Genomic DNA, 86263 nt, shown 5'->3' with positions numbered 1-86263 from the left:
CGCTACTCAAGCACCTGTAGAACCTGTTCAAGAAACAGCGCCAGTTGTGGAAACACCTGTAGTAGAACAAGCACCAGTTGTAGAACAAGCACCAGCTACTGAAGTCGCTGTTTCAACTGGTACGAACGATGCCAAAGAATGGATCGCACAAAAAGAATCTAGCGGTTCTTATACAGCAACAAACGGACGTTATATCGGCCGTTACCAATTAGACTCTTCTTACTTGAACGGTGACTATTCTGCTGCCAATCAAGAAAGAGTGGCAGAACAATATGTTGCTTCTCGTTATGGCTCTTGGGATGCAGCCAAAGCTTTCTGGTTAGCTAACGGTTGGTACTAAGAACAATTTATCATTGAGTTAAAAGCTAAATAAAAAATTGGAAGGCTCGAAAATAGATAATCTATTTTCAGAGCCTTCCATTTTTTATTTATGTTACCTTCAATCAGCGATCAACTAATGTTGATTTTACCATCGATCGTTGTTGTATTGACCAATTTTTCTTCGTTATAAATATTGTATAAAATTCTAACATCATGACTGCCAGCATCAGGTAGATTCTCAAAAGGGATAGAGTCTATTCGGTTGTTTGGAGGAATCAATCCTGATTTATACAATTGTTTATTATTTGATGCTAGATAGTATTCTACTTGGATATTGAATGCATTCTGACCATTATTACGTACATCGACACTCGCTTTTCCTTCTTTATCAACTTCTATATCATGTTTCAAAAGAATACGCATTTTGTCTTTATCTACTTGATCTTGCATTGCTTTTAAAATCTCTTCATTACTCAATCTTGACAGATGATCATCTAAATCAGGCAATCCTGCCACTACTTGAGGAGGAGATTGATTAAAATAAAAGTATCCGCCGATCCCTGCTACAAGACATACAAGTAGCAAAGAAAACAAGATATAAGTTCTCTTCTTTTTACTATGATTCTTTTTTTCAATATTATTACTATGTGCCATTTTTCTCAACCTCCTTTCTCAAAATTATAACTGAAAAGTCTTTCATTCAGGCTCTTTCTACTAAACTGAGTAATGGAATACTTATCAACTTTGCTAAGATTAGTTAGCTAATGCAGAAAAATGGAATGACATCGTGTATGCAGGTGTCACAATAACATCCTGTTGGAAAGGACTAGTGATTGCTCCTTCAAATTTCAAGGATTTTGTTTGTCCTGTTCCAATAGTTGTCAAATAAGTACGAGTATTCAAGAACTGTCCAGAAGCACTTTGCAAACGAACCGCTGCTTCATTTAATGGTGTAAAGAACAAATCTTGAGTGATCCCAGTTGAGCTTGTCTCCGCAAAACTATCTACTTCGATCATCACTCTATGTGAAGTTGAATTATTTGTCATTGCATATAATGGGGAAACGATCTCTGGTTGAGGCGTTCCGTCTTCTGCCATCGCATTTGCATATCTTACAGTCGTTGGGATCGTGATATCGATATAGCGTTTATCTTCTGGATCAACTGGATCCCATTCTCCGATCCATCCTGAAACTTGAACATCTGCTTTGTCATCACCTTTGATCGTTTGTCCCGGTGTATTGTCTGGTTGTCCAGGAATCCATCCCAAGTCATTGGCAGCAACGTTTATTGAACCAAGTCCTAAACCACTTAATAAAATTGTAGATACAATCGCTAAATTACTTAGCTTCTTCATATTGAATTTCTCTCCTTGCTGAAATAATCTATATTATTTCACTAAATTTTTTGTAGTCGTTCTTCTTTTTGATTGAATGTATAAAACGATCCTATCGAAAAAAGAGTAAGCAATAAACCGATCAAAGCAATTCCATTGGTCAAACGTTCCCCAGTTTGTGGGAATTTAGAGGAAGAACCTTCACTTTTGTTTGATGTTGGACCTGTAGCTTGCTGTTCTTCATTTTGGGTACTCTGCCCTGTGTCGTCTTGATTTTCGGAACTATTACCTAAATCACCGATCGTTGCTTCGACATGAACTGTTTGTATTTCTGATTGTTGAGCATGATAGACAGTTGGACTCATAAAGCATAACAACAACACACCTATCATGTAATACATCGTCTTTTTTATCTCACCCTTCACCTCCTAATATAAACGACACAATTCCCACAAAACAATTATCCTTAAAAAACCAGCACTTTTAAAACCAAGTTTTACCGCCAGTTTGGTAAACAAAATAAGAATATATAGTTATTTATTTTAGTAACAAATACAAACCAGACTTACAATAATTGACCAATCACCCATATATAACAGTGATAAAATAGCATTATAGAGTCCATATGAAATCAAGAAAAAATAAATAACATATTATTTTAACTAATCAGTTTGAACTTTTCTTAATAATTCCCACCAACAGAAATAATTGCCAACTGATTTTTGTATAGTAGATCAAATCTCAGCAAGTTCATCCACTTTGATGTGATAGTACTCGACCAATTTATCAATGATGACTTCATCTAAATAGTTAGAAATTCCAAGAGTAGGCACTTCAAAATAGTCATTGAAATATATATCTGTCAGAAGACAATCAAACTTTTTTAAATAATCATTTTGTATTTTTGTCGCAGGGTGAAGAATCTCTATATTGATATTATGTCGAAAATAAAATTTGATTTCCTCTTTGAGCATACACATATGATCATAAGAACTATCTAATAATAGGGCGACATTGAGTTTTATCTTTTGCTTCCGTACTTGTACCCATAGATCTGACCAGGAAGTCAACAACTTGAAGACAGATTGATGGATCATTTCATCTAAATAACTATGAAATGCAGATCCTAATGTCTGATAAATCTCAAAAAATCGGTCTTCTAAATCTTTCACTAGTGTGGGACTGTCTCTTTTTACGTTTTGAAAAAATTCTCGTTTCTTATTATGTAAAATATAGGTGGGTCTTACCATATTCATGGTTGTCCAATAAATATCATGAATCAATTGATCACGATTTTCACAAATTATACCGAACTTATTTTCTAAGTATTCAATTACTTGATTTAGTTTATTTTTTTGATTTACTGCATCAACTTGGACATTTAAATATTGTAATCGTAAAGTCGGATGAATCGGTTGATAAAACTCATAGAAAAGTTGTTGGAGGTTTTCTTCTCTTAAATTGACGACAAACTTTTCATTGATACGTCCTAAAAGTTCTGTTTCATTTGCGAAATGTTGGAAAATAAACGGTATATTCCTCGATATCAACTGATAATCTTGCTTCAAACGAACAAAACAAATAAATAAATGAAATTTCATATTTCCTAAAAACAAATGATTGTCATTATTGACTAATGCCCAGATCGTATTCTCTTTTACAAATACTTCGATGATATCCGTGATCAGAGAGAGATCATCGCCTTTCATTAAATTCTCAGGTAAATTATATTTTTCTGCAAAGAAAGCAGAAAAAAAATCTCTAATATTCCCTTCATTACCTACAATATCGAGATGATTATTGATTTGAAATTCATATTTACTGATGACTTGATTGATTCGATTAATAACACGTGATACTTGTGTTTCAGATATGTATAAACTATCACTTAGATCGTCTTTTGAACTTACTCTTCTAAAAAATAGTGTCTCAAGTAAGGTATATTCCAAACTTTTACTCAAAATTTTTGAATAGATGAATGCTTTTGGTGTTTTCATATTTTTCTTTAGCAATACTCCTGATCTAAAGGAGGTTTCAATTGTCAGCGGTGCAATCATCTCATTGATTTGTGAAAGATCATTTCGAGTTGTTTTTTCTGAGCTTTCGATCATTTCGGCTAATTCAGCTGTCGTCATCCACTGAGTATCCCATAATATTTCCAAAATCTTCAACTGACGTTTCAAACGTCCATCTAAGATTTCTCTCATTTCGGTTCCACCTCTCCAAACAAAAAATATTGAACGTCTACATTATTTTTAACATAATGATTTATCTAAAAATAATCTCAATCTACCGACCGCTTGGTAAAATAACGTTAGAACTTATAGGTGAATGTATTGAAAATGTCAATAATTCTATCATTAAAAAAATTGGTATAGATTAAAAAGTTAATGTATTCTCATTTATTCAGTGATCATTCTATTTATAACCATTTTCAAAACAGATGTTTAGCAATGATTTTTTGCGTTTTTATTAATTAAAAATAAGAAAAGATATACCAGTATAGGCATATCTAATAAATTGGATTATTAAACAGATTACATCACAAGTTCTTTTCTAAATAACTTGACACTTTCTTTTCTGTTTATAATAAAAGTATGTAATTTGTGAATGAACTCATTATCGAAATAATGTGGGATGCCAATCACCCTCGGTTGTTCGATAGACCCTCGGATTGTACAAACATCTGTCAACACACAGTCATATTTTTCTAATTTTACTTGGCTGAACAGATCAAATGGTGACAAGATATCAACGGAGTACGTACTTCTGAAATGCATTTCGATTTCTTCCTTCAACATACGCAAATGACCAATGGGAACATCCAAGATCAATGCAGCCTTGATCTGATGGGTCTTTTTCATCTCGATCCTAAAATCAGACCACTGTGTAACCAAACTATAGATCGATTGATACACCATATTTTTCTTATCAAACGGTTTAAGTTCAAGTTCTTCATATATTTCTGCAAAACACTCTCTTAATTCAAACATGATTGTTTGATTTTCACCCATTAATTCTAAAACAAATTCTTCAATCACATTGTTCAATATGAAAGTCGGGCCAGTGATTCGAAAACTACTCCATAAAATGTCAGCAATCAATGTATCACTATGGGAACACTCGATATTAAATCGTTGAGATAAATCTTTGATCAGTCGTTCAATTTTACTATGTAAGGATGATTGAAACATACCAAACTGTTGGCAAGCTCCGGTCACTTTAAAAGGTTCGCAATAGTTGGCAAATAAATTGTATAATATGTCTTCATTCAGTTCAATTTCAAAAGATTCTTTACATCTACGTTTTAATTCTTCGTCATTCAAAATGGTTTTGTAGTTAAAAACAGTTGCTTTTTTTTCTATAAAAGCGCCTTGCTTGCATCGATATAGCGCAGCTAGTACTTTTAAATGTATTTTATTTAATAAAAAATGATGTTGGTCATTCGCTTCAATGATCGTTATGTTTTCCTCATAAAAACATTGGATCAATCGATCGATCAGGTCAAACTCTTCTTTTAAAAGAAGCGGTTCCGCAGAAAGATATTTTTCATACATCAAACTAGCAAATAATTTACGAATATTTATCTCTGAACCTTCAATCGTCAATTCATGACTGATTTGTATTGAAAATTTTTCTAAAACTGAATTTAGCTTGGCCAACAAGCGGTTCAACTGTGTCTCTGAGATAAACAAGCAATCACATAACTCTCCTTTAGAAAGCTTCGGATTGATAAAAATTTCTTCGATGATCTGACATTCGATGCAGTTTTGCAAAAACAAAGAATAAAGATGTGTTTTTGAGACCCCAAGTGTTTTATCCAAGAAAACCCCGTGTTTAAAAGATGTTTCAATTTTAAGCGGTTTGATTATTTCATTTAAATGTTTGATATCCGTTCGTATCGTCTTTTCGACTCCCCCGATGACTTGGACAATTTTCGATACGGTCAACCATTCATTTTCCCACAGTAATTCTAATAATGCTAATTGCCTTGTACTTTGTTTATTTAATATTCCTTTCATTTTACTCCCCCAAATCTAATAAAAAAGCACAGTAATAAACAAAAAAAATAACACCCCGTCTGTGATTTTTTCATTTTTTTCTTATATGTACTATTACTTAATCATAATTTTAAAATATAAATCGTCTTATGTCTACAAGAAAAATGAAGATAACATGAGATATTTTTAATTTACCGTTAAATAATATTCGTAATAATAAATGATCGAATAAAAGCATCCGAAAATCAACGCCTTTATTCAATCATTTCTTTATTTGTTATTCTAATATTTTTTTAAATAACTTTTATTGAACCACTACTTCTTTGTGTCTAGTTATCTAAACAAGTCATTGTTCACCTGTCTAAAACATCCAAATCAACTCTGTTTCCCACTTAGAAATGCAAAGACATTTTCTCTGGAGATCGATCCAATCGGAATTTCTTGTTTATAGATGTTGACTGTTTCGACTGCTTCTAGTTGAGCAAATAATTGTTTTAGTGGTGTATCAAGCTGAACCACTCTTCGTTGTTCAGTGATCTCTTTCTCAAAAAAGCCAGCAAGTACAAGTTGTTCAACTGTCTGATCTTTTTCTTGGATCGATTCCTCGAAGAAACTACGTACAAAGTCATTCTTAGGATGCATCAATAATTGTTCTGGTGTATCACATTGGATCAATGCCCCTTCTTTCATCACAGCGATGCGATCCCCTAGTTTAATTGCTTCTTCCATATTATGGGTAACAAAAACAATCGTCGTACCTAATTCTTTATGAAGTGATAAAACAAGCTCCTGCAAGGAAGTTCTTGATAGAGGGTCCAACGCACTGAAAGGCTCATCCATCAAGATCACTTCAGGATTGGCTGCTAACGCCCGAATGATCCCTACACGCTGTTGTTCTCCTCCAGACAATTCTTGTGGCATTCGATCACGATAGACATCAGGATCTAAACCAACTTTTGTCAGTAACTGATCCGAAGTCTCGGATCGTTTCTGTTTTTCCCAGCCTAACATTTCAGGGATCACTTCGATATTCTGTTTGACAGTCATCGTTGGAAATAATGCAATCTGTTGCAAGACATATCCCATTTGCCAACGCATTTTTTGCAAGTTATAGTCCTTTAATGATTTACCTTTGAAATATACCTCACCGACACTTGGTAATGAGAGTCCATTGATCATTTTTAGTGAAGTTGTCTTTCCACTTCCCGAAGGACCTACCAATACAAAGATCTCTCCCTCATTGATTGAAAGGTCTAATTGTCTAATTGCATACTTGTCATTAAAGGTTTTTTGGACGTTTTTAAATTCAATCAGTTCGGTCAATTGTTATCCTCCTTCACTAAACCTTGGTCAACCAAAAATTGTCGTGCCACTTCAGCTGGTTGTTTTTTCTCGACATTTACTTGATAATTCATCGTTTGCATCTGTTCTTCCGTTATTTTGCCGCTAAGTTTCTCTAAAGCTGCCACGACTTCTGGATGATCATTGGCAAAATCTTCATTCATCAATGGTGCGCCTTGGTAGGTAGGGAACAAGCCTCGGTCATCTTCTAGGACGACTAAATCGTATTGTTTCAGTTCACTGTCGGTAGAATAGGCATCAACTACATTGACATCACCATTATTTATTGCTTGGTAACGCAAACTAGGTTCCATGCTTTGGACACTCGGAAAATCTAACTGATAAAGTTCCTGTATCCCCTTGTACCCATCTGCACGATCGATAAATTCTAACGTGAACCCTGCCTTGATTTGATTTTCGATTTTAGCTAAATCAGAAATTGATTTTACTTGGTGCTCATCCGCAAAGTCACGTTTAACAGCAAGAGCATATGTGTTTTGATAAGCCATCGGACTTAAAAGTGTCATTGAGAACTGTTCATTTAACAGTCTATTGGCCTCGTGATACGTTTCTTCTTTTGTTAATTTTTGGTCCTTGATTGATTCTGGAACTGTAACCAGACTCTCTAATACTGTTCCAGTAAACTCAGGATAAATATCAATTTGTTTGTTTTCTAAAGCGCTGAATAGAAAACTGGTTTTACCGAAATTCGGTTTTAATTCGACTTCCGCTTCGGTTTCTTCTTCAATCAATCCTTTGTACATCTGGATCAATATATCTGGTTCTGCACCAAGCTTACCGGCAATCGTGATTTTCTCTTGTTTTAAGAAACCAGTTTGATAAATGGAAGCACCTGCGACTAAAGTCAAAATCAAGCCTAAAGTGATCATCGTATAACGAGGTTTCAAGTGTTGTAATAGACGGATCAAGCTACTGAAAACAATAGCTAACAAGGCGGAGCTGATTGCGCCGATCAAAGTTAAAACAGGTGTATTCCGATCGATTCCTAGTAAGATAAATGTTCCTAGCCCGCCAGCACCGATCAAGGCTGCTAATGTTGCTGTACCAATGATCAATACTAACGCAGTGCGGATACCTGAGATAATGACAGGCAGCGCGATGGGTAACTCTACTTTGATCAATCTTCGAAAACGAGACATCCCAAAAGCAACTGCTGCTTCTTCAATTGATGGATCGATTTCTGCTAATCCTATATAAGTGCTTTGAAATATCGGTAATAAGGCGTATAAGATCAAGGCAATCAATGCCGGTAAAGTGCCAATCCCTACAAATGGAATCAATAATCCTAAAAGTGCAAGTGAGGGAATGGTTTGCAGCACACTCGTTACTTGTAACAAAAATTCTGCCATTCTTTTGTGGTTGACTGCCCAAATAGCAAGCGGGATCGCAATCACTGCGGCAATCAATAATGCAATCAATGAAATAGATAAGTGCTGAAATGTTGCTGCGAATAACTCTTCTTTTCTCTCACTGAGCGTTTCGATAAACGTATTCATATGACCTTCCTTTCTGTTCTCCTTTAAGTATAAACATAGCGAAGTAAATCCCCAACTAAGTTGTTTTAAAAAAAACTTGCAATCGACTAGATGGTGAGAAGTGATTGCAAGTTTTGTTTTTGTATTTAGTTATTTTGAATCGTACGTAGCTCTATGTTGATAGAAGGTTTCTTCATACCTGCGTTTTCGTTCATTTTGTCGATATTTTTTTTCATCCCACATCACAAACCATAATACAAACGAAGGTAAAAAAATCAATAATGCTGTTTGTAACCCATAATTACCTATAATAATTCCAAAAAATAAAATCAACAACATCGCACCAAAACGTCTCATTGATTGCATCTCTGATCACCTCTATTATTTTATACCGAACGATTGTTCGCTCTTTCATTATACGAACAATTGTTCCCGTTGTAAAGTAGAAGTTGGAATTTTGAACAAAAAAAACAGCCAGTAACTTTTAAAATCTCGTGGGGGAGATACTTGTTTACTGGCTTGTTCAATAATTATTATACTTTAAGTTGTGTGTCAGTGACCAAAAAAGTAAAAATCGGTTGTTTTAACATCATAATCGTTAAATTTAATAAAATAATTTATGTTTTTTTATATTTAAATACATTTTTTTATTTATCACACTATTTTATTCACTATTTTTTTATCCCTAAATTATGCAATACATATTTTTACATAGAATCATTTTTGATTTAAAAGATTGTTTTACAAGGAATGATTGACCGAAATTAAATACACTTCATTATGTATATTTTTTTCTATTTACCTATTGAATTTATAGAGCCGTTCAGTGTAATATAAAGATTGCTGAAAATTTTCAAAAAGAAAAGAGGTTAGAGATGAAACAAGTAAAATTTTTATTAGACTTATGTGGAATTATTTTTGGGGCTGCTCTTTATGGATTAGCGGTAACCGGAATCAATCTCCCTTCAAAATTAGCTGACGGTGGTGTCACAGGAATTGCTCTTTTACTTAATCATTTATTTGGCTTTGCGCCTTCCATCACCTCACTGATCATAAATTTACCTTTATTGCTGATTTCCTTGTTTATTTTTGGAAAACATGCATTTATTCGAACGATCGTCGGAACATTTTCTCTGGTCTTCTTCTTGCATGTATGGGAAAATTTAAATGTCCACTTTGCTGTTGGAAATCTTTTAGTGAATAGTCTAATGACTGGCATTCTTTCGGGAATCGGTTGTGGCTTAGTTTTTCGTTTTGGGGGCAGCACTGGCGGAACCGATATCGTTTATCAAGCAATTGAAAAATATTATCATGTGAATATCGGGAAAAGTCTATTTGTTATCACGTTTGGGATTTTAGTTGTGTCTTTGTTGTATTTGGATTTTACGCATTTTGCCTATACTCTTTTGAGTTGCTCAATTTTATCTTATACATTGAATAAAGTGAAGTACTTCCGCTTCGCTAATCCTTTCAAAAAAATCACAGCTCCATCCCCAACAGTCAATCAATTAGAACCTGTGGAAGATTCATATATAGATTGAACTCTTACCATAAAAAGCAACTGAGGTCGGAACAGAAGTGTTTATTTCTCGCCGTTTATCTGGTTTTAGATAGTGCGAGAGAAACCATGTTCCAGCCACAGTTGCTTTTTTATAGTCATTCTTACTACTTGTCTTATCGAGCCATTTTTCCACCGGTGGATTTGAACCCACCTGACAAAACGACTTTGCCTTGCTGGCTACCTTCCTTCACCAACTTCATCGCTTGTTCAAGTGAAGCTCGGCTGATACCATCTGAGTAAACAGTGGTTACGTGGCTATGAAGTTTATTTTCTTCAAATAACTTTGTCAATGTCTCTAGGATTGCGCCTTGTGTTGCGATTTCTTTATTATGATCTGTTTTCGTGAAAACATACTCCCAATGGAAGCTGATTGAATCATTTTTATATTCATTCCAATCGATTTTCGCTTTTGTATTGACGATCATTCCGATATGCCCTAAAGGTTGAATGATTTTTTTTATTTCTGGTAGATAGGATTCAATATCATACAACACTGCGATATAGTCAACACCATCGCTCCCAGCTTGTTTTAATTGGTCATAAAGAGAATGATGGTAATCTATCGGAACATCTACGCCATTTTTTTCAAGCCATCCAAAATTGTGCGGACTAGCAGTTGCATAAACTTTCATACCCGTCCACTTCGCTAGTTGCGTCATGATCGAACCAACGCCACCTCCTCCATTGATCACCAAAAGCTCTTTCCCTTCATTTGCTTTTTCTTGAGGAACTAACTGAAAATTTTCAAATAGCAATTCATAGGCAGTGAGTGCAGTCAATGGAATCCCTGCAGCAGCTTCGTCGCTAAGATTCTTAGGAGCCTTTGCAGCGATCCGTGCATCAACGATTTGATACTCTTGTTGACTCCCTTCACGTTGAGTCGTTCCTGCATAATAGACACGGTCATTCAGCTCGAACCCCTTTACAGCCGCGCCCATTTCCCGTACATAACCCACACTATCATAGCCGAGCACAGTGAATGTTTCTTCTTTGACGATTTCTCTTCGCTTCGTATCTATAGGATTGATCGAAAGTGCTACAACTTCGATCAATAAGTCGTGTTCGCCAGGTTTTGGTACCATAGTATCTTCTTCAATCAATTGTGGATAAGGGGTCTCATAAGTAAAACCAAACCTTTTCATTGATGAGGGTCTATTTATCATTTTCCTGTTCCTTTCTACTGCAATAATATAGTCGGTCAAAAAAAAGCTGTTCCGCTCCAACATCCAGACATTTTTTCACAAGTCCTGCTTGTTTCTTATGTGTCTGAATGTTTGAAGGAACAACTTTTTCTCATACTTGAGCAGTCACTACTTATTGGAAATAACCATTGCCTTTCAAGGAATTACCTTGGTCATTGATCAGGCCTTCCAACGAACGATCTAATACTCCATGAGTTTTCTTACTTGAACTTTTCTCTTGGTTCATTGTTACACCTTGTTTTCCATCATAGGGTGTATTTTCTGTTTCAAATAAAAGATACGCATTCTTTTCTTTTTTGATCGAAGCGAGCAATTCTTCTTCAGAGATTTTATTTTTCTTCGGATCAGGAATGATCGAAGCTGGTACGTACTTAGGTACAAAATAAGAACGTTCTCTTCCCGAACTATTGAATACACTTCGTGATTGGCTTGTTTTTTCTTGTGTTGGTCTTTGCTCTGAAGGGCTGGCATGACGATTATAGCCAAAATTCGTCTGACTGTTTCGTTTGGTTTGTGTTTTTTTACTCTGCCTATAGTCTGGCAAATTTTGTTTATGTTTTGCTAGATTTGCTTTTTGTGTTGAAGCATGCCGAACATTGACTGTCGAATGAGGATTTTTTTCATTTTTTGAATAATCCTCAAAATGAAATTCATTGATTTGCTCGAACAATGGTTTGTCGCTTGTATCGGTCATCAGATCATCTTGTCCGTCAAACAGCACACGCCTATTTTCATTTTTTAACTTTACACCTATGTGATCATCGTATGCAGGAAAGCGAAAATGTTTTCGTTTGATTTCTGTCATGTAAACCATCCTTTTTAAGTGGACTTTCTCTTATAATAGCACAAATCGTCTATTTTCTATAGCTAAGCGTTAGTCTTATTTAACTTTCTTGTCGTTTCACGAATGATCAATTCTGGGAAAAAGTTACGGTATCCTTGGCTTGCTCCTTTTTCAGTAATTTTCTTTAATAGCATTTCGCCGCACACTTCCCCCATACGAATGATGTCTTGTTTAACGGTAGTCAGTTTTGGGGAACTGATTTGATCAAGAAATACGCCATCGAAACCAATAACGCCAAATTGATCGGGTAACTGTCCGCCAACTTGTGTGATGCCACGAACGATACCAAGCGCTAAACGATCAGAACTGCAAACAAAACACGTTTTATCTGAAAATTCGTCCCAATGTTCCGTGATATATTTTTCTGGTGTGGTGGAATGATTATCAAAACGCAGCATTTTCGGAGTTAGCCCAGCCTCTTCCATCACTTTTAGATAGCCCGCTTCTCTAGATAGTTCAAAAGGTTCTGCTTCATCAATGCCGATATAAACAACCGTTTGATAACCAACTTCTAAGGCATATTGTGTCGCTTTGGCGGTCCCATATTGATTATCGCTATCAACATAATCATAGCCCATACGATTTTCACCAAATAACACGACTGGCTTTTCTAGACGATTGATCCAATCAAAATCTCTTTGACGCACGCCAGTGATGATATAACCATCGCAGGAGCCGACGTCAAAAGCATCGTTGGTCACTAATTGCAAGGAATAGTGCTCTTTACCAATCCTTTTAGCAATTCCCATGAGTAGATTCATATAATAGGGTTCCGTGGTATCGATTTCCTCAAGAATAAACAACTTGATGATCTGTGAACGGTTCGAAACTAACGCTTTTGCTGCAATATTTGGACGATAATCCAATTCAGCCATGGCTGTAAAAACTAGTTCCTTTAGCTCATCAGTGACTTGTTCTGGATGATTGATCACCCGAGAAACCGTCATTTTCGAGACATTTGCTCGTTTAGCTACATCTGCCAATGTTGGCATAAAATCTCCCCTTCCATGCCTAATTCCATAACTATAGTCATTATAGCAAAGATTTGTGCTAAAAAAGAGCAACTCTGAAGTAGTTCTGAAAAAAAAATCTATCAAAGAAAAAAATTTCTCTTTGATAGACGTTTTATCTATTTAGTCCTCTTACTTACTATATAGACACAGCCATCATTTGGCTCAAAAAATCCGCTGCTTCATCCATCAATGGGACTTCAACCATATGACGTTTTTCCGAAGAAGCACGAAAGACGATTCCCTTACCATAAGACTTATCTTGGTTTTTTTTGACAAATTTAGACACTTGTCGAAAAGGAATCTTTTCATCTTTTTCACCATGCCAGAAAAATAAAGGACGACCTGCTAATTTTTCTGGTTGTAAAGATAGATCATATTGGTTAACCCAAGAAATCAAATCAAAGTAGTCAACGGGCAACTTGTACTGGAATTCTTGTGCTCTACGTGAGATTTCTTCACCATATTCAAGTGGTGATGGTGATCCCATCAAACAAATTCCGCCAGTGATTTCTGGGTGTTTGGCTAGCAATGCACAAGTGGTCATTCCACCCATTGACACACCACCCACAGCTAATTTATCTGAAAGAAGTTCACGTTTTTTTAGATGTTCGATCAATGTATCAAACTCGAATAGATTCCCGTAGATACTACTCCAAAAAGTAAAGGAAGGAATTTTTGAAACGGGTTGTTTACGCTCGCCATGGTTCATCGCATCTGGAAGCAAAACTCGCATCCCTTTTTTAGCCATTTTTCTACCTTGAGTCAATACAAGCTCCTTGCTTGTCTGCCAACCATGATAGTAGATCACTACTGGGATTTTCTCTGTCTTCAACTCTTTTTGGACAACTTCTAATACGGGTATGTTTTTGATGGTTCGTTTCAAAATAATTGGATTCACTGATTGATTCACCTGATTTTCATTAGATTGGTTGACCGTAAAGACAACCATAAACTTAGCATGACTTGTACAAGGCATAGTAGCCCAAATGTAATAGTATAAAAATCCATTCTTTTAACAAAGAATAACATGGCGAATATTCCTATGGTTCCTAATCCTATGGATAAGGCTGGGGAAATCGACATTTTAAAGAAGCTAGCCACACTACCAAAAATATTACCAATAAACACCATTAGAAAAAGAAAAATACTTAATATTACCCCATCAGTTAGTGAGATTGGGAATAACAAGGAATTCGCTTCAATGGGTTGTTGGATCGCATGGGTCCCTAAATACATACTAAGAAAAATACTACATATATGACTGACTCCAATGACCCTGTTCATTCGCTTCATCGCGCTCACCTGACTCTCTTTATAATTCTATTATAATCATTTTATCATTTTTTTAAAGTAATAAACGTTTATTCTTTTCTTCAATCGCATTATTTCTGATATGATGAACATAGACGCTACTGAAAGGAGTTCTTATTATGTTCGATCCAAAAATGTTAGCGATGATCTTTTTCATCAATTTCGCTTACATCACATTAAATACCCTACGCTTTATGTTGACCATGAAAGGCTATCGCTACATCGCTCCATTAGTTAGTATGGTTGAGATCACTATTTATATCGTTGGTTTATCGCTGGTTTTAGACCGCTTAGATAATCCATTGAATTTGTTCGTTTATGCGTTAGGCTATGCTGTTGGTATCAGTGTTGGGATTGCCATTGAGGATAAATTAGCACTAGGATATATCATGGTAACGACGATCCTACCAGCAAATACTTCAGAGGATAAAAATTTACCGATCATTCTTCGACAAAATGGGTTTGGAGTGACTCAAACGTCAGCAACTGGTTTAGAAGGTGAACGGTTAGTTCTAGAGATTTTATCTCCACGCAAAAGTGAACGTGAGCTTTATCGCTTGATCAAAGAAGTTGAAGAACGCGCTTTTATTATCTCCTACGAACCAAAATATATTTCTGGCGGATTCTGGACAAAGAAAGTGCGCAAACGTCGAAGTAATGTGAAATGAATATTCACAAAATAGACGATGATCCGATGAAATTTTTTCATCCGACCATCGTCTATTTATTTGTTTTATTAAAAACCATCGACAATTCCTCATCATTTTGTTATTATATTGTATATCATTAAATTTATGGGAGTACTTATGGAAATACAACAAAAAACAACGACCTATCTACATTGGGGATCTGTTTTTGCCGTTTTGAATGCTTTACTTTTTTTCTTTTATGCTTATTTTAAGACTTCAAGCATCCCATGCAATTCATTTGGCTGGTTATTGCTTGACCATTCCGAGCTGAACCAATCGACTGACAACCCAACATTCTTGATTCTTTCTACTTTCTGCGGCCTTATCTTCTCGTTATGTTTCGCCGCCTATTTTGCTAAAAAAAAGATGAATACATTTAATGAAGTAAATGTTATTTTCGTGATACTGAAATCACTGAACCTTTTAACAGCTATGCTCTATACGGTTAATCAAGATTCACTTTTTTTCTTCATTATTAACGGTTTAGTTGTGATTTTAACGATATTTACTTTCTTTATTTTTTCATTGATCACCAAGCAATTAAGAATGCCAATGGTCATACAAACCAGCACCTTTTTCTGTTTTTGCTATAGTCTCGTAGCACTATTCATCCTAGCCTTTGCGCCATCGATTAATTCTGCCAATATCCAAATCACTAGTAATATTCTAGATATCTTGTTTATTGGGAATTTGGCTTATATGATGCGGCATTTTCGTAAAGCAGCATGATCCCAATGAGATCTGGACAGGAGTGTTAAGTCTCGTGAAATCAGGCAGCATCCACAAAAATTATTTTCTAATTTTTGTGGATGCTGCCTGATTTTTCGAAGTAGTTCCTTCTGTTCTCACTTTTTTCGGTTTTAGTCGGCGGGATCCCCGACAATTGTTGAGGTCATATTTTCTTGATATAAGAATAAGATTTTAAATCCAATTGCCGCATGACTTCGACCAACGCTTGTTCTTTAATAAAGGCGGCTTGCATCGGTGTTTCCGTTGAAGGTTTATATTTTTGTAGCAATGCGTCATTCCTATCCTCTGTTACAGGCAAGAGCAATTGATATTGCTCCTGTTGGACAACAACCCCCGCTAATAATAAGGCATCTAAAAAAATCGACTCACGGCGTTTTTTGTATTTGTTTTCACAAATTCGTTCGATAATCACTTCTATTTGGTCAAAAAAATAGGTTTCATTCACATCGCCAATCAACTGACCTAGAGCCTGAAATTCCTCAGATAGTGGGGTTTGCTGTTTTTGGAGATGGAAATACGTTGGTAAAGAAACCACGTTCTCTCCTTGGTTGAGCGTTACAAAGCGATAGTTCTCATTTCCTGCTTCCAACCGCACAATCGTAGGAACTGAAAAAGTAGTGGCATAAAAATAAGGAGACGTTGTTTCATGGCAGAAATCCCAAATTTCTTCTGATAAGAAGAGATTTCTGAGGTGTTCCGGTTGTTTCATTAATTCATTGATCAATTCTTTAGTCAGTTGATTGATCTCTGTTTGGAAATCTCCTTGGTCATAGACCGGAAAAGCACAGCGGTAACGGCGATTTTCTCGGATGATCAAGCCACTATCGATCATTTGATCAAGAAAGTGTTCCATTTTCTTTTGGGGAAATGCTTTCTTTAGTTGGCGTAAAATGACCTCTTGTGAGCCTTGTTCGATCAAATAGTCGATCATTGGTTGGAAGAGCGGATGCTCAATTAGTTTTCGTTCGTTCTCTAAAGAATAAAAATATTGCATATCTGTTTACCTGCTTTCTATGTGACACCTTGAATGAAAAAAGCGGGAGGTCCCAGCCAACTGGTTACACTCCCACTCCCTTCTTCCAATCTCATTGCCTAATTGAAAACTTCTGTTAATTGAGGTACCACTTGTTTTTTACGTGAAACGACCCCTTGTAAAAATGCGCGATTATTTTCTAACTTCACGCCAAAAGCTTGTTCAACTTGTTCTTTTCTTTCACCAGCAATCAATAATTCTGAGTTGCTGTTCAAGATGTCTGTTACAACAAGAACAAAAAGATCATACCCATTTGTCGCGATCTCTGTTTGCATAGCAGTTTCAAGTTCAGCTTGACGATCCATTACTTCATTTAGATCAACTGTATTGACTTGAGCGATACGAACACTTGCTTCACCCATAGGGAAACTTTTCGCATCTAGATCAAGTAATACTTCTGCTGGTTTATCACTTAGATTTGTACCTGCTTTCAACATGTCTAAACCATACGCTTCTAAGTCTACACCAGAGATTTCAACTAGCTCTTTTGCAGCCAATTGATCTGCTTCTGTTGAAGTTGGTGATTTGAACAACAATGTATCTGAAATGATTGCTGATAACATGATTCCAGCGATTTCTTTCGGAATCTCAATTTGATTTTCTTTAAATAATTTTAGAATGATCGTACTTGTACAACCCACTGGTTCAGCACGATAATACAATGGATTCGCTGTTTCAAAGTTGGCGATACGATGATGGTCAACTACTGCTAGAATCGTAGCTTCCGCAATATCTACCACACTTTGTTGGAATTCATTATGATCGACAAGCATGACATCTGCTTGTTCCTCTTTGATCGATGTGATCACTCGAGGCGCCTCTAATTTGAAGTAATCTAGTGCAAATTGTGTTTCTTCACTTGGCGTGCCTAAAGCGACAGGCTCAGCGTTTACTCCTAATTGATTTTGCAAATATGAAAATGCAATCGCTGCTCCAATTGCATCTGTATCAGGATTTTGATGACCAAAAACTAAAACTTTTGACATTTGACTCGCTCCTTTTTGTTTTCTCCTATTCAATAATAGCAAAAAAACGGAAAGAAGCAATACTTATCTTCCTTCCGTTCGCGTCTATCTAGTTAAATACTTTGTATAATCTTCGATATGAAGAAGACGTTTTGCATTTTCTACTCGTTCTTTTGTCGGTGGTTCGATTCCTTCTAATGGATACGTCAAACCAAGCGTTTCCCATTTGTATTTACCCATTGTATGATAAGGAAGGATTTCCACACGATCGACATTTTCAAGTGTTTTGATGAATGCATCAAGGCGGATCAAATACTCATCATAGTCACTACGTTCTGGGACTAACACATGACGAATCCAGACAGGTTTCTTGATATCTGAAAGATACTGAGCCATTTCTAAGATATTTTCATTGCCCCAATGAGTTAATTTTTTATGTGCTTCGTTATCGATGTGTTTGATATCGAATAACAGTAAGTCCGTATAGTTCATCAACTCTTCAAAACGAGAAAAGAAAGGCTCATCATGGCTAAATGGTTTTCCACATGTGTCGATTGTTGTATGAATGCCACGTTCTTTCGCCTTTTGGAATAATTCGATCAGGAAATCGATCTGCAATAAAGGTTCACCACCACTGATCGTGATCCCTCCTTGTTTCCCCCAATAAGAACGGTAACGTTCTGCTTGGTCTAAAATTGCATCTGTGGTATATTCTTTTCCTCCACCAATATTCCAGGTGTCTGGGTTATGGCAAAATTCACAACGCATGCGACAACCTTGCATGAAGACGACAAAGCGAACGCCTGGTCCATCTACAGACCCAAATGTTTCAATCGAATGGACATAGCCTTTTGTTTGTTCTTCCATTTTAATCACTTCTTTTCTTTAGTTTCTTTCGTTATGAGCCACGGACAATGTTGCGACTTCTCAACATGCTGTGAAGAGGAGATCTATCTGTTTGCCTCTAACACTCTATATATCCTTTTTTTACATATAGTTGTAAAAAAGGAAGACAAAAGCTCATGCGGAACTTTTGCCTTTCCTTTTTACACTGCATTAATTGTCTTACATTCTGTCGTGTGACGTTCTCATTAATACGTCTAATTGTTGTTCTCTTGTCAAGTCACGGAATTTAACCGCATATCCAGAAACACGGATCGTTAAGTTTGGATATTTCATTGGGTTTTCCATGGCATCACGCAATAAGTCATTACTGAATACGTTCACGTTCAAGTGGTATGCTCCTCTTGAGAAGTAACCATCTAAGACGTTACGTAAGTTGTCGATTCTTGTTTCTTCATCTTTCCCTAAACCAGAAGGGTTGATTGTTTGTGTATTAGAGATACCATCACGTGCGTGTGCATAGTTGAATTTCGCAGTTGAGTTCAAGCTTGCAAGCAACCCATTTTGTTCTGCTTGATAACTTGGGTTTGCACCAGGTGCTAAAGGTTTACCAGCTTCACGTCCGTCAGGTGTATTCCCAGTATTTTTCCCGTAAACGACATTTGATGTGATCGTTAATAATGAAGTTGTCGGAGTTGAATTACGGTAAGTTTTATGACGTTTGATTTGACCCATGAAGTATTCTAAGATCCATTCAGCGATCTCATCGGCACGGTCATCGTCATTACCATATTTAGGGAAGTCACCAGTTACTTCAAAGTCAACTGTGATCCCTTTGTCATTACGGATTGGTTTAACTTGTGCATATTTGATTGCAGATAAGCTATCTGCTGCGTGAGAGATACCTGCGATACCTGTCGCAAATGTACGTTTCAAGTCTGTATCCATGACAGCTAATTGTGCTGCTTCATAAGAATATTTGTCGTGCATATAGTGGATGATGTTTAGCGTATTGACATAAAGCTCAGCTAACCAGTCCATGATGTTCATGAAGTTGTGTTTTACTTCTTCAAAGTCTAATGTGTCGCTTGTGATCGGACGATACTCAGGACCTACTTGTGCGCCTGTCATTTCATCCACGCCACCGTTGATCGCGTATAACAAAGCCTTAGCTAAGTTTGCGCGAGCACCGAAGAATTGCATATCTTTACCAACAACCGTTCCAGATACACAACATGCAATCGCACAGTCATCTGAACCCCATTGTTCACGAAGCAAGTTATCATTTTCAAATTGGATCGAAGAACTTTCGATCGCAATTTTACTTGCATACGTTCTGAAGCCTTCTGGTAAGTTTTCTGAGTATAAAACAGTCAAGTTTGGTTCTGGTGAAGGTCCCATATTTGTCAATGTGTGCAACATACGGAAATCATTTTTTGTGACTAATGAACGTCCGTCTAAGCCCATACCAGCGATTGATAAGGTTGCCCAGATCGGGAAGCCAGAGAACAATTGGTTGTATTCAGGCGTACGTGCAAATTTCACCATACGTAATTTCATTACTAAATGGTCGATTAATTCTTGTGCTTCTTTTTCAGTGATCACACCGTTGTCTAAATCACGTTGGATATAAATGTCTAAGAATGCAGAGATACGTCCGATCGACATAGCTGCACCATTTTGAGATTTGATTGCAGCTAGATAACCAAAGTATAACCATTGAACGGCTTCTTTTGCGTTTGCAGCTGGTTTTGAAATGTCATACCCATATTTTGCAGCCATTTCTTTCATTTGAGCTAATGCACGATATTGTTCTGAGATTTCTTCACGAAGACGGATAACCTCTTCACTCATCGTATGGTAGCCTGTATTGTCATGGTCTTTTTTCTTTTGAGCCATCAAATAGTCGATTCCGTATAATGCGATACGACGGTAGTCACCGATGATGCGGCCACGTCCGTAAGCGTCAGGAAGTCCAGTGATGATCTTGTTTTTACGTGCAGCACGCATTTCTGCAGTATAAGCATCGAATACACCTTGGTTATGTGTTTTTCTCCAGTCTGTGAAAATATGTGTTAACTCTTCTTTTGGCTCATAGCCGTTACTTGTTAACGCATGATTCGCCATGTTGATGCCACCAAATGGCATGAATGCTTGTTTCAAAGGAGTTTCAGTTTGCAGACCGACGATTTTTTCTAAATCTTTGTCTAGGTATCCTGCTTCGTGAGAAGTGATTGTTGATACGACATCTGTATCCATGTCATATACACCATTACGTTCAAATTGGATATCATTCAATTTTTGTAATTTTTCCCACAAATTTTCTGTTGCTTCAGTGGGTTTTTCTAAAAAGCTGTCATCACCGCGGTATTCTGTATAGTTGTTTTGGATAAAGTCACGTGTATCCACGCCTTCTTTCCACTTAGTTCCTTTAAATCCATTCCATTGTTCCATCGTATGGACCTCCCGTTTCTGTTTTATGTAACAGTTTTTACGTGATAAGTATAACACATGTCACCTCCAATGCAAGGGTTTTCTTGTTTTTTTATTAACAAATAAAGCAAATATAAAATAATAGTAGTTATTAAAGCTGATACATAGGCATTTATCTATTGTGAATCTATTCATATTTTATTTGTGCAAGTCTTAATTTTATGTTAATAAATAAAAAATAGCTGGCAACTGTAATAATACAGTTGCCAGCTATCCCATAAAAAACTATAACAGTTATTCCTTGATATCCATCGTTGGAGAATCAATCACCATTTGTACTTCTCCGCCTTTTTTCTCATCTAAAACAAATGAACCGTTGGACGTACGATCACCAATTGGATAATCCGTCGGATCGATTGGTAATTCTTGTCCTTTTTGATTGATCAACGTCATCGTTTTGGCATGCCCCTCTGACATATAGATCACTCGATGTGGTTGTTTCTTCAATTCTCGCAATACAGTCACACCTCGTTTGGCACGAGAAGTCTGACTGATTTCTTGTGCAAGCATTCGTTTTACTGCCCCACGCTGGCTGACGATAACGATAGGCGTATCTCCTTCTGCTAAGACAAGTAAACCATTAACGACATAATCTTCTTCTTTCAAATTGATCGATTTGACACCTGCAGCCTTCGTTCCAACAACTGGCACTTCAGTCAACGGATAGCGTAGGCCCATTCCTTGATGCGTAACAAGGAAAATATCACGATCTGTTTGTTCTTTTTCAAGATAGACAGCCACTAATTCATCTTCACTGGCTTTTAGCTTCATGCCACTCAATGGACGACTCTTATACGTACGCCATGGTTCAAAATCTGTCATCCGCGTCTGTTTGATCAAGCCGTTTTTACTGATAAATACAAATGTTTTTTCGGAATCGATTTTCTGATAGGGGAATACCGCTAAAATGGATTCATCAACAGCTAGATTCACTATCGTTTGTGAGATATGCTCACCGGCATCTTTCCATTTCAAATCTGGTAGTTCGTGAACTGGTCGATAGATCACATTGGCTTTATTGGTGACCAGTAACAAATGCTCTAACGTATTCAGTTCCCCAGCATATAGAAGATAATCTCCTTCACGCATACCGATTTCTTCTGGTTTTGATGCACTATAGGAACGAAGGCTTGTTCGTTTCACATAGCCTTCACGTGTGACACTAACAATGACATCCTCTTGCGCAACTAATACTTGTGTATCGATTTTGATTTCTTCGATTTCATCTTCGATCATCGTCAAGCGAGAAGAAGCATATTTCTTCTTGACTTCACGTAGTTCTTTTTTCATGACAGAAAATAATTCTTTATCGTTTGAAAGGATTTTATTTAATTCAGTGATCAGAGCAATCAATTCTTGCGATTCACGGCGTAGTTCGGTAATGTCTGTATTCGTCAAACGATAAAGCTGTAACGTAACGATTGCTTCAGCTTGTTCTTCTGTAAATTGGAACATTTGGACTAAATTGTGCTTCGCATCTTTTTTATCTTTACTCTCACGGATCGTTGCAATGACTTCATCTAAAATCGATAGAGCTTTCATCAGCCCTTCAACGATATGTTGTCTTCTTTGCGCTTTCTCCAAGTCAAACTGACTACGTTTGGTGATCACTTGTTTGCGGTGCTCGATGTAACTACTTAAAATATCCTTCAACCCTACTTGATGAGGGGTCATATGATCGATTGCCACCATATTGAAGTTGTAGTTGATCTGTAATTCGGTATTCTTGAATAAATAATTCAAGATTCCTTGAGCGTTAGCGTCTTTTTTCAATTCCACAACGATCTGTAGACCCGTACGATCACTTTCGTCACGAACTTCTGCGATCCCATCGATTTTCTTGTTCAAGCGTATCTCATCCATTTTTTTGACAAGAGTCGCTTTGTTCACTTCGTAAGGAATCTCAGTGATCACGATTTGTTGCTTGTTTCCTTTGATAGATTCGATCGCCGTTTTTGAGCGTAGGATCACTTTCCCACGACCAGTTTCATAAGCTTTCTTGATTTCATCTTTTCCTTGTAAAATGCCCCCAGTTGGAAAATCAGGACCTGGAATGAATTCCATCAATTTGTCTAAGCTGGCTTGTGGATGGTCGATCATATAGACCGTTCCATCAATGACTTCCGCGAGATTGTGCGTTGGTATCTCAGTAGCATAGCCCGCAGAGATACCGGTTGATCCATTGACTAATAGATTGGGGTATCTCGCTGGTAATACAGTCGGCTCTTTTTCAGTGTCATCAAAGTTCCACACAAGGTCGACCGTATTTTTTTCGATATCAGCAAGCATCTCACCACTCAATTTCGATAAGCGCGCTTCTGTATAACGCATCGCCGCTGGTGGGTCTCCGTCCATACTTCCGTTGTTTCCGTGCATTTCTACGAGTACTTCTCGTAGTTTCCAATCTTGGCTCATACGAACCATTGCATCATAGATACTGCTGTCACCATGAGGATGATAATTACCCATGATATTCCCGACAGATTTTGCTGATTTACGGAATCCTTTATCAAACGTATTGCCGTCTTTGTTCATCGCAAATAAAATACGACGTTGAACGGGTTTCAGACCATCACGGATATCCGGCAAAGCACGTTCTTGAATAATATATTTCGAGTAACGTCCGAAGCGGTCACCCATCACTTCTTCTAACGTTAATTCTTGGATTTCTTGACGTTCTTCCATTAGGTGACCTCCTATTCTACCTCTACTGATTGTTCATTTTTGTTTTCTTCTGCGCGTTCTTCTTCTAATAGGTCATTAGAAACAGACGCGGAAGTCTCAGTTTCTTCTTTTTTGTCTAGAATACTACGTTCTTCTTCTAAGCTGAATTGGACATGGTTTTCGATCCATTTACGACGTGGTTCGACTTTATCCCCCATCAAGGTGGTTACGCGTCGCTCTGCTTGCGCAGCATCATCGATCCTCACCCGGATCAAGGTCCGAGAGGTTGGGTCCATCGTCGTTTCCCATAACTGCTCCGCATTCATCTCCCCAAGACCTTTGTACCGTTGCAACATATAGCCTTTACCGACAGTCTTAATGACTGCAGCTAATTCGTCATCGGTCCATGCATACTCGACTACTTGTTTTTTCCCTTGGCCTTTAGATACTTTATATAGCGGCGGTAAAGCAATGTAAACTTTCCCTGCTTCGATCAATGGTTTCATATAGCGATAGAAAAATGTCAACAACAAGACTTGGATATGGGCACCATCGGTATCCGCATCGGTCATGATGATGATCTTGTCATAGTTGCAATCTTCAAGTGAAAATTCAGGCCCGACGCCGGCACCGATCGTATAGATCATCGTATTGATTTCTTCATTTTTTAAGATATCTTGCATTTTTGCTTTTTCGGTATTGATGACTTTTCCTCGAAGTGGCAATATCGCTTGAAATTTCCGATCTCTCCCTTGTTTGGCTGATCCACCGGCTGAATCTCCTTCGACAAGATACAATTCATTTTTCTTAGGGTTTCTCGATTGTGCAGGTGTTAATTTTCCAGAAAGTAATGATTCGCCCTTTTTACGTTTTTTTCCATTACGGCTTTCTTCTCTGGCTTTACGAGCGGCTTCCCTTGCTTCTCTCGCTTTGATTGCTTTACGGATCAGCATTTGGCTCATTTCGCTATTTTCTTGCAAGTAGAAGCCCATTTGTTCGCTCATGACATTATCAACGACGGAGCGAGCAATCGGTGTACCTAGTTTTTCTTTCGTTTGTCCTTCAAATTGTAGCAAATGTTCAGGTACCCGGATCGACAAGACTGTCGCAAGTCCTTCACGGAAGTCACTACCTTCTAGGTTCTTATCTCGTTCTTTCAACAAGCCTACTTTACGGGCATATTCATTGTAGGCTTTGGTCATTGCTGTTTTCATGCCGACTTCATGTGTCCCACCATCTTTTGTTCGCACGTTGTTAACAAACGACAGGACATTTTCAGAATAGCCATCATTATACTGATAGGCCACTTCTACTTCGATTCCTTCTTTTTCACCAGAGAAATAGACTACTGGCGTCAACGTATCTTTTTCTTCATTTAAATACGCAACGAATTCTTTGATTCCTTCTTCGTAATGAAAGACTTCTTGAACTGTTTCGTCACCTCTTAGATCTGTCAAAGTGATTTTTACACCTTTTAACAGAAATGCAGACTCTCTTAAACGTTCAGATAACGTATCATAGGAAAATTTAGTGGTTGAGAAAATACTATCATCTGGTAAGAAATGAACAGACGTCCCATTGGCTTTCTTCGTTTTGCCAATTTTTTTCAACGTTCCGTCTGGTTTTCCACCTTGTTTGAATGTTTGTTGGTATTCGATACCATCTCGGACGATCGTCACTGTTAGCCATTTAGATAAAGCATTGACGACACTGGCACCTACACCATGAAGTCCACCAGAAGTTTTATATCCTCCTTGGCCAAATTTACCGCCGGCATGTAGCACAGTGAAAATAACTTCGACCGTTGGGATACCTGAAGCATGCATGCCAACAGGCATACCACGTCCACTATCCGTAACAGTCACACTGTTATCCTCGTGGATCGTCACAGCGATTTCATTTCCGTAGCCTGATAAAGCTTCATCTACGGCATTATCAACGATTTCATAGACTAAATGATGCAAGCCTCGGCTATCAGTCGACCCGATATACATCCCTGGTCGTTTTCTTACTGCTTCTAATCCTTCAAGAACTTGGATCGAGGCATCATTGTATTCATTTTTAATTTTTTTTGCCAAGGCAAACGCTCCTTCAATAATACTTGCGATATAACCGCACCACGCTTATCATACTAGAAAAGTCCTCAAAAAAAAAGAGGGAAGGTCAGAATTACAAGAAACAACCAACCCTCCCGCTTTTTTCTTTCTTTTCTCTCAGCTTGTCAGTGGTAACGATCACTTACTCTTTTTTGATAACAGGTCAAAACATTTTTCATCACTTAGCTAAACCGTTTGCCAGTAAAAGTGTCACTGACTATCAGGATATGTGCTTCTGTTATTCCTGTTTTTTATTGTTCCATTTTTGCTAATTCGATCTTGATACAGCGATCCATGACGATATCATTTCTTTCAGCTGCTTGGAGCATTTCAGCAGCTTCTTCATTCTCAATGCCTAACTGTGCCCAGAAGACTTTCGCATCTGTTTTCAGAAAATCTACCGCTACTTCTGGTAAAAACTCACTACGGCGGAAAATATCCACGATATCAATAGGTTCATTGATATCTGTCAGCTGTGCGACAACGGTTTCGCCTAACACTTCCTCCCCTGCCAATACTGGATTGACTGGAATGATACGATAGCCGTGTTCTTGTAGTAATTGTGCGATCTGATAACTTGTCCGTTCAGGCTTATTACTTAAACCAACGACCGCGATCGTTTTTGCTTCTTGAAGATAGCGAAAGATATTCGCTTGTTCTGGATTTTTAAATGACATGTGGATGACTCCTTTCGATCGTTCGATTTTTTCGATTGTTTGAAGCATTCTTTCATGCTAAAATATACATTAGCTTCAACTTGAAAGAGGTTAAAAAATGAAAATAATCTTATTGTTTATTGTAGCATATCTTTTGGGTTCCATTCCATCTGGAGTATGGGTTGGTAAAATCTTTTTTAAAAAAGACATCCGTGAACACGGTAGTGGAAATATGGGAACGACCAATACATTTCGTGTTTTAGGTAAAACCGCTGGAATAGTGGTATTATTCATGGACATCTTAAAGGGAACATTAGCTACTGCCTTACCCGTCATCTTCCATGTCACTTCTGTCAACCCGCTATGGTTTGGTGTCTGTGCGATCTTAGGACATACATTTCCAATCTTTGCTAAGTTCAAAGGTGGCAAAGCAGTGGCGACAAGTGCCGGTATGTTATTAGGCTTCAATCCACTGTTCTTTCTTTATTCATCAGCAATTTTCGTGATCAGTTTATACTGCACGAGCATGGTAAGCTTAACGAGCATGATCAGTGCGGTCTTGATCACTTTATCCACCATCTTCTTACCATACATTGCACCAGCAATCTTACCAGAACCAAATTTACTTTTGACGTTGATTGCTTGTGGTGTCTCCGCTTTTATTTTTTACCGTCATAAAGACAATATCAAGCGTATCAAAAATAAAACAGAAAGCCGAATCCCATTCGGTTTGAATAGTAGCAAAAAGAAATAATCTTTTTGATGAATGATAAAAAACAATGCCTTCTAAACAAATGACTGATCGATTGCTCAACAATTCGTTCATTTGTTCAGAAGGCATGTTTTGTTTCATCGAACTAGATCAAGAGAACACATGTAATCGACTTGTATTTACTTGACAGTGATCGAATATTTCGTCTTGAATAATTCGTGAGCGCCTAATTGATTGATTCCTGCTTTTTCGTTCAACTGCCCATTACTATCAACAGTGTCTGCGATTCCAAACCACGGCTCGATACAAACAAATGGTGCTTCTTTAGGATAGGGCGACCATATCCCAACGTAAGGCATATCTTTGTAACTGAGGGTGACACTGTGACTAGACTTTTCACTACGGATACTGTAAGCATTCAAACCCCTTGTTTCAAATACTAACGCATCCTGGTCAAACAGCTCCCGAAATAACGCAAGGTTGGTGTTCGTTTGTCCAATCGTTTTTTGTTCCATGTCGATGAATGGTCCAGCTAATGGTAAACGCAAACGTGATTTTCTAGGAGAGAAAGCCAAATAAAAGTCTTCAAAAGTCAAACCTTCTTCTAATGGCACATTGAATGCTGGATGACCGCCAATCGAGAAATACATCTCTTCTTCCCCAATATTTTCAACTTGATAATGAACAGTGATCCCGTCTCCCCCTAATTCATAAACAAGTACCAATTCAAAATCAAACGGATAATTCTCTTTTGTTTCAGGGGTACTTTTCAGGACAAACTTCGCACGTTCTTGTTCGTGCTCCACCATCTCAAAATCCATATCACGAGCAAAACCATGTTGACCCATTGAATACGTTTTTCCTTGGTACACATATTGATCGTTTTTCAAACGTCCAACAATAGGGAAAAGAACGGGGGCATGTCTTCCCCAATACTTAGGATCGCCTTGCCAAATATATTCTAGATCATGTTCTTTTGATTTCAAACTGATCAATTCTGCTCCATGTTCGGAAATTTCAGCAATCAGCTGATCATTTTGAATAATAACAGTCATCGTCATCCTCCATCTTTTCTCAGACACTCACTTCTTCGAGTAGCAAGCCTCTGAAAAATCTTCCTTTTAATAACTATGCTTCGTCAGCTCATCTTTAAAACGAGCATTCAATACTTTTAAATACGTGCCTTTCATTCCCAAAGAGCGGGATTCAATGATTCCAGCTGATTCTAATTTACGTAAGGCATTTACGATGACCGAACGAGTAATACCGATCTTGTCCGCAATATTTGAGGCAGTCAATCGGCCTTCATTACCTTCTAAAGCATCAAAAATGGCTTGAACTGCTTTTAATTCACTGTATGACAACGTATTGATCGCCATTTGGACAGCGGTCGTACTGCGAACATCCGCTTCGATATCTCGTGATTTTTGATAAAGGATCTGCATCCCTACTACTGTCGCGCCGTATTCTGCTAAAACAAGGTCTTCATCGTTAAAGGCTTGTTCCATTCTTGCTAAAATGATCGTTCCTAAGCGTTCACCAGCGCCAAAGATCGGCACTACTGTCGTCAATCCAAAAGGATATTTTTCGCGACTTTCAAATGGAAATGCCGTCATATCGCTTGTGATCGGGATATTGGACTCTGTTTTCGTGATCATATCGACTGTTTCTGTGTAGGCATCAGGAAATTGTTTTTGCACAAACATTGTTTTCACACGATCATTGTTCACATCGTGCCGTTCATTATAACCAAGTAAAACCCCTTCACTGCCAATGATATACGTATTGCTGTCTAAAACAGCACCTAAAGTGACCGCCATTTTATCGTAAGGTAAATCCGCCTGCATATCAAACGTATTTTTTTGTTGCAATAATTTGTTTATCTTTCGAGTGTTCGTCAACAAATCCGTCATTTTTTTCCTCCGATTTTATAATATATAGCGACTTAGATCTTCATTTGCCGCAATTGATCCTAATTTATCATTGACATAGGCTTCTGTAATGGTAATTTCTCCCATTTGCATTTCTGGCGCTTCGAATAACAAGTCTTCCAACAATTTCTCTAATATCGTGTGTAAACGTCGTGCACCGATATTATCGGTATCACGATTCACATCATAAGCGATTTGGGCAATCCGTTCGATTGCTTCTTTAGTAAATGTGACAGTCACATTTTCAGTACCAATCAAGGCAATATATTGTTTGACTAACGCATTGTTTGGTTCAGTCAAGATCTTGACAAAGTCCTCAGCAGTTAAGTCATCTAACTCAACACGGATTGGGAAACGACCTTGTAATTCAGGAATCAAATCGCTTGGTTTTGATAAGTGGAACGCTCCTGAAGCGATAAATAAAATGTGGTCTGTTTGTAAGGTACCGTATTTCGTATTGACTTGTGAACCTTCAACGATCGGCAAGATATCTCTTTGGACACCTTCTCTTGATACTTCCCCAGATTGTTGCGATTTAGAAGTGATTTTATCGATTTCATCAATAAAAATGATGCCGCTTGATTCAGCTAATTTGATTGCCTCACTATGGATATCCGCATCATTGACTAATTTTGCTGATTCTTCTTTGATCAATAATTCTAAGGCTTCTTTGACGGTCACTGTTCGTTCGATTTTTTTCTTCGGCGTCAACGCACCAAGTGTTTCATTCAAATCGATTCCCATTTGTTCCAGTCCATTGTTCATCATCGGTGCTGGTTTTTTTTGATCTTGGACTTCGATCGTCACTTCTCGGTTGTCAAGCAAGCCTTTTTGCAATTGTTCTAACACCGTGCGACGATTCACTCGAATCTCTTCTGTGACTTCTTCTTGTGTTTCTGCCGGTTGTTGCGAAGCATTGAACATATTCATCATTTGCTCAAACTGGTTGTTTGATTGTTTTTGTTCTTTTTTGATACCTGGTACAAGGATCTTCACTAATTGTTTTTCCGCATTTTTCTTGGCTTGTGGACGAACACGAAGATACTGATCTTTTTCAACGATCTGGATTGCATTTTCGACAAGATCACGAACCATCGATTCCACGTCACGTCCTACGTAACCAACTTCAGTAAACTTCGTTGCTTCAACCTTAACAAAAGGTGCGTTGACGATTTTTGCCAGACGACGAGCGATCTCTGTTTTACCGACCCCAGTTGGCCCGATCATCAACATATTTTTAGGTGTGATATCTTGTTGCATCTTTTCATCTAATTGAAGACGTCGATAACGATTTCTAAGGGCAACTGCCACTGATTTTTTTGCTGCTTGTTGGCCAATGATATATTGATCTAATTCACTGACGATTTGTTTTGGTGTTTGTTTTAATTCATACATGTCATTCACCTCTATAATTCTTCTACAATAATGTTGTGATTTGTAAAGACGCAGATGTCTGCTGCAATATTCAACGCATTTTCAGCAATCTCTTTTGCACTCATCTCATTTTGTGCATAGTTTTTCATTGCTCGTGCGGCAGCTAACGCAAAGTTTCCACCAGAACCAATGGCTAAGATCCCATCATCCGGTGTAATCACTTCACCTGTACCAGAAACTAGTAACATTTCTTTGTCATTCATCACGATCAACATCGCTTCTAGCTTTTGCATCGACTGTTGTGTACGCCATTCTTGGGCTAATTCAACGGCTGCTCGTTGGAGATTTCCGTTGTATTCATTTAGTTTACCTTCAAATTTTTCTTCTAAAGTAAACGCGTCAGCAACGCTTCCTGCAAAGCCAACGACTACTTCATCGTTGTAAATGCGACGTACTTTTCTCGCACTGCCCTTCATCACGACAGATTCGCCCATCGTTACTTGGCCATCACCTGCCATCGCGAATTTCCCGTTTTTTTCAACTGCACAAATGGTTGTTGAATGAAACTGTGATTCTACCATAGATATTTCCTCCTAATAATGTGATCACGCTCGTGGATGGAAAGAGCGATAATTTTTTTGTAAGCTTTCTTTTGTGACATGCGCATAGATTTGAGTCGTTGATAAATTTGCATGACCTAAAAGTTCTTGCACTGTACGCATATCGGCACCATTATTCAATAAGTGCGTCGCAAAAGTATGACGTAACATGTGAGGATGGATATCACTATCCAAACTACTCTTTTTAATGATTTGATTTAATACATACTCGATCCCAGTAGGTGTGATTGGTTCTCCATGATGATTCACGAAGACATAGTCATGTGACTTATGGTATTTCGTCATTAAAACGCTGCGCCCTTTGGCAAAATACTCTTGCAAAGCATCTTGCGCAAATGAACCCAACGGCGCATAGCGTTCTTTATTTCCTTTTCCATGGATCAACATCACCTCTGAGCCAAAATCGATGGCAGACATCGTCAATTGGCTACATTCACTCAAACGGATACCTGATCCATATAGTACTTCTAATAATGCTCGATCTCTTAATGCTAAAGGACTATCCCCTGTCACACTTTCAAATAAGCTTTGCATCTCATTCTCATAAAAAAAACGAGGAAGTTTAACATTTTTTTTCTTCAAATGAACATACGAAAATGGATTTTCAGCGATTTTTTCTTCACGAAGAAGGTATTGATAAAATGAGCGTAAACTCGCAATTTTCCGACTCACCGAATTTCGACTGTACGACTTATCAGATAGATAACTTAGATAAACTCGTACATCCAAATAGCTGACTTTCAGTAGATCCGATTCCCCCGATTCCGCCAAGAATCGTTGAAAATCATTGATATCTTCTTCATAGGCAGATTTGGTTTTTTCTGAATACCCGCGCTCTATGATTAAATAACGCAAAAAATCTTCTTGTAAAGTTGGCTTCATTCTTTTTACACCTACCTTTAGATCCCAAAATAAATTTAGCATAGCCCCAGAGAAAAAACAAACAAATTGTCAGAATTTAACTAATATTTCTAAGTTTGTTCACAATTCAATTCGTTTGCTTGACAATTAAGGGATGAGCTGTCCAGAACCAACATAAAAAAACCATAGTTATTATATAAATTGGCATGAGTTCAGTCAATAACCGAGAAATAAGCCGAAGTACTCAAAAATGGCAAACACCATCCTGAGACACTTCGACTTATTACATAACATCCATTTAACGAGAAGCAAATTCTTTATTCAAGACTTCTTGCTTCACTTTTTCATTGGCTGCTAAGGCACGTTGTGCAATTGCTTCATACCGAGATTTTTTATCACGGATTCGTTCAGGTAATTCTGGGAATAATCCGTAGTTTGCATTCATTGGTTGGAAATGTTTGCCTTCCGCATGTGTGATGTAGTAGGCCATACTTCCCATGGCTGTTTCTTGTGGCAACGTCACAGGTTCCAATTCTTTCGCTAAGCGAGCAGCGTTGATCCCTGCAAGCAAGCCACTTGCCGCACTTTCAACATAACCCTCTACACCCGTCATTTGTCCTGCAAAAAATAGATCTTCGCGTTTAGTCGATTGATAAGTCGGCTTCAAGAGTTCTGGTGAATTCATGAAACTGTTGCGATGCATTACACCATAACGGACAAATTCTGCATTTTCTAATCCTGGGATCATGCGGAACACGCGCTTTTGTTCGCCCCATTTTAAATGCGTCTGGAACCCAACGATATTATAAAGAGAAGCGGCTGCATTATCTTGTCTTAACTGGATGACTGCATATGGTCTTTTTCCTGTTTTAGGATCTTCTAGGCCGACTGGTTTCATTGGTCCGAATAGCATTGTCTTAAAGCCACGTTGCGCCATTACTTCGATTGGCATACAACCTTCAAAATATTTTTCTTTTTCAAAAGATTTCAATTCAGCAACTTCCGCATTGACCAAGGCTTCATGGAAAGCTTTAAATTCTTCTTCGGCCATCGGACAGTTTAAGTAAGCCGCCTCGCCTTTGTCATAACGTGATTTTAAATACACCTTGTCCATATCGATCGTTGATTTGTCGACGATCGGTGCCGCAGCATCGTAGAAATAGAAACCGTCTGAGCCATTGAATGCTTTGATGCTTTCTGCTAAAGGATGAGAAGTCAGAGGTCCTGTCGCTATCACCGTGATTCCTTCTGGTATCTCAGTGATTTCTTCATTCACCACTGTGACTAAAGGATGCTCTTTGACCTTACGAGTGATAGTTTCAGAAAATGAATCGCGGTCCACTGCTAAGGCACCGCCTGCAGGTACAGCTGTTTCATCTGCTGAATGGATGATCACTGAATCTAAGCGACGCATTTCTTCTTTCAATAAACCAACTGCGTTCGCAAGACTATTCCCTCTTAGAGAATTGGAACAGACTAATTCAGCAAAATTATCTGTATGATGCGCTTCTGTCTTCTTAACTGGTCTCATTTCATATAACTTTACAGGTACACCCGCTTGAGCGATTTGCCATGCTGCTTCGCTTCCAGCTAGACCTGCACCTACTACATTGACGATTTTCAACTAAAAACCTCTTCTCATTTCTTTATTTTTGAACATCTTCTTCGTAATCGCCATTCGTACAAACCACTTGTTTGCCGCCTTTGACTTTTTTCTCGACCAAATAATGGTCACATTTCGGACAATTTCTGCCGATTGGTTTTTCCCAAGAGGTGAATTCACATTCTGGGAAACGAGAGCAGCCATAGAATAGACGATTTTTCTTAGATTTACGTTCGATGACTTGTCCTTCATGACACACAGGACAAGTGACGCCGATTTCCTTGACGATTGGTTTGGTGTTTCGGCAATCTGGAAAATTACTACATGCATAGAATTTACCATACTTCCCTAATTTTATCACCATCGGATGCCCACACAAATCACAATCAAAACCAGCTGGTTCATCTTTGATCTGGATTTTCTCGATTTTTTCTTCGGCATTCGATAATTCTTTTTCAAATGGTTTATAAAAACGATCGACGACTTCGATCCATTCTTCTTTTCCTTCTTCGACTTTATCCAAGTCATCTTCCATTTCAGCTGTAAAATGGATATCTACGATTTGTGGGAAGAACTCACAGATCAACGAATTGACGATCTCACCTAATTCGGTTGGTTCAAAACGTTTTTGTGTCAACTTCACATAATATCGTCGTTGGATCGTATCTAACGTTGGCGCATAAGTCGAGGGACGACCTACCCCGTTTTCTTCCAATGCACGGATCAATGTCGCTTCACTATAACGTGCAGGCGGTTGTGTGAAATGTTGTTTCGGTTCGATATCGACAGATTGCACCGTATCGCCTTCTGCTAACTCTGGCAAAATGTTTTCTTTTTCTTCTTTCCCATCATCGCGGCCTTCAACATACACTTGCATGAACCCTTTGAATTTGATTTTTGAGCCATTCGCAATGAATCTTACATCATTTTGTTCCAACGTGACTTTCATCGTATCCAATACAGCTGGCGTCATTTGACTTGCAACAAATCGTGACCAAATCAATGTATATAATTTCAATTGGTCTTTATCCAAGTATTGTTTCAACTCATCTGGTGTACGTAATGCACTGGTTGGACGCACTGCTTCATGGGCATCTTGTGCCCCTTTAGAGTTCGTTGCTTTACGTTCCGAATGACTGGAGAATTCTTTTCCGTATGTTTCTTCGATGAACGTTGCGACTTCGGCTTTAGCAGTATCGGCGATCCGTGTAGAATCGGTACGCATATACGTGATCAACCCGATCGTACCTTGTTTTCCAAGTGAGATTCCTTCATACAACTGTTGCGCCACCATCATGGTTTTACGTGTTCTGAAATTCAATTTACGAGCGGCTTCTTGTTGCAAACTACTTGTCGTGAATGGGTTCGCAGGATTTCGCTTGCGTTCCTTCTTTTCGACTTTTGTTACTGCAAACTCTTTACCAGTGATCCGGTCAGTCACTTCTTTGACAGTTTCGGCATCGGACAATTTTTTCTTTTTGCCATCGACTCCCCAAAAGTTTGCTTTGAACTTCTTACGTTCTTTCTTAAAGTTTCCGTCAATACTCCAATACTCTTCCGGCGTAAAATCACGGATCTCTCTTTCGCGTTCAATGATGATCTTCAATGCGATCGACTGGACTCGACCAGCACTCAAGCCTTTTTTTACTTTACGCCATAAGATAGGACTAATCGAATAACCAACGATACGGTCAAGCGTTCGACGTGCTTGTTGCGCATCGACAAGATCCACATCGATCGTACGTGGTTCTTTAAATGCCGCTTTGACTGCATCCTTGGTGATTTCATTGAAGACAACACGATTTTTATCGTTGAGATCCAAGCCTAACAAGTAAGCCAAATGCCAAGCAATTGCTTCCCCTTCTCTATCCGGGTCACTTGCGAGGTAAACTTTTTGCGCTTTTTTTGCTGCTGCTTTTAGACTTTTGATGACATCGCCTTTTCCTCGAATCGAGATATAATGCGGTTCATAATTATTTTCAAAATCGATCCCCATCTTACTTTTAGGTAAGTCACGAATATGTCCTACACTAGCCATTACTTTATAATTACGGCCAAGATATTTTTCAATCGTCTTGGCTTTTGCAGGTGATTCTACGATCACTAAATATTTATATGCCATTCCTGAATGGACTCCTTTCCATTTTCGGGTTCCTACTATATATATGTTACAAGGACTTTTACAAATCGTAGCTTATCATATCCATTCAGAAATCGTTTGTCAAGGAAAGCAATAATAAATCAATCGTTATGATTCCAATTCATTAAGGATATCTTGTCCTGAAAAGGTACATATCGCTCCATCTTGGATCAATTGGTGACAACCAGTGGATTGACCTGTCAAAATATTCCCAGGGACAGAAAAAATCGGACGTCCAATCTCTAAGCCTTGCTCTGCTGTGATCAATGATCCGCTTTTTGCTTTTGCTTCAATCACACAGATTCCACTTGATAAAGCGGCAATCAGACGATTTCTCATAGGAAAATGAAATTTTTGTGGACCAACATCTGGTAAAAACTCACTTAATACAAGATGATCTCTAGCAATCCCTCGTTGCAACTGCTGATTTTCTTTCGGATAACTATGATTGATCCCCGTACCGATCACTGCAATCGTTCTGCCTGAACAGCGGATCGCTACTTGATGCGCATAAGTGTCTACGCCTTTCGCACAGCCACTAACAACTAGATAGTCTTGGTCAATCACAGGAGTGATCACTCGCTCTACGATTTTTCGCGCATAACCAGATGTTTGTCTACCACCAACGACAGCGATCATTTTTCGTTTCATCAGCGAAAGATCCCCTTGATAAAATAATAAGATCGGGGGATTTGCCAAATGAAGCAATTGTGAAGGGTAGATCGGATCAAGAAAAGTTATGTATGGATTCTCTCCTATTCTATTCCGCCAAGTATAGTTGATCTGGCTCCAATAGTCATAAAAAATTGCTCTAGAGCGATTGAAGTGCGAAACTGTCAACATATCATCAACCGACAACCATTCTTTCTTTTCACTTAATAGATGACGGATCACACGCCATTTTTGCTCTCCGCTCAGTCCTTTGACTAATGCCAACTTTGTAATAAATTCATTGTATATAAGCATAAAGCGCCACCTTTTCTAATCTTTTTTATAAGATACGTAAAAAGTGGCGCATCGCTTATGATAAATATTGTTTGACTGGTGCAAAACTTTTACGATGGATTGGCGTGATGCCATGTTGTGCTAATCCTAACAGATGTTCTTTTGTTCCATAACCTGCATTCTTGGCAAAACCATAGCCAGGATATTGTAACTCGTATTCTTTCATCAAACGGTCGCGATAGACTTTTGCAATGATACTTGCAGCAGCAATCGAAATTGAACGGGCATCTCCTTTGATCAATTTATTTTGTGCAATCGGCAGATCTAAAGTCATCGCATCGATCAATAAATACGTAGGTTCTGGTGTCAATTCTTTAAGAGCTTCACACATCGCTAATTTACTTGCTTCGTAGATATTGACACGATCGATCGTCTGCTCATCGATCACACCAATCCCGACGGAGAGGGCTTTTTCTTGAATCTGTTCATACAGTTCTTCACGTTTTTTTTCAGATAATTGCTTGGAATCGTTCAATCCGTAAATCTCTACACCTTTAGGTAAAATAACAGCTGCGGCTACAACAGGGCCAGCCAAGGGGCCTCTTCCTACCTCGTCGATCCCTGCAATCAGGTCATACCCTTGAGCATATCCTTCATTTTCGTAGAAGGACATCGTCTCATATTTCTCACGAAGCAAAGCTTCCTTTGCTAAGCGTTTTTCAAAAGAGCTTAACGCTTGTTGGACACCTTTTCTTGTGTCTAATCTTAGTTGTGTGACTATCGGATCATCAAGCGTTGTGAGTTGTTTCAGTTTTTCTTTGATACTCTGGATCGATTCACTCATGAGTAGTCTCTTCCATTTCTTCACAACGATCTAAAGTATAGCGACCAAGTTTCCCTTGGCGGATATCAAAAACGACTAGCTCGCTCCCACGGTCATAATCTTGGCGATACCCTCTACGTTCCGTGATCGTCATCAATAACTCAGGTGCAACTTGTTGCTCTTCTTCTATTGATAGTCCATAACGTTCGCTGATTTTATTAGGGTAGTAACGGGCAAAGAAATCTAAGCCGTAAATTGCTAGATCATCAAGGTGTACCAATTGGTCTTTGATTGCACCAGTCAAGGCTAGTTTTTTACCGATTTCTTCATCTTCAAACTTAGGCCATAAAATACCAGGTGTATCTAATAGTTCTAATTCACTTCCTAAACGAAGCCATTGTTGCCCTTTCGTTACCCCAGGCTTATTCCCTGTTTGTGCAATCTTTTTGCCCACTAAACGATTCATCAATGTCGATTTTCCTACATTAGGAATTCCTAGGACCATCGCGCGGATTGCTCGAGGTTTGATGCCACGAGCTGCGTCTCTTTCGCGTTTTTCTTTCAATGCTTCTTTTGCCGCAGGGATCAACGCTTTGATTCCTTTACTTTCTTGAGCGGTGATTGCTAAGGCTTGATGTCCTTGCTTTCTAAAGTATTGTTGCCATAATTTTGTTTGTTGCGGATCCGCTAGATCAGCTTTATTCAATAAAACAAGTCTTGGTTTTTGTTGGATGATTTGATCTAACATTGGATTACGTGAAGACAAAGGTAGTCGTGCATCAACTAACTCAAAGACGATATCAACATATTTCATCTTTTCTGAAACTTCACGTCTAGCTTTCGCCATATGTCCTGGGAACCATTGAATAGTCATTGGTGTTTCCTCCTCTAAAACTTAAAATCTAAAAAAGTTGCTCTTTACTTATACAGTACTTGAATGAACTACACTTCTAGGAGTATACAAGAAAAAAACTAAAAATCAAACGGCTTATTCTCAAGTTTCTTCATTTTGCAACTTTCTAAGAATTTTTTTCTCATTATCGAGCAACCATTGAATATCTTGCTCATATTTTTTTAGATGGCCTTCTTGTATATTTTTTTGAAAATTTGCTTCCCCGCGACTCGCTGCTTTAGTGATGAAGTCCATCATATAAGAAAGTCGCTCGATCATCGTAGGAATCAAATTTGGATACTCGGACTCATCTAGTCTGTATGCTTCAATAAATTTTTTTAAACGATGACACGTTTCATCCGTGATTGGATCTCCTTGATTCATCTCTAAAGGTACCCAGCGATAGGCGGCATAGCTTACATCCCAGGTTCTTGATCCTGGTGTGATCGTGTCAAAATCAATGATACCAATGGCTATACCATTTTTCGTTGTCACATTGTATGGCGCAAAATCATTGTGACACATTACCTCACGCTCTCCGAACGAATGTAGCATCCACGGTTCTGTGCCACTTAAGCAAGTAAGGTATCCTTGATTTTGGTCGTGGAAATCTCTTAACAACCGACCTGCTGAACAAATGGCACTGTCCGTCAACAATTGAGGGGGCAAAGGATAATCATAGACCTCACCTGCGAGATAAGATACCACTTCATTTCCTTGCTCATCATAGCCTAGTGGTTCTGGCACATAAGTTACACCTTGGTTCCTTAGGTAACTTAAAAATTTTTGGACCTCCTCCGACCAGACTTTCTTAGGACGAATCACTTGCTCTTCTTGGATCACTACACCGTCTCTTCCTTTTGGTTTCTTTTCGATCATCTGGCTCCTCGCTTTCGACTCTTTTCTTCAGTTTACCATATCGATTCCACCTCATGTTCTAAAAATGGAAAGAGAGACGTCCTTTCAACAAGCAAGTTTCCATTTGTTAAAGTCATTCAAGGAGAATGTTGGCTATCCTAGAAATATTTACCATTGAAACAAGTCTTCTATTTCATAGTTATCTCAGAACGTGTACCGACATATGATGCGAAACTCTGGAGAAGTGAATCCATGCTTATTCAGATCGTAAACTGGACAAAAATATTTGATGAGGAGGGAATACCTTAACAGGATAAAATCCTTTGTCCGATCTACTCACAAGAGGAATACTTTATATTTCTGATTCCTAGCCGATCTTTTGGCGTACGCCATGAGTCAGTTTTAAGAAATGTCAAACGGTCATTCAGCCAACGTTAGAAAGCAATCAATGTAAAAAAGAATTTGCATAGTAATGAAAAAAGTAAGCTCCGTAAAACAATCGACTGAACGATTCGTTTCATGAAGCTTACTTTTTAACCTGATCCGACTCGAAGTATACAGCTCGTTGACAAGAAGATTCACCTGATTTCTAAAAGTTTTTTAGAAGATTTTTATTTTGCCATACTTACCTTCACTAACCATAGAACTCCTTCATTTGTCCTCATACAGCTATTTTTGAATACTTCTTTCTATACGCTTTATTTTTTATAATTCACACTAATTTTATTCACTTTTGTAAACATATCTAAATCTACTTCAATCAGTCCATCATGTACTAATTTCCGCTGATTGACATCAGAATCAGCAGTCTTATATAAATCAAGGTTTACAAATCCTTTTTGATTACTTCCGTCAACATAGTAGCCAACATATTCACTGTCTTTAGGTATAGTAAAAAGAACAGTCATTTTCTTGTCTTTGAGGGTAATATCTTTGATGTCTTCTTTGTTAAAGAGCGCTACCTCTTCTGAATCGGCGTTTTCAACTGCATTCAAGACAATCGTCGGTTGCTTAGAAAATGAAAAAAATAAAAGCGACATGACTGAAACAATCGAACAAAGTGCTACTACAAAAAACAATTTTCCTCGCTTTTTTTTCTGATTCACCGCCATTTCTTTAGTAGTATCAATCATCGTCTCAGTCATAGTAGAATTTTCCAATAGTTCGTCTAAAGACACACCTAAGCTGGTCGATATTTCCACTAGTGTATGTATGTCTGGGTAATTTCTGCCGATTTCCCAATTAGAAATAGCTGAACGACTAACATTTAATCTCTTTGCCAATTCTTCCTGTGTAATTCCTGCTTGATGCCTTTTTTCTTTTAATATTTTACCAAAATCCACAACATCGCCTCCTTATTCTATCTCTCATTATAACCATTTCATAAAAGAACTTAAAAGCGAATTATTGAAACGAATTGATATATTTCCGATTATTCGATGTCACAATCTGTGACACCTTGTAAAACAAGGATTCTTGCTATTGAAAATGTGAAACAAAACACTTATTATCAAGAGGTGAACGTTCACTAAAAAATAACAAAAAAGGAGTACTTATGAAAAAATTATTTTTATAGTACTGTTGATTATACATTTAGCGGATACGTCCAATAAAATAAAAAATTCTTTCCCAAGTTAAATACTTTGACAACGCTTACCGACGAGCGCATGATAGAGGAAAATTGAAAGGAGCTGTAGCAAGATGAACACAATGGTTTTTGTCAATTTCCCTGTGCAAGATGTTGGTCGCTCGGTCGAATTCTATACAAAATTAGGATTCAAACAAAATAAAGAATTTTCAACTGAGGAAGCAAGCGCAATGGTTTGGGATGACACATTTTGGGTGATGCTCTTGACACATGACTTTTACAAAAAATTCTTGAAAAACAAAGAAATCGCAGACACAAAAAAAATGAGCGGTGCACTGATTGCTTTTAGTTTAGCAAATGCTGCAGAAGTCAAACGTTTTGGTGAAATTGCAAAAGAAAATGGTGGTAGCTACCATACAGTCGAGATGGGAATACCGGAAGAAGAAATGTATTCTCTTGAAGTACAAGATCCTGATGGAAACACATTGGAACCAATGTGGATGAAAATATAATCAAAAAAAGAAGACTTTCCAACATATTGCTATTGGGAAGTCTTCTTTTATTTTACCTGATCCATTTGATTTCATTTAATGGGTAATACACAAATCTCGCTTTTCCTAAAATTTCATCTCTAGATATTGTTCCAAATGAACGACTATCTTTTGATACACGACGATTATCCCCCAAAACAAAATAGCTATCTTCAGGTAATTCTGTATATCCTGTCAACTCTTCCAAGGTAAAATCGGTAGTATAAGGTGCATTTTCATGGTCCGAACGGATATTTTTACTTAAATAAGGTTCTTCGATTGGCTGGCCGTTGATTTTTAGTTGGTCCTTTTCATAACTAATAGTTTCTCCCGGTAGACCAATGACTCTCTTGATATAGATCGTGCCATCTGAAATTTGGAAAACGACTACATCAAATCTTCTGATTTCAGAGAATTTTTCCATAACGACCATATCACCTTGCTTAAGGACATTCTCCATCGAGTTTCCTTCCACTGGTACTGGGATCAATATAAATCCCCGTAAAATAAATGCAATCACTATGGAACAAAGTAAAAATTTAATAAATAACCAAAAACGGTCAATATAACGCTGCTTTTTTGTCAAAGCCCATCAATCCATCCCTCGTAAAATCTTAACCTATTATCCTCATTATATAGAATAACTACAGAAAAAGCGAATGGTTCAATAATCATTTACAGATAGACGCGAAAAAAGACGGACATACGTACGATGCTTTAGAAATAATTGAATAGACCAAAATCACTGTATCAAATAGGACTATTCAAAAATATTGTCTAAGCAGTACTTGTCTCGTCTTTTTTAAGTCATACCCTTCATACCAGATCCATTGTTCAGGCGAGATGATTATTCTCTAGATAATGATCCCAAGCTTTATCAAAGATATCCATAGAGGGCAAATAATCAACATTCATTTCTAAATAATCAGAGATTTCTTCATAACTCGTACTATGTTTTGGAAACTGGATATCTTTTCCAGCTTCGGTTGCAAACGTTGATAACGCATCGGAAGATTTCCCTCCACGAAGAGTCATCAGATAGTGATAGAAGCTGCGATTCATTGCTTTCCCTCCCAATTGTCAGCAATAAATGCCGCACGACGCGCATGATTACGCTCAAAGTTCTCAGGATTTTTTTTGTAGTAATCTTGATGTTCATCTTCTGCTAAATAGAAGGTCTCCGCTGGCTCAATCGTCGTAACGATGGGATCACTAAAGCGACCACTTGCTGCAAGTTGTTGTTTGCTTTCTTCAGCTTTTTGACGTTGTTCTTCTGTAGTATAAAAAATCACAGGTCGGTAATTGTCGCCTCGGTCTTCAAATTGACCAAAAGCGTCTGTAGGATCTGTTTGTTGCCAATAAAGCTCAAGTAATGCCTCGTATGAGATCAATTCAGGATCATACAAGATTTCTACTGCTTCAGTATGTCCTGTTGTTTTGGCTTTCACTTGTTCATACGTTGGATTTGGCACATGACCTCCAGTATAACCGGACATGATCGTGTGGATGCCAGGTAATGTGTCAAAAGGCTGGATCATGCACCAAAAACAACCTCCTGCAAATATTGCTCGTTCCATTGTTGATTCCTCCCTTACTCTCGAGATATCACTTAATTAGTACTAGATTCGGTCGTTTCTTCCGTCGTTGAGGAATCTTTTGGTAAATACAAACTAAAGCGAATATCATCGTTGACTAAATCAATTTTGTCCGCTTTGATGTACATTCCATTTTGCATACGGAATTGGTCTAATCGTAACATGATCGTTAAATCGTCTGTATTGATCTCGATCCATTCAGGTAGTTTGTAATTTCGCTTGATCATATTCATCACATCTTTGATCGGCAGATTCAATGTACCGATCGATAGACTTTTTGCTTTTAACTGAACATTACCATTTTCCATTACATACGGATCAAAATACAAGTAAAAGTCGATAGGGAATCCTAACACTTCAAACGTCCCATTAAGCAATGCTTCATTTTCTAAATAAAATTTGTACTTGATATCTTGTCCTTCTTGGAAATCTGTCAAGAAAAAGCTGATCAGTTGGTTGACTTTTTCTTTTTGAGTATTGATCGTCAATACTGGATCGCCTTGTCTTTCTGTAATCGCTGGTACTTCTGGCAAATCAGGTTCACGATTGGCGAATATCCGCGTACCCAAGAAAATCGTCGAACCAATGATCAGGCCTAATAAAATCAGAAATGCGTATTTCCAGTAGTTATGCCTTTTGTTTTTTACAACTGTTGAACTACGTTTATCCATCCTTGTTTCCCTCCTTGACCAGCCATTTTTCATGCGTTTCGATTAATTGATCTCTCACAGCATTAGCCATCAATTGATAGCCTAAGTTATTAGGATGAAAATGATCTTCTTCATATAACACATTATTTTTCGTCCCGTTCGAACTATCGCTAGAAGCTGACTGATCAGAAGCTTCAGTAATTCCGACCTCTTGATTTAATCCTTGATACAATAGATCATTGATCGGGATAAAATAGCTATTTTCTGCTTCATTTACTACTTGCTGTGTTCCTTCATTCCAGTTATCCACAATCGTTTGCATATCTGTAATCTCAGGGAAGTTCAAATAAAATGGATTGTAGATCCCTAAAATATAGATAGGTACCTCTTTATTTAACCCTCGTATCTCTTCGATGATGGCTTGGACGTTTTCTTGATACTTCTTGATTGGTTTATTGAATGAACGGATACTGATACCAAAAAGGTTATTTTGGATCACTTTCATTAAATCATTCCCACCAACAGTCAAGGTAATAATGTCTGCGGTTTCGATATTCTTTTGGATTTCTTCATTGCTTTTCAATCTTTTTAATATTTGATCACTTCGTTCGCCATTTACACCATAGTTTTCAATTTCAATGGCTGTCAAACCGTATCTTTCTTTTATGTCATTTGCGACTAACGGAACAAAACCACCTTGTTTCGTCTGGTCGCCTACTCCTTCAGTCAATGAATCGCCAATTGCTACATAGTGTAACTTTTCCTTTTGATTGCTTTCAGAAGTAACCGATGCTGCCGGTTTTAACAAAGGCTGTGCTTTCGGCACGCTCAAAGAGAGTCCGACAAAGAGAAGAACTGCAGTGAACAAAGGGATCAAAACAAGCAACCACTGTTGTTTCATTCGTTTCATTGTTTCACCTCTAGACCATGATTGTTTCTTATATTACCAAAATTCCAATTAAAAAAATAGCCCTTTTCTGAAAAAAAGAAAGAGGCTGTTTCTCATCTGCTAAAGGAAGTGGAGCATCTCAAAATGTCTTTTCCTCCTCACTTCCTTATGCTAGTAGCACTTGAACGAAAAAAGACAGATCACAAAGAACACGTTTATTTGTCTTCACATGATCTGTCCTTCTATTCCTTATTTTACATTCATCAATCGGTATAATACATGATTGCAAAAGCATTTTCCCCTGTATGGGTAGCAATCACTGGATTTGTATGCAATACTGGGATGTCCATATCGGGAAACAATTGTTTCAAGCCTTCTTCAAACTCTCGAGCAAGCTCTGTGGCACCTGCATGTGAGATACCGATCTGGCGAACGTTCGGTAGAGCCTTCAGTTCTTTCTTCAAGCCATCAAACCACTTGTCGAAAGTCTTTTTCCCACGACCTTTTGTCACAGGAATCAGCTCTGAATGAGCAAAGTTCATCACCACACGAATGTTTAACATACTTGATAGTAAACCAGTTGCACGACTGATTCTTCCACCTTTTACTAAGTTATCCAATGTGGAGATACCGATATAAAGTTTGGTATTATTTTTGATCTTCTCGATTTCAGCAAGGATCTCTTCTGCTGATTTACCTTCTTTGGCCATTTCAGCCGCACGAATCACTTGGAAAGATAAACCTTGGTCAGTCGTATCACTATCAATGACTGTGACGTTTGTTTTCGTTAAGTTGCTTGCTTGTCTTGCAGCTTCAACCGTTCCACTTAACCCTTTCGTCATATGGATGGAAATCACTTCACTACCATCTTGTCCTAATTCATCATACGTTGAAATGAATTCGCCGATCGGCGGTTGACTTGTTTTAGGTAATGATTTTGATTTAGCCATCATTTCCATGAATTTCTCTCCGCCTAGTTGATCGTCATCAGGATATACAACGCCATCGATCATAATTGATAATGGCATAACATGAATATTCAAATGATCTCGTACTACTTTTTCCATTGTACAAGAAGAATCTGTTACTATTTTTACGTTTGTCATTATTTCACACTCTTTCTTTCACAAAGTGCCTAGCATTTTTCAGGCAGGTCCACTTTCAGTATACCAAAGAACTTCTGTTTTTTCATCAAATTCAGTTATAAACAAATTTAAAATAAATTGTTTGTTATGATAACATGGTTCTACTCAGTTTTCTTTATCTGTTCTACTTTTTTTGATGGAACGACAAAATAAGCAGAAGAAACCTGAATGATAAAAAATCCATTTTGGTTTCTTCCGCTTTGAATCTATAGGTTCAACGAAACATTATATCTCTTCTGTTGTGTGTTCTTCTTTACGTTTATACGTCTCAAACTGATGTGCATAACTATTTTTTTCATCTATTTCTCCCGGACTGATATTGATCAATGACCATGCTTGCCAGTCTACAGCAGGAAAATACGTATCTCCTTCGAAAGAGTGATGGATCACCGTACGATACAAAATTGTGCAGTAAGGTAAAAATTCTTCATAGATTGCTGACCCTCCAGCAACAAATAAAATTTCATCTACTTCTTTTTCATAAGCTAATACTTCATTGACATCATGCATCACTAGTACGCCCTCGGCTGTAAACTCACGGTCTCTTGTCAAAACAATCGTTTTACGATTAGGTAGTGGCTTACCGCCCATCCCCATAAATGTTTTTCGTCCCATGATCAATACATTCGCTTCAGTCATTTGCTTAAAAAATTTCAAATCATTCGGCAAATGCCAAGGAAGTCTATCTTCTTTTCCGATCAGGCCATTTTCATCTTGTGCCCAGATTGCAGCGAACATTTTCTCATCCTTTCTTAGACCGCGATAGGTGCCTTTATTGAAGGATGCGGCTCATATCCTTCAACTTTGATATCATCCATTTCAAAATCAAACACAGAGTTTTTTTCTGTATTCAATACTAGCTTCGGAAATGGACGAACTTCACGAGACAATTGTTCTTTCATTTGTTCTACGTGATTTGAGTAAAGATGCGCATCGCCTAAAGTATGGATAAATTCACCAACTTCTAATCCCGTTTCATGCGCAATCAGATGTGTCAATAAAGCATAGCTAGCAATATTGAACGGGACACCTAAAAACACGTCAGCACTTCTTTGATACAGCTGGCAACTTAGTTTATTGTCATTTACATAGAATTGAAACATCGTGTGGCAAGGAGGTAAAGCCATACTTGGCACATCTTCTGGATTCCATGCTGAGACGATCAGTCGTCTTGAATCAGGTGTCTGCTTGATAGCTTCGATCACTTCTTTGATTTGATCGATGAAACTACCTTCTTTGGTTTCCCAATGACGCCATTGATAGCCATAAATATGACCAAGATCTCCATGTTTTTCTGCAAATTCTTCATCTGCCACTATCTTTTCACAGAATTTCTTGCTTTCTTCTTGATAGACTTTATTGAATTCTGGATCAGTCAAACTACGATGTCCAAAATCTGTCATATCCGGCCCTTGGTAATCCTCACTTTTGATATACCGTTCAAATGCCCATTCATCCCAAATATGGTTATTATTTTGTAAAAGATAACGGATATTCGTGTCTCCTTTTAAAAACCATAATAATTCGCTTTTGATCAAACCAAAAGGTACACGTTTTGTCGTCAATAACGGAAAGCCTTTTTGCAGGTCAAATCGCATTTGATAACCGAATAAACTAAATGTTCCTGTTCCCGTACGATCACCTTTTACATGTCCATCAGATAACAACTTTTTCCCTAGATCAAGATATGCTTGCTCCATCTTTTCCCTCCTAATTATCTGCCCATTCACTTAAATATTCCCAACGTGACATTTTTTCTTCCAGCAGTTCTTCAGTTGTGGTTACTTCTTTTTGTAATTCTTGCAATCGTGTGAAATCATCCCCTTGATGGTTCATCTCCTCTTGCAATTCATCCAAACGATTCTCTAGTTCCGCAATCTCATCTTCGATTGTTGCCCATTCTTTCTGTTCCATATAAGAAAGCTTTTTCTTTGGCTCAGATTTTTTTTCTTCTATCTTAGCTTTGACTTTTTCTGGTTGAATCTGTTGATCTTCTTTGCGTTTGGCTAAATAGCTAGACATATCGCCATAATAAAGCTCTTGTTTGCCATCTCCTAGAAAAACTAACAGTTTATCAACTACCTTATCTAAGAAATAACGGTCATGAGAAACGGTGATCACCGCTCCAGGGAATGTCCGGAAATAATCTTCCAAAATCGTTAAAGTAGCGATATCTAAGTCATTGGTTGGCTCATCCAGCAATAGAACATTTGGTTGCTGGATCAATAATTTGAGTAAATATAAACGACGCTTTTCCCCACCAGACAGTTTACGGATCAGTGTTCCGTGCATGAATCTTGGAAACAAGAACCGCTCCAAAAGTTCGGCGACACCGATTTGCGTTCCATCCGCAGTTTGGACTTCTTCTGCCGCTTCTTGCAGATAAGCAATCATTCGTTTGTCCGGAGACATTTTTTCATTTTCCTGTGTATAGTAAGCTAATCGAACAGTTTCGCCAATCGTATAGATGCCACTATCTAAGGATAATTTCCCTGCTAAGATATTTAACAACGTTGACTTTCCAGCACCGTTCTCTCCAGTGATTCCTAGACGCTCTCTTGATTGGATCAATAGATCCAAGTGTTGGAGCAAAGGTTTTCCTTCAATCGAATACGAACCATCCTTGATCTCGATCACTTTTTTACCTAAACGTTGTGTCGCGATATTTAGTTCGATATCCGTATCATGATTGACTTGATATAAGTTTTCTTTTAAATCTTCAAAGCGATTGATACGTGCTTGCTGTTTCGTCCCACGAGCTTGTACTCCCGCTCGCATCCAAGAAAGCTCCTGCTTATACAGGCGTTTACGCTTTTCTTCTTGTTCGACTTCGACACGATCTCGCTCGGCTTTTTCAATAAGATAAGCTTCATAATTGCCTTTATATTCATAAAGATTCCCAAAGGCAAGTTCAAAGATCCGATTCGTGACACGATCTAAGAAATAACGATCATGGGTAACCATCAATAAGGCACCACGATATTGTTTCAAGTAAGATTCCAACCATTCGATCGCTGCATAATCTAAGTGGTTTGTCGGCTCGTCAAGTAATAAAAGATCAGGTTCATCGATCAAAACCTGTGCTAAGCTGACACGTTTTTTTTGTCCACCCGAAAGCTCACCGATTTTCTTTTCTAATTGACTGATCCCTAGTTTTTGCAAAATGATCTTGGCATTTGTATCCGTCGTCCAAGCGTCCTCTTTATTCATTCGCTCTTCTGCCAATGCGTAGCGTTTTTGGACTGCTTCATCATCGCCATTTTCAGCTAATGCAATCAAGGCTTCCTCATAGAGTCGTACAGTCTGGATCAATGGACTATTCCCTTGAAAAACAGCTTGTAAGACCGTATCATTTTCTGCAAATGAATCGGTTTGTGATAAATAACCGATACGGTAATCATTCGGATAAAAAACTGTCTGCTGATCACCATCTCCACTGTCAAGTCCAGCGATGATATTCAAAAGACTTGTTTTACCAGTTCCATTGGTACCAATCAAACCGATGCGATCATGTTCATGGATCAAAAAGGAGATCTGATTAAATAATTCTTTTTCTCCATATGTTTTTTTGAGGTCAGTTATTTTTAGCTCTTTCACCAGTACTCCCCCCTTATCTTGGATATTGTAACATAAAACAATTGTTTAAAAGATAGTTTTTTTCGAATATTCTTTTTTTTAGGTAGCATTGAAGATACGTGTTCTCTCACTTCATATAACCAAATACACAGGATTCAAAAACCTGACTTCCTGGATGAACTTAATTATTAAGGTTAAACGACTTCTGTCACAACCTCAAAAAAAAGAGGAGCTGTGCTTTGTCACAACTTCCTCTTTTGGTCTTGTTTCAATTGAAATTTCTTTGCTTTCGCTTGGAACGCAAAGCGAAATGAAAAACGATCTGTCGGTTGATTCATTGTATAGGACTCCAACAGATTGATATTTCGTCTATATTGATTCGCAGAAAAAGTCGTGATCGTTTCTGCGACTTCATATTCATCAATGACTTTTCTTTCTAAATAGTAACCTCTTAGCATCTTCTTCGTAAACAAACGATCTTGTTGGATCATCCAAGTGGAAATCAGATTACCACTCATCATCCGAATCCCCTGAGCTTTTCGTTGTTCGATAAAGAATCCGATCATCGTATCATCATAAACGTCCGTTAGATTCTCCAAACTTTCGATGATCAATTGCGTATTCTTTTGATACGTCTCTCGAATTTCCTGAATGTCTTTATCAGAGATCATAGTTTGGCGATCACTTTGCCGTCTTTGCCAAAACATTTTGGGGTGGAGAACGATCCGCATCAATCGGCGTACCACAATAAACCAAAATCCAATGAATGACAAAATTTGACTTGTGATCGACTGTTCAAAGTTAGCTAGGAATCTTGAATAAAAGCGATAGCCATTTGAAGACAACTTCCCAGAACGATATCTTTCATCCAAGCCATCTCGCTCAATCGATAAAATCAACGCTTGGATTTCTTGGACTTCTTGCTTTTCATCTCCACTCAAATCAGATAAATAAAGCTCACTGATTCTTTCTTGATAAGTCTCAATCACTGCTTCTATCGCTAAATAAGCTTTTGATCCTGGTTCTTCCGCTTCTTTTTCTAAGCGTAGTGTTTCAATCACTTCTTCCAAGATCATCAAAGCTTTTAAATCAGTTGTCGCTGCTTCTTCTGTTTCAGTCAACATTGGCAATACAATGATCCCGATAATCAACGTGACCAAAATAACCCCTGCCGTTAAAAATAAGAGCAATGATCGTTGATTGAATGCCATTTGATTGATCGTGAATGGTAAAATAAAAATAGTCGCTAAACTGACTGTTCCTTTTACACCCCCAAAAGTTAAGATCAAGACTTCATTCAGTTGTTTTTTGAAACTTTGAAAACCGCCCTTAAACATATAAAATAAGCTGATTGAAACGAAGCGTATGACGAACAGCATGATTGAAACCAATAAAATGATCATTAGCAACAAACTATTCGAATACAGTCCATCTCCCCAAACTGGTGTAAAGACTTGTGTCAGTTCAATTCCTAAAAATATAAATACCAGCGCATTCAATGTGAAGGCAATCGTTGTCCATGTACTATTCGATAAAGTTGACAACTCCGCATCAAAGACTGAGATTTTTTTAAATCCTGAGGCTTGTAATACCCCTGCAACCACTGCTGCAATAATTCCTGAAACATGAAAGACTTCGGCTAAAACATACGCTAAGAAAGGCAACAACAATTCAATCAATAAGTAGCCTGTTACGTCACGTGCCGATGCTTTCTCGATCAAACCAATGATTTTTCTTTTTACCCAGACAAGCAAAAAGCCGACTACTGCCCCGCCAATACTTGATAAAATCAGTGTAACGCCTGCGTTTACCGCAGAGAACGTCCCAGTGATCAAAGCAGCTAAGGCAAATTGGAAGGCTGTTACGCCAGAAGCATCATTCAGTAACCCTTCACCTTCTAAAATATGCATGGCTTTTTTCGGAATGTTCACACGATTGGAAAGCGAACTGACTGCCACCGCATCTGTCGGACCTAGTGCTGCACCAAAAGCGAAACACGCGGCTAAAGGGACACTGGGCAACAGAAATGATAACGTTGCTCCAACGCCAATCAAAGTCAAGATCACCCCACCAAAAGCGAGAAACAATATCGTATCGAAATTTTTCAGGATCGAGGCGATATCCGCTTTTTCTCCTTCTCTAAAAAGCAAGGGGGCGATGATCATCACTAAAAATAATTCAGGTTCAAAATTGATGGATTCACCCCATTCGGTCAATCCTAAAACCACGCCAAGAAATATTTGGATCAGTGGTGCAGGGATCATTGGCAAGATACGACTTGCTATGTTGGATAGCGTGATCGTGACTGCAAAAACAATCACTAACTCTGCAAATTCCATGCTTGATCCCCTTTATTTTTTATTTTGTGCAAGAACTTTCAAATATTGCTCTTTTTTCTTTAAAATTTTGTTTTCAACAATTTCCGCTTGGGTCACCCGACCATCTAACTCACATTGCACACGTTTTGATTCTAAACGGAGCAATTCGTGTTTCAAGCGTCCTAATTGACGATACATCAAGATATTCCTTTTACGCAACTTACATAAGATCTGGCGACGATCTTCCATTGAAAAAGTACCATAGTGATCAACCAGTCGTTTCTTTTGTTCTTCAAAACTCTCTCTCATTTTCAAGATCTCCTAAATTCAAACTGCACCAATTATAGCAAAAAGTTTTTAAAATGCAACTAAAACCTTTTTACTTTTAGGATGAAGTATTCGTTTCAATTCCAGAAACTCATTCTAGTCCAATCACTATAAAATATCAACTGTAATCGTAAAATAAAGACAAAAGAAAAACACATGCAAAACCTATTCAAAAGTTTTGCATGTGCTATTTTTAAACGTCATTCGCTCTTATTCGAAATATTCGCCATAAACATCGTCAACACGTTGTTCTGGGTTGATCACAATGTATAAGTTACCAGTTTTTTCACTGATTTTTGTTGATTGATATTGATTATCTAATCCCTCTGTTCCTTTGTCCAAGTAAGGGAAGTATACTAGATCAGGTGTACCATTGCGATACAAGATTTCCATACGTTCAATATCTTCATATTTCAAAGCACGATTGAACATACCCATTTCCAAACCACCTAGATTGATATCATGAGTAGCTACTGAATCTCCCTCATGGAAGATTTCGATTTTAAAACCGGCACATGGATGGATCTCAATAAATTCACTCCCATTGATACGACCAAAACTTGTCGTGATTTGTTTGATCCAAAGGTCGCCGATGTGACGACGATTGATCGTCCATGTTTCGCCGTTACGGAAATAAAATTTTAGCGCTGTCATTTCTTTGCTCATTAAAAAAATCTCCTTTTTTGACGCATTATATTCTGTTTCATTACTAGTTTAGCATAAAACAACAAAAGCGGTCATCTCTCATGTTTGCTTTTCTGTCAGCTTTTTTGATAACAATCCTCCTCTAAAAGAGAAAAGGGACATGAGAAACATCCTACAAAAAAGCCAAACGCTTCTATAGATAACTCTCATGCCCTTACTTTAGCCATGTCAGTATATGATTAGCCCGCCAAACAGACGTAATTAGTGATTGTCACGATTTCGTTGACTAACCTTGTTGCTCTTTCAGATAGGTTAATAATGCAGCTTGTTCATTCTGTACCAGTCCGTTCACTACCGCTGACTCCGCAAGTGCTAACGCTTCACTGACCCATTTACCTGGTTTTTTTTCACTCGTAGCTAATAGCACCTTGCCATCAATCGCCAACTCACCCATTGTCTTGATAGGAAGTGCATGATAGATGTCTAGCACAGTTGTTGTGTCAGGGGTTTGATGGAAGTAAATCATCAATTCTTCCACATCCAACGATGCGTCTTTTCCAAGATGATAAATCTCCAATGGTGTTAATCGTCGTTCTTGTCGCTTCGCCAATCCTTTGACCAAACGTTGGACTTCTCGAATCATTTGGTTGGAACATTTCCATGCTTTTAAGAAAGGTGCCACCTCTTGCTCAGATCGACTGAGTTGATTGAGTAATAATGCCCAAGCTTGACTTTCTTTTTTTAATGGAATAGATGGTAAATCGGCAAATCTTAATAATGCCTCACCATCTTCTTTTAATTGTGGACAATAGATGTAACATTTTGTTTCGACAAATGCGGCCAAGCCATGATTACGAAAATCCCCTAAAAGCATTTTGATAAATTCAACATTCATTCGCTCAACAGAGATTTTGTCCAATAACGCATGGTTGTCTTCGATCGCCTTGGCCGTTTCTTCTTCCAATTTGAACCCTAGCTGACTCACAAAACGAAGCCCACGCATCATTCGTAAAGCATCTTCATGAAATCGCTCGAAAGGTCGTCCAACTGCTCGTAAGACGTGATTTTCTAAATCAGTTAACCCGTCGAATAAATCAATGATCTCACCATCTTCTTTCAAAGCAAAAGCATTGATCGTAAAGTCTCTGCGCTTTAGATCCTCTTCTAGTGTACGAACAAATGAAACACTATCAGGACGCCGATAATCTTGATAAGTCGATTCCGTACGAAATGTCGTGATCTCATATTGCTCCTCTTCATGGAAGACGAGAACCGTTCCATGTTCGATCCCGATATCGATCGTTTTTGGAAACAACTGCTTGATTTCTTCTGGAAACGCACTAGTAGCAATATCTACATCATGAATTTTTTGTCCGAGTAACGTGTCCCGCACACTACCACCAACAAAGTACGCCTCAAATCCAGCTGCCTCAATTTTTCTTATTACTGGAATTGCTTTTTTATATTCGATCGGTAATTCATTTAGTCTCATTTTTACTCCTTCTATCCTCTCACTGTTCCTCATCTTTTCGGGCAAAACGATGATGGTCCCTTCGATTGAACTTCTCCATATTTTTTTCAAATACCGTCGTCAAATCAATTCCTAACGAGTTTGCCATGATCATTGTTACAAATAGAACATCGCCTAATTCTTCTGCCACTGAATTACTAGGTTCTGTTGCTTTTTTACTTTTTTCGCCATATGAATGATTGACCTCTCGTGCCAATTCACCTACTTCTTCGGTCAGACGTGCCATTTGCGCCAATGGCGAAAAATACCCAACTTTAAATTGTTGGATGTACGCATCGACCTCTTCTTGCATACTTTTTAGTGAACGCTCTTCTTTCATTAAGAACCCTCCAATCATCTCTTCCTAAAAAACTTTACAGCAAAACCGCAAGAAGTGCAATTGTGAAAACAAAGAATACATGCTACATTATGTTAGGTATACTTAATAAATTCTTAGCAACAAGCCAACTTGGTCTATTCTATAACTATAAAAATGAAGAACCAGTTTCCTAATCCCTAGGTCTATATCTAGGATATACCGCTTGTTGCACAATGAATCATATCATATAGTAGAAAGTGGGGATTCGATGACATCATTGAAAACAATGAAAGAAGTTTTTTTTATTATTTTAGGAACAAGTATTTATGCTTTTGGACTAGTCTATTTGAATATCGCAAACCAGCTAGCCGAGGGTGGAGTTTCAGGTATTACCCTGATTTTGCGTGCTCTTTTTCATATCGACCCAGCTTATTCTACTTTATTGATTAATATTCCATTGATCCTACTAGGCGGAAAAATCTTAGGAAAACGCGCGCTCGCGTATACTGTCTTAGGCACTGTCTCGCTTTCTGTCTTCTTATGGATTTGGCAAAGGATTCCCTTACAAATCAACTTAGAGCATGATTTACTGATCGTCTCTTTACTTGCAGGACTGATTGCCGGAGTCGGCAGCGGGATCGTTTATCGTATGGGAGGTACTACAGGAGGAAGTGACATCATCGCTCGGATACTTGAAAAAAATCATGGAATCTCTATGGGACGTTCCCTTTTAGCTTTTGATGTCATCGTTTTACTTGCTTCATTAACTTATATCGATTTGAAGCGGATGATGTACACGTTAATCGCTTCCTATGTATTTAGTCGTGTCATTGATTTTATCCTTGATGGTGGCTACTCTGCCAAAGGGATTCTGGTAGTCTCAAATAAAAGTGAGGAAATTGCACCTTTATTGATGACCGGCTTACAACGTGGTGTCACATTCTTGCATGGAGAAGGTGGCTTTTCTGGTGTCGATAAAAAAATGATCTATATGGTGGTAAGTGCCAGGGAATTAAACGAAGTAAAACGGATCATTCATGAAATTGACGAACATGCCTTTCTTTCAATTCTAAATGTCCATGAAGTAGAAGGAGAAGGCTTTACCTATCTTAAACCACAAACGAGGCGATTTAAAAAAATAACAGAATGATTTTGAATCAATCAACCTGATACTGAAGCTTTCTACGTATATAGAATAACGTAGTTCTGCGTACTTCATGATCAAGGAGTTGCACATGTCTACTTAGAGATATTCTCAGTTCATTCAGAAGTACCTGGGCGATTAGGCCTTTTGTACTTCCTAAAACCGAATATATGGTGCTCCACAAGCTTACCTTCATAAATAAGCGTGAAAAACGAAAATGGCTCTTCAAATTTTTGGGATTCACGCTTATTTCCCATAGCTGGATACTTATGTCACATCTTTTTTTGATCAATAGCTTTATCGTTTCATATTTTTTTGCACAGAATGAAAGATAGATGAACTATTTAAAATATAACTGATAATATTTAAGAGAGCCTATATTACTATCTGAAAATATCACTGGAATCAAATATGTATACATTTCTAACAGATCAACGCACCTTCCAAAAATCTAGAATATGTAAAGATCTCTGGACATTTCGTTCATACGGATCAACCAAAGGAATTTAGGGAAGCGACCAGAGATATTCTGGAACAAATTTGATTATAATAAGCTTTTTAAGAAATTTTGTTATTGAAATCCATTTTTTGTTGACCAAAAAACTTAATAAAAACTAGGCTTCCTTTACAAATATTACTCGGAAGGAAGCCTAGACTTTATTATATATATTTTCACTATAGTTACTTACTTATCATAATGTTACTTTTCCCTGGTCAGCTTTCCCCACACTCAACTCTTACTCTTCTGTGGCGCTTGAAGGATCATGCGGTTCACTTCATCAGATAGTTCAAGAAACGCATCTTTATCGCCTTCTTCTAATGCCTGATCGATCTGTTGGTAAAGCATGTTTAGTTTAGCTGCTTGCTCTTTTTCTTGGAAATAATGCTCGATTAATTCTGTTGATTCTTCGCTGATTGCATCTTCCCATGAGGCTAACGGGTTATCTTCGATGATTTCTAAATATTCTTTCGTTTGCCACGCATTTTCAAAAAGGCATTCGACATAGAGTGGATTTTTCCAATTCAGACGGATTTCGTGGAAGATCTGATCAGTGTCAGTAAATTCCTTTCCATCTAAAAATAGCTTCATCGGCTCACCTTCATAGGAAAGATCGGTGATCTGTAAACCACGTCTTGTTAAGTTTGCACCTTCAACAAAACGCACATTGTGTAAGATTGCTTCATGATTTGCCAGATAGTTCAAAATCCAAAATACTTCTCTACGACTGAAAGAGACATGGTTAACCATCCAAGTTAAGAAATTCTTCTTTTCTTTAACATCAATCAACATATTCATCACCTCTCTGTTAAATCATCTAATAGCGACAATACCTCCATATCCCCTGGTTCATAAGTTAAATATTGTTCCAATAATTCTCGTGTTTTTGCTAATTGGCCCTCTTCACGTAAGAATAAAGCATATTCTTTCAAGAAATCTGGCTCATGATCTAATTCGTGGGCTGCTTGTTCATAGTGGACTGCTGCTACCGCAAAATCTTCTAATTGATTATAGGCATGAGCGAGGTTCCATTCTGCATATGGATTAGCAACTTCTTCCATTTGGTTGACTGTTTGAACAACGTCTTCATAACGTTCTTGATCCAAGTAAAGATTACTCAACGTCAACAACGTTTCATCTTGTTTGTCGCCGACGTTCAAGGCATCAAGTAGTAACTTCTCTGCTTTTTCTTTGTCATGTAGACGAAAGGCATTTTCCGAAGCTAGGTGATAAAGTTCTACTTGGAATGGATTCTCTTTGATACCATCTTCTAAGACTTGTTGTGCTTCTTCGATCATCTCTTCTTCTTGAAGGGCCTGACCAAGATAAAGGTATAAGGATTGATACTGTGGATTCAATTCCCGTAACTCTTGCAAATAATTGATAGCTTTTTCGTTCTCATGTAATTGTAGATTCGTGAACGCTAATTGGAACAAACGATCATCTGTCCGCTCTTCGGCTAAAGCTGCTTCCAGTGGTGGGATTGCTGCTTCAAAATCCCCTTGCATACTCAACGATTGTCCTAAGCGTTCTTGCATGGAAATACTAGAAATTTCTTCTATACCATTTGCTAACAACATTTCGTAAAGTGCGGAAGCTTCATTGAAACGGTCAACTGAAAAATACAATTCAGCCAATGCAAATTGAATCAATGGTTCTTCTGGTAATAGCTTCGCTGCTTCTTTCAATTTTGCTTCACTTACTTCAGGAATACCGATTACTTGGTACAAGTCAGCGATTGCTAATAGTGCTTGTGGATAGTACTCACTATCTTGCTGGATTTTTTCTAAATAGTCAAATGCCTGATCGATCTCATTGTCTTCGATAGCGATCTCTGCCAACGGAATATTCCATTCATCATTTTCAGGCGATACAGTTAGCAGATGTTCAAAAATTGCTTTTGCTTCTTCTAAAAAACCGATGGCTAATAATTCTTCTCCTAACTCATGTAACACATCAGCCGGATCTTCTTGGAGCGCCTTTGCCAAATATTCATTTGCTTCTGTCAAATTTTCGTCTGCTAATGCTTGTAGCATTTTTTCACTATTTGTCATCATCTAAATCCCTCTAATCTCTTGAACGATCCTTTCATAGGACGCCATTGTTTTCAATAGTTCTTGCTCGTTTGGCAATTGATATCCATCTATTATACCAATTTTTTCCAAAACGAGAATTTTTTTGCTCTTTTCTGCTAAAACCAGCACATTTTCTAGATAATCCATTTTTGATATCTCTTCAGGCCAAATAATTGGATAACCTAGATGCTGCAGCCAGATAAAAAAATTCTTCAATTGGAAAGAAAGCGACTTGATTTCTGAATTCCAGATAAGTTGCATCAAGATACCTAAAAATTTTTTCATACTGGCGGAAAGCAAATGACTATTTTCAGTCAGATAAAAAGCTTGCTCAAATAGTTTACCATAATTTGCCACTTGTTCAGCGTCTTCTTGATAAAAATAAATGATTTCTTCTAACATGCCAGCAAAAGGACGATTGAATAATTTTTCGCGATTCGGATAATTTTTGTAAAGATTTTGAAGAAACGGATGATCACAGACTAACCCACAACAGATAAAAATCAAAAAATCGATTTGTTTCCCTTCGATTTGTTTTTCACTGATCGTCCGATCATAAATGATCCGTTCTGGAAGGTTCGTCGTTTGAAGAGCCGATTCGTTCGACCCATGTAAAATCTCGCATTGAGGATTAAGTGCCCGTGCCATGGAGCGGATCGAGACGGGGATCAACCAAAGTGTAGTCTGAAGATACGTATGTTTTTGAAAGAAACCCGCCAACTCCATAATTCCCTCATTGCCAAAACCTATTACTAAAAGCGGTCGATTTTCAGGATAGCGTCTCGCATAGGACAAGAGGCTATGCAATTCAGATAATTGATTACACTGCGTATTGCCACAAATATACCAATCAATCGCTAACTTGTTCGTGAATGACTGTGTCATTTTCTCAGCGTATAGATCATAATAACGTTGGTTCGTTAAAAAAAGAATCGCTTGATCAATCGATTCATTTTTCAACTGACTGACAAATGTTTCCCCATAAAAGATTGTTGTTTCTTCTTGTTGGTAGCGATAGGATAACTCCATGTTGCCCTCCCCTTTTCTTTTATTTTACCATTAGTAAGTAAAATAAAAAAAGAATAAGAAAAACGAGTGAATGAACCCATGCCTTTTTTGATCAACTCTATTCTTTTATTTGGTATGTAACGAGTTCCATTTGGTTGCTGAACTATTTGGTTGTTGCCTTTCTACTGCTTTCCGCCTCTTTTATCCATCTATATAAAAAATAAAGCGCCTGTAGCCGTAGCCACAAGCGCTTTTTCAACTGTCTTATTTAACAGCGTCTTTCAATGCTTTACCTGGTTTAAATGCAGGTACTTTGCTAGCTGGGATTTCGATTTCTTCACCAGTTTGTGGGTTACGTCCTTTACGAGCCGCGCGTTCGCGTACTTCAAAGTTACCAAAACCGATTAATTGAACTTTTTCGCCGTTAGCTAAAGCATCTTGGATAGTTGAAAATACAGCGTCAACTGCTGCAGTTGCGTCTTTTTTAGTTAAATCTGTAGCTGAAGCAACTTTTTCGATTAATTCTGCTTTATTTGCCATGGATAGATTCACCTCCTCCAACAAGAGATATGATAGGAACATCATTTTAGTTTAAAAACTTTCTGAGTGGTCCAGAAGTTTATAAGAAATATTGATTAAGTTTCAATATTCTGTTATCACGATATCATATGAATCGCTTAATAGCAAGGTTTTTGGCATTATTTAACCGCTTTTTTTAGTCATAAAAACGTAATACAAAAATATGCTTATTTTTTTTGAAAAAAACGGACTACTATGGTAAAATGCCTATTTTCTTCGACGTGGAATAATTCGGATCGAAGTTCCTTCAAACGTAAATGCTTTTCTGATTTGATTTTCCAAAAAACGTTCATAAGAGAAATGCATCAATTCTTCTTCATTAACAAAAACAACAAAGGTTGGCGGTTTAACTGCAACTTGTGTGGCATAGAAAATCTTTAATCGTTTACCTTTATCTGTCGGTGTCGGGTTGATCGCTACGGCATCCATGATCACATCATTCAAGACTGCTGAAGAAACACGTAAGTTTTGGTTCATACTCACTTCTTCGATCATTTCAGGCAAACGTTCTAATCGTTGCTTAGTCACAGCTGAAACAAACAGAATCGGCGCATAGTCTAAGTAACGGAATTCTTCACGGATCTCTTGTTCGAAGTCACGCATCGTATTCGTTTCTTTTTTTACTAGATCCCATTTATTGACAACGATGATCACACCACGGCCAGCTTCATGCGCATAGCCAGCTACTCGTTTATCTTGTTCACGGATGCCTTCTTCTGCGTTCAAGACCATTAACACGATGTCTGAACGGTCAATCGCACGCATGGCACGCATCACGCTGTATTTTTCTGTGGTTTCATAAACTTTCCCACGTTTTCTCATTCCAGCTGTATCGATCATCATGAATTTTTGACCGTCTTCTGAGACGAAGTGCGTATCGATAGCATCACGCGTCGTTCCTTCGATGTCCGAAACAATCACTCGGTCTTCACCTAGGATCGCATTGATCAAGGAAGATTTCCCTACATTCGGGCGACCGATCAAACTGAATTTGATGGTATCATCCTCTTCTTCTTCTGCTTCTTCATCAAAGAATTTCACTGCCTCATCTAAGATGTCGCCGATCCCTAATCCATGACTTCCAGATACAGGGTAAGGATCACCTAGACCTAGTGCATAAAATTCATAGATATCGTTTCTCATTTCAGGATTGTCGACTTTATTAACGGCTAAGATCACCGGTTTATTGCTGCGATATAAAATTTTTGCTACGACTTCATCTGCATCAGTGATGCCTTCACGGCCACTGACGACACAGACGATTACGTCTGCTTCATCGATTGCGATTTCTGCTTGGTGCTTGATTTGATCCATAAATGGTTCATCGCCTAAGTCGATCCCACCAGTATCAATAATACTGAAATCACGACCTAACCATTCCCCTTTAGCATAAATACGATCACGAGTAACTCCTGGAGTATCTTCGACAATCGAAATACGCTCACCGGCGATACGGTTAAAAATCGTCGACTTACCGACGTTTGGGCGACCAACGATTGCAATTGTTGGATTTGCCATATTTTTTCCTCCTCACATGTTTCCAATCTCACTTAGTGTACCGAATACTTCGCGAACTTTCAAGCTTAGATCGGTGAACATTCAAGTATTTTTCTGGATCACTGCCTATTACAAAAGAAAATGGTCTGGGGCGTAATCCCCAGACCACTTGTTTTACACATGTACAACTTCCCTTGATGCTGTAAATTCGCGCTTCGGGAACGATCATTCATTTATTTTTCAGAATCATCTGTTGCTGTTTCTTCTACTTCCCCTTTTAAGGCTTCGCCTAAGATGTCACCCATTGTAAATCCTGTATTTTCTTCAGGTAACTCATAAGACTCAACTTCTTTTGGTTCTTTATCAGAAGCAGGTTTTTCTTCTAATGCTTTGATACTTAATGCAATCCGATGCTCTTCTGGATTGACTTCTAAAACTTTCACTTGGACATCATCGCCCTCATGCAACACTTCATGTGGTGTCGCGATGTGTTTATGTGAGATTTGTGAGATGTGGACAAGCCCTTCCACTGTTGGGAATACTTCAACAAAGGCACCAAAGCTAGTTAATCGTTTCACTTTACCTTCAAGTACAGCGCCTACTGGAGCTTTTGTTTCGATATCTGTCCAAGGTCCAGGCAATGTGTCTTTGATCGATAATGAGATACGTCCTTGTTCTGGATTGATTGAAAGAACTTTGACTTTCACTTCATCGCCAACAGCTAAAACATCACCGGGTTTAGCAACATGTCCGTGAGAAATCTCAGAAACGTGTACTAATCCATCGATGCCGCCTAAATCAACAAACGCACCAAAATCTGTGATACGAGCAACGCGTCCTTCGATCACGTCATTTTCTTGGATAGTTGATAGTAATTCTTTTTTCTGTGCTTCTTTTTCTGTTTCAACGACTGCTTTGTGTGAAAGGATCAAGCGATTTTCTGATGGTTCGATTTCAACGATTTTGAATGTCATCGTTTTTCCTTTGTATTCAGAAAAATCAGCGACAAAATGATCTTCTACCATTGATGCCGGAACAAATCCACGAACACCGACATCGACAACTAAACCACCTTTAACTACATTTGTCACTGGTGCTTCGATGATGTTTCCAGCTTGGAAATCTTTTTCGATATCCTCCCAAACTTTTTTCGCATCTAAGCGTCGTTTTGATAAAAGGTAACTTCCGTTTTCTTTGTCTTTACCAATCGTGCTGATCACGACTAGATCTAACGTATCGCCAACCTTTACCACTTCGTTGATATCTTCAACCGGTAAAGTAGATAATTCTTTTGCAGGAACTACGCCTTCAACACCCGTTCCTTCGATTCCAACGATGGCTTGTTTGTCTTCAATAACTAAAACTTCTCCTTTGACGACATCGCCAACGCTCACTTCTTGAACGCTATTCATTGCATCTTCCATAGATTGGTTGTTATCTGTCTGATTTTGTTCAAATTCTGTCATAACACTTGTCCTCCTAACCAACATTCTGCCGTTAACTACGGTACTGCCTATAGTTTAATTGATTATTTAAAAAAAATAAAGCGATTTCGTTTGTTTTCCATTAAAATGGTCGGATTCTCGCTTTTTTTCTATTTAGTCAAGAAAATATCCTTTTTGTTGAATCACTTCTTTGATCGCTTGGACAACTTCTTGAATCGTTTTACCGGTTGTATCGATCCGTATCGCATCTTCTGCTTGCTTCAGGGGTGAAACTTTTCTAGTAGAGTCATATTCATCACGTGCTTGTATTTCTTTTGTCAATTCTTCTAAGTCTGTTGGAATATTTTTTTCAAGGTTTTCTTTGTGTCGTCTTTGTGCCCGTTCAGATACGCTGGCTACCAAGAAAATCTTCACTTCGGCTTTTGGTAAAACAGCGGTACCGATATCTCGACCATCCATGACGACACCACCATCTTCACCGATTTTTTTCTGGATCGCAACAAGAGCTTCGCGTACTTTTGAATGCGCAGCTACTTCAGAGACCGCTCGTGTAACGTCTGGTTGTCGAATATCTGAAGTAACGTCTTGCCCAGCTACAAAGACATGTTGTCCATCCGCCATTTGCTCAAATGAAATCGGGTGTTTGTTGATCAAATCGACTAACTCTGTTTCATCTGAAAAAGCAATGTGATGTTTGATTGCCAAGTAAGTGACTGCACGATACATCGCGCCCGTATCTGTATAAATATAGTTCAATTCATTTGCGATGATTTTAGCTACCGTACTTTTGCCTGAAGAGGCAGGACCGTCAATTGCGATACTAATTCGTGTCATTTTTCATAAACTCCCTTTTCTCAAAAAAAAGGGGCTGTGGCTCAAGCCACTGCTCCTTATTTAATTACATTTTATGAAGATACTCTGAGGAAAAACAACTCTTCAGTATTATCTTTTTAACTCCATTTATTGGACTCTAAGTTCTTGTCCTGGATATAACATGTAGTTGTTTGGATCGATTCCGTTCAATTGGAACAATTGGTCGACTGTAATGCCTGCGCGTTCTGCTACTTGTCTAGGACCTTCACCCGCTTGAACGACTGTGGTTGAGCCTGAAACACCTGTGCCTGCCTCTGGTGTTGAAGTAGGTGTTGTTTCTTGTGGAGCCACACTGCTTGGTGTTGTTTGTTCTGGCTCTGTTACTGTTGAAGATGGTGTTGTTTCTGGTGTCACAGCACTCGTGGGTGTTGTTTCTCCAGCAACTGATTGTGTATCAGAAGTTGGTTCACTAGAAACTGTCGTCGATTCTACAGTTGATTCTACAGTCGAACTTTCTACGATCGATGAAGTCGTAGAGGAAGAAGATGCAGCGGTCGCACTATTACTTGATCCGTTTCTGATCCAGAAGTAAGCTCCTGCCGGAATGGCAATACATAAAACTAATAAAATCAAAAATAGCGATAAGAACAGGGTGTTCCCTTTCTTTTGCTGTCTTTGCGTACTTCTTGAAGATGCTTCATCCTCTGTATCGTAAATTGGTTGCTCCCATGGTTCTTGTGTTTCGTTATTTTCTGATGATTGATGTCTATCTTTTCTACTCACCTTATTGACCTCCTAAATTCTTTCCTAGTTATTATACCATAGGATAATCTTGATTGTACGAAAAAAATACCTCGCACCATTTTTTTAAAATAAATTTAGTAAAATGGTTTGCCAGTCTGTTGCTTCTACGGTTGGACTAGTATGTCCAGTTTCAGAAAGAAATAAGGACGCACCATCTCGATCACAACATTTTTCAGGTTTTTCTTTGAGGGTTTCACCGAAATAATCCATCAGACGTTCTCGTCTACATGATGTTGTATGGATATAAGCAAGCATCTGCTGTAGTTGCTTGATTTTCACTTGTTCTTGTTTTTTTAATTGCAGAAGCCATGTATCAGGACTTTGCATTTCATTTACCAGCATCAGCCATTTTTGCTGGATCTCATCGAACTGGGGCGCCTCTGTTTGCCCAGTTGACAGATGTTCTTCGAAAATCTGACGTTGTTCTTTAGATAATTGTTGGAAAAAGTAATGGATCCCTTCGTCCCCTGGTTGATAAAGTAAGATAGCGCTACTTGGTTGTTGATCTCTGCCTGCTCGACCAATTTCTTGCATATAATTTTCCAGGCTATCTGGTAGATCGTAATGGATGACATACCGAATGTCTGCTTTATCGATTCCCATACCAAATGCATTCGTCGCAATCAAAAATTGCAGTTGATTTTGACTGAATTGTTGTTGAAGTTGGCGGCGTTGTGAGGCATCTAGCCCTCCATGATAATACCCCACAGCATAGTCTTTGCGAAGCAGTTGATAAAGACGTTCGACTTCTTTTTTAGTCGCGCAATAAATGATCATTGCTCCGTCTGCTTGTGCCATCAACTGACGTAATTGCTGGTCTTTTTCATCTGTATGAAAGACAAATAATGAGATGTTTTCTCGATTAACTGAATGTTTGACGAGGGCAGGTTGTGTGCGAAAGAGAATGTGTTCGATCTCTTCTTGTACCGGTCGCGTGGCTGTTGCCGTCAAAGCTAAAGTAGTTGGTGATCCTAATTCTTTTGCGACTCTTCCGAGAGATTGATACTCAGGTCGAAAATCAATGCCCCACTGTGACACGCAATGAGCTTCATCGACTACGTACAACGAGATTTTTTGTTGCTTCAGGGCATGAAGCACTTCCGGTTGCTGCAACATCTCGGGACTGACAAAGACAAATTTATATTCGGATAAATGAGCTAACACATACTGTTTCTCACTTCTAGTGAGTAAGCTATTATAGGCAACCACCCTTTTCTCCCCTCGTTTTTGCAATTGCCCTACTTGATCTTCCATCAAAGAGAGTAACGGAGAAACGATCAATACCATCCCATCTTGCAAATAGCCAGTCAACTGATAACATAAACTTTTGCCATTACCAGTTGGCAGGATCGCTAAAACATCTTTCTGATTCAATAAGGTGGAAATGATCTCTTCCTGTCCTTGGCGAAAAGAGGTAAAACCAAAGTACTGTTTCAATGGATCAAGCAAATCCATTTTTATCCCCTCCTTTAAATGCCTCGATTTGTGCCAAACGAAATTCTCCGTAATCGATCGTTTGTCCTTCAAGATCTTTATATCTGAGCGTAAGAAGTGGTCGATCCAACGAAGCTAAAGATCTTCTTGTCTCGGAGTGGATCAGGCGTTCAAAAGGAAAATCATCAAAAAAGATGGCCCACTCAATCAAATGGTCATTGATCGTGCCTTTCTTCAGTCCTCGTTTCACCATCACTTGCTCCACCGAATCCCCAGATAAAATCAATGCTCTCGTCGTCAACATGCTTTGATTATAATTTTGTCTAAGCAACGGTGCAAGCAAATCGTATAATAAGAAATCTGAATGCTGTTCGATAATCGCTAATAAGCGATGGATACACTGATCTTGGAATAATTGCTGAGCTGTGCCATCTTCAAGGGTAGTCAGTTGGTACGCGAGTAAGCCTGTTTGCTTTTTACCAGAAAATTGGTTCGCTAAGAAGTTCGCTTGTTCGTCTGGCATCAGAGTAAAAATAGTAGAAAGTTCCTTTGATACTTGAGCAACCAGCTCCGTTTTGGTACACGTTGCTTCTTTCAACCATCTCTTAACTTGGTAAGCATAAAAAGGACCCGTCTCTACTGGTAAATAAGCTGTTTCATTGGCGGATAAGTGAGAGACGACTTGTACATAGAATTTCAGCAAACGCCAACTAACAGTAGCTGTACGTCCATACTTATCATAGTGTAGTCCAAGGAGGGATTTATTTTTTCTTCGCATTTCCCCTTTTTTCGTCAGTTGCAACTCTCGGTCTTCCCACTTTAATAATCCCTCATCTATCATCTGTTGGATCTGCGTATCAAACGTTGCTTGTTCAAGTGAAGGAAAACAACCATGAACAACTAATAATCGCTGAAAAAAGCCAAAAAGTAGTACCGAGGATGTACGCTTGCCACTTAATAATTGATAGAGTGAGCTTGCTCGTAACTTGTCACTTGAAGAAAATAAAGATAAAATAAACTCAGTCATAGTAATCCCCTTACGTTAGGATGGTGAATATGTCATTATTATGTAAATTAGTTCCTGAACGTTGTATCGCATGTGGTCTATGTCAAATCGAGGCGCCTGATATCTTTGATTATGATGAAGAAGGAATCGTCTTATTTGCACAAGAACCAGAAGCACATCAACAATTCGTTCAGCCTTTAGAAGAAGCCAACGTAACCAAAGCTTATCAAAAATGTCCGGTTCGAGCAATCTTATTGGAAAAAGAAAATTGACCGCTCTCTTACAACTAACTTTTAGCAGGACTGTCCGATGATCTACTTGTTTTTCTATGTTACAAAAATAGATGAGGTAATCGTATTCCCCTCAAGTGATAAGGCGTCATCCACGAAAATGATTCTTAAATTTTTTTGTGGATGACGCCTTATTTTTCTAGGAGCTTCCTTTGAGACGTCTGTATCCGCCGATCAGCTTGTGAAATTTTCAATTATAAACGGATCATTTCTTTTCGCCGGTCCGAAAAGTGACGCTCTTACTTGATTTGATTCAGCCAATTCATCATGGTCGTGACGATTGCTGTTTGTTGGTCTTCATTACTGATTGTTGCTTCACCATCACCTTTTTGATGACCATAACTACCAAATCCGCCATGGTTCCCTCCAGCGATGGAAACAAATTCTGTTTGTTCAGGTAAATAAGCTTTTGCTTCATCAGCTGCTTCTTGGTTCATGACTTCATCTTCACTTCCGGTGATACTGATGACCGGTAAATCAGTTTTTGCCAATGTCCCCTTTTCATCCGGATAACTTGCCATGAAATAAATACCTTTTAATCGTTCATCATCCAGATTTGCATTAGCATAACGACTTGCCATCACCCCACCTAAAGAATGTCCTCCAATCACAAAATCTTGATCTTTGAAATCCTCTCTGATTTTGTCTGCTTTGTTGCCACTCAGGATCGCCAGTTCAAAAGGCATTTTAGCAATGGCTACCGTATAGCCATTTTCTGCTAGTTGCTCTGCCCATATACTATAACTTTCTGGTTCGACGAGCGCACCAGGATAAAAAATCACCATTGGATGTTTCGCCGATTTTTGCGATTCGAATAATAAATAATCCTCTTTATCTATTCCTTGCTTAAATGATTGCTCTGCTTGAGTCGATGGTTCGTACACACTTTGTTGCCAATAAAAATAACCTCCAATAGCACCTAATCCCAGCACGAGCACTAATCCTATCAGGACTCTTTTGAATATTTTCAAAAACATCACCTTCCGTCATCTTTCATTTGATACTCTTATACACTAAATAAAATACGGTAAAATTGCAAATGATTTTATGTAAGATGTTATTATTGGATATCTTTGTAAGGAGGAACAACTGACAATGAAAAACCACCCCTATTTTGACAAAGTTCCTCAAAATAGGGGTGGTTACTTTTATGACTCTTATTCGTTTCTTAACTAACTATTGGTTTACTTCCCACACAAGCGATAAACCGCTTCTGCGTAGATTTCCATCGCTTTGTACATACTGCTTAATTCCCATCGTTCATTGGCTTGGTGCATGAAGTCTGGTGTATCAGGGAACATTGCACCGAAAGCGACACATTGGTTCATCGTACGAGCAAAGGTTGCTCCACCAGAAACAAATGGCTCAGTCATATCCCCTGTGATATCACGGTACGTTGCTAATAAGTTTTGGATCAATTCACTCTCCAAAGGAACGTATAATGAATCCAAGAAATCAAATTCTTCATATGATAAATCGTATGCTTTGATTTTTTCTGTCATTTTTTCGACAAGTTCATCTTTTTTGAAGGTGACAGGGATACGCATGTCCACCCCGATTTTTGTTTGCTCAGGTGTGATTTCTAAACTAGCGAAGTTCATCGTCAACTCACCAGATTGTTCGTCAACAGTCTTTCCGACTACTTTTTCACCAGTCGCATTTTCTTGGACTAATTCTCCTAAAAACTTGATTGGCGCAAAATCAAAAACTTCAGACAAAGCGATCGCTAAACGAGAAATCGCATTGACACCTTCTGCGGCATCCTTTGCATGGATACTTTTTCCTAGCACTGTGATCGAGTCACCTTGATCTTCAAAATCGAAGTTGTGTTTCGTTAACGCTGCTTTCACTTCTGCCAATTTTTCACCTGAATAAGGTGCTGAATCCGGCACTACGTTTAGTGCCCCACCAGCATTTACAGAGAATTCATTTGTGCCAGGACCGGTCAAGTAAGCTTGTAGCAAACCTTTTTCTGCATAGATCAAAGGAAACTCTGCATCTGGCGCAAAGCCTTGTGTGATTCCTTCTTCTTTTTCATTGTATTTATCTAAACAACGCCAAAGATTTTCTTCGTCCGTTCCGAAGATGAAACGAATGCGCGTATTAAATTCTACCCCTGCATCCATCAATGCTTTCACTGCGTACATTGCAGCAATCGAAGGTCCTTTATCGTCTTGGGAGCCACGGCCAACTAACCAGCCATCTTTGATCGTTGGCTCAAAAGGTTTAGATTCCCAGTTTTTTTCATCGCCTCCAGGGACAACGTCCATATGGCATAAGATACCAAATAACTCGTCTCCTGAGCCTACTTCTGCATAACCATAGTAGCCTTCGGGATCTTTAAATGTTTTGAAACCTAATCCTTCACTGATTTCTAACACTTTATCTAAAGCTTCTACAACTTTTTTCCCAAAAGGATGTCCCTCTCCAGAATCAGATTCATCCAACACAGAAGGAATTCTAATCAACTCACTTAATGATTCTAATGCTTGTTCATGATGTTGTTCTGTTACAAATTGTTTCATCAACTTTGCCTCCTCATTATTTTAAAAAAAAGATGACGGCAGAAAATACTACTTTGATCCACATGTACATCTGCTCGAGTGCAATAGGACACTATTCACGAAATTTTCTGTGAAAAAGCCAACGCCTTCGGAAATAAGCGACAAAACCCAAAATCCAAGTTTCGGGTTTTGTCGCTTATTTCTTGGCGCTGGATTCTTCAGTCACCACTTCATCAACAGAGTAACTCGTTTTTTCAAAGGTCTTGTTTCTACCGACGATCTCTTACATACAAGTGATACATCGTACTTGGTGAATAAAGGATTCATGTCTCTTTATTCAGTCAATAGATATTGTTTCTTCATTTATCATAGAACTTTGGCTGTCATTTGTCTAGAATTAGAACATTGCTGCTACACCTAAGATCACACAGATAGCAACAAATAAGATGGCAATCAACTTCCCAGTGAATTTCCACCAAACGGAAATATCAAAGCGAGCAATGGCGATTGCACCCATTACGATAGCAGAAGTTGGCGTGATCAAGTTCACTAATCCAGATGCTGATTGGTAAGCAGTGATTACTAGATCTTTACCGACACCAGCAAATTCTCCCATTGGTCCCATGATGCCCATTGTAGCAGCTGCTAAGCCAGAAGTTGATGGAATCAAGAATGACATAGGGATATAGAAGATAAATGTAAGGATCAAGAAGACACTTGATGATAATGAGCTTAATCCTTGTTCTCCCCAATGTAAGATCGTATCTGTGATCAAACCGTTGTTCATCACTACTTGGATCCCACGAGCAACAGCAACAACGATTGCTACACCAATCAAGTCTGAAGCACCTGCTAAGAATTCTTTGACAAAATCAGATTCTTTCATACCAAAAGTGATTGCCACAACGATTGACATTACTAAGAATAACATTGTGATTTCAGGGAAATACCAATCACCTAGAGGCAACATGTTTTTACCTAAAACAGTTCCAATTACAGGTAGGCCAGTTAACCAATTTGTCAATGACTCAAAAATAGTGAAGTTTTCATTCAATGTTGTCCATGGAATCAAACTAATGATCATGATACCAAAAGTAAGGAAGAACAATACATTGACATGTTTTTGTTTCTTCGTGATCATTTCTTGACGATTGATTGCTTCGATATCAAAGTGTTTCATGTCTTCTTCGCGCTGATTATATACTAAAGATTTGGTTGGATCTTTTTCGATCTTCGACGCATAGCGATACACATAAATAATAGAGATTGCTAGTAAGACAACGAACATAAAGAAACGTAACCCGATTCCTTCACCCATTGAAATACCAACAGCTTGTGATGCAACTCCTGTCGCAAATGGGTTAACTGTTGATGCCAAACAACCCACTTGAGATCCGACCAACACGATGGCTACTGCTGTGACAGTATCAAAACCGACGGCCATCATAACAGGAATCAATAATGCGTAAAATGGAATCGTTTCTTCCGCCATTCCATAAGTTGAACCACCTAAAGCGAATAAAAGCATCAATACAGGGATCAACATTTTTTCTTTTCCTTTGAAGCGTTTCACAACAGTTGCGATCCCAGCATCTAATGCGCCAGTTTTATTGATGATTCCTAAGAAACCACCAACAATTAAGATAAAGAAGGAAATTGGAATTGCCGCAGGTGTTTCTTTCGTTAACTCACCCGCTGGTACACCCAACATCCCGTTGACTGGAGCCATAAAGATATCCCAAAGTCCTTGTGGATTTTGTTGGACTCTTTCGTAAGACCCTGCAATGATATTACCGGCTTCATCCACACTGTAGTGTCCTGCTGGGATGAACCATGTAAGTACAGCGATAATGGCAATAATAATGAATAAGACCGAGTACGCTGAAGGCATTTGAAATTTCTTCTTCGTTGTTTGTTCCATTTTCTTCTTCCTTTCTTGTTTCAAAAATCTTTGACACATCGGTATTTTATCAAAAAGATGATAAGAACAAAAATAATAACTAGTAGATTCGATAAATTTTATTCAAAACCCTCGTTTATTGTCCCTCCTTTGATTATTTAATTGAAATGCTTTATTCATACTAATTGTAGCGTTTCCGTCGTCTATTATATCCGGTCCATCTAACAAACAAAAGGAGAAGAATTTCACATCAAAACGTATAAAATACATTTTTATACAAAAAGGCAAAAAATACTCAGACACGATTTATAAAACGCTTACACAATGTCGGTTATTGAATTTTTTTTCATAACAAAATATTAAGAAAAACTTTAAAAAAATAAGTGTTAGTTATGCGAATACCTATGATTGGTCATTTGTTCCCCTCCCATATAACCTATCTAGTCTCTATATAAATAACTGAAAATGCTCTTTTTCATAAAAAAAAAACTTGAAAGTAGGAATTCCTACTTTCAAGTTTACTTGTATTCTTTGTATTATATGCTATCCTAGTCTTTTTTTTAAAAAGAGTCATTTACTTTTATTTTACAACGCTATGCCGTTTTTCTAACTGGTGTTGTTTTCTGCTCAACCAAGGCAGTAGTTTGGCGTGTAAGACAAGGAATGCCACACTAACGATAAATCCTTTGATCAAGTTAAAAGGTACAATACCGATCAAAATGTAATTTGCCAGTGGCATACCTAACATTTGGGTTGCGTTTAGGCCTAAAAATGTTAAATAAAGAGGTGTGATTACAAAATAGTTCGCAATACTCATGAAAATGGTTAGTGCAAGTGTTCCACTGATCACGCCTAAAATTTGATTTTTTCCTTTTTGGTATTTGTTTCTTTTGAAGATGTAGAAAATCGGTAAAGTAAAGACCGCTGTTGAAAAGAAACTAGCGACGTCGCCAACTAGATTCTCCGGACTAAAACCGGTCATGATCAAATGTAAGATCGAACGTAAAAACGCGGTAACGATCCCCGCTAACGGGCCAAATAAAAACATGCTGATCAAAACTGGGATATCACTAAAATCGATTTTCAAAAAACTAAATGTTGGCATGATTGGAAATGAGAAAAATTGCAAAACCAATCCGATTGCAGCAAATAATGCGACCGCAACCATTTTTTGTACTCGGGTGTTCTTCATGTTGAAATCCTCCTGTTGGGATTCCTCTTCAGCGAACTATTCAACCACGTAAACACAAACAAAAAAACTCTATTTTCGCAGGGGAAAATAGAGTTAGAGTCATTTGTACATACGTATGCCAAATAAGCTCTATCTTCTTTATCCAGACTTTACTGTCGGTATCGGAATTTCACCGATTCAGCTACTCGCAAAAGTAGGTCGTGGACTATAACCACCGGTCGGGAATTTCACCCTGCCCCTGAAGACGAACCATATCTAATTTTTGTTTACCATTTTATTATACTTATTTCATAACAAAAAAGCAAGGTATTTAGCCTTACAAAAAGTAAGTTATTTATTTTGATTGATTCAATAACTGACTGATTTCTTTTTTATTCAGCTCACGATACTCACCAGGACGTAAACCTTGCAAGGTCAATTCGCCATATTTTTCTCGTTTTAATTTTTGCACAGGTAACCCGACGGCTTGTAGCATGTTTTTTACTTGGTGGTTACGGCCTTCATGGATCGTTAATTCTACGATACTATGATTCGTATGAGGATCAACAGATAAAATGGCATACTTTGCAGGTGACGTTTTCTTTCCTTCAATTTTGATTCCTTTTGTCAATGGGTTCAGCGCTGACTTAGTGGCGATTCCTTTGACTTTGGCAACATATACTTTATCAACTTCATGCTTGGGATGCGTCAATCGTTGCGCAAAATCACCATCATTCGTCAATAAAAGTATGCCAGAAGTATCATAATCTAGTCGTCCAACTGGATAGATACGCTCTTTGACCATTGGTAATAGGTCTGTCACTACTTTCCGGCCCTTGTCATCTGCTACAGCAGAAATGACCCCTTTTGGCTTATAAAGTAAATAATAGCCATATTCTTCTTGATAGATCGGCACTTGGTCGACTTCCACTGTATCGTGTTTGCCAACTTTTACGCCAAGTTCTTTGACGACTTGACCATTTACTTTTACTCGACCAGCCAAAATATATTCCTCGGCTTTACGGCGAGAGGTAATTCCTGCGTGAGCAATTACTTTTTGTAATCTTTCCATTATATGTTTTCTCCTTCATGCACGCCATCAAAAAATAAATCAAGGGGTGCGTCTTCTTCCAGTGAACGTTCGATATCTTGAATATCGGGTAACTCATTTAGCGATCTCAGACCAAAATAATCTAAAAAATGACTTGTGGTCCCGTAAAGGATCGGGCGACCTGGTCCATCGACTCGCCCTTTTTCTTCGATCAGTTGGTGTGCAGTCAAGCGTTGAATCGCGCCAGAAACTTGAACACCACGAATCAACTCGACCTCACTTCTAGTGATCGGTTGTTTATATGCAATGATTGCTAGTGTTTCGACTGCCGCTTGTGACAAGGTATTCGATGTCCCTTGCGCGTATCTTTTGACGATCGGCGCTAACTCCTTTTTGGTAGTCAGCACGAGTTGTTTTTCTGTTTCAAAAAGATGTAACGCTGTGTTGTCATTTGCTTCATAACTAGCTGCCAACTCTGCCACTAAAGCAGTCGTTTCTTCTCGTGTATAGGTCAGTAAGGCACTCAATTCTTCGATTGTCGTTCCTTCTTCTCCTACTATAAATAAGATTGCTTCAAGTTCACTTAATTTCGTCATGTTGTGTATCTCCTACTGCTGGATAAAGCATGATTGATTCATAATTTTTTTCTTGCTGAGCCACGATCTGTCCATTTTTCATCAATTCGAGGATCGCCAAAAATGTTGTGACGACTTCGTTTCTAGAAGGCGTTTCAAAAAAAGATTCGAACAAACAGCCATTTTTTTGAGAGACGATGCGCTGTTGGATAAATGTCATTCGTTCTTCGATTGTCGCATCATCAGGTGCGATCGTTTTTTCTTCTTTTTGAGCAAATTTCTTTCGTTCTAAAATTTTCTGCATGGCTTGAAATAAATCGATTTTTTTCACTTGTCCACGCTTCAATGGTTTTTCTTGCCCCAATAACTCATCGATTGCAGAAGGTTCTTTTGTGAAATACAAACTACGTTCTTCTGCCTTTTCAGTAAGCTTCTCTGCTGCATACTTGAATTTGCGGTATTCTAACAGCTGATTGACTAATTCGTCACGCGGATCTTCTTCCCAAAATTCTTCTTCGTCATTGCTTACTTCTTGGATAGGCAATAATGTCTTACTTTTGATTGCCATCAGTGTTGCTGCCATGACAAGGTACTCTCCTGCCACAGCTAACTCAAGCGTCTTCATCGTATGGATATAGTTCATGTATTGTTCCGTGATAGTGGCGATCGGGATATCGTAAATATCGATCGACATATCTTGGATCAGATGAAGGAGTAAATCTAATGGACCTTCAAAGACATCTAATTTGATATTGATTTCTGACACATCATTCACTCTTCCTTATTTTCATTGATCCATCTACTTAAATAAGCTTCTGTGATATCCGTTGGATGGATCAACACATCGGGGTATTTTGCTTGCAATTCATTCAACATTTGAAACCCGATATTCTCCCCCCGGTAGGAAGGATTCAACGAAATATCGTGAATCGTCATCTGATCTTTATCATTCCAATGCACACCAATGATTCCTTGGATATTTGTAGAATCTTCTGGCGTATAGAAAAAAAGTTCATAATCCTCAGCAGATTCATAGGTATCGATCTCTTTTAGTAAACTTGATTCTGCATTTAACTTTTTATGAAAGCTCAATAGTCCCATCGCGATTTTTCGGTTTTCTTTTCGATAATGTGTTAACATTTTCTCACCATCCTATAAACTAAGCCCTTGGGAAATGCTGCTTGTAGACATCTGTCATTCTTTTTTTCGTGATATGTGTATAGATCTGTGTCGTTGAAATATCTGCATGACCTAATAGTTCTTGAACGGTACGTAAATCCGCCCCATTCTCTAGTAAATGTGTCGCAAAACTATGCCTCAATGTATGAGGGGTCACGTCTTTGTAGATCCCTGCTTCTCGAACAAGTTGTTTTAAATTTTTCCATATTCCTTGTCGAGAGAGACTTGAACCATGATGATTCAAAAAAACGTGGTTTTCAGATGGATTTTTGACTAGTAAAGGACGAACCTCATCCAAATAACGTTCTAACCATTGGATCGCATAATCGCCTAAAGGAATGATTCGTTCTTTATCTCCTTTACCTAAGGTTTGAACCAGCCCTAAAGACAAGTGCAAATCGCCTAACTTCAGTCCGACTAACTCACTCACACGCATCCCTGTTGCATACATGACTTCTAAAATAGCGCGATCTCTGATCCCTAAACTTTTCGATGTATCAGGTGTTTCGATCAGCCGTTCTACTTCCTTTAAAGACAATGTACTTGGCAACTTTTGGGCTTTCTTCGGTGTCTCGATGTGTTGCATTGGATCTTGTTCTGTATACCGTTCTTGTCGCAAAAATTGATGGAATTTTCTTAAACTTGTAATCATACGTGTAATCGTTGCAGAAGCCTTATTTTCCGCATGCAACGTTTCTAAATATTGGATGACGACAAATCGATCAATTGTTTGCCAAGAGGTTATCTCGTGTTCTTTTAGATAGTGCAAGTATTGATTCAAGTCTCGTTCATAACTTTTTCGAGTATTGAACGATAATCCACGCTCGATACTTAAATAGCGAAGATATTCATTGATTTCTTCTTCCATCCTTCTCACCTCATGCTTCTTTATCATATCAGATAGCCTTTGGTTTCGGTAGTCTATTTTTCAGTAGACACTTCAAAGAAAAAGCCGTCTATCAATTCAGACGGTCTTTCTTTCTTTTTTCTTATTATAGCATTCTTGGCAGATACCATGAAAGGTCAAACGATGATCTTTGACAAAAAAGTGGTAACGCTGTTCGATCACTTGTTCAACTTCACTTAGCAGATCTTCTTCGACTTCCTCGATCGTTCCACAATCTAAGCACAGGAGATGATGATGAAAATGTTTGGCTCCTTCTTTTCGCAGATCATACCGAGCCACACCATCATTGAAGCTAACTTTGTCGATGACTTTTAGATCCGTTAGAATCTCCAACGTCCGATAAACGGTGGCCAAACCGATCTCTGAGTTTTTCTTTTTGACTAGAAAGAAAACTTCTTCTGCTGACAAGTGTTCTTTTTCGTTCTCTAAGAGGACGAGCAAGGTTGCTTCTCGTTGTGGGGTCAGTTTAAACCCAGATTCATGTAGCTGTTGTTTTGTTTTTTTCATTACTGACATTGTATTCATGCCCATTTTCTCAACCCCAACAATTTATAATGATTATAATTAAGATATCTAATCAACCGTTCTAGATTAAAATTATTATAAGCTAGACGAGAAAAACATGCAAGTCATTCTCAATTAGATTTTTTCGCTAGTTTCGTCACGCCATCCTCTTGTTTGATCAATCCTTGTTTCAATAAATTACCAATTGCTCGCTTAAATGCCCCTTTACTGATCCCAAAGGCACGCATGATCTCATCTGGATCTGATTTGTCAGTGAATGCGATTTGTTGATCTGCTGAACGTTCTAAAATCGTTAAGATCATTTGTGCATCATCAGAAATCGCTTCGTGTGCACGTGGTTTCAAAGAGATATTCAACACACCATCAGGTCTAGCCCCAACTACGCGTCCTTCTAATTTTTCACCTAAACGTGGTTCGCGGTAACGTTCTGAAGGATGGATGAACCCAATATAAAAATCATCCGTCAGCAGATACGTGCCAGTCAGCTTCAAACGATAAGCGATTCCTGAGATGTTTTTATTTTTCAATTCTTCTGAACCATGCTTACTTAGTGATTTGAAGATTCTTTCTTCTGCTAGGCTTCCCCAAATGCGATCTTTCGCGTCAACGCGCAAAGCGATCATCAACTGATCCCCTTTTTTGGGCCACAACTCAGTCATTGTAGGTAACTCATCCAGTGAAACAACAAAATCTTTATCCGGTAAACCAATATCAATAAAGACACCTAGATCTTTTCTTGAAGAAGTGACTGTTCCAAAAGCATAATGACCAATGCGACTCTTCGGGATCACCGTTGTAAAACGATTCTCTTGTTTTTGATTCTGATAACCAAAACCTTCGACTGCTTCGCCGATCGTATGCTCTCCCTCCTCTTTGCTCAAACGGAAAGTTTGTCCATTTTTTTGGACAAAATAATTTTTTTCATTTTCGTCAATCACCATTGCGGTAAAGACATTTGCTAATAATTCGTTCATCTTTTTCTCCTTTTCTAAAAGGCCTTTGTATTCCAACATTTCTTTGCTATCATAACATAACGCCATGTTTATAGATAGAGATTCTCCATAAAAGCTTAAGCCGTCAGTGTTCGACTGAAATAGGCCATAAAACCCGAAAATATCCTCATATTTTTGGATTCTAAGGCCTATTTTTGACGCTATGATAGAAAGAAAAATTGCTTCTGGACCATTGTTGTTTTGCTTTGTAGGAATAGCAAATCAGGCTGATATAACTATACTCTAGCTAACTACCACTGATCTAGTTACTACCGTTCCCACCAAACCAACCAGTTTTACAATTGATTGTGACAATATAAAATGGTAGAGCACTTTCACCGATACCATTCATCAAAGATGATTTAGTAGAAGTCGCATAAAGGTTGTAGTATCCTTCACCGTTTTCGATGCGAGCTTTCTCTAATCGATAGCCGCCCTCTACGATGTAGCCTCGTGCAATACTTGTTGCGATCACACTTTCTTTGACTCCTGGTGCCCAATTCCAAGCAGGATTAGAAGCATCTGCGACATCACTGGCTCTTGTTTCCATGATTGGACGGTTTGCGGAGTTAGTCGCTGGCGTTGTTTGTGTCGCCTCAGTTTGTTGAGCAGCTGCCTCAGCTTGTGCTTGTGCTTGCGCTTCAGCCTGCGCCTGCGCTTGTTTCGCTTCTTCGGCTTTCTTCGCTTCTTCAGCTTTCTTTGCTTCTTCGGCTTTCTTCGCTTCTTCTTTTTTCGTCAAAGCTTCATCGACTTTGTCCAATTCGGTCACAAGTGCTTTGACTAATTCTGTATTTTTTACTTTCGCCACTTCTGCTTTTGCTGTGTCGTACTGCTCTTTCGTTGCTGAATCTTTTACTTGACCATCTGCATAGATCACAGCAGTTTTTTCTTTTGCTGTTTGAAGTTGTTGATACTGTTTAGTTGCTTCATCTGTCGCTTTGTCGATCAATTGACCAAATGCTGTATCTTCTGTTTCAAAACTTTGGATCGCTTGGTCAGCTTTCAATTTGGGTTCTGCGATCAGTTGATCATCTGCGATAACTGGTGTAACAAACCATTCATTGACCGTTTGGATCTGTTTGATCTTTGATTGGATATCTTCAAAGGTTTTTTCCAGATCTGCATACCCTTTTTCATCTTTGACCTCATTCAATGATGCCCTTAATTTTGATAAGTCTTGATTGATCATACTTGTACGAATGAACTGTTCATCATCATCTGAATAAAACGCAGCTAAATCTGATTGTAAATCAGCCATTTTATCTTGTTTACGTTGGGTTTCGGCAGCGATTTCTGCTTGGATTTTTTGCTGATGATCATAATACATCCAACCCCCTGCACCAAGTAAAAGCACTGCCGCACTCGTCAGGTATAATCTTTTTTTGGATTTCTTTGATCCTCGATCATTTGGCAATTCTTCTTTTTTGATGGACGCATTGCTTGTTTCTTGTTCCTCAACCTTTGTCTGTTCCGGCTGTGTTTCCACCAGTTCAGTTGTTTCAGGAGCTTCTTTTGGTTGCGGTGCATCTGTTGAAGCAGCTTTCGTACTCTCAACCTTAGAACTTTCCTCTTCGATCGGTTCAGTCGTCTCTACAGGTTCTTCCGTAGAAACTGGGGCAGTTTCTTCTATATTTGTAATTACGTCTACTTGTTCTTCTGTACTTGTTGAAGAATCTTCGACCACAGTATCTTCAATGATCGTTTCTTCTGTTGGTTCTTCCACTGGTGGCTCTTTTATTGCATCCTCTTGAGATTTTTCAGGAGAAACTTGCTCCGTTGTATTTTCCGACAAGCGAATGTCGACTGAATCCTCACCCGTTGCTGCCGCCGTTTCGATCATTCGAAGCAGCTCTTTTGCGTGTTCTTCAGTCGTATCTTCACGATGCGCCTTGATGTAAGCAGCTAGAATGGAATTTTCTTCTTCATTGTTTACTGCTTCTTTTAATTCAGCTACTCGTTTTTTCTGCTGCGCTTTTTCTCTTTGCTCAGAGGTAGCAGAGTGATCTGTCTCTGTTTTTTCTTTGCCAAGATTGATATTTTCTTTTTTATCTACTTGATCATCCTTTGACTCAGTGCTCGTGTCACTTGAGTCAAACAACTCCATGACAGACTCCAACGGTAGATCTTTTAGTTCTGACCACTCGATTGGATCATTTACGATACTGTCTGGATAAACTTCCTCAGCTGTTTCGTCTAACGATTGATTTCCATCTGTTTGGGGTAATTGTGTCAGTTCATCTTGTTGTGGTTCAAAGTCACATTCTGGACATTTTGATTGATCTTTGATTTTTTCTGATCCACATTTTGGACATTTTTTTATCACTTAGCGATCGGCTCCTTTACTAGGTTTTCGCTACCATTAAATCTACCATAATCTAATCCACACGCCAATAGGATATCCTAAGGATTTTATAAAAAAACAAATAAGTCTTTCAGTAAAAAATAAATAACGACCGTAATGAGCTACTTTGTTTAAACGGGCCTTTGTTGAAAGTTAGTCGAATTGTTTGATAAAAAACAAACCCTCAATAGCTGGAGAGATCTCCTACTTTGAGGGTTTTCTATCATTCAAGAAAAATGATCTGTTTTTTTGTTTAAAAAATTATTTCTTGATTATTCCAAGAAATCTTTCAATTGTTTTGAGCGTGATGGGTGGCGAAGTTTTCTTAATGCTTTTGCTTCGATTTGTCGAATACGTTCACGAGTCACGCCGAAGACTTTACCTACTTCTTCCAACGTACGTGTACGGCCATCATCTAAGCCAAAACGCAAACGTAAGACGTTTTCTTCACGATCTGTCAAAGTATCTAAGACATCTTCTAATTGTTCTTTCAATAATTCATACGCTGCATGTTCCGCAGGACTAGTTGCTTCTTGGTCCTCGATAAAATCACCTAAATGTGAATCATCTTCTTCACCGATTGGTGTTTCTAATGAGACAGGTTCTTGAGCGATTTTTAAGATTTCGCGTACTTTTTCTGTAGGAAGATCCATTTCAGCACCGATTTCTTCAGGCGTTGGTTCTCTTCCTAAGTCTTGTAGTAATTGACGTTGGATACGGATCAATTTATTGATGGTTTCCACCATATGCACTGGAATACGAATCGTACGGGCTTGGTCAGCAATCGCACGTGTGATCGCTTGACGGATCCACCAAGTTGCGTAGGTAGAAAATTTGAACCCTTTACGGTAGTCAAATTTTTCAACAGCTTTCATCAATCCCATATTTCCTTCTTGGATCAAATCTAAAAATTGCATCCCACGACCCACATATCTTTTGGCAATACTTACAACTAAACGAAGGTTAGCTTCAGCTAAGCGTTGTTTCGCTTCCTGGTCACCTTCTTCGATCTTCAATGCTAATGCTACTTCTTCTTCTGCAGTTAAAAGGGAGACGCGGCCAATTTCTTTGAGGTACATCCGAACAGGATCATTGATTTTGACGCCTGTCGGTGCAGAAAGATCTTCTGTTTTCGCTTGTTCTGCTTTTTTCTCAGCACTTTTCAGACTATGGATCGATGGTTCACCATTTTCGTCAACGACGCTGATACCTGCGTCCTCTACTTTTTGGATCAACTTATCCATTTCATCTGCATTTAAAGTGAATGGTGTCGCAAGTTTATTTGATAGATCATCATAAATCACTTGCCCTTTTGGTTTATTTTCTTTAATGAACGCTGCCACTGCTGCTTCATATTTTTTAACATCTGTTCCATTTGCCATAAAAGAAGGCCCCCTTTAAGTAGCTATTCGGCTTGTTTTAACTGTTTCGTTAAATTGATGATCTCAATCGTCAATTCCAATTCTAACTGTTTGTTCCCAGTACGTCGTGCTTCTTGCTGCATCTGTTTTTTTGTTATGATTTCTTCAGCTAAGCCCGATTTACTGATCACTCTCAGTAAGTCTTGGATCTCACGTGGCGTACTTTCTTCAGCCATTCGCATATATTCGATCTCGACCACTATCCGCCTTAAATTTTCATCTTGCAAGAAGTCTAAAAACTCCGCAAGTTTGAATTCTCCATTTTGAGATACAAACGCATCAAATAAAAAATAGATTTCTGCATAAGTATCATGAATAAATTGAACGCCTTGTTCCTTGAGTAGATTACGCACAGCAAGTTCTTTGAACGCTCGATACAATAGCATTTGTTCTGCTTTTTCAACCTGAGATAGTGGGCGTTTTTGTCTGATCGTTCCAGATTTTACGGACACCTGCTCTGTCGTTGGTTGAGCTTGTTCTTGCTTGGTTGGTTGATTCTTTCGGCGCAAATCACGTATTTGTTTTTGCATCGTTTCTCGACTCAGCTGAAATTCTGCTGATAACTGCGTTAGATACATGTCTTGTTCGATTGGCGAAACAACTTTACTCAATTCACTTAGTACCGCTTCAAGATATTCAATTTTATCTTTTTCATTTTCCAGATTTTTTTCTTGCTTCAAATAACGCGATTTAAAAGCAAAAATGGTTTCTCGTCCGTGTAAAACTAATTCTTGAAAAGCCTCTTCCCCATACTTTCTCAAGTACTCATCTGGATCGAGTTTTTCTGGGATCGCTACGACAGATAATTGCATTCGACTATTTTGACGCAGTAGTTCGATGCCTCGGTTCGTAGCTTCTACACCCGCACGGTCACCATCATAACAAAACACTAATTCTTTTGTCAGTTTTTCCATCTGCTGGATCTGTTGAGTCGTCAGACTTGTTCCCATGGAGGCTAAACCAGTCTTGAGACCCGCTTGCCATGCAGCGATAACATCCATAAATCCTTCGAATAGTAAGATTTCACCCGACTTGCGGATCTCACTACGTGCTTTGTCTAAGTTGAATAAGACTTGTCTTTTGTTGAATAGATCCGTTTCAGGACTGTTCAAATATTTTGGTTGATCTTTTGCATCGTGTTCACTAGCCAAGTAACGACCAGAAAACCCGATCGTCCGACCTTGACCATTACGAAGAGGAAACATGATCCGTTGATAAAAACGATCCGACATCCGTCCATCATCATGTGTCACAAACAAGCCGGACTGCTTGAATACTTCCTCAGAATAGTCTTCATTTTGGAACACTTGTTGTAAAAATGAGCGTTCATTTGGCGCAAAACCGATCTTGAATTCTTCGATCAACTCGGTGGTCAGACCACGTTCGAGTAAATAATTTAACGCTGGCTCACCTACTTTTGTGTGCAACAACATGTGATGATAAACTTCTACTGCTTTTTCATGAGCCGCGATCAATTTACCAGTAGCTGAATCTCCGGTTTGAGTAGTCAGCGTTTGTTGTCGCCACTGATCTTCGAGTTGGATCTGTTCTAAATCAGCGACCTTGACCACTGCTTCTGGAAAAGACAGACCTTCCAATTCTTGAAGAAACGTAAAGACATTCCCACCTTTTCCACAACCAAAGCAATGGAAAATCTGCTTATCTTCCGCAACCGAAAATGAAGGAGTACGTTCTTCATGGAAAGGGCAGAGACCTAAATAATTCTTCCCAGATTTTTTCAACTGGACGTATTGCCCAATCACCTCAACGATATTCGTTTGATTACGAATCGTCTCAATGGTCTCTTGAGGGATCCTTTGAGCCATATTCTCACCCCCTGCATTAGTTGATATCTCATACTCATCGACAAGACATTTCAGGAGAATAACCGGTAAAAAATCGCACTAACGAAAATCAGTGCGATTTTAAAGGACACAATTATACATGTTTCATTGTACCATATTCCTATACTTTTTCAAGTGATAGATACTGGATTATATGACATTTTCTTCCACTTGAGTATGATGAGTTTTATTTGCATTTACTTTATTCAATAATTTGTTTTGTATGCCTAATTTCCAATATCCTAAACGTAATAACACATTCAAAACCATAAAGCCAACAAAATATGTCCAAGTATTTCCTAACCCAAGATTGACTTCTAATATATGATGGAAAAGCATCGCAGCAACATAAATACCGACCACTGTGGTGACTGCTAAGAAAATCCGTAATAGATTGAATGGCAAGCAGGCTTTGATCACTGCCAGACAGCTGATCCCAATCAATAAATAATACATCAATGTCGTTGTTTCACCAGATGTCCAACCTTGGTTGTGACCGATCAGGTAAATCGCCACAGTATTGAAAGCAACAAGCAATGCATTAGGTAATGCATTGACTAGCGCAGTAGGCAGATAGCGATAATCGACTTTTCGTTTATCATTCTCAAATGATAAGAAGAAAGATGGATACCCTTCGATAGCAAGATCGATCAACGTGATCTGGATCGGAATAAATGGGAATCCGATAGCCGTCACTGCACATAAAATCGATAAGATAAATGAATAGATTGTCTTAATAAAGAAAATACCTGAAACTTTCGTTACGTTATTCACGACTCGGCGTCCCTCAAACAATACCTCGGGCAATGTCGTAAAATCAGAATCTAACAAGACAAGATTAGCAATTTGTCGTGTCGCTCCGTCTCCTTCTGCCATCGCAATACTACAATCGGCTTCACGTAAAGCCAATACATCGTTTACGCCATCTCCAGTCATTGCAACTGTTCGTCCACTTGCTTTCAGTTCGTTGACTAAGAGTTTCTTTTGTTGCGGACTCACTCGCCCAAAAACTGTATATTGATGCGCCGCTTTTCTGACTTCTGCTTCTTCTGTCAAATCAGATAGATCAACATACGATTGATAGTTGGGCAAATCAGCACGTCGCGCAATATTTGACACCGTAAAAGGATTGTCTCCAGAAATCACTTTCAAGTCTACCCCTTCTTCGTGTAGATAAGCTAAGGTTTCTTGCGCGTTTTTACGGATAGGATCATCGATTTCAAACAAAGCAATCGGTTCAACCCCTTGAGGATCGCCTGAAGACAACGTTTGATTGGGAGCAAGACCTAACATCAATACACGAAACCCGTTGGCCTGGGCTTCCACTAAACTTTCCGGCAACTGATCGTCTGCCACTAACCGTTCCGGAGCCCCGACATAGACTACACCTAGTTCAGGAAATTCCATTGCGCCCCATTTGCGGTCAGATGAAAAGGCTAATTTTTCTCCGACATCGTAACGATTAGAAATCTCGAAATACTCTCTCAACGCACGCATTGTGATATTGTTATCGCTACTTTCAGCTAAATATGTCCCCATAATGGTTGGAATCATTTTTTCATAGGTTTTATTTAAGGGTTCGACTCGTTGGATGCTCATTTTTCCTTCGGTGATCGTCCCTGTTTTATCAAGACATAATGTATCTACATGTGCCAATGTTTCGATCGAATACATATCTTGGACTAAGATTCGTTTCTTCGCTAGTTTAGTTACACCAGTCGTCAATGCGATACTGATCAATAACACTAATCCTTTTGGTAACATTCCCAGTAAGGCCGCCGCAGAAGCAACGACTGATAGTTGGATCGACGCATTTCGAATGAACAAAGCTTCCAAGAATAAGATGATCCCTAAAGGAATGATCACAAAACTTGTAAACTTAGATACTTTGCGGATCGATTCCACAAGTTCCGAATGAATTTCCTTGTGTGTTTTTGCTTCGTTGGTCAAGCGGACAGCATAATTATCTGCCCCAACACGGATAACTGTAGCAAAGACAGAGCCACTAGTCAGGTAACTACCAGAAAGTAATTCTGCTCCTGACTCTTTGACGATCAAATCAGATTCACCGGTCAGTAAAGCTTCATTTGCCTCTGCCCGACCACTGATCACTTGCAAGTCTGAAGGAATCTGTTCACCCGCACCGATTTTTACAAGATCGCCTAAAACTAGTTCTTTCGTTGCAATCATCTGTTCTTTCCCATCACGAATGACGGTTACTTCCGCCTGTGAGACGATTGATAATCGGCGCACAAGATTACGCGCATGGATTTCCTGATAGATCCCCATGGTGATATTTACAAAAATAATTGCTAAGTAAGCCATGTTTGAATAGGCTCCAACTAGTAATAAGCATAGTCCTATTCCTAAGTTCAAAAAATTGAATAATGTTAAAATATTATCGCTGAAAATTTGTTTCGTACTTTTTGTAGCATCCTCTTGGTAATCATTCTGTTGACCAGAGGCACGTCTTTGGCTCACTTCATTTTCTGTAAGTCCCTTTAATTCTTTCATTTCCATATCACGCCAACTTTCAAAAATAATCACTTCAATTAGTCTAGCTGTTTCTACGATTAAAAACAACTCGTTTTTTTAATTTTAAAAAAAGATAGAAAAATCAAAAAACAGCGGATCTGTTTTCTATTTTTCTATCTCACCATATACTTCACCTAGAAAAATCACAGAAGAGAATCGTTTCTTCGAACCATCTATCAAGAACTTGGCTGATTGAATACAACGATCACGTGACTTTTCTTCTTGTGCTTCTTCTACTTATACTGCTCTTCTAAACGGC

80 protein-coding genes and 1 riboswitch (1 of these 81 running past the window's edge) are annotated in these 86263 nt (G+C 38.4%); of the genes, 8 read left to right on the top strand and 72 right to left on the bottom strand.

Going from position 1 to position 86263, the window contains the following annotated elements; translation table 11 throughout:
* Window positions 1–340, top strand: a 340-nt coding sequence (apf, locus tag ACH0AK_RS10120; protein WP_499796880.1) for an aggregation-promoting factor, incomplete at its 5' end; no start/stop codon positions are given.
* Between the two features lie 110 nt (window positions 341–450).
* On the opposite strand, the gene ACH0AK_RS10115 is transcribed toward apf, so the two are convergent.
* From ACH0AK_RS10115 to ACH0AK_RS10080, 8 genes are all read right to left on the bottom strand, one after another.
* Window positions 451–975: a hypothetical protein gene (locus tag ACH0AK_RS10115; RefSeq protein WP_137072209.1), complete on the bottom strand. Its 525-nt coding sequence runs from the start codon at window positions 973–975 to the stop codon at window positions 451–453.
* 99 nt (window positions 976–1074) lie between these two features.
* Window positions 1075–1677: a hypothetical protein gene (locus ACH0AK_RS10110; RefSeq protein WP_010735714.1), complete on the bottom strand. Its 603-nt coding sequence runs from the start codon at window positions 1675–1677 to the stop codon at window positions 1075–1077.
* A 41-nt stretch (window positions 1678–1718) separates the two neighbouring features.
* Complete coding sequence (locus tag ACH0AK_RS10105) at window positions 1719–2057, bottom strand: EF2685/EF0750 family sortase-dependent surface protein (RefSeq protein WP_041684188.1); 339 nt, start codon at window positions 2055–2057, stop codon at window positions 1719–1721.
* Between the two features lie 333 nt (window positions 2058–2390).
* Window positions 2391–3863 carry an AcpB/EbpR/MafR family transcriptional regulator gene (locus ACH0AK_RS10100; RefSeq protein ID WP_023519501.1) on the bottom strand — a complete coding sequence of 491 codons (1473 nt, stop codon included), beginning with the start codon at window positions 3861–3863 and terminating at the stop codon, window positions 2391–2393.
* Between the two features lie 330 nt (window positions 3864–4193).
* Window positions 4194–5678 (bottom strand): AcpB/EbpR/MafR family transcriptional regulator, encoded by a 1485-nt coding sequence (locus ACH0AK_RS10095; protein WP_023519500.1) that lies wholly within the window; start codon window positions 5676–5678, stop codon window positions 4194–4196.
* A 354-nt stretch (window positions 5679–6032) separates the two neighbouring features.
* A complete protein-coding gene (locus ACH0AK_RS10090) occupies window positions 6033–6980 on the bottom strand; it encodes an ABC transporter ATP-binding protein (RefSeq protein ID WP_137072204.1) in 948 nt (315 codons plus the stop codon).
* Complete coding sequence (locus ACH0AK_RS10085; RefSeq protein WP_023519498.1) at window positions 6977–8515, bottom strand: ABC transporter permease/substrate-binding protein; 1539 nt, start codon at window positions 8513–8515, stop codon at window positions 6977–6979. Before ACH0AK_RS10085 ends, ACH0AK_RS10090 begins: the two co-directional genes overlap by 4 nt.
* Before the next feature lie 129 nt (window positions 8516–8644).
* The gene (locus tag ACH0AK_RS10080) at window positions 8645–8860 is read right to left on the bottom strand and encodes a hypothetical protein (protein ID WP_010735720.1); all 216 of its coding nucleotides are present in this window, start codon (window positions 8858–8860) and stop codon (window positions 8645–8647) included.
* Between the two features lie 509 nt (window positions 8861–9369).
* Here ACH0AK_RS10080 and ACH0AK_RS10075 point away from each other — a divergent pair.
* Window positions 9370–10035: a YitT family protein gene (locus ACH0AK_RS10075; RefSeq protein WP_010735721.1), complete on the top strand. Its 666-nt coding sequence runs from the start codon at window positions 9370–9372 to the stop codon at window positions 10033–10035.
* A gap of 133 nt (window positions 10036–10168) precedes the next feature.
* On the opposite strand, the gene ACH0AK_RS10070 is transcribed toward ACH0AK_RS10075, so the two are convergent.
* The 5 genes from ACH0AK_RS10070 to ACH0AK_RS10050 all read right to left on the bottom strand — a co-directional run bounded on the left by ACH0AK_RS10070 (window position 10169) and on the right by ACH0AK_RS10050 (window position 14407).
* Window positions 10169–11215, bottom strand: coding sequence for a zinc-binding alcohol dehydrogenase family protein (locus ACH0AK_RS10070; RefSeq protein WP_371740689.1), 1047 nt, complete (start codon window positions 11213–11215; stop codon window positions 10169–10171).
* 154 nt (window positions 11216–11369) lie between these two features.
* A complete protein-coding gene (locus ACH0AK_RS10065) occupies window positions 11370–12062 on the bottom strand; it encodes a hypothetical protein (protein WP_010735723.1) in 693 nt (230 codons plus the stop codon).
* A 62-nt stretch (window positions 12063–12124) separates the two neighbouring features.
* Window positions 12125–13093, bottom strand: a complete 969-nt coding sequence (locus ACH0AK_RS10060) for a LacI family DNA-binding transcriptional regulator (RefSeq protein WP_499796879.1) — start codon at window positions 13091–13093, stop codon at window positions 12125–12127.
* Between the two features lie 157 nt (window positions 13094–13250).
* Complete coding sequence (locus ACH0AK_RS10055; RefSeq protein WP_096081472.1) at window positions 13251–14012, bottom strand: alpha/beta fold hydrolase; 762 nt, start codon at window positions 14010–14012, stop codon at window positions 13251–13253.
* An 8-nt stretch (window positions 14013–14020) separates the two neighbouring features.
* Window positions 14021–14407 carry a hypothetical protein gene (locus ACH0AK_RS10050; RefSeq protein ID WP_041684187.1) on the bottom strand — a complete coding sequence of 129 codons (387 nt, stop codon included), beginning with the start codon at window positions 14405–14407 and terminating at the stop codon, window positions 14021–14023.
* A gap of 137 nt (window positions 14408–14544) precedes the next feature.
* Between ACH0AK_RS10050 and ACH0AK_RS10045 the strand changes: the two genes are divergently transcribed.
* Window positions 14545–15093 (top strand): DUF2179 domain-containing protein, encoded by a 549-nt coding sequence (locus tag ACH0AK_RS10045; protein WP_019724126.1) that lies wholly within the window; start codon window positions 14545–14547, stop codon window positions 15091–15093.
* A 138-nt stretch (window positions 15094–15231) separates the two neighbouring features.
* Window positions 15232–15843 carry a hypothetical protein gene (locus ACH0AK_RS10040; RefSeq protein ID WP_041684186.1) on the top strand — a complete coding sequence of 204 codons (612 nt, stop codon included), beginning with the start codon at window positions 15232–15234 and terminating at the stop codon, window positions 15841–15843.
* Between the two features lie 163 nt (window positions 15844–16006).
* Here the strand turns inward: ACH0AK_RS10040 and ACH0AK_RS10035 are convergent, their stop codons facing one another.
* From ACH0AK_RS10035 to ACH0AK_RS10005, 7 genes are all read right to left on the bottom strand, one after another.
* Window positions 16007–16858, bottom strand: a complete 852-nt coding sequence (locus ACH0AK_RS10035; protein WP_169058244.1) for a DUF1803 domain-containing protein — start codon at window positions 16856–16858, stop codon at window positions 16007–16009.
* Between the two features lie 98 nt (window positions 16859–16956).
* Window positions 16957–17883, bottom strand: coding sequence for a manganese-dependent inorganic pyrophosphatase (locus tag ACH0AK_RS10030; protein WP_019724232.1), 927 nt, complete (start codon window positions 17881–17883; stop codon window positions 16957–16959).
* A gap of 84 nt (window positions 17884–17967) precedes the next feature.
* Window positions 17968–18729, bottom strand: coding sequence for a pyruvate formate-lyase-activating protein (pflA, locus tag ACH0AK_RS10025; RefSeq protein WP_010735731.1), 762 nt, complete (start codon window positions 18727–18729; stop codon window positions 17968–17970).
* A 198-nt stretch (window positions 18730–18927) separates the two neighbouring features.
* The gene (gene pflB, locus ACH0AK_RS10020; RefSeq protein WP_010735732.1) at window positions 18928–21159 is read right to left on the bottom strand and encodes a formate C-acetyltransferase; all 2232 of its coding nucleotides are present in this window, start codon (window positions 21157–21159) and stop codon (window positions 18928–18930) included.
* Between the two features lie 273 nt (window positions 21160–21432).
* Window positions 21433–23883 carry a DNA topoisomerase IV subunit A gene (gene parC, locus ACH0AK_RS10015; protein ID WP_499796878.1) on the bottom strand — a complete coding sequence of 817 codons (2451 nt, stop codon included), beginning with the start codon at window positions 23881–23883 and terminating at the stop codon, window positions 21433–21435.
* An 11-nt stretch (window positions 23884–23894) separates the two neighbouring features.
* The gene (gene parE, locus ACH0AK_RS10010; protein ID WP_023519491.1) at window positions 23895–25940 is read right to left on the bottom strand and encodes a DNA topoisomerase IV subunit B; all 2046 of its coding nucleotides are present in this window, start codon (window positions 25938–25940) and stop codon (window positions 23895–23897) included.
* Between the two features lie 269 nt (window positions 25941–26209).
* On the bottom strand, window positions 26210–26635 hold the full coding sequence (locus ACH0AK_RS10005; RefSeq protein ID WP_226076326.1) for a CoA-binding protein: 426 nt from the start codon (window positions 26633–26635) through the stop codon (window positions 26210–26212).
* Between the two features lie 97 nt (window positions 26636–26732).
* Here ACH0AK_RS10005 and plsY point away from each other — a divergent pair, with 97 nt between their 5' ends.
* On the top strand, window positions 26733–27368 hold the full coding sequence (plsY, locus tag ACH0AK_RS10000; RefSeq protein WP_226076324.1) for a glycerol-3-phosphate 1-O-acyltransferase PlsY: 636 nt from the start codon (window positions 26733–26735) through the stop codon (window positions 27366–27368).
* A gap of 137 nt (window positions 27369–27505) precedes the next feature.
* On the opposite strand, the gene ACH0AK_RS09995 is transcribed toward plsY, so the two are convergent.
* From ACH0AK_RS09995 to ACH0AK_RS09940, 12 genes are all read right to left on the bottom strand, one after another.
* On the bottom strand, window positions 27506–28381 hold the full coding sequence (locus tag ACH0AK_RS09995) for an aldose 1-epimerase family protein (RefSeq protein ID WP_010735737.1): 876 nt from the start codon (window positions 28379–28381) through the stop codon (window positions 27506–27508).
* Between the two features lie 66 nt (window positions 28382–28447).
* Window positions 28448–29239 (bottom strand): GTP-sensing pleiotropic transcriptional regulator CodY, encoded by a 792-nt coding sequence (gene codY / locus ACH0AK_RS09990; protein WP_010735738.1) that lies wholly within the window; start codon window positions 29237–29239, stop codon window positions 28448–28450.
* Window positions 29240–29254: 15 nt separating this feature from the next.
* The gene (gene hslU / locus ACH0AK_RS09985; RefSeq protein WP_010735739.1) at window positions 29255–30652 is read right to left on the bottom strand and encodes an ATP-dependent protease ATPase subunit HslU; all 1398 of its coding nucleotides are present in this window, start codon (window positions 30650–30652) and stop codon (window positions 29255–29257) included.
* 11 nt (window positions 30653–30663) lie between these two features.
* The gene (hslV, locus tag ACH0AK_RS09980) at window positions 30664–31212 is read right to left on the bottom strand and encodes an HslVU peptidase proteolytic subunit (RefSeq protein WP_010735740.1); all 549 of its coding nucleotides are present in this window, start codon (window positions 31210–31212) and stop codon (window positions 30664–30666) included.
* A gap of 24 nt (window positions 31213–31236) precedes the next feature.
* Window positions 31237–32133 carry a tyrosine recombinase XerC gene (gene xerC / locus ACH0AK_RS09975; protein WP_023519490.1) on the bottom strand — a complete coding sequence of 299 codons (897 nt, stop codon included), beginning with the start codon at window positions 32131–32133 and terminating at the stop codon, window positions 31237–31239.
* 277 nt (window positions 32134–32410) lie between these two features.
* Window positions 32411–33736, bottom strand: coding sequence for an FADH(2)-oxidizing methylenetetrahydrofolate--tRNA-(uracil(54)-C(5))-methyltransferase TrmFO (gene trmFO, locus ACH0AK_RS09970; protein WP_499796877.1), 1326 nt, complete (start codon window positions 33734–33736; stop codon window positions 32411–32413).
* Window positions 33737–33758: 22 nt separating this feature from the next.
* Complete coding sequence (gene topA / locus ACH0AK_RS09965) at window positions 33759–35837, bottom strand: type I DNA topoisomerase (RefSeq protein WP_224434653.1); 2079 nt, start codon at window positions 35835–35837, stop codon at window positions 33759–33761.
* Between the two features lie 126 nt (window positions 35838–35963).
* Window positions 35964–36821, bottom strand: a complete 858-nt coding sequence (gene dprA, locus ACH0AK_RS09960) for a DNA-processing protein DprA (protein WP_224434652.1) — start codon at window positions 36819–36821, stop codon at window positions 35964–35966.
* Window positions 36822–36876: 55 nt separating this feature from the next.
* Window positions 36877–37644 (bottom strand): ribonuclease HII, encoded by a 768-nt coding sequence (gene rnhB / locus ACH0AK_RS09955; protein WP_010735745.1) that lies wholly within the window; start codon window positions 37642–37644, stop codon window positions 36877–36879.
* Window positions 37637–38497, bottom strand: coding sequence for a ribosome biogenesis GTPase YlqF (ylqF, locus tag ACH0AK_RS09950; RefSeq protein WP_023519485.1), 861 nt, complete (start codon window positions 38495–38497; stop codon window positions 37637–37639). The genes rnhB and ylqF overlap by 8 nt, the downstream gene beginning before the upstream one ends.
* Before the next feature lie 120 nt (window positions 38498–38617).
* Entirely contained in the window at window positions 38618–39394 is a 777-nt protein-coding gene (locus ACH0AK_RS09945; protein ID WP_499796876.1) for an aminoglycoside phosphotransferase family protein, read from the bottom strand.
* Window positions 39395–40071: 677 nt separating this feature from the next.
* Window positions 40072–40716, bottom strand: a complete 645-nt coding sequence (locus ACH0AK_RS09940; protein WP_023519484.1) for a helix-turn-helix domain-containing protein — start codon at window positions 40714–40716, stop codon at window positions 40072–40074.
* 358 nt (window positions 40717–41074) lie between these two features.
* Here ACH0AK_RS09940 and ACH0AK_RS09935 point away from each other — a divergent pair, with 358 nt between their 5' ends.
* On the top strand, window positions 41075–41473 hold the full coding sequence (locus ACH0AK_RS09935; RefSeq protein ID WP_010735749.1) for a VOC family protein: 399 nt from the start codon (window positions 41075–41077) through the stop codon (window positions 41471–41473).
* Between the two features lie 52 nt (window positions 41474–41525).
* Here ACH0AK_RS09935 and lepB read toward each other — a convergent pair whose 3' ends face one another.
* From lepB to ACH0AK_RS09865, 14 genes are all read right to left on the bottom strand, one after another.
* Window positions 41526–42077 carry a signal peptidase I gene (gene lepB, locus ACH0AK_RS09930; RefSeq protein ID WP_194179702.1) on the bottom strand — a complete coding sequence of 184 codons (552 nt, stop codon included), beginning with the start codon at window positions 42075–42077 and terminating at the stop codon, window positions 41526–41528.
* 248 nt (window positions 42078–42325) lie between these two features.
* Window positions 42326–42553 (bottom strand): YozE family protein, encoded by a 228-nt coding sequence (locus ACH0AK_RS09925; protein WP_010735751.1) that lies wholly within the window; start codon window positions 42551–42553, stop codon window positions 42326–42328.
* Window positions 42550–43068: a peptide-methionine (S)-S-oxide reductase MsrA gene (msrA, locus tag ACH0AK_RS09920; protein WP_010735752.1), complete on the bottom strand. Its 519-nt coding sequence runs from the start codon at window positions 43066–43068 to the stop codon at window positions 42550–42552. The genes ACH0AK_RS09925 and msrA overlap by 4 nt, the downstream gene beginning before the upstream one ends.
* 32 nt (window positions 43069–43100) lie before the next feature.
* A complete protein-coding gene (locus ACH0AK_RS09915; RefSeq protein WP_010735753.1) occupies window positions 43101–43757 on the bottom strand; it encodes a YpmS family protein in 657 nt (218 codons plus the stop codon).
* A complete protein-coding gene (locus ACH0AK_RS09910) occupies window positions 43750–44646 on the bottom strand; it encodes an SGNH/GDSL hydrolase family protein (protein WP_023519482.1) in 897 nt (298 codons plus the stop codon). The genes ACH0AK_RS09915 and ACH0AK_RS09910 overlap by 8 nt, the downstream gene beginning before the upstream one ends.
* A 242-nt stretch (window positions 44647–44888) precedes the next feature.
* A complete protein-coding gene (locus ACH0AK_RS09905) occupies window positions 44889–45731 on the bottom strand; it encodes a DegV family protein (protein ID WP_023519481.1) in 843 nt (280 codons plus the stop codon).
* A 264-nt stretch (window positions 45732–45995) separates the two neighbouring features.
* Window positions 45996–46508, bottom strand: a complete 513-nt coding sequence (locus ACH0AK_RS09900; protein ID WP_023519480.1) for a dihydrofolate reductase — start codon at window positions 46506–46508, stop codon at window positions 45996–45998.
* A gap of 14 nt (window positions 46509–46522) precedes the next feature.
* The gene (locus ACH0AK_RS09895; protein ID WP_023519479.1) at window positions 46523–47470 is read right to left on the bottom strand and encodes a thymidylate synthase; all 948 of its coding nucleotides are present in this window, start codon (window positions 47468–47470) and stop codon (window positions 46523–46525) included.
* 10 nt (window positions 47471–47480) lie between these two features.
* A complete protein-coding gene (locus ACH0AK_RS09890) occupies window positions 47481–49367 on the bottom strand; it encodes an ABC-F family ATP-binding cassette domain-containing protein (protein WP_010735758.1) in 1887 nt (628 codons plus the stop codon).
* A gap of 221 nt (window positions 49368–49588) precedes the next feature.
* On the bottom strand, window positions 49589–51685 hold the full coding sequence (locus tag ACH0AK_RS09885) for a cation:proton antiporter (protein WP_010735759.1): 2097 nt from the start codon (window positions 51683–51685) through the stop codon (window positions 49589–49591).
* Between the two features lie 12 nt (window positions 51686–51697).
* Complete coding sequence (locus tag ACH0AK_RS09880; protein ID WP_010735760.1) at window positions 51698–51973, bottom strand: hypothetical protein; 276 nt, start codon at window positions 51971–51973, stop codon at window positions 51698–51700.
* 228 nt (window positions 51974–52201) lie between these two features.
* A complete protein-coding gene (locus tag ACH0AK_RS09875) occupies window positions 52202–52657 on the bottom strand; it encodes a hypothetical protein (RefSeq protein WP_010735761.1) in 456 nt (151 codons plus the stop codon).
* 265 nt (window positions 52658–52922) lie between these two features.
* Window positions 52923–54128 (bottom strand): CCA tRNA nucleotidyltransferase, encoded by a 1206-nt coding sequence (locus ACH0AK_RS09870; protein ID WP_023519478.1) that lies wholly within the window; start codon window positions 54126–54128, stop codon window positions 52923–52925.
* 19 nt (window positions 54129–54147) lie between these two features.
* Window positions 54148–54486 (bottom strand): nucleotide pyrophosphohydrolase, encoded by a 339-nt coding sequence (locus ACH0AK_RS09865; RefSeq protein WP_010735763.1) that lies wholly within the window; start codon window positions 54484–54486, stop codon window positions 54148–54150.
* A 247-nt stretch (window positions 54487–54733) separates the two neighbouring features.
* Here ACH0AK_RS09865 and ACH0AK_RS09860 point away from each other — a divergent pair, with 247 nt between their 5' ends.
* Complete coding sequence (locus tag ACH0AK_RS09860; RefSeq protein ID WP_019723717.1) at window positions 54734–55615, top strand: YitT family protein; 882 nt, start codon at window positions 54734–54736, stop codon at window positions 55613–55615.
* Between the two features lie 724 nt (window positions 55616–56339).
* Here the strand turns inward: ACH0AK_RS09860 and ACH0AK_RS09855 are convergent.
* From ACH0AK_RS09855 to ACH0AK_RS09810, 10 genes are all read right to left on the bottom strand, one after another.
* On the bottom strand, window positions 56340–56900 hold the full coding sequence (locus tag ACH0AK_RS09855) for a YpiB family protein (protein ID WP_023519477.1): 561 nt from the start codon (window positions 56898–56900) through the stop codon (window positions 56340–56342).
* A gap of 5 nt (window positions 56901–56905) precedes the next feature.
* Window positions 56906–58165 carry a tetratricopeptide repeat protein gene (locus ACH0AK_RS09850; protein ID WP_023519476.1) on the bottom strand — a complete coding sequence of 420 codons (1260 nt, stop codon included), beginning with the start codon at window positions 58163–58165 and terminating at the stop codon, window positions 56906–56908.
* Window positions 58166–59212 (bottom strand): hypothetical protein, encoded by a 1047-nt coding sequence (locus ACH0AK_RS09845; protein ID WP_137072176.1) that lies wholly within the window; start codon window positions 59210–59212, stop codon window positions 58166–58168.
* Window positions 59213–59455: 243 nt separating this feature from the next.
* Window positions 59456–59731 carry a non-specific DNA-binding protein Hbs gene (gene hbs / locus ACH0AK_RS09840; protein ID WP_002290178.1) on the bottom strand — a complete coding sequence of 92 codons (276 nt, stop codon included), beginning with the start codon at window positions 59729–59731 and terminating at the stop codon, window positions 59456–59458.
* A gap of 246 nt (window positions 59732–59977) precedes the next feature.
* A complete protein-coding gene (gene der, locus ACH0AK_RS09835; RefSeq protein WP_010735768.1) occupies window positions 59978–61288 on the bottom strand; it encodes a ribosome biogenesis GTPase Der in 1311 nt (436 codons plus the stop codon).
* 212 nt (window positions 61289–61500) lie between these two features.
* A complete protein-coding gene (rpsA, locus tag ACH0AK_RS09830; protein WP_010735769.1) occupies window positions 61501–62733 on the bottom strand; it encodes a 30S ribosomal protein S1 in 1233 nt (410 codons plus the stop codon).
* A gap of 132 nt (window positions 62734–62865) precedes the next feature.
* Complete coding sequence (cmk, locus tag ACH0AK_RS09825) at window positions 62866–63546, bottom strand: (d)CMP kinase (protein WP_010735770.1); 681 nt, start codon at window positions 63544–63546, stop codon at window positions 62866–62868.
* 126 nt (window positions 63547–63672) lie between these two features.
* Window positions 63673–64308 (bottom strand): SAG1386/EF1546 family surface-associated protein, encoded by a 636-nt coding sequence (locus ACH0AK_RS09820; protein ID WP_010735771.1) that lies wholly within the window; start codon window positions 64306–64308, stop codon window positions 63673–63675.
* An 84-nt stretch (window positions 64309–64392) separates the two neighbouring features.
* On the bottom strand, window positions 64393–65784 hold the full coding sequence (locus tag ACH0AK_RS09815) for a RecQ family ATP-dependent DNA helicase (RefSeq protein ID WP_023519474.1): 1392 nt from the start codon (window positions 65782–65784) through the stop codon (window positions 64393–64395).
* On the bottom strand, window positions 65771–66790 hold the full coding sequence (locus tag ACH0AK_RS09810) for a helix-turn-helix domain-containing protein (RefSeq protein WP_010735773.1): 1020 nt from the start codon (window positions 66788–66790) through the stop codon (window positions 65771–65773). The genes ACH0AK_RS09815 and ACH0AK_RS09810 overlap by 14 nt, the downstream gene beginning before the upstream one ends.
* 29 nt (window positions 66791–66819) lie before the next feature.
* On the opposite strand from ACH0AK_RS09810, the gene ACH0AK_RS09805 reads away from it, so the two are divergent.
* Complete coding sequence (locus ACH0AK_RS09805; protein WP_010735774.1) at window positions 66820–67041, top strand: ferredoxin; 222 nt, start codon at window positions 66820–66822, stop codon at window positions 67039–67041.
* 257 nt (window positions 67042–67298) lie between these two features.
* On the opposite strand, the gene ACH0AK_RS09800 is transcribed toward ACH0AK_RS09805, so the two are convergent.
* The 16 genes from ACH0AK_RS09800 to ACH0AK_RS09725 all read right to left on the bottom strand — a co-directional run.
* Window positions 67299–68030 carry an alpha/beta hydrolase gene (locus ACH0AK_RS09800; protein WP_023519472.1) on the bottom strand — a complete coding sequence of 244 codons (732 nt, stop codon included), beginning with the start codon at window positions 68028–68030 and terminating at the stop codon, window positions 67299–67301.
* Between the two features lie 213 nt (window positions 68031–68243).
* Complete coding sequence (locus ACH0AK_RS09795; protein WP_010735776.1) at window positions 68244–69584, bottom strand: M20 family metallopeptidase; 1341 nt, start codon at window positions 69582–69584, stop codon at window positions 68244–68246.
* Between the two features lie 376 nt (window positions 69585–69960).
* Window positions 69961–71484: a YfcC family protein gene (locus tag ACH0AK_RS09790; RefSeq protein ID WP_010735777.1), complete on the bottom strand. Its 1524-nt coding sequence runs from the start codon at window positions 71482–71484 to the stop codon at window positions 69961–69963.
* 559 nt (window positions 71485–72043) lie between these two features.
* The gene (locus ACH0AK_RS09785) at window positions 72044–72655 is read right to left on the bottom strand and encodes an ECF transporter S component (protein WP_019723230.1); all 612 of its coding nucleotides are present in this window, start codon (window positions 72653–72655) and stop codon (window positions 72044–72046) included.
* A gap of 127 nt (window positions 72656–72782) precedes the next feature.
* Window positions 72783–72905, bottom strand: a riboswitch (FMN riboswitch).
* Between the two features lie 84 nt (window positions 72906–72989).
* Window positions 72990–73706 carry a pseudouridine synthase gene (locus ACH0AK_RS09780; RefSeq protein WP_010735779.1) on the bottom strand — a complete coding sequence of 239 codons (717 nt, stop codon included), beginning with the start codon at window positions 73704–73706 and terminating at the stop codon, window positions 72990–72992.
* Window positions 73706–74281, bottom strand: a complete 576-nt coding sequence (gene scpB / locus ACH0AK_RS09775; RefSeq protein ID WP_010735780.1) for an SMC-Scp complex subunit ScpB — start codon at window positions 74279–74281, stop codon at window positions 73706–73708. The genes ACH0AK_RS09780 and scpB overlap by 1 nt, the downstream gene beginning before the upstream one ends.
* A complete protein-coding gene (locus ACH0AK_RS09770) occupies window positions 74265–75035 on the bottom strand; it encodes a segregation/condensation protein A (RefSeq protein ID WP_029594036.1) in 771 nt (256 codons plus the stop codon). The genes scpB and ACH0AK_RS09770 overlap by 17 nt, the downstream gene beginning before the upstream one ends.
* Complete coding sequence (locus ACH0AK_RS09765; protein ID WP_019723231.1) at window positions 75032–75400, bottom strand: GNAT family N-acetyltransferase; 369 nt, start codon at window positions 75398–75400, stop codon at window positions 75032–75034. The genes ACH0AK_RS09770 and ACH0AK_RS09765 overlap by 4 nt, the downstream gene beginning before the upstream one ends.
* 19 nt (window positions 75401–75419) lie before the next feature.
* The gene (xerD, locus tag ACH0AK_RS09760) at window positions 75420–76307 is read right to left on the bottom strand and encodes a site-specific tyrosine recombinase XerD (protein ID WP_023519470.1); all 888 of its coding nucleotides are present in this window, start codon (window positions 76305–76307) and stop codon (window positions 75420–75422) included.
* Between the two features lie 96 nt (window positions 76308–76403).
* Window positions 76404–76877, bottom strand: a complete 474-nt coding sequence (gene fur, locus ACH0AK_RS09755; protein ID WP_023519469.1) for a ferric iron uptake transcriptional regulator — start codon at window positions 76875–76877, stop codon at window positions 76404–76406.
* Between the two features lie 104 nt (window positions 76878–76981).
* Entirely contained in the window at window positions 76982–77845 is an 864-nt protein-coding gene (locus tag ACH0AK_RS09750) for a CvfB family protein (protein WP_010735785.1), read from the bottom strand.
* Window positions 77846–78125: 280 nt separating this feature from the next.
* Window positions 78126–80186 (bottom strand): cell division site-positioning protein MapZ family protein, encoded by a 2061-nt coding sequence (locus ACH0AK_RS09745; RefSeq protein ID WP_499796875.1) that lies wholly within the window; start codon window positions 80184–80186, stop codon window positions 78126–78128.
* Window positions 80187–80476: 290 nt separating this feature from the next.
* Window positions 80477–81586 carry an RNA polymerase sigma factor RpoD gene (gene rpoD, locus ACH0AK_RS09740; RefSeq protein ID WP_010735787.1) on the bottom strand — a complete coding sequence of 370 codons (1110 nt, stop codon included), beginning with the start codon at window positions 81584–81586 and terminating at the stop codon, window positions 80477–80479.
* A gap of 23 nt (window positions 81587–81609) precedes the next feature.
* Window positions 81610–83451, bottom strand: coding sequence for a DNA primase (gene dnaG, locus ACH0AK_RS09735; protein ID WP_137072163.1), 1842 nt, complete (start codon window positions 83449–83451; stop codon window positions 81610–81612).
* A gap of 168 nt (window positions 83452–83619) precedes the next feature.
* Complete coding sequence (locus ACH0AK_RS09730) at window positions 83620–85989, bottom strand: cation-translocating P-type ATPase (RefSeq protein ID WP_178946745.1); 2370 nt, start codon at window positions 85987–85989, stop codon at window positions 83620–83622.
* Between the two features lie 248 nt (window positions 85990–86237).
* Window positions 86238–86263, bottom strand: the 3' end of a protein-coding gene (locus ACH0AK_RS09725; RefSeq protein ID WP_499796881.1) for a DUF368 domain-containing protein. The gene runs 811 nt beyond the window's last position; the window shows 26 of its 837 coding nt (coding positions 812–837); its start codon lies off the right edge, out of view; its stop codon occupies window positions 86238–86240.

The sequence above is a fragment of the Enterococcus pernyi genome (genome assembly GCF_045371165.1).
Classification (GTDB): Bacteria; Bacillota; Bacilli; order Lactobacillales; family Enterococcaceae; genus Enterococcus_B; species Enterococcus_B pernyi.
The sequence above is the reverse complement of the archived record's forward strand: the minus strand, read 5'-3'. Positions and strand labels throughout refer to the sequence as shown.

Bases quoted from the DNA above. Each gene is read 5' to 3' on its own strand.
- ACH0AK_RS10115 (WP_137072209.1), bottom strand. From the start codon at position 975: ATGGCACATAGTAATAATATTGAAAAAAAGAATCATAGTAAAAAGAAG.
- ACH0AK_RS10110 (WP_010735714.1), bottom strand. From the start codon at position 1,677: ATGAAGAAGCTAAGTAATTTAGCGATTGTATCTACAATTTTATTAAGT.
- ACH0AK_RS10105 (WP_041684188.1), bottom strand. From the start codon at position 2,057: ATGTATTACATGATAGGTGTGTTGTTGTTATGCTTTATGAGTCCAACT.
- ACH0AK_RS10100 (WP_023519501.1), bottom strand. From the start codon at position 3,863: ATGAGAGAAATCTTAGATGGACGTTTGAAACGTCAGTTGAAGATTTTG.
- ACH0AK_RS10095 (WP_023519500.1), bottom strand. From the start codon at position 5,678: ATGAAAGGAATATTAAATAAACAAAGTACAAGGCAATTAGCATTATTA.
- ACH0AK_RS10085 (WP_023519498.1), bottom strand. From the start codon at position 8,515: ATGAATACGTTTATCGAAACGCTCAGTGAGAGAAAAGAAGAGTTATTC.
- ACH0AK_RS10080 (WP_010735720.1), bottom strand. From the start codon at position 8,860: ATGCAATCAATGAGACGTTTTGGTGCGATGTTGTTGATTTTATTTTTT.
- ACH0AK_RS10075 (WP_010735721.1), top strand. From the start codon at position 9,370: ATGAAACAAGTAAAATTTTTATTAGACTTATGTGGAATTATTTTTGGG.
- ACH0AK_RS10065 (WP_010735723.1), bottom strand. From the start codon at position 12,062: ATGACAGAAATCAAACGAAAACATTTTCGCTTTCCTGCATACGATGAT.
- ACH0AK_RS10060 (WP_499796879.1), bottom strand. From the start codon at position 13,093: ATGCCAACATTGGCAGATGTAGCTAAACGAGCAAATGTCTCGAAAATG.
- ACH0AK_RS10050 (WP_041684187.1), bottom strand. From the start codon at position 14,407: ATGAAGCGAATGAACAGGGTCATTGGAGTCAGTCATATATGTAGTATT.
- ACH0AK_RS10045 (WP_019724126.1), top strand. From the start codon at position 14,545: ATGTTCGATCCAAAAATGTTAGCGATGATCTTTTTCATCAATTTCGCT.
- ACH0AK_RS10040 (WP_041684186.1), top strand. From the start codon at position 15,232: ATGGAAATACAACAAAAAACAACGACCTATCTACATTGGGGATCTGTT.
- ACH0AK_RS10035 (WP_169058244.1), bottom strand. From the start codon at position 16,858: ATGCAATATTTTTATTCTTTAGAGAACGAACGAAAACTAATTGAGCAT.
- ACH0AK_RS10030 (WP_019724232.1), bottom strand. From the start codon at position 17,883: ATGTCAAAAGTTTTAGTTTTTGGTCATCAAAATCCTGATACAGATGCA.
- pflA (WP_010735731.1), bottom strand. From the start codon at position 18,729: ATGGAAGAACAAACAAAAGGCTATGTCCATTCGATTGAAACATTTGGG.
- pflB (WP_010735732.1), bottom strand. From the start codon at position 21,159: ATGGAACAATGGAATGGATTTAAAGGAACTAAGTGGAAAGAAGGCGTG.
- parC (WP_499796878.1), bottom strand. From the start codon at position 23,883: ATGGAAGAACGTCAAGAAATCCAAGAATTAACGTTAGAAGAAGTGATG.
- ACH0AK_RS10005 (WP_226076326.1), bottom strand. From the start codon at position 26,635: ATGTCATTTAAAAATCCAGAACAAGCGAATATCTTTCGCTATCTTCAA.
- plsY (WP_226076324.1), top strand. From the start codon at position 26,733: ATGAAAATAATCTTATTGTTTATTGTAGCATATCTTTTGGGTTCCATT.
- ACH0AK_RS09995 (WP_010735737.1), bottom strand. From the start codon at position 28,381: ATGACTGTTATTATTCAAAATGATCAGCTGATTGCTGAAATTTCCGAA.
- codY (WP_010735738.1), bottom strand. From the start codon at position 29,239: ATGACGGATTTGTTGACGAACACTCGAAAGATAAACAAATTATTGCAA.
- hslU (WP_010735739.1), bottom strand. From the start codon at position 30,652: ATGTATGAATTAAAACAAACACCAAAACAAATCGTCAGTGAATTAGAT.
- hslV (WP_010735740.1), bottom strand. From the start codon at position 31,212: ATGGTAGAATCACAGTTTCATTCAACAACCATTTGTGCAGTTGAAAAA.
- xerC (WP_023519490.1), bottom strand. From the start codon at position 32,133: ATGAAGCCAACTTTACAAGAAGATTTTTTGCGTTATTTAATCATAGAG.
- topA (WP_224434653.1), bottom strand. From the start codon at position 35,837: ATGGCATATAAATATTTAGTGATCGTAGAATCACCTGCAAAAGCCAAG.
- dprA (WP_224434652.1), bottom strand. From the start codon at position 36,821: ATGCTTATATACAATGAATTTATTACAAAGTTGGCATTAGTCAAAGGA.
- rnhB (WP_010735745.1), bottom strand. From the start codon at position 37,644: ATGAGTGAATCGATCCAGAGTATCAAAGAAAAACTGAAACAACTCACA.
- ylqF (WP_023519485.1), bottom strand. From the start codon at position 38,497: ATGACTATTCAATGGTTCCCAGGACATATGGCGAAAGCTAGACGTGAA.
- ACH0AK_RS09945 (WP_499796876.1), bottom strand. From the start codon at position 39,394: ATGATCGAAAAGAAACCAAAAGGAAGAGACGGTGTAGTGATCCAAGAA.
- ACH0AK_RS09935 (WP_010735749.1), top strand. From the start codon at position 41,075: ATGAACACAATGGTTTTTGTCAATTTCCCTGTGCAAGATGTTGGTCGC.
- ACH0AK_RS09925 (WP_010735751.1), bottom strand. From the start codon at position 42,553: ATGAATCGCAGCTTCTATCACTATCTGATGACTCTTCGTGGAGGGAAA.
- msrA (WP_010735752.1), bottom strand. From the start codon at position 43,068: ATGGAACGAGCAATATTTGCAGGAGGTTGTTTTTGGTGCATGATCCAG.
- ACH0AK_RS09915 (WP_010735753.1), bottom strand. From the start codon at position 43,757: ATGGATAAACGTAGTTCAACAGTTGTAAAAAACAAAAGGCATAACTAC.
- ACH0AK_RS09910 (WP_023519482.1), bottom strand. From the start codon at position 44,646: ATGAAACGAATGAAACAACAGTGGTTGCTTGTTTTGATCCCTTTGTTC.
- ACH0AK_RS09905 (WP_023519481.1), bottom strand. From the start codon at position 45,731: ATGACAAACGTAAAAATAGTAACAGATTCTTCTTGTACAATGGAAAAA.
- ACH0AK_RS09900 (WP_023519480.1), bottom strand. From the start codon at position 46,508: ATGTTCGCTGCAATCTGGGCACAAGATGAAAATGGCCTGATCGGAAAA.
- ACH0AK_RS09895 (WP_023519479.1), bottom strand. From the start codon at position 47,470: ATGGAGCAAGCATATCTTGATCTAGGGAAAAAGTTGTTATCTGATGGA.
- ACH0AK_RS09885 (WP_010735759.1), bottom strand. From the start codon at position 51,685: ATGGAATTTGCAGAGTTAGTGATTGTTTTTGCAGTCACGATCACGCTA.
- ACH0AK_RS09880 (WP_010735760.1), bottom strand. From the start codon at position 51,973: ATGAGAGAGAGTTTTGAAGAACAAAAGAAACGACTGGTTGATCACTAT.
- ACH0AK_RS09875 (WP_010735761.1), bottom strand. From the start codon at position 52,657: ATGAGCAAAGAAATGACAGCGCTAAAATTTTATTTCCGTAACGGCGAA.
- ACH0AK_RS09870 (WP_023519478.1), bottom strand. From the start codon at position 54,128: ATGAGACTAAATGAATTACCGATCGAATATAAAAAAGCAATTCCAGTA.
- ACH0AK_RS09865 (WP_010735763.1), bottom strand. From the start codon at position 54,486: ATGAAAGAAGAGCGTTCACTAAAAAGTATGCAAGAAGAGGTCGATGCG.
- ACH0AK_RS09860 (WP_019723717.1), top strand. From the start codon at position 54,734: ATGACATCATTGAAAACAATGAAAGAAGTTTTTTTTATTATTTTAGGA.
- ACH0AK_RS09855 (WP_023519477.1), bottom strand. From the start codon at position 56,900: ATGTTGATTGATGTTAAAGAAAAGAAGAATTTCTTAACTTGGATGGTT.
- ACH0AK_RS09850 (WP_023519476.1), bottom strand. From the start codon at position 58,165: ATGATGACAAATAGTGAAAAAATGCTACAAGCATTAGCAGACGAAAAT.
- ACH0AK_RS09845 (WP_137072176.1), bottom strand. From the start codon at position 59,212: ATGGAGTTATCCTATCGCTACCAACAAGAAGAAACAACAATCTTTTAT.
- hbs (WP_002290178.1), bottom strand. From the start codon at position 59,731: ATGGCAAATAAAGCAGAATTAATCGAAAAAGTTGCTTCAGCTACAGAT.
- der (WP_010735768.1), bottom strand. From the start codon at position 61,288: ATGGCAAATCCAACAATTGCAATCGTTGGTCGCCCAAACGTCGGTAAG.
- rpsA (WP_010735769.1), bottom strand. From the start codon at position 62,733: ATGACAGAATTTGAACAAAATCAGACAGATAACAACCAATCTATGGAA.
- cmk (WP_010735770.1), bottom strand. From the start codon at position 63,546: ATGACACGAATTAGTATCGCAATTGACGGTCCTGCCTCTTCAGGCAAA.
- ACH0AK_RS09815 (WP_023519474.1), bottom strand. From the start codon at position 65,784: ATGGATTTGCTTGATCCATTGAAACAGTACTTTGGTTTTACCTCTTTT.
- ACH0AK_RS09810 (WP_010735773.1), bottom strand. From the start codon at position 66,790: ATGACTGAGTTTATTTTATCTTTATTTTCTTCAAGTGACAAGTTACGA.
- ACH0AK_RS09805 (WP_010735774.1), top strand. From the start codon at position 66,820: ATGTCATTATTATGTAAATTAGTTCCTGAACGTTGTATCGCATGTGGT.
- ACH0AK_RS09795 (WP_010735776.1), bottom strand. From the start codon at position 69,584: ATGAAACAATTTGTAACAGAACAACATCATGAACAAGCATTAGAATCA.
- ACH0AK_RS09790 (WP_010735777.1), bottom strand. From the start codon at position 71,484: ATGGAACAAACAACGAAGAAGAAATTTCAAATGCCTTCAGCGTACTCG.
- ACH0AK_RS09785 (WP_019723230.1), bottom strand. From the start codon at position 72,655: ATGAAGAACACCCGAGTACAAAAAATGGTTGCGGTCGCATTATTTGCT.
- ACH0AK_RS09780 (WP_010735779.1), bottom strand. From the start codon at position 73,706: ATGGAAAGATTACAAAAAGTAATTGCTCACGCAGGAATTACCTCTCGC.
- scpB (WP_010735780.1), bottom strand. From the start codon at position 74,281: ATGACGAAATTAAGTGAACTTGAAGCAATCTTATTTATAGTAGGAGAA.
- ACH0AK_RS09765 (WP_019723231.1), bottom strand. From the start codon at position 75,400: ATGTTAACACATTATCGAAAAGAAAACCGAAAAATCGCGATGGGACTA.
- xerD (WP_023519470.1), bottom strand. From the start codon at position 76,307: ATGGAAGAAGAAATCAATGAATATCTTCGCTATTTAAGTATCGAGCGT.
- fur (WP_023519469.1), bottom strand. From the start codon at position 76,877: ATGGGCATGAATACAATGTCAGTAATGAAAAAAACAAAACAACAGCTA.
- ACH0AK_RS09750 (WP_010735785.1), bottom strand. From the start codon at position 77,845: ATGAACGAATTATTAGCAAATGTCTTTACCGCAATGGTGATTGACGAA.
- rpoD (WP_010735787.1), bottom strand. From the start codon at position 81,586: ATGGCAAATGGAACAGATGTTAAAAAATATGAAGCAGCAGTGGCAGCG.
- dnaG (WP_137072163.1), bottom strand. From the start codon at position 83,451: ATGGCTCAAAGGATCCCTCAAGAGACCATTGAGACGATTCGTAATCAA.
- ACH0AK_RS09730 (WP_178946745.1), bottom strand. From the start codon at position 85,989: ATGGAAATGAAAGAATTAAAGGGACTTACAGAAAATGAAGTGAGCCAA.